92 protein-coding genes, 9 tRNA genes and 1 pseudogene (2 of these 102 cut by a window edge) are annotated in these 115,343 nt (G+C 42.6%); 45 read left to right on the plus strand and 57 right to left on the minus strand.

Annotation, left to right across the window (positions count from 1 at the left end; all coding sequences use genetic code 11):
- Positions 1 to 474, plus strand: partial view of an ISAs1 family transposase gene (locus AC19MX_RS08225; RefSeq protein WP_498297590.1) — the 3' portion only. 618 nt of this gene lie to the left of the window's left edge; 474 of the gene's 1,092 nt are visible here — the last part of the coding sequence; the start codon falls outside the window, past its left edge; its stop codon occupies positions 472 to 474.
- Here AC19MX_RS08225 and AC19MX_RS08230 read toward each other — a convergent pair.
- Positions 462 to 671 carry an ArgP/LysG family DNA-binding transcriptional regulator gene (locus tag AC19MX_RS08230; RefSeq protein ID WP_432399726.1) on the minus strand — a complete coding sequence of 70 codons (210 nt, stop codon included), beginning with the start codon at positions 669 to 671 and terminating at the stop codon, positions 462 to 464. The genes AC19MX_RS08225 and AC19MX_RS08230 overlap by 13 nt on opposite strands.
- Before the next feature lie 24 nt (positions 672 to 695).
- Entirely contained in the window at positions 696 to 890 is a 195-nt protein-coding gene (locus AC19MX_RS08235; RefSeq protein WP_432399728.1) for a LysR family transcriptional regulator, read from the minus strand.
- Between the two features lie 223 nt (positions 891 to 1,113).
- Between AC19MX_RS08235 and AC19MX_RS08240 the strand changes: the two genes are divergently transcribed.
- On the plus strand, positions 1,114 to 1,656 hold the full coding sequence (locus AC19MX_RS08240; RefSeq protein ID WP_432399840.1) for a LysE/ArgO family amino acid transporter: 543 nt from the start codon (positions 1,114 to 1,116) through the stop codon (positions 1,654 to 1,656).
- 51 nt (positions 1,657 to 1,707) lie between these two features.
- Here the strand turns inward: AC19MX_RS08240 and AC19MX_RS08245 are convergent, their stop codons facing one another.
- Both AC19MX_RS08245 and AC19MX_RS08250 read right to left on the minus strand, forming a co-directional pair.
- Complete coding sequence (locus tag AC19MX_RS08245; protein ID WP_498297744.1) at positions 1,708 to 2,307, minus strand: glutathione S-transferase family protein; 600 nt, start codon at positions 2,305 to 2,307, stop codon at positions 1,708 to 1,710.
- Positions 2,308 to 2,322: 15 nt separating this feature from the next.
- Entirely contained in the window at positions 2,323 to 5,745 is a 3,423-nt protein-coding gene (locus AC19MX_RS08250) for a hybrid sensor histidine kinase/response regulator (protein ID WP_498297592.1), read from the minus strand.
- 287 nt (positions 5,746 to 6,032) lie between these two features.
- Between AC19MX_RS08250 and acs the strand changes: the two genes are divergently transcribed.
- From acs to AC19MX_RS08265, 3 genes are all read left to right on the plus strand, one after another.
- Positions 6,033 to 7,985 carry an acetate--CoA ligase gene (gene acs, locus AC19MX_RS08255; protein ID WP_498297594.1) on the plus strand — a complete coding sequence of 651 codons (1,953 nt, stop codon included), beginning with the start codon at positions 6,033 to 6,035 and terminating at the stop codon, positions 7,983 to 7,985.
- 332 nt (positions 7,986 to 8,317) lie between these two features.
- The gene (radD, locus tag AC19MX_RS08260; protein WP_498297596.1) at positions 8,318 to 10,045 is read left to right on the plus strand and encodes a DNA repair helicase RadD; all 1,728 of its coding nucleotides are present in this window, start codon (positions 8,318 to 8,320) and stop codon (positions 10,043 to 10,045) included.
- Positions 10,046 to 10,124: 79 nt separating this feature from the next.
- On the plus strand, positions 10,125 to 10,385 hold the full coding sequence (locus AC19MX_RS08265) for a GrxA family glutaredoxin (RefSeq protein WP_432399735.1): 261 nt from the start codon (positions 10,125 to 10,127) through the stop codon (positions 10,383 to 10,385).
- A 64-nt stretch (positions 10,386 to 10,449) separates the two neighbouring features.
- On the opposite strand, the gene AC19MX_RS08270 is transcribed toward AC19MX_RS08265, so the two are convergent.
- The 17 genes from AC19MX_RS08270 to AC19MX_RS08350 all read right to left on the minus strand — a co-directional run bounded on the left by AC19MX_RS08270 (position 10,450) and on the right by AC19MX_RS08350 (position 21,574).
- On the minus strand, positions 10,450 to 11,601 hold the full coding sequence (locus AC19MX_RS08270) for a DcaP family trimeric outer membrane transporter (RefSeq protein WP_432399737.1): 1,152 nt from the start codon (positions 11,599 to 11,601) through the stop codon (positions 10,450 to 10,452).
- Between the two features lie 504 nt (positions 11,602 to 12,105).
- Positions 12,106 to 12,194 (minus strand) — tRNA-Lys (locus tag AC19MX_RS08275).
- Between the two features lie 138 nt (positions 12,195 to 12,332).
- Positions 12,333 to 12,421: transfer RNA gene (locus tag AC19MX_RS08280), tRNA-Lys, on the minus strand.
- A 362-nt stretch (positions 12,422 to 12,783) separates the two neighbouring features.
- Positions 12,784 to 12,859 (minus strand) — tRNA-Lys (locus AC19MX_RS08285).
- A gap of 51 nt (positions 12,860 to 12,910) precedes the next feature.
- Positions 12,911 to 12,986, minus strand: a tRNA-Lys gene (locus AC19MX_RS08290).
- Positions 12,987 to 13,197: 211 nt separating this feature from the next.
- A tRNA-Lys gene (locus AC19MX_RS08295) sits at positions 13,198 to 13,273 on the minus strand.
- A gap of 122 nt (positions 13,274 to 13,395) precedes the next feature.
- Positions 13,396 to 13,471: transfer RNA gene (locus tag AC19MX_RS08300), tRNA-Lys, on the minus strand.
- A gap of 131 nt (positions 13,472 to 13,602) precedes the next feature.
- Positions 13,603 to 13,678: transfer RNA gene (locus tag AC19MX_RS08305), tRNA-Lys, on the minus strand.
- Between the two features lie 122 nt (positions 13,679 to 13,800).
- Positions 13,801 to 13,876, minus strand: a tRNA-Lys gene (locus tag AC19MX_RS08310).
- Between the two features lie 434 nt (positions 13,877 to 14,310).
- A complete protein-coding gene (gene ybgF, locus AC19MX_RS08315) occupies positions 14,311 to 15,054 on the minus strand; it encodes a tol-pal system protein YbgF (protein WP_498297598.1) in 744 nt (247 codons plus the stop codon).
- A 56-nt stretch (positions 15,055 to 15,110) separates the two neighbouring features.
- Positions 15,111 to 15,647 carry a peptidoglycan-associated lipoprotein Pal gene (pal, locus tag AC19MX_RS08320; RefSeq protein WP_188954953.1) on the minus strand — a complete coding sequence of 179 codons (537 nt, stop codon included), beginning with the start codon at positions 15,645 to 15,647 and terminating at the stop codon, positions 15,111 to 15,113.
- Between the two features lie 23 nt (positions 15,648 to 15,670).
- Positions 15,671 to 16,999, minus strand: coding sequence for a Tol-Pal system beta propeller repeat protein TolB (gene tolB / locus AC19MX_RS08325; protein WP_498297600.1), 1,329 nt, complete (start codon positions 16,997 to 16,999; stop codon positions 15,671 to 15,673).
- A gap of 41 nt (positions 17,000 to 17,040) precedes the next feature.
- A complete protein-coding gene (gene tolA, locus AC19MX_RS08330; protein ID WP_432399743.1) occupies positions 17,041 to 18,024 on the minus strand; it encodes a cell envelope integrity protein TolA in 984 nt (327 codons plus the stop codon).
- Positions 18,025 to 18,453, minus strand: coding sequence for a protein TolR (tolR, locus tag AC19MX_RS08335; protein WP_188954947.1), 429 nt, complete (start codon positions 18,451 to 18,453; stop codon positions 18,025 to 18,027).
- Positions 18,453 to 19,142, minus strand: coding sequence for a protein TolQ (gene tolQ, locus AC19MX_RS08340; RefSeq protein WP_498297602.1), 690 nt, complete (start codon positions 19,140 to 19,142; stop codon positions 18,453 to 18,455). The genes tolR and tolQ overlap by 1 nt, the downstream gene beginning before the upstream one ends.
- Positions 19,132 to 19,533: a tol-pal system-associated acyl-CoA thioesterase gene (gene ybgC / locus AC19MX_RS08345; RefSeq protein ID WP_498297746.1), complete on the minus strand. Its 402-nt coding sequence runs from the start codon at positions 19,531 to 19,533 to the stop codon at positions 19,132 to 19,134. The genes tolQ and ybgC overlap by 11 nt, the downstream gene beginning before the upstream one ends.
- Before the next feature lie 1,171 nt (positions 19,534 to 20,704).
- A complete protein-coding gene (locus AC19MX_RS08350) occupies positions 20,705 to 21,574 on the minus strand; it encodes a flagellar protein MotY (protein WP_498297604.1) in 870 nt (289 codons plus the stop codon).
- 186 nt (positions 21,575 to 21,760) lie between these two features.
- Between AC19MX_RS08350 and rnt the strand changes: the two genes are divergently transcribed.
- Positions 21,761 to 22,432, plus strand: a complete 672-nt coding sequence (gene rnt, locus AC19MX_RS08355) for a ribonuclease T (RefSeq protein WP_498297606.1) — start codon at positions 21,761 to 21,763, stop codon at positions 22,430 to 22,432.
- Positions 22,433 to 22,577: 145 nt separating this feature from the next.
- On the opposite strand, the gene AC19MX_RS08360 is transcribed toward rnt, so the two are convergent.
- Complete coding sequence (locus tag AC19MX_RS08360) at positions 22,578 to 23,183, minus strand: peroxiredoxin (protein WP_160056527.1); 606 nt, start codon at positions 23,181 to 23,183, stop codon at positions 22,578 to 22,580.
- Positions 23,184 to 23,633: 450 nt separating this feature from the next.
- Here AC19MX_RS08360 and AC19MX_RS08365 point away from each other — a divergent pair, with 450 nt between their 5' ends.
- Entirely contained in the window at positions 23,634 to 24,956 is a 1,323-nt protein-coding gene (locus AC19MX_RS08365) for a Na+/H+ antiporter family protein (protein ID WP_432399752.1), read from the plus strand.
- Positions 24,957 to 25,058: 102 nt separating this feature from the next.
- Here AC19MX_RS08365 and upp read toward each other — a convergent pair whose 3' ends face one another.
- Complete coding sequence (gene upp / locus AC19MX_RS08370; RefSeq protein WP_160056523.1) at positions 25,059 to 25,685, minus strand: uracil phosphoribosyltransferase; 627 nt, start codon at positions 25,683 to 25,685, stop codon at positions 25,059 to 25,061.
- 240 nt (positions 25,686 to 25,925) lie between these two features.
- On the opposite strand from upp, the gene purM reads away from it, so the two are divergent.
- Together purM and purN are read left to right on the plus strand one after the other, a co-directional pair.
- Positions 25,926 to 26,963, plus strand: a complete 1,038-nt coding sequence (purM, locus tag AC19MX_RS08375; protein WP_432399754.1) for a phosphoribosylformylglycinamidine cyclo-ligase — start codon at positions 25,926 to 25,928, stop codon at positions 26,961 to 26,963.
- Complete coding sequence (gene purN / locus AC19MX_RS08380; protein ID WP_498297608.1) at positions 26,963 to 27,607, plus strand: phosphoribosylglycinamide formyltransferase; 645 nt, start codon at positions 26,963 to 26,965, stop codon at positions 27,605 to 27,607. The genes purM and purN overlap by 1 nt, the downstream gene beginning before the upstream one ends.
- A 94-nt stretch (positions 27,608 to 27,701) precedes the next feature.
- Here purN and cysB read toward each other — a convergent pair whose 3' ends face one another.
- Positions 27,702 to 28,679 carry an HTH-type transcriptional regulator CysB gene (cysB, locus tag AC19MX_RS08385; RefSeq protein WP_432399758.1) on the minus strand — a complete coding sequence of 326 codons (978 nt, stop codon included), beginning with the start codon at positions 28,677 to 28,679 and terminating at the stop codon, positions 27,702 to 27,704.
- A gap of 387 nt (positions 28,680 to 29,066) precedes the next feature.
- Here cysB and AC19MX_RS08390 point away from each other — a divergent pair, with 387 nt between their 5' ends.
- The 3 genes from AC19MX_RS08390 (at position 29,067) to AC19MX_RS08400 (ending at position 31,693) form a co-directional block, all read left to right on the plus strand.
- Positions 29,067 to 29,846 carry a hypothetical protein gene (locus tag AC19MX_RS08390; protein WP_432399759.1) on the plus strand — a complete coding sequence of 260 codons (780 nt, stop codon included), beginning with the start codon at positions 29,067 to 29,069 and terminating at the stop codon, positions 29,844 to 29,846.
- A gap of 195 nt (positions 29,847 to 30,041) precedes the next feature.
- Positions 30,042 to 30,449, plus strand: a complete 408-nt coding sequence (locus AC19MX_RS08395) for a LexA family protein (RefSeq protein ID WP_498297610.1) — start codon at positions 30,042 to 30,044, stop codon at positions 30,447 to 30,449.
- Positions 30,437 to 31,693 carry a Y-family DNA polymerase gene (locus AC19MX_RS08400; RefSeq protein ID WP_498297612.1) on the plus strand — a complete coding sequence of 419 codons (1,257 nt, stop codon included), beginning with the start codon at positions 30,437 to 30,439 and terminating at the stop codon, positions 31,691 to 31,693. The genes AC19MX_RS08395 and AC19MX_RS08400 overlap by 13 nt, the downstream gene beginning before the upstream one ends.
- Before the next feature lie 197 nt (positions 31,694 to 31,890).
- On the opposite strand, the gene topA is transcribed toward AC19MX_RS08400, so the two are convergent.
- Entirely contained in the window at positions 31,891 to 34,530 is a 2,640-nt protein-coding gene (gene topA / locus AC19MX_RS08405; RefSeq protein ID WP_432399764.1) for a type I DNA topoisomerase, read from the minus strand.
- A 382-nt stretch (positions 34,531 to 34,912) separates the two neighbouring features.
- On the opposite strand from topA, the gene astB reads away from it, so the two are divergent.
- Positions 34,913 to 36,247 (plus strand): N-succinylarginine dihydrolase, encoded by a 1,335-nt coding sequence (gene astB / locus AC19MX_RS08410; protein WP_432399766.1) that lies wholly within the window; start codon positions 34,913 to 34,915, stop codon positions 36,245 to 36,247.
- Positions 36,248 to 36,401: 154 nt separating this feature from the next.
- Here the strand turns inward: astB and AC19MX_RS08415 are convergent, their stop codons facing one another.
- On the minus strand, positions 36,402 to 40,679 hold the full coding sequence (locus AC19MX_RS08415; protein WP_498297614.1) for a beta strand repeat-containing protein: 4,278 nt from the start codon (positions 40,677 to 40,679) through the stop codon (positions 36,402 to 36,404).
- A 225-nt stretch (positions 40,680 to 40,904) separates the two neighbouring features.
- Here AC19MX_RS08415 and AC19MX_RS08420 point away from each other — a divergent pair, with 225 nt between their 5' ends.
- Both AC19MX_RS08420 and AC19MX_RS08425 read left to right on the plus strand, forming a co-directional pair.
- Positions 40,905 to 42,212 carry a dicarboxylate/amino acid:cation symporter gene (locus AC19MX_RS08420; RefSeq protein ID WP_432399770.1) on the plus strand — a complete coding sequence of 436 codons (1,308 nt, stop codon included), beginning with the start codon at positions 40,905 to 40,907 and terminating at the stop codon, positions 42,210 to 42,212.
- 115 nt (positions 42,213 to 42,327) lie between these two features.
- Entirely contained in the window at positions 42,328 to 43,005 is a 678-nt protein-coding gene (locus tag AC19MX_RS08425) for a LysE family translocator (RefSeq protein WP_498297616.1), read from the plus strand.
- A 13-nt stretch (positions 43,006 to 43,018) separates the two neighbouring features.
- On the opposite strand, the gene AC19MX_RS08430 is transcribed toward AC19MX_RS08425, so the two are convergent.
- The 3 genes from AC19MX_RS08430 to AC19MX_RS08440 are packed head-to-tail and all read right to left on the minus strand — an operon-like array spanning position 43,019 to position 46,063.
- Positions 43,019 to 44,536 (minus strand): PhnE/PtxC family ABC transporter permease, encoded by a 1,518-nt coding sequence (locus tag AC19MX_RS08430; protein WP_498297747.1) that lies wholly within the window; start codon positions 44,534 to 44,536, stop codon positions 43,019 to 43,021.
- A gap of 10 nt (positions 44,537 to 44,546) precedes the next feature.
- A complete protein-coding gene (locus AC19MX_RS08435; RefSeq protein ID WP_498297618.1) occupies positions 44,547 to 45,224 on the minus strand; it encodes an ATP-binding cassette domain-containing protein in 678 nt (225 codons plus the stop codon).
- On the minus strand, positions 45,224 to 46,063 hold the full coding sequence (locus tag AC19MX_RS08440) for a putative selenate ABC transporter substrate-binding protein (protein WP_498297748.1): 840 nt from the start codon (positions 46,061 to 46,063) through the stop codon (positions 45,224 to 45,226). Before AC19MX_RS08440 ends, AC19MX_RS08435 begins: the two co-directional genes overlap by 1 nt.
- 192 nt (positions 46,064 to 46,255) lie before the next feature.
- On the opposite strand from AC19MX_RS08440, the gene AC19MX_RS08445 reads away from it, so the two are divergent.
- Both AC19MX_RS08445 and AC19MX_RS08450 read left to right on the plus strand, forming a co-directional pair.
- On the plus strand, positions 46,256 to 46,930 hold the full coding sequence (locus tag AC19MX_RS08445; protein WP_498297620.1) for a response regulator: 675 nt from the start codon (positions 46,256 to 46,258) through the stop codon (positions 46,928 to 46,930).
- The gene (locus AC19MX_RS08450) at positions 46,921 to 48,267 is read left to right on the plus strand and encodes an ATP-binding protein (protein WP_498297622.1); all 1,347 of its coding nucleotides are present in this window, start codon (positions 46,921 to 46,923) and stop codon (positions 48,265 to 48,267) included. The genes AC19MX_RS08445 and AC19MX_RS08450 overlap by 10 nt, the downstream gene beginning before the upstream one ends.
- A 53-nt stretch (positions 48,268 to 48,320) precedes the next feature.
- Here AC19MX_RS08450 and AC19MX_RS08455 read toward each other — a convergent pair whose 3' ends face one another.
- Positions 48,321 to 49,016 carry a 2OG-Fe(II) oxygenase gene (locus AC19MX_RS08455; RefSeq protein WP_498297624.1) on the minus strand — a complete coding sequence of 232 codons (696 nt, stop codon included), beginning with the start codon at positions 49,014 to 49,016 and terminating at the stop codon, positions 48,321 to 48,323.
- 115 nt (positions 49,017 to 49,131) lie between these two features.
- On the opposite strand from AC19MX_RS08455, the gene AC19MX_RS08460 reads away from it, so the two are divergent.
- A complete protein-coding gene (locus tag AC19MX_RS08460) occupies positions 49,132 to 50,379 on the plus strand; it encodes a cyclic di-GMP phosphodiesterase (protein WP_498297626.1) in 1,248 nt (415 codons plus the stop codon).
- 414 nt (positions 50,380 to 50,793) lie between these two features.
- Here AC19MX_RS08460 and corA read toward each other — a convergent pair whose 3' ends face one another.
- Both corA and yejK read right to left on the minus strand, forming a co-directional pair.
- Positions 50,794 to 51,741 (minus strand): magnesium/cobalt transporter CorA, encoded by a 948-nt coding sequence (gene corA, locus AC19MX_RS08465; RefSeq protein ID WP_432399783.1) that lies wholly within the window; start codon positions 51,739 to 51,741, stop codon positions 50,794 to 50,796.
- Positions 51,742 to 51,953: 212 nt separating this feature from the next.
- Positions 51,954 to 52,982 (minus strand): nucleoid-associated protein YejK, encoded by a 1,029-nt coding sequence (gene yejK / locus AC19MX_RS08470; protein WP_160056485.1) that lies wholly within the window; start codon positions 52,980 to 52,982, stop codon positions 51,954 to 51,956.
- 183 nt (positions 52,983 to 53,165) lie between these two features.
- On the opposite strand from yejK, the gene AC19MX_RS08475 reads away from it, so the two are divergent.
- The 3 genes from AC19MX_RS08475 (at position 53,166) to AC19MX_RS08485 (ending at position 55,763) form a co-directional block, all read left to right on the plus strand.
- Positions 53,166 to 53,378, plus strand: a complete 213-nt coding sequence (locus AC19MX_RS08475) for a YejL family protein (RefSeq protein WP_160056483.1) — start codon at positions 53,166 to 53,168, stop codon at positions 53,376 to 53,378.
- A gap of 84 nt (positions 53,379 to 53,462) precedes the next feature.
- Positions 53,463 to 55,253 carry a DUF3413 domain-containing protein gene (locus AC19MX_RS08480; protein ID WP_498297628.1) on the plus strand — a complete coding sequence of 597 codons (1,791 nt, stop codon included), beginning with the start codon at positions 53,463 to 53,465 and terminating at the stop codon, positions 55,251 to 55,253.
- A 433-nt stretch (positions 55,254 to 55,686) separates the two neighbouring features.
- A tRNA-Pro gene (locus AC19MX_RS08485) sits at positions 55,687 to 55,763 on the plus strand.
- Positions 55,764 to 55,929: 166 nt separating this feature from the next.
- Here AC19MX_RS08485 and AC19MX_RS08490 read toward each other — a convergent pair.
- Entirely contained in the window at positions 55,930 to 57,639 is a 1,710-nt protein-coding gene (locus tag AC19MX_RS08490) for an AMP-binding protein (protein ID WP_498297630.1), read from the minus strand.
- 232 nt (positions 57,640 to 57,871) lie between these two features.
- Entirely contained in the window at positions 57,872 to 58,015 is a 144-nt protein-coding gene (locus tag AC19MX_RS08495) for a hypothetical protein (protein ID WP_498297753.1), read from the minus strand.
- Between AC19MX_RS08495 and AC19MX_RS08500 the strand changes: the two genes are divergently transcribed.
- From AC19MX_RS08500 to AC19MX_RS08520, 5 genes are all read left to right on the plus strand, one after another.
- Positions 57,963 to 61,304, plus strand: a complete 3,342-nt coding sequence (locus AC19MX_RS08500; RefSeq protein ID WP_498297632.1) for an MHYT domain-containing protein — start codon at positions 57,963 to 57,965, stop codon at positions 61,302 to 61,304. The two genes, AC19MX_RS08495 and AC19MX_RS08500, sit on opposite strands and share 53 nt — an antisense overlap.
- 17 nt (positions 61,305 to 61,321) lie before the next feature.
- Complete coding sequence (locus tag AC19MX_RS08505; protein ID WP_498297634.1) at positions 61,322 to 62,317, plus strand: response regulator; 996 nt, start codon at positions 61,322 to 61,324, stop codon at positions 62,315 to 62,317.
- A 116-nt stretch (positions 62,318 to 62,433) separates the two neighbouring features.
- Complete coding sequence (locus AC19MX_RS08510) at positions 62,434 to 63,639, plus strand: MFS transporter (protein ID WP_498297635.1); 1,206 nt, start codon at positions 62,434 to 62,436, stop codon at positions 63,637 to 63,639.
- A 216-nt stretch (positions 63,640 to 63,855) separates the two neighbouring features.
- Positions 63,856 to 64,032, plus strand: coding sequence for a DUF6435 family protein (locus tag AC19MX_RS08515; protein WP_160053294.1), 177 nt, complete (start codon positions 63,856 to 63,858; stop codon positions 64,030 to 64,032).
- A 246-nt stretch (positions 64,033 to 64,278) separates the two neighbouring features.
- Positions 64,279 to 64,608: a hypothetical protein gene (locus AC19MX_RS08520; protein ID WP_498297636.1), complete on the plus strand. Its 330-nt coding sequence runs from the start codon at positions 64,279 to 64,281 to the stop codon at positions 64,606 to 64,608.
- A 58-nt stretch (positions 64,609 to 64,666) separates the two neighbouring features.
- On the opposite strand, the gene msrQ is transcribed toward AC19MX_RS08520, so the two are convergent.
- Positions 64,667 to 65,272 carry a protein-methionine-sulfoxide reductase heme-binding subunit MsrQ gene (gene msrQ, locus AC19MX_RS08525; protein WP_498297637.1) on the minus strand — a complete coding sequence of 202 codons (606 nt, stop codon included), beginning with the start codon at positions 65,270 to 65,272 and terminating at the stop codon, positions 64,667 to 64,669.
- Complete coding sequence (gene msrP, locus AC19MX_RS08530; protein WP_498297639.1) at positions 65,272 to 66,309, minus strand: protein-methionine-sulfoxide reductase catalytic subunit MsrP; 1,038 nt, start codon at positions 66,307 to 66,309, stop codon at positions 65,272 to 65,274. The genes msrQ and msrP overlap by 1 nt, the downstream gene beginning before the upstream one ends.
- A gap of 278 nt (positions 66,310 to 66,587) precedes the next feature.
- On the opposite strand from msrP, the gene rmuC reads away from it, so the two are divergent.
- From rmuC to AC19MX_RS08595, 13 genes and pseudogenes are all read left to right on the plus strand, one after another.
- The gene (gene rmuC, locus AC19MX_RS08535) at positions 66,588 to 68,087 is read left to right on the plus strand and encodes a DNA recombination protein RmuC (RefSeq protein WP_432399804.1); all 1,500 of its coding nucleotides are present in this window, start codon (positions 66,588 to 66,590) and stop codon (positions 68,085 to 68,087) included.
- Between the two features lie 206 nt (positions 68,088 to 68,293).
- Complete coding sequence (locus AC19MX_RS08540) at positions 68,294 to 70,222, plus strand: transglycosylase SLT domain-containing protein (RefSeq protein ID WP_498297641.1); 1,929 nt, start codon at positions 68,294 to 68,296, stop codon at positions 70,220 to 70,222.
- A 116-nt stretch (positions 70,223 to 70,338) separates the two neighbouring features.
- Positions 70,339 to 71,250: an AAA family ATPase gene (locus AC19MX_RS08545; RefSeq protein WP_432399806.1), complete on the plus strand. Its 912-nt coding sequence runs from the start codon at positions 70,339 to 70,341 to the stop codon at positions 71,248 to 71,250.
- A gap of 21 nt (positions 71,251 to 71,271) precedes the next feature.
- Positions 71,272 to 72,366: a DUF58 domain-containing protein gene (locus tag AC19MX_RS08550; RefSeq protein ID WP_498297643.1), complete on the plus strand. Its 1,095-nt coding sequence runs from the start codon at positions 71,272 to 71,274 to the stop codon at positions 72,364 to 72,366.
- Positions 72,366 to 74,417, plus strand: a complete 2,052-nt coding sequence (locus AC19MX_RS08555) for a transglutaminase TgpA family protein (RefSeq protein ID WP_498297645.1) — start codon at positions 72,366 to 72,368, stop codon at positions 74,415 to 74,417. The genes AC19MX_RS08550 and AC19MX_RS08555 overlap by 1 nt, the downstream gene beginning before the upstream one ends.
- Positions 74,418 to 74,553: 136 nt before the next feature.
- Positions 74,554 to 78,294 (plus strand): exodeoxyribonuclease V subunit gamma, encoded by a 3,741-nt coding sequence (recC, locus tag AC19MX_RS08560; RefSeq protein WP_498297647.1) that lies wholly within the window; start codon positions 74,554 to 74,556, stop codon positions 78,292 to 78,294.
- Entirely contained in the window at positions 78,291 to 82,106 is a 3,816-nt protein-coding gene (locus AC19MX_RS08565; protein ID WP_498297648.1) for a UvrD-helicase domain-containing protein, read from the plus strand. Before recC ends, AC19MX_RS08565 begins: the two co-directional genes overlap by 4 nt.
- Positions 82,100 to 84,256: an exodeoxyribonuclease V subunit alpha gene (recD, locus tag AC19MX_RS08570; protein WP_498297650.1), complete on the plus strand. Its 2,157-nt coding sequence runs from the start codon at positions 82,100 to 82,102 to the stop codon at positions 84,254 to 84,256. Before AC19MX_RS08565 ends, recD begins: the two co-directional genes overlap by 7 nt.
- A 452-nt stretch (positions 84,257 to 84,708) precedes the next feature.
- Positions 84,709 to 85,368, plus strand: a complete 660-nt coding sequence (locus AC19MX_RS08575) for a hypothetical protein (RefSeq protein WP_432399813.1) — start codon at positions 84,709 to 84,711, stop codon at positions 85,366 to 85,368.
- A 314-nt stretch (positions 85,369 to 85,682) separates the two neighbouring features.
- Positions 85,683 to 86,114 (plus strand): annotated as a pseudogene (locus tag AC19MX_RS08580) (ATP-dependent DNA helicase); the annotation flags it as partial.
- A 127-nt stretch (positions 86,115 to 86,241) separates the two neighbouring features.
- A complete protein-coding gene (locus AC19MX_RS08585) occupies positions 86,242 to 86,676 on the plus strand; it encodes an excinuclease (RefSeq protein ID WP_432399814.1) in 435 nt (144 codons plus the stop codon).
- Between the two features lie 149 nt (positions 86,677 to 86,825).
- Positions 86,826 to 87,182, plus strand: coding sequence for a YkgJ family cysteine cluster protein (locus AC19MX_RS08590; RefSeq protein WP_498297652.1), 357 nt, complete (start codon positions 86,826 to 86,828; stop codon positions 87,180 to 87,182).
- Between the two features lie 199 nt (positions 87,183 to 87,381).
- Complete coding sequence (locus tag AC19MX_RS08595; RefSeq protein WP_498297654.1) at positions 87,382 to 88,389, plus strand: D-alanine--D-alanine ligase; 1,008 nt, start codon at positions 87,382 to 87,384, stop codon at positions 88,387 to 88,389.
- A 118-nt stretch (positions 88,390 to 88,507) separates the two neighbouring features.
- Here AC19MX_RS08595 and AC19MX_RS08600 read toward each other — a convergent pair whose 3' ends face one another.
- The 7 genes from AC19MX_RS08600 to AC19MX_RS08630 form a co-directional block, all read right to left on the minus strand.
- Complete coding sequence (locus AC19MX_RS08600; protein WP_432399847.1) at positions 88,508 to 89,095, minus strand: cytochrome c3 family protein; 588 nt, start codon at positions 89,093 to 89,095, stop codon at positions 88,508 to 88,510.
- Positions 89,096 to 89,115: 20 nt separating this feature from the next.
- Positions 89,116 to 89,586: a nitrate reductase cytochrome c-type subunit gene (locus AC19MX_RS08605; RefSeq protein WP_498297656.1), complete on the minus strand. Its 471-nt coding sequence runs from the start codon at positions 89,584 to 89,586 to the stop codon at positions 89,116 to 89,118.
- A gap of 11 nt (positions 89,587 to 89,597) precedes the next feature.
- Positions 89,598 to 92,087, minus strand: a complete 2,490-nt coding sequence (gene napA / locus AC19MX_RS08610; RefSeq protein ID WP_498297657.1) for a nitrate reductase catalytic subunit NapA — start codon at positions 92,085 to 92,087, stop codon at positions 89,598 to 89,600.
- Positions 92,088 to 92,089: 2 nt separating this feature from the next.
- Positions 92,090 to 92,347, minus strand: a complete 258-nt coding sequence (locus AC19MX_RS08615) for a chaperone NapD (protein ID WP_432399820.1) — start codon at positions 92,345 to 92,347, stop codon at positions 92,090 to 92,092.
- A 43-nt stretch (positions 92,348 to 92,390) separates the two neighbouring features.
- On the minus strand, positions 92,391 to 92,549 hold the full coding sequence (locus tag AC19MX_RS08620) for a periplasmic nitrate reductase, NapE protein (RefSeq protein WP_432399821.1): 159 nt from the start codon (positions 92,547 to 92,549) through the stop codon (positions 92,391 to 92,393).
- 361 nt (positions 92,550 to 92,910) lie between these two features.
- Positions 92,911 to 93,819 (minus strand): class I SAM-dependent methyltransferase, encoded by a 909-nt coding sequence (locus AC19MX_RS08625; RefSeq protein ID WP_498297659.1) that lies wholly within the window; start codon positions 93,817 to 93,819, stop codon positions 92,911 to 92,913.
- A 33-nt stretch (positions 93,820 to 93,852) separates the two neighbouring features.
- On the minus strand, positions 93,853 to 95,025 hold the full coding sequence (locus tag AC19MX_RS08630) for an AI-2E family transporter (RefSeq protein WP_498297661.1): 1,173 nt from the start codon (positions 95,023 to 95,025) through the stop codon (positions 93,853 to 93,855).
- Positions 95,026 to 95,179: 154 nt separating this feature from the next.
- On the opposite strand from AC19MX_RS08630, the gene folX reads away from it, so the two are divergent.
- On the plus strand, positions 95,180 to 95,548 hold the full coding sequence (gene folX / locus AC19MX_RS08635; protein WP_248970602.1) for a dihydroneopterin triphosphate 2'-epimerase: 369 nt from the start codon (positions 95,180 to 95,182) through the stop codon (positions 95,546 to 95,548).
- Between the two features lie 84 nt (positions 95,549 to 95,632).
- Positions 95,633 to 96,523 (plus strand): TIGR01777 family oxidoreductase, encoded by an 891-nt coding sequence (locus tag AC19MX_RS08640; RefSeq protein WP_498297663.1) that lies wholly within the window; start codon positions 95,633 to 95,635, stop codon positions 96,521 to 96,523.
- Positions 96,524 to 96,755: 232 nt separating this feature from the next.
- On the opposite strand, the gene AC19MX_RS08645 is transcribed toward AC19MX_RS08640, so the two are convergent.
- The 6 genes from AC19MX_RS08645 to AC19MX_RS08670 form a co-directional block, all read right to left on the minus strand.
- The gene (locus tag AC19MX_RS08645) at positions 96,756 to 97,097 is read right to left on the minus strand and encodes a type II toxin-antitoxin system HicB family antitoxin (RefSeq protein ID WP_188925488.1); all 342 of its coding nucleotides are present in this window, start codon (positions 97,095 to 97,097) and stop codon (positions 96,756 to 96,758) included.
- Positions 97,094 to 97,348 carry a type II toxin-antitoxin system HicA family toxin gene (locus tag AC19MX_RS08650; protein ID WP_188925489.1) on the minus strand — a complete coding sequence of 85 codons (255 nt, stop codon included), beginning with the start codon at positions 97,346 to 97,348 and terminating at the stop codon, positions 97,094 to 97,096. Before AC19MX_RS08650 ends, AC19MX_RS08645 begins: the two co-directional genes overlap by 4 nt.
- A 110-nt stretch (positions 97,349 to 97,458) precedes the next feature.
- Positions 97,459 to 97,959, minus strand: a complete 501-nt coding sequence (locus AC19MX_RS08655; RefSeq protein ID WP_498297664.1) for a hypothetical protein — start codon at positions 97,957 to 97,959, stop codon at positions 97,459 to 97,461.
- Positions 97,960 to 98,090: 131 nt separating this feature from the next.
- Entirely contained in the window at positions 98,091 to 99,197 is a 1,107-nt protein-coding gene (locus AC19MX_RS08660; RefSeq protein ID WP_498297666.1) for an ion channel, read from the minus strand.
- 611 nt (positions 99,198 to 99,808) lie between these two features.
- Positions 99,809 to 100,705 carry a LysR family transcriptional regulator gene (locus AC19MX_RS08665; protein ID WP_498297668.1) on the minus strand — a complete coding sequence of 299 codons (897 nt, stop codon included), beginning with the start codon at positions 100,703 to 100,705 and terminating at the stop codon, positions 99,809 to 99,811.
- A 140-nt stretch (positions 100,706 to 100,845) separates the two neighbouring features.
- On the minus strand, positions 100,846 to 101,565 hold the full coding sequence (locus AC19MX_RS08670; protein ID WP_498297670.1) for a pseudouridine synthase: 720 nt from the start codon (positions 101,563 to 101,565) through the stop codon (positions 100,846 to 100,848).
- Between the two features lie 120 nt (positions 101,566 to 101,685).
- On the opposite strand from AC19MX_RS08670, the gene AC19MX_RS08675 reads away from it, so the two are divergent.
- Complete coding sequence (locus AC19MX_RS08675; protein ID WP_432405295.1) at positions 101,686 to 101,940, plus strand: TIGR03643 family protein; 255 nt, start codon at positions 101,686 to 101,688, stop codon at positions 101,938 to 101,940.
- Positions 101,941 to 102,043: 103 nt separating this feature from the next.
- Here the strand turns inward: AC19MX_RS08675 and AC19MX_RS08680 are convergent, their stop codons facing one another.
- Both AC19MX_RS08680 and AC19MX_RS08685 read right to left on the minus strand, forming a co-directional pair.
- Complete coding sequence (locus tag AC19MX_RS08680; RefSeq protein ID WP_498297672.1) at positions 102,044 to 104,527, minus strand: ABC transporter permease; 2,484 nt, start codon at positions 104,525 to 104,527, stop codon at positions 102,044 to 102,046.
- Positions 104,527 to 105,276: an ABC transporter ATP-binding protein gene (locus AC19MX_RS08685; RefSeq protein WP_498297673.1), complete on the minus strand. Its 750-nt coding sequence runs from the start codon at positions 105,274 to 105,276 to the stop codon at positions 104,527 to 104,529. Before AC19MX_RS08685 ends, AC19MX_RS08680 begins: the two co-directional genes overlap by 1 nt.
- A 61-nt stretch (positions 105,277 to 105,337) precedes the next feature.
- Between AC19MX_RS08685 and AC19MX_RS08690 the strand changes: the two genes are divergently transcribed.
- Both AC19MX_RS08690 and AC19MX_RS08695 read left to right on the plus strand, forming a co-directional pair.
- On the plus strand, positions 105,338 to 105,895 hold the full coding sequence (locus tag AC19MX_RS08690; protein WP_498297750.1) for an arylesterase: 558 nt from the start codon (positions 105,338 to 105,340) through the stop codon (positions 105,893 to 105,895).
- A gap of 157 nt (positions 105,896 to 106,052) precedes the next feature.
- Complete coding sequence (locus tag AC19MX_RS08695; RefSeq protein ID WP_432405279.1) at positions 106,053 to 107,123, plus strand: DUF3083 family protein; 1,071 nt, start codon at positions 106,053 to 106,055, stop codon at positions 107,121 to 107,123.
- Positions 107,124 to 107,202: 79 nt separating this feature from the next.
- Here AC19MX_RS08695 and sohB read toward each other — a convergent pair whose 3' ends face one another.
- Positions 107,203 to 108,213 (minus strand): protease SohB, encoded by a 1,011-nt coding sequence (gene sohB / locus AC19MX_RS08700; protein WP_432405276.1) that lies wholly within the window; start codon positions 108,211 to 108,213, stop codon positions 107,203 to 107,205.
- 122 nt (positions 108,214 to 108,335) lie between these two features.
- Complete coding sequence (locus tag AC19MX_RS08705; RefSeq protein ID WP_498297675.1) at positions 108,336 to 110,825, minus strand: VolA/Pla-1 family phospholipase; 2,490 nt, start codon at positions 110,823 to 110,825, stop codon at positions 108,336 to 108,338.
- A gap of 259 nt (positions 110,826 to 111,084) precedes the next feature.
- Here AC19MX_RS08705 and AC19MX_RS08710 point away from each other — a divergent pair, with 259 nt between their 5' ends.
- Positions 111,085 to 111,822, plus strand: a complete 738-nt coding sequence (locus tag AC19MX_RS08710) for a YciK family oxidoreductase (protein ID WP_498297676.1) — start codon at positions 111,085 to 111,087, stop codon at positions 111,820 to 111,822.
- A gap of 157 nt (positions 111,823 to 111,979) precedes the next feature.
- Here the strand turns inward: AC19MX_RS08710 and AC19MX_RS08715 are convergent, their stop codons facing one another.
- The 4 genes from AC19MX_RS08715 to pspC all read right to left on the minus strand — a co-directional run.
- On the minus strand, positions 111,980 to 112,324 hold the full coding sequence (locus AC19MX_RS08715) for a ComEA family DNA-binding protein (protein WP_498297678.1): 345 nt from the start codon (positions 112,322 to 112,324) through the stop codon (positions 111,980 to 111,982).
- A 143-nt stretch (positions 112,325 to 112,467) separates the two neighbouring features.
- A complete protein-coding gene (locus AC19MX_RS08720) occupies positions 112,468 to 113,556 on the minus strand; it encodes a TIGR01620 family protein (RefSeq protein ID WP_498297680.1) in 1,089 nt (362 codons plus the stop codon).
- A gap of 22 nt (positions 113,557 to 113,578) precedes the next feature.
- Positions 113,579 to 115,021 carry a YcjX family GTP-binding protein gene (locus tag AC19MX_RS08725; RefSeq protein ID WP_498297682.1) on the minus strand — a complete coding sequence of 481 codons (1,443 nt, stop codon included), beginning with the start codon at positions 115,019 to 115,021 and terminating at the stop codon, positions 113,579 to 113,581.
- A gap of 69 nt (positions 115,022 to 115,090) precedes the next feature.
- Positions 115,091 to 115,343, minus strand: the 3' portion of a protein-coding gene (gene pspC, locus AC19MX_RS08730) for an envelope stress response membrane protein PspC (protein WP_498297684.1). 143 nt of this gene lie beyond the right edge of the window; the window shows 253 of its 396 coding nt (coding positions 144-396); its start codon lies off the right edge, out of view — the gene reads right to left on this strand; it ends in the stop codon at positions 115,091 to 115,093.

A 115,343-nucleotide genomic window follows, 5' to 3' on the forward strand; every position in this document is an offset into this window, starting at 1 on the left:
ACTCCAGATGCCGAATGCTTTACGCAAGATGATAAAGGCCATGGTCGAGTTGAAAAACGGATAACGTTTCAGTGTCCATTGAATTTAGCCGCTGAGATAAAAATGAAATTGTCTCAATTAAAAACATTAATCGCAGTAGAGCGTCATCGAAAAGTGGGTAACAAAACCAGTATAGATACGCATTTTTATGTCAGTAGTACAATGCTGACATCAGAAGCCTTTGGTACAGCGATTAGGGCTCACTGGCAAACGGAAAACAATCAGCATTGGCTTTTAGATACACTATTTCAAGAAGATAAGCAGAAGATGTATGATGAAGATGGTGCCAGTATTCTGACTATTTTAAGGCGTTGGGCATTAAATCTAGTGAAGCTACATCCTGCTAAAACAAGCCAGAATCAGAAATTCAATAGGGCTTGTTGGAGTGATGATTTCAGGGAAGAGATTATTTTTGGCGCTGGTCAAAAAGTGTAATCAGCCCCTGGTTCAAGGGTGCGTTCCTCATCTTTAATCAATAAATTGACTTCTAATAGATGCTTTTTAATTAAAGGGGCAATCGCCGGAATAAGCCAGGTCGCTAGAGAATCGGCATTGGTGGCAATATGCAATGTTAACGGGGTTAATGGCTCATTAGGCATCACACTTGGCAGTAATTCTGCCTCTAGCTGCACGACTTGGTAATAATGCCTTAAAAGTTACTGACCTAACGCCGTAGCGCGGATTGGATGACTTCTTATCACAACAGATTGAGCCAGCTGCTGTTCTAATTGTTTAATCCTTTGAGACACCGCAGATTGCGACAAACATAATACATTGGCAGCTCGTTCAAAGCTTTGCTCTTTAATCACACAACTCAATGCTTGCAGTAATTTGTAATCGAGTTTACTCATGCGCAATCACCTTTTGGTTTAATACTGTCATCTTAGCGGATCGATTTGCCACCATCATTAATTTAACTTATACATAAACAATGAGTACTTTAGTGGCTTATTAACAAGCAAATTTGTCATAAGGACACTCATAGTTACCTCAGTATTACTGCAAGGTTTAATTCTCGGCGCTGGGATGATCATTCCTATTGGCGCGCAGAACTCCTATTTGCTCAGCTAGGGGATTAAGCGTAATCATCACATTTTAGCGGCAACCATTTGCATGTTTTGTGATGTCATTTTGATTGGCCTCGGGATTTTTGGCGGCGGTAAGCTCATCGCCAGTTGCGAATGGTTGATGTTAATTATCGGTTGGGGTGGGATCAGTTTTTTGATTGTTTATGCCGCAATTTCTTTGCGTAACGTATGGCGAAATCAACATCAAGTTACAACCCATGAAGCTGCAGCCAATAGCCGTAAACACATTATTGGCACCACACTGGCAGTGACGTTACTCAACCCTCATGTTTACCTAGATACCGTGATGATTTTAGGCTGTGTGGGCGGCATGTTTGAGGGCAATGAACGATGGGCATTTGCCATAGGCACTGTATTGGTATCAGTGTTGTGGTTTTACAGCCTCGCGTTTGGAGCCGCCAAACTGGTCCCCTGGCTAGGTAAACCGAAAATACAACGTGTAATTGATGCCTTGGTTGGCGCTATTATGTTATTTATTGCTTATTCGGTATTTAACACCTTACTCAGTAATGGTGCAGTAATGTCATAATCGCTTGAATTCACATTAGCAAACAAACACCTAAACAACACTGTTTAAGCATTAAGCCTGCATTGCAACAAATCCTGGTATTTGCGCAATGCGGGTTAACCAACCTCTGATGTGCGGATATTCTACTAAATCAAAACCACCTTGATGTGCCACATGGGTATAAGCATAAAGCGCAATATCCGCTAAGGTAAATTGCTCACCGCATAAGAATGGCTGCTGTAAAAGTGTAGACTCCATAACACTGAGCGCTTTATAACCTTTGGCATGTAAAGAGTGATACTCGGCTAAACGGTCATCTGGTAAGCCTAAATACAGTTGAAGATAACGGGCAACGGCAATATAAGGTTCATGACTATATTGCTCGAAGAACATCCACTGATACATTTGGGCTTTGCTAAATTCATCAGTTGGGATAAGTGGTGAGCCCGCCGCCAAATAGCCTATAATCGCGTTTGATTCAGACAATACTCGTCCATCGTTAAGTTCAATTAGCGGTATTTTACCTGCTGGGTTTTTAGCTAAATAAGCGTTGGTTTGTGTATCACCATTAGCAATACTCATCTCTTGCCATTGATGCTCAATATTGAGCATATGTAACACCAGTTGCACTTTGTAGCAGTTGCCAGAGACGCTATCGCCGTATGCTGTGATCATGTACACCTCAGATTATTTTTTAACTAAGCTGGAAATTAAGGCGCGTAACGCCGCTGGTTTAACCATTTTTGCCATGTAGTGATAACCGCGTCGTTCAATGTCATCCACTAAATCTTTATTAGTATTGGCGGTAATTAAAATTCCGGGGACATGATCACCATAACGGGAACGAATATCATCCATGGCATCCACGCCATTTTTATCATCATCTAAATGATAATCAGCCAAAATAATATCGGGAGCAACGCCTTTGAGCCCTAGCTTAATTCTCGCATCAGCTAAGTCTGTGGCGCAAATAACCTCGCATTGCCAACGGCTTAATAATGAGTCTAGCCCAGCTAAAATAGTATCTTCATTATCAATACATAATACTTTAATACCTGCGAGTGGCTGCATTAATGACGGCATAGGTTTTGTTACCACCTGACTGATTGTTTGCCCTAACGGAACAATAATGGAAAACATTGACCCGACACCCAACGCTGAGCGCACTTGGATTGGATGGTCGAGCACTTTACTGATCCTGTCTGCAATCGCTAAGCCTAACCCTAAGCCACTCACGTTACGACTACTTGGATGGTTTAAGCGTTTAAACTCTTTAAAAATTTCTTGAGTATCGTATTCATCAATACCACACCCAGTATCCAGCACTTGAATTTCAACGTATTCACCTCGATGACGGCAGCCTAATAACACTCTGCCGCCTCGGGCGTAACGGTAAGCATTGGTTAAGAAATTTTGCAAAATACGCCGTAATAATGATGGGTCTGAATTAACCGTAGCCGAGCAAGGCACCATCGAAAATGAAATTTGGTTATCGCCCGCCATCGCATCAAATTCGACCGATAAACCGTTAATGATTTCGGACACGGCAAAATCACGACGATTGACATCAACCATGCCAGAATCAAGCTTAGAAATATCGAGTAAGTCCGTAAGCAATTCGCCAGCGGTTTTTAACGAGCTGTTGACATGGGTTAAGGTCGTGCGAGCCTCAAGGTCTAAATTAGGGTATTGCGATAATGACGCAGTAAACAACCTAGCGGCATTGAGCGGCTGCATTAAATCGTGGCCTACCGCAGCTAAGAACCTTGTTTTAGACGCATTTGCAAGCTCCTCTTGCGCCTTAGCCTCTAGTAACTCACTGTTGAGCATCGCCAGCTCATAAGTACGCTCTTTGACTCGACTCTCCAGAGTTTCATTCGCTTCAAGCAGTGCTTTTTCTTGTAAGCGATATTGGGTAATGTCGGTAAAGGTCATCACAAAGCCACCATCGGGCATTGGGTTACCTTGAATTTTAATGACTTTACCGTCTTTACGCTCACGCTCAGAGGTATGCGGCGTACCATTACGCATATGCTGCACTCTTACCGCAACTTGGGTTTCCATATCTCCTTTACCACAAAAACCACGCGATGCATTAAAACGTACTACATCGGCAATCGGCATACCTTGTTGTAAAAAGCCTTCAGGATATTGATATAAATCGGCATAACGATAATTCCATGCCATCAGATTAAGGTCTTTATCAACAACGCTCATCCCTTCGTATGCGTGTTCAATTGCCCCGCGGAGCATGTCCTGACTTAAAATGATTTTAGATGACGCTTCATCGACCAAACTAAACACTTCATCGAGGGCTAAATCGCGACCTTGTAATACAGAATCCATCACTAATGACGCACTCGAGGCACCGAGCACCCCCGATAACATATGTTCGGTATGAGCAATTAATTCTTCTGGGGCCGCTTTATACCAACTGTCACTTTTAACCGCGTCGGGTGAAAAGCGACTAAAGCTTTCATAGGCACGGGTTGGGCTCACAAAGCGGCTGGCTAAAATTAATAAATCTTGTTGCGATATAGGACCCTGGCGCTTATTCGCATCTTTTTTTAACGCCCAGGGCTTAACAAAATTACTCGCTTGAATGCGCTCGGCAACCCCCGCCCTAAACCAAATAGACCCTAATACGTAGCACGCCACGTTAGCCAGTAGCGCAATCAATGTATCGCTAACATTAGGGGTAATAGCATTGAGTAAATCAAACTCTCCGCCAATTAATCGCGCTTGACCCGCACCTTGCAACAAAATGAAACACCACAAACTAAAACCAACCGCGAGGCCTAAATACACGCCAGCACGATTACCATGTTTCCAGTAAAGTCCACCCACCAGTGCCGGTGCTAATTGCGAAAATGCGCCAAATGACAACATGCCTAAATGTGATAACGAATCGCTGTCTGCCAAGGTTAAATAACTTAAATAACCAAAGCCTAAAATCACTACAATTGCTAAACGCCGAACGTTTAATAGCAATTGCGAAAACTGGCTAAAATTTTTCTCTCTGATCTGCCCTGTGCGCAACAAAAACGGCACGAGCCATTCGTTACTCACCATCACACTGATGGTGACCACCGCAACAATCACCATACCCGTCGCTGCGGATAAGGTGCCAAGTAATGCAATAACGGCTAAAAAGGGTTGGTCTAGTGCCAATGGTAGGTTGATTACATAGGTATCAGCCGCGACAGAATCGCCTAATAACACTTTGCCAGCCAACGCTAAAGGCGCAACAAACATACCAAACAAAGCTAAATATATGGGGAATATCCAACGTGATTTTTTTAAAATATGTTCGCCGCCGCACTCAACGACCATCACGTGAAACTGTCTTGGCATACATAAAAATGCCGCCATACCGACAAATAGTTCAGGTAAAAATGACTCAAGCCGCAAGTGGCTATTTTCTATTAATCCTTTCTCAGAGGCTTGTTGCCAAATATCGCCAAACCCATCAAAAAAACCAAAACTGATCACGGCGCCAACAATGATAAAAGCGGCTAATTTGACTAACGACTCAAACGCAATAGCCACCATCATGCCGGGATTATGTTCTGTCGCATCTAATTTTCGAGTGCCAAATAAAATAGCAAACACGGCAAGGATCATGGTGATTAGCAGCGGCACTGCAACGGGGCTTAATGGGTTGTCATCGGGCTGGAATAAATTAAGACTAAAGACCATCGCTTTAAGCTGCAACGCGATATACGGCATGATGCCAAAGAGTGCAATAAGGGTCACAATCGCGGCTAACAACTGTGACTTACCATAACGGGCGGCAATAAAATCGGCCACCGAGGTGATATTTTGTGCTTTAGACACCACCACCATTTTGCGCAACATGCCAAAGCCAAGCGTAAACACTAAAATGGGACCCACAAAAATGGGTAAAAAAGACCATAAATCAGTAGCTGATTGCCCTACCGTGCCTAAAAAACTCCATGATGAGCAATACACAGCAAGACTAAGACCATAAATCCACACTTGAATTTTTTGACTTATTTTACTAAACCAGCGCTCTGCACCCCATGCCAAAATAAACAGCAATGACACATAACACACCGCGATGACGGCTACTATAAGAGTTAAATTCATCAGACGTCCGCTATCATTTTATTTTTATATAATCTCATCTCAGGTGTAGAGACAAGCTGACTTAGTGCTTTTTATCGCTTACAGAATCGCACGCATTGAACACAAAACAACCTAGACAACATAAATTGTGCTCATTTGCTCACAATTTACCGTCACACTTACTCACTTTAACACGTGCAACAGACTAAATATTAAGGATATTTTAAAACTAGACCAAGGTCTAATAGTGTTAGGCGTCGGTTAAAGATGATACTTTAGCCACGCCATTTTTAGAAAGGGAAGCCCCTATGAGCTCTCAGTCTCTTTACAAAGTTCCTAGTGACATTGCAGATAACGCACTGGTTAATAACGATCAATATAAGAAAATGTACCAGGAGTCCATTGTTAATCCAGAAGGTTTTTGGAGAGAACACGGCAAACGTATCGATTGGATTAAACCTTACACCAAAATTAAAAAAACCTCATTTGATGATCATAATTTATCTATCAACTGGTTTTATGACGGTACGCTCAACGCATCAGCTAATTGTTTAGACCGTCATTTAGAGCAGCACGGCGATAAACTGGCGATTATTTGGGAAGGTGATGACGCTAATGAACAGCGTAAAATCACCTATGCAGAATTACATGCTGACGTCTGTAAGTTTGCCAATGCATTACGCAGCCAGGGTGTGAGTAAAGGCGATATTGTCACAATATATATGCCTATGGTGCCAGAAGCCGCAGTAGCAATGCTCGCGTGCGCCCGAATTGGTGCAGTCCACTCTGTAGTGTTTGGTGGATTCTCGCCAGACTCGATTGCGGCAAGAGTGATTGACGGTAAATCTAAAGTACTCATTACCTCAGATGAAGGTGTTCGTGGTGGCCGTAAAATTCCGTTAAAACGCAGTGTTGATGAAGCGATTGCCAACCCTGACGTCACTTCTGTTGAGAAAGTGATTGTACTCAAACGCACCGGTGGTGATATTGATTGGGTTGAAGGTCGTGATGTATGGTGGCACTCATTAATGGAAGTAGCCTCAGAGCATTGCCAACCCGTTGAAATGAAAGCTGAAGATCCACTATTTTTACTCTATACCTCAGGTTCAACCGGTAACCCTAAAGGTGTGCTACACACCACTGGCGGTTACATGGTTTATGCCTCTATGACACACGAATATGTGTTTGACTACAAAGCCGATGAAGTTTACTGGTGTACTGCCGATGTCGGTTGGATTACCGGTCACTCGTATATGGTGTATGGCCCTTTTGCTAACGCCGCGACAGTATTAATTCATGAAGGTGTGCCAAATCATCCAACGCCTGCACGTCTTGGCGAAATGATTGACCGTCATAATGTCAATATTCTTTATACCGCACCAACATTAATCCGTGCATTAATGGCTGAAGGCAAAGAGCAATTTAGCAACTACAAAGGTGACTCATTACGTATTATGGGCTCAGTGGGCGAACCGATTAACCCAGAAGCGTGGCGCTGGTACCATGAGGTGATCGGTCATGAAAACTGCCCGATTGTCGATACTTGGTGGCAAACAGAAACCGGCGGTATTTTAATTAGTCCGCTACCTGGCGCAACGGATACTAAACCTGGTTCTGCTACCCGTCCATTTTTTGGCGTACAACCTGCATTAGTCGACAACATGGGCAATATCGTTGAAGGCGCTACAGAAGGTAACCTGGTTATTCTTGACTCTTGGCCGGGTCAAATGCGTACCGTATACGGCGACCATGACAGATTTGCTCTCACCTACTTTAAAACGTTCCGTGGTATGTACTTTACCGGTGATGGCGCGCGTCGCGACGAAGATGGTTACTACTGGATAACTGGCCGTGTCGATGACGTAATTAACGTTTCTGGCCACCGCCTAGGTACTGCAGAAGTTGAAAGCGCACTTGTGTCGCATGAGCTCGTTGCAGAAGCTGCCGTTGTGGGTTATCCACATGACATTAAAGGCCAAGGCATTTATGCCTACGTCACCTTAACACGCGACGTTGAGCCAACTGAAGAGTTACGCCAAGAATTACGCCAATGGGTGCGAAAAGAAATTGGTGCCCTAGCGACCCCAGATCTTATTCAATGGGCGAGCGGATTACCTAAAACACGCTCAGGTAAAATCATGCGTCGTTTTTTACGTAAAATTGCGGCAAACGAAGTGACTAACTTAGGGGACTCTTCAACACTGGCTGATCCAGCGGTAATTGATACCTTAATTGAAAGCCGTTTAAACAAAACAGAATAATGCCACACTATCAATCTATCCACCCATGAGAAATCCTGACCAATTTCTCTTTTTGGCCCCTCCCAGAGGGGCCTTTTTTTGTTCTTTATATTTCGGCATTCACAGACAGCATTGCAATAGATTGAATTAAGTTAGCAATATTGAGTCATCACAATGACACATAACCTCATACAACACTTGATACAACAGCAAATATAAGATCGGTGTAAAGTGATATCGATTAAACAATTAATGCGATAAACCACAATGGCCTTTATCCACTATATGAATATGCTACTCTGTTGCAAAATATGATGATGTATAGATAAATATTACCACCAACGACCTCAAATATGATGATTAACCTTCGCGATTACCAACAACAGGCTGTAGATGCCGCTGTGGCGCATTTTAAACAAAGCCCACTATCTGCGGTATTAGTTTTACCTACAGGAGCAGGTAAGAGCATTGTGATTGCTGAATTGGCAAGGATCGCTAATGGTAATGTATTAGTACTCACCCATGTAAAAGAGTTAGTGGCTCAAAATGCGGAAAAAGTAGGGTTACTGACTCAAGAAGCCAATATTTATTCTGCGGGGCTCAAACAAAAAAAAGCCAATGGCAAAACAGTTGTGGCCAGTGTTCAATCAGCTTCACGCGCGCTCAATAAATTTGATCAGGCATTTTCATTGATCATTATCGATGAATGTCATCGCGTGAGTACAGAGTCGACGAGCCAATATCAACAGTTGTTAACTCATTTACGCACTAAGAACCCACAAATAAAACTATTAGGACTGACCGCGACGCCTTATCGGCTTGGATTGGGCTGGATATATCGACACCATTATCACGGTAAAGTCGGTAACACTGATAAGCCAGTATTCGAGAAGTGCATTTTTGAGCTGCCTATGCGGCCATTAATCAAAAAAGGTTATTTAACTCAACCCACGATTTTTGATGGACTCAGTGCACAATACGACTTCAGTAATTTAGCACCGGTTGAAACCAATGAATATTCGGCGACAGAAGTTGATAACCTACTGCACCATCAAGGCCGTGCGACGACAGCCATTATTAAGCAAGTTAGACAATTAGCACAACATCGCCAAGGCGTACTTATTTTTGCTGCCACAGTGCGCCATGCTGATGAGATAATGGCGTTAATGGATGATGATGCGGCATTGATCACGGCAAAAACGCCACACTCTGATCGTGATGACATCATAGAACGCTTCAAAGCCAAAAAGCTCAAATTCATCGTTAATGTTGCCGTGTTAACCACAGGGTTTGACGCGCCGCATGTCGATTTAATTGCCATATTACGTCCAACGGCGTCTGTGAGTTTGTTTCAACAAATGATTGGCCGTGGGCTCAGGCTTGCAGATAATAAAGCCGACTGCTTAGTGATTGATTACGCGGCAAACGGCTATGATTTATTTTATCCAGAAGTAGGTCAAGCTAAACCAAACAGCAAGTCAGTCCCTGTACAAGTCCACTGCCCTATTTGCCAATTTGCCAATACATTTTGGGGGTTAGTTGACGCTGATGGCGATATCATTGAACACTTTGGCCGACGCTGCCAAGGATTGATCGATGACACCAAACAGTGCGATTTTCATTTCCGCTCAAAATCGTGCCCTGACTGCGGCGCTGAAAATGACATTGCTGCGCGTATTTGCCAAACTTGTCAGTCGACCTTAATTGACCCAGATAAACGCCTTAAACAAGTACTTAATGCCCAGCATCATCACTTATTTAAATGCCAAGAGATGTTATTACTTTGCCAAGACGAAAAGCTCATCATTCAATACATCGACATTGAAGGTAACGATTTCAAACAGACATTCCAATTTTCTACCCCCGCTCAACGTCGAGCATTTTATGCCGTGTTTGTATTGAGCCACACTCGCACACCCGGTTTACTTCATCCTAAATATAACCAAGCTAACGATGTGTTGGCCGATAAAGAGCGGTTTAGAAAACCCGATTTATTACTATTAAAGAAAAATAAATATCGCTGGGATTTAGTTGATTCATTTTTTGATTATCAAGGCAAATATAAAATCGATATGAGTTAAAACAAAATTAATCGCGTTGAGTTATGAAAAAAAAAGCTCATATGGTATAAATTGTCCATATCATTAAACAGGAGTCACCATGTTTGTAGTTATTTTTGGCCGTCCAGGTTGCCCATATTGTGTTCGTGCTGTTGAACTGTCTGAAAAATTAGCAGCTCAAAGTGAAGATTTTAAATTTAAGTATGTTGATATTCATGCTGAAGGGATCACAAAGGCAGACCTTTCTAAAAGTGTCGGTAAGACAGTAGAAACTGTGCCACAAATCTTTATTGATGAGCTGCCAATTGGTGGTTGCACAGAATTTGAAGCCTATGTTCGTCAAAACAATTTATTAAAGTAAACTGCTCAATTTGATGCTCATAAAAAAGGCAACCTGATGGTTGCCTTTTGTTTTATTACCACCTCTACAATACGTATTTAGCGGAAAAAATCACACGATTTAAGTCACCTTCAAACCCATTTTCAAGCTCGTTCAGTGCATGCATAAATTCCACACCAAAAGTTAATGGTTTTGATGGAGAGTACAATAAATTGACGTAAGCTGAATAGGCAGATTTATTCACAGCCTCTCCAGTCAGCGCGACATCATTATCGGCCGTAAAACCAGAGAAGGTCACACTAGAACGCCATTGCTCAGTCCACCAGTGGCGGTACGACACAAAACCACCAAACGACTTAATCGCTTGAATATCGCCATCAGCATCAATTACGCCTGCGTTGGCATAGTTCAAAGCCATATAACGCCCAAGCCCTTCACCATATGTCGCCGTAAATTTAAAGTCATCTTTGCCTACAGGGATAACCCCTGCAAAACTGGCACCGTAACCTAGCTCAGAGGTGTCATAAGTTGTGCCGCCAATCACTTGCTCTACATTGAGTTGTCGCACGATGGCTGACGCAGAAAATGATGACCCATTAGCCGTGCTAAAATTATAACGGCCTATAAAATCAGGCACCACACCACTACCACTGGTTATCCGAGCGCCGCCACCAAAAGGGGTAACCGTGGTTTCAGGATTTTCTATCGCAAATTGCCAATTACCTGTGCTGTAACGAATTTGCGACTGCCTAACAAAGGGTGTCCCCTCCGGTGCTCCCACAAAATCTAAATTCTCAGGCAATGCCCCCGGATTTTGAAACGTCGTCCACGTTTGGCCGATGGTCCATTCATCATAGCTTACAAACGCATGGCGGATACGAGGTGAATAACTATTAGACACACGCTCATTACCATCGGCATGAGTCATAAAATCCAGCTCAATAAATCCGGTTAATTTATGACCGTCTACATCGGTTACTGTTTTAAAATTAAAACGAGATTCTCGCGCCTGAAAGTCAACGACTTCCTTCCCATTGCCTTCTGTACCGTATATCGTCCCTGGCACATAAAACTGACGAGAAAGTGCGCCAGAATCTGGTGCGCCATTGCCATAATCACTAAACATAACATCGGCTTTAATATACCCACCAAATGTCATATCTGTTGCAGCTTGAGCTCCCCCACTCATCGCCAATATCGCACCTGCAATACATAAACTTAATGTTGCTTGTTTCATTACGTTCTCCCTTTTAGTTTTATTCTAATCCTATGCAATATCGGTCAATTAACATTCAAGTAACATTAGCAATAGGTCTATGAGACAAAAGTAGACAAGCGAAAGCTAATGCTTGGTTTGTACATTGCATTTGAACATTGCAGGTAAGCAGTAATGGATAAACTGAGGTAAGTAATGAGGAATAAATCAAAAAATGGTGGGTCGTGAAGGATTCGAGATTTCGACCAATGGGTTAAAAGCCAACTGCCGTCGTTGATTTAAACCAAAGTGACTGAGCTAACGACCCATCTTGGTTTCATAAGCTTCATTACCTACAGGAGCAAAAGCAAACTGCCTATATTTCAAGACCGACTGAGCTATCAACTCATCTTGGTTTTGCAGTCATCAATGCAAAGTTGAATCATATACCTGATAAAAATCTAATAGGAGATGAGTAAACTGAATATAGAATTAATGAGTTTTGAACTATCAAGTAGATATTGAAGAGGAGAAATCAAGAAGTGTTGGGTCGTGAAGGATTCGAACCTTCGACCAATGGGTTAAAAGCCAACTGCAGTCGTTGATTTAAACCAAAGTGACTGAGCTAACGACCCATCTTGGTTTTGCAGTCATCAATGCAAAGTTGAATCATATACCAGATAAAAATCTAATAGGAGATGAGTAAACTGAATATAGAATTAATTACTTTTAAGCTATCACGTAGAGATTGAAGAGGAGAAATCAAGAAGTGTTGGGTCGTGAAGGATTCGAACCTTCGACCAATGGGTTAAAAGCCAACTGCAGTCGTTGATTTAAACCAAAGTGACTGAGCTAACGACCCATCTTGGTTTTGCAGTCATCAATGCAAAGTTGAATCATATACCAGATAAAAATCTAATAGGAGATGAGTAAACTGAATATAGAATTAATTACTTTTAAGCTATCACGTAGAGATTGAAGAGGAGAAATCAAGAAGTGGTGGGTCGTGAAGGATTCGAACCTTCGACCAATGGATTAAAAGCCAACTGCAGTCGTTGATTTAAACCACAGTGACTGAGCTAACGATCCATCTTGGTTTTGCAGTCATCAATGCAAAGTTGAATCATATACCTGACAAAAATCTAATAGAAGATGAGTAAACTGAATATAGAATTAATGAGTTTGGAACTATCAAGTAGATATTGAAGAGGAAAAATCAAGAAGTGGTGGGTCGTGAAGGATTCGAACCTTCGACCAATTGGTTAAAAGCCAACTGCTCTACCGACTGAGCTAACGACCCATCTGGTAAATCTGATATAACGTTTAAATTCTTTAACCACGATTTAAAAAGTGGTGGGTCGTGAAGGATTCGAACCTTCGACCAATTGGTTAAAAGCCAACTGCTCTACCGACTGAGCTAACGACCCATCTTGGTTTTATAAGCTTTATCGCTTACTGGAGCAAAAGCCAACTGTCTATGTTTCAAGACCGACTGAGCTAACGACCCATCTAGGTTTTATAAGCTTTATCGCCTACTGGAACAAAAGCCAACTGTCTATGTTTCAAGACCCACTGAGCTAACGACCCATCTGGCAAATCTGATATAACATCTAGATTCTTTAGCCACGATTTAGAAAGTGGTGGGTCGTGAAGGATTCGAACCTTCGACCAATTGGTTAAAAGCCAACTGCTCTACCGACTGAGCTAACGACCCATCTTGGTTTTATAAGCTTTATCGCTTACTGGAACAAAAGCCAACTGTCTATGTTTCAAGACCGACTGAGCTAACGACCCATCTAGTATAACGCTTAAATTCTTTAACCACGATTTAGAAAGTGGTGGGTCGTGAAGGATTCGAACCTTCGACCAATTGGTTAAAAGCCAACTGCTCTACCGACTGAGCTAACGACCCATCTTGGTTTTATAAGCTTTATCGCCTACTGGAACAAAAGCCAACTGTCTATGTTTCAAGACCCGCTGAGCTAACGACCCATCTGGTAAATCTGATATAACATCTAAATTCTTCAGCCACGATTTAGAAAGTGGTGGGTCGTGAAGGATTCGAACCTTCGACCAATTGGTTAAAAGCCAACTGCTCTACCGACTGAGCTAACGACCCATCTTGGTTTTATAAGCTTTATCGCTTACTGGAGCAAAAGCCAACTGTCTATGTTTCAAGACCCACTGAGCTAACGACCCATCTAATAAAACATTTAAATTCTTTAACCACGATTTAAAAAGTGGTGGGTCGTGAAGGATTCGAACCTTCGACCAATTGGTTAAAAGCCAACTGCTCTACCGACTGAGCTAACGACCCATCTTGGTTTTATAAGCTTTATCGCTTACTGGAGCAAAAGCCAACTGTCTATGTTTCAAGACCCACTGAGCTAACGACCCATCTTAATTTTATAAGCTTTATCGCTTACTGGAGCAAAAGCCAACTGTCTATGTTTCAAGACCGACTGAGCTAACGACCCATCTTGGTTTTATAAGCTTTATCGCTTACTGGAACAAAAGCCAACTGTCTATGTTTCAAGACCGACTGAACTAACGACCCATCTTAGTTTATAAACCTTAATCACTTTATTATGCAGTAACTACATAGGAAGATTAATGCTTTTAAACCCCTCAGAAGGCTATGCCGTTCTGAGGGCGCCTATAATACCTTTTTCAATTTCTCATGCAAGCGCAAATTTATAATTTGTTGTTGTTTGCATGAAAAACAGACTAAGAGGCTGTTTTTTGTCTCAATTAGCCTTTCAATGCTGATAATTGCTGTTGAGCAAGGCGTGCAGATGCACTGTCGGCATATTCTTTAAGGACTTTATTATAAAGCGCACGAGCACCGGCTGAGTCATTCTCTTTTTCAGCGATCATGCCTAGTTTGACTAAACTGTCACCACGCTTATTAGAATCAGAGAATTTACTGACAACTGTACTGAATGCTTGCTTAGCCGCGGTGTAGTCACTTTTATTGTATAACAATTGACCTAACCAATAGTTTGCGTTTGCGGCATAACTCGAGTCGGGATATTGTTTAATAAAATCACGAAACGCAGGAATAGCATCATCATATTTACGATCTTTCAAAACGAGGTTCACAGCAGCTTCATAGCTCGCCGTTTCTCCTAGTGTAGAACTGGCTGCTGCAACCGTTGTTGGGTCTGCTTGAGCTTCAGCAGGCGCCGCTGGGGTTGATGACTTAGCAGTAAGATTAGCAATTTCTTCATACAGCTGACGTTGACGCTGTAGCATTTGATTCATTTGATAATTTTGTTGCTCAGTAATGCCTCGTAAATCCAACACTTCATTTTGTAATGCATCCATACGGCGTTGCATTTCAAACTCGCCCTGTTGCTTGGCTTTCATAATACGTTCTAATTTTGCGATTCGATCATCACTTGAACCGCTAGAAGCATCTGAAACAGGTGCAGGGGCAGCAAATGCAGTCGCAGCAGTGAAGAACATTGCCGCAACTAATATGGCTTGTTTCATTTTTTTTACTCCTAAAAAAGGCCAACCGATAACGGTTGGCCTTACATTTTTAACGCTTAGTAAACTAACACACCACGACGGTTTTTACCAAAACCTGTGTCTGTGCGAGTATAATCTAATGGCTTCTCTTCGCCGTAACTTACAATACTCATTTGGTTAGGTTGTACACCCATACCTTGTAAGTATTTGGCAATCGCTTTAGCACGACGTTCGCCTAGTGCGATGTTGTACTCAGGCGTACCACGTTCATCGGCATGACCTTCGATCAATACACGAACACTTGGGTTTTCTACTAAATAGTTACCGTGTGCTTGAAGGATATCAGCGTTTTCGCTTTGAACTTCACTGCGGTCAAAATCAAAGTAAATGATATTTTGACGACGTAGCTCTTGTTCTTTTAAACGTTGCTGTTCAGCTGGGCTTAATACTGCTCCAGCACCACCAGTTTCAATACCACCAGCACCATATTCACTACCAGTACCACTCATAGAACCGTTAGCGTCAGTTTCAGAGTCTGAAGTTGAGCTACAGGCACCCAGTGCCATAAGCGGAACTGCAACCAACATAGCTTTAAACAACTTATTCAGATCCATTTTAAATCCTTATCAATATCTATTTAGAGAAACGGAGACCATGCTGGTGACTTCACCTCGCCCTGGCCGACAGGCAATCTTGCTTTAAATCTGCCGTCTACAGAGACAGCAGCTAATACTTGTTTACCTTCATGGGTTGTACCATAGATAACCATAGTGCCATTTGGAGCAACACTTGGTGATTCATCAAGTTGAGTTGACGAAAGCACCTGCATAAAGCGTGTTGCTAAATCCATTCTAGCAATGTGGAATTTACCATTAGTACGGTTTACAAAAATCATACTACGACCGTCTGGAGTAATTGAACCACCAAGGTTCCATTCGCCTTCAAATGTCATACGAGAGACTTTATTTGTATCTAAACTTACGCGATATAACTGTGGTCTACCGCCACGCTCAGAGGTAAATAACAATGATTTACCATCTGGGAACCAAGAAGGCTCAGTATCGATCGCATAATGGTCGGTAATGCGCTGTGTAGCTTTAGTCGCAATATCGACAACATAAATTTCCGGTTGACCATCTTTTGATAATGTAATGGCTAACTTTTTACCGTCTGGTGAAAATGACGGAGCGCCATTAATACCATTAAAACTACTCACCATAGTACGCGTTTGGCTGTAGATGTCTTGTACAAAAATTTCTGCTTTTCTGTTTTCAAAACTGACATACGCTAAACGACGACCGTCTGGTGACCACGTTGGTGACATTAATGGTTCTGGCGAACGTAACAGCATTTGTTCGTTATAACCATCATAGTCAGCAATCATCAAGTGATATGGTGCTTTTTGACCTTGTTTTACAACAACATATGCTATGCGAGTTAAAAACGCACCGCGAATACCAGTCAGTTTTTCATAGACGATGTCACTAATACGGTGACCATATTGTCTAAACTGGCTAGCACTGATCACTGTCTCACGGCTTTCAAGTAATAACTCACTGTTATTAACTGGGCCTTTACTGATTAAGTTTTGTGCTTTAACTAAGTCAATTAGTTCAAAACTCACAAGGTATTGATCTGCACCATAAGGCTTTACACTACCAACAACAACCGCTTCAGCGTCAACGTTGGTCCAGCTTTGTGCCGCAAACCCGCTAACAGATGACAATGTTGATTGTGGCAATGCACGCACATCTAATGATTTAAAAGCACCACTGCGAGCTAAGTCAGATGTTACTACGTCTGATATTGACGCAGGTGCAGGACCTTGCCCTTGCCAAACAAAAGGCACAACCGCAATCGGTCTTGCCGCATCGACGCCTTCTGTAATTACAATATCTAACGCTGCGCGAGCAGGTGTCGTTAACACAACAAGTGCCAGTGTTAACCATTTAGCCAAATTCTTCATGCGACTCCTTTAATTCAATTCCATCTTAAATACGTTTGATATTAATTAAATTCCGGTGAAACGGTTAAATTAATTTCTTTTAACTGTTGATAAACAGCAGGCTCAGGCGATACAGGTAAACGCCCCGCTTTGTTTATCGAAACTTTTGCTGCGCGGCAAACCACTTGATCGCCTTCAAGCGTTTGTGCTGTTGTCACAAACCCATCTGCGGCTAAGCGAATAAAGACTCGGCAACTTTTACCACGCATTGATTCATCAACCACTAAGTTACGTTGAATGGTGGCAATGATCATCGCTTTGTATTTATCAACTTCTGACAACACTTGCTTATTACGTGTTTTCGACAACGAGTCTTGTTCAGCAGCCATTGCTTCAGCCATTTCACGCTCTTGACGTGCTTTAGCGTCGGCATCTGCTTTACGCTTACGTTCAGCATCTTCACGTTGTTTACGTTCGGCTTCTTCTTTGCGCTTACGTTCATCTTCTGCACGTTGGCGCTCTTCTTGCGCTTTCTTGGCAGTAGCTTCTTCTTGCTTACGCTTTTCAGCAGCTTGCTTAGCGGCTTCTTCAGATACCTTTTGTTCTTTTTCTTTCTGCTTTCTGATCTCTTCCGCTTTTAAGGCACGCTCTTTCTCTTGTTGCTGCTTAACCTGAGCGGCTTTAGCGGCATCATTTGCTTTTTGCGTTTCAGCCTCTTTCAACTTACGTTGGATCTCTAACGTTTTAATCTTTTCTTGTTCGCTTTCACGCTCACGCCTTGCTTCCTGCGCTTTACGTTCTAACTCTGCTTGACGCGCTTTCTCTTGCTGCAACGCATCTTGCTTTTGTTTCTTTAATTGCTCAACTCTGTCAGTAACTTTTTGCTGATCAATCACAACAGCTTGAACAGCAGGTGCACTGGCTGCTGTTTGCATCGGCTTAGGTTTGTCATCAAAACTAATGCCTAAGGCAAGAATGACAATCGCCCCAATATGGATACCAGCCGAAATAGAAACGGGTACGGTTAAATCTGAGTTTCCAGCCACCTATTTCTCCTTCGGCGAATCGGTCATAAGTCCTACAGCAGGCACTCCCGCACCTTGAAGACTTATCATGAGTTGGATAACGCTTTCATACGGAATTGAGCGGTCAGCTTTTACAACCACGGGTCTTAATGGCTCAAGTTGAATTAATGCCCCAACTTCAGTAGACACCTGCTCTAAATCCATAGCCACAGAATTTGAACTACTGCCCACATTTAAAAAGTATTCACCTGCAGCGTCAATTGACGCTACTATCGGTGGTTTACTGTCTGGTGGCAGAGATTCTGCATTACCTTGCGGCAATTCAACTTTAACACCTTGCGATACAATTGGCGCTGTCACCATAAAAATGATTAACAACACCAACATAACGTCGATATAAGGCACCACGTTGATTTCTGCAACCGGACGACGACGCTTACGCTGATACATTAAACAGCTTCCTTCTCGCTATATGCTTGACGTTGCAATATGTTTGAGAATTCTTCCATAAAGTTAGCATACGAGCTTTCAAGCTTTTCTACTTGAGTTGAAAATCTGTTGTAACCAATGACCGCTGGAATAGCTGCAAAAAGACCCATTGCAGTTGCAATCAATGCCTCAGCAATACCTGGTGCTACCATTGCTAACGTTGCGTTTTCAACCGCGCCGAGTGCGATAAATGAGTTCATGATCCCCCACACAGTACCAAACAGACCAATATATGGACTCGTTGAACCAATGGTGGCTAATAAGGGTAAATGATTTTCAAGTTTTTCCATCTCACGCGACAAGCTAACACGCATCGCACGAGACGTTCCGTCCATCACCGCTTCTGGAGATTTACTGTTCACTTTGCTTAGACGAGTATATTCTTTAAAACCGGCTACAAACATCGATTCTAAACCAGAAATCGCACTTCCACGTGCAATAAGCTCTTTGTAAAGACGGTTTAAATCAACACCCGACCAAAACGTGTCTTCAAAGCGTAGCGCTTTTACTCTTGCTGAGCTTAATAATTTGTTGCGTTGAATGATCACGGCCCAAGAGGCAATCGATAATGCCAACAAGGTCAACATGACCAATTTTACCAACACACTGGCTTCTAAAAACAAGCCAATAAATGAAATTTCAGCGTGCACTGTCGAACTCCTGAACAATATTTAGGGGAATAGCGCGGGGACGCATTCGTGATAAAGATATACACGCGACAACCACTGTCGCTTCACAATAGCAATCGCCTTGATGATCTACTAAGCGCTGGTGAAACACCAATGACGCTTTCTTTAATTCTTCGACCTTGGACTCAACCAATAAGTCTTGCTCAAATTTTGCAGCTTTACGAAAATCTATTTCTGCATGTTTTACGACAAAAGCGATATCTTCCGCCAGCAATTCAGCTTGGCGAACACCCATCGATTTTAACCATTGTGTTCGTGCCCGCTCAAAAAAATTCAAATAGTTTGAATGATACACAACACCACCGGCATCAGTATCTTCATAGTAAATTGATATGGGCCAAACAAACATAATCAGAGCATCAATTCTTAGGAGGCAAAAGTTGGCCTACTATACCGAGTAGCAACACGCTTGTGAATAATGTCTGAGGCTAAAAACAGACTTTATTTTGCTCAAAATGCGCTAAAACACCCGAATTACCTCAGGAACTGTAATAGATGAAGCTTTATTAATGTTTTTACCCAAAACATTAACAATTTTTCAAACAAAAAAGCGTAATTAAACCGCGAGTTATACGACACTAAATTAGTCGTGATTTGAGAGTAAATTGGCGGTAAAAGGATAATCAATAACACACATTAATTATCCGTTCGCTATTCGGTTTACCTTAAGCAACACAAGAGACTTATCGGCCAAGACGCCTTAATAACGCAAAGTCCGAATACTAAAGTTAAATGCTAAACATAATGCAATTATATTAGGCTGCAAAACAAAGCTTACAAAGACTTAATTTAACCTTAAAATTACAGACTAATAACCTTGCACGAATTCATTAATGCGTTGTGCAAGTCATGAGAACACAGCAAACATGATCAAGACTGTGTTAAGTGGTATCAACGCTGATACTACCCCCCTTTATCACTAAGAGATGTCACCAAAAAATCATCACTGCCTTCATTTGTTAAATATTATCATTTAGCTTAATTTGCTAATCCGACTAGTTATGCAGCTAAAATGTATAATAACTTAATAAACCGCTATTACTGGGTATAAAGCCTACTTTCACTACCAACAACCTCATTAAGTCATTAGTTTTAATAATGCGAAATCATAATTTTTCTTGTTTGTCGAATTAGAATATTCATTCTATTATAGCTTTGTTTTCAGGACACATCCGATTCAGATGCTGAAAACCAAGAACTCCAAACTGGTGTAACCCAATACCTCAGTTTACCCTAGTTCTTATGCTTGACTTCCTTCCTTAAATTTGTTGATTGCAAATTATTTAGCCCACTTGGATTAAGTGGGTTTTTTTTGCCTTTTTTTCAACAAAACCCTACAAACAATCAATATTGATTAAGATTAGGGCATCTTATTAATATTGATTGGTATTACAGCCTTTATTAAAAACATCCCGCAAAGCAAGGTTATCGGCATAATGTCCATAAATGACGCACAAAATTAAGCCCAAGCAGTTATCCACTTGGGCTGGCATATATTTATAAACGACATGCTATATAGAAGTTTAAATCTCTTTGGTTATTTTAATCACCACGCGACGGTTAGTTTGGCGCTCTTGTGCAAGATCGTTAGCCGCAACATGACGCTTTTCTCCGTGCCCTTGGGTATGAATGCGGTCTTGTGGGATACCACTGGCAACCAAAATATCTTTAACTGAGTCAGCTCGTTTATCGGACACTTTTTGATTTATTGAGCGACCACCATAGCTGTCTGTGTAAGCATCAATAAGCACAAGTTCTACTTCAGGGTCAAAAGACAAATAGCGTTGTACTTTTTGCAACTGCATTTTCGAGAAGCGCGTTAACTCCACACCCCCCTCTTGATAATTTAATACTGTAAAAGCAATATCATCAAAACTGTAAGGCAGTAAATTGGCTAAACAAGAGCGAAACTCACGATATTTGCCACCAAAGTTAGCAGACGATAATCCTACCGCTATTTTGGAACTTTGGTTGTACCAATCGGCATAATAGAAAGTCGGTTCCATACCCTGGCTTAATTCTGTCAACATCGACCATGCGGCTTTTTTAGGGACTTCGCCATTAAACTGTTTTTGATAAGATAATTGGGTAATCTCTTTAGAGTTATGTCCAGGGCGCCAACTCGGTGCACGACTAATTAACGTGGCATTGGTTACAGAATCAGGCTTTAGCCACATGTCTAATGTGAAGTGTAGATTTAACTCTTTGCCGGCATGGCTAGTAAAAATGGCCCGACCATAATCTGGAATGTCGTGTTCGAGTCGACATTCAATTGGATTATTTTCACCCACTCGCCATGCTGAGCTTTCTAAAGACGCAACATAATGTCTCAAATCGGCATGAGCCGTTGAGCAAAGACACAAACTTGTGAGTACCATCAGTTTTCGCCACATAAAAAACACCCTTTAAATCGGTTACATTCTAGTTATCGGCCTTATATAGGGTTTCTTTAGCAAACAATCATGTTTAATCGCTGATAAAAACCACAATCAAACATGACACTGCGCGTGAGTTTGCGCATAATACTCGGCTTATGTCATTTGCTCTGAAAATGATATCAATTGAGGATGAAGACTGTAATGACTGATATTTGCGACGCTAACAAGTTTAAACACCGCTTCCGTGGTTATTTCCCTGTGGTGATTGACGTTGAAACGGCAGGCTTTAATGCCAAAACAGATGCGTTGCTTGAGATTGCTGTCAGCATGTTAAAAATGAACAGTGATGGTGTCATTGAACTCGATAAAACCTTACATTTTCATATTGAGCCATTTGAAGGTGCCAATTTAGAACCCGAAGCATTAGCATTTAACGGCATCGACCCCACTAATCCGCTTCGTGGTGCTGTAGATGAAAAAGTCGCATTTTTAGAAATTTTTAAAGAAGTTAAAAAAGCCCAAAAAGCGGCTGACTGTCATCGCTGCATTATTGTCGCCCACAATGCTGCATTTGATTTAGGCTTTGTTAATCAAGCAATCGAACGCAATAGTTTAAAACGTTCACCGTTTCATCCGTTTGCAAGCTTTGATACTGCTACACTCGCAGGCTTAGCCATTGGTCATACCGTACTCGCTAAAGCGTGCAAGATGGCTGGGATTGATTTTGACAACAAAGAGGCACATTCAGCGCTTTACGACACAGAACGTACAGCGGAATTGTTTTGCCATATCGTTAATCGTTGGAAAGCACTCGGTGGCTGGCCACTTGTCAGTGCAGACGCTGATGATACTGAAGCAGAACAAATAACCTGAGAAAATAAGTAACATCCACCGACTCTTTAACCTCGGCCGGTATGATATCAGCCGATATGAGAATGGATTGAGTGTCACTCTAGATAATTTTTTCCAACAAAAAAGCTGCCGAAGCAGCTTTTTTTATTGGCTCAAACTCGCAGCATTATAGCTTTGAAGAGTTATCTTTTAAGTATGCAGCGACACCTTCAGTGCTAGCAGTCATACCTTTTTCGCCTTTTGACCAACCTGCTGGACAAACTTCACCGTGCTCTTCATGGAACTGAAGTGCGTCGATCATACGGATCATTTCATCAACGTTACGGCCTAATGGTAAATCGTTAACCACTTGGTGACGTACTTGGCCTTCTTTATCGACTAAGAAAGAACCACGGAAAGCAACACCCGCTTCTGGATGCTCAACATCGTATGCTTTACAGATTTCGTGCTTAACGTCAGCAACTAGAGTGTATTTAACTTGGCCAATACCACCCTTGTCTACTGGAGTGTTACGCCATGCGTTATGAGTAAACTGTGAATCAATAGAAACACCAATCACTTCAACGCCACGCTTAGTGAACTCTTCCATGCGGTGATCAAAAGCAATAAGCTCTGATGGGCATACAAAAGTAAAATCAAGTGGGTAGAAGAAAATAACCGCTGGCTTACCTTTAATCGCGGTAGCGAGGTTAAATGTGTCAACAATTTCACCAGAACCAAGAACGGCTGCGGCTGTAAAATCTGGGGCTGGACGGCCTACTAATACGCTCATTATCTATCTCCATTTAATGGCTTTTTACATGCTACAAGGGCACAAATATTCTTTCGCGGTTATCCACTACTTAAACATTGTTACCATTGCGACTTATTCAGTCATATACCATACAGTTAATTTAGCCGACTTATAAGTTATTTCAGTTGAAAAAAGTTTACCTGCTGAAAAATAAAACATGCAGACTCACTAATGTAATACTGCCGTGTGACAAAAATACGACAAAGCCTAATAACCTCACTTCTTTCATCCGTAAACTCAGCCATACTAACCGTTATATATGGCACCATTTTGTAATAGAGAACAATTAATACACAGGTTGATTTGTATTAAATCTGCCCAATCATTGATGTAAACCTTGCATCATCACCTAAAATTTTCATCTACGCTGGACAAACACTACTGCGCAGTCAAAAATAGCCGTCTCACTTACTTTAAAGAATTACGATTATGAATGCGGTTGTTATCGCTGTCTGTTTAATGCTGTTTTTAAGCTTTATTCGAATTAACGTTGTGGTTGCATTAACCATTAGTGCTGTTGTTGCGGGTTTAGTCGGTGGATTAGATATCCATCAAACCATCGCGGCCTTTAATGATGGTTTAGGGGGCGGAGCCCAAATAGCCTTGAGTTACGCATTACTGGGTGCATTTGCTGCAGCGTTGTCTCACTCAGGCTTAACGACATTAATTTCTCATGCCATTATTAACAAATTAGGCAAAGAACCGAATAGCAGTAACACTCAACTGGTACGTTGGTTATTGTTAGTCACCATTCTTGCTATGGCGGTTTCGTCGCAGAACATTTTACCGATCCATATCGCCTTTATCCCCATTCTTATTCCGCCGCTATTGCACGTTATTTCTAAGCTCAATATCGACCGTCGCCTTATTGCGTGTATTTTGACGTTTGGTTTAGTCACCACTTATATGATTTTACCGATCGGTTTTGGTGGGATTTTCTTAAACGATATCTTATTGGCTAATTTAAACACCAATGGCTTAAATGCCGTCACAGCCCAAATACCACAAGCAATGTTACTACCCGCCTTGGGCATGGTATGTGGTTTACTCACCGCAGTATTCATTAGTTACCGCAAACCAAGACAATATATGATTGAACAACCCGTTATTAGCGACACGATAACGCCGGTTATTAGCCGTAAAAGCATTATTATTTCGCTATCGGCCATTGTCGTTACACTCATTGTTCAACTGCAAACTGACTCGATGATTTTTGGCGCGTTAAGTGGTTTTATCATTTTTCGTTTTTCAGGGATCATTAAACAAGACATCAGCAAAGACTTGTTTAATCAAGGCGTGCATATGATGGCTAACATCGGCTTTATTATGATTGCAGCCGCAGGTTTTGCTGCTGTCGTAAAATCAACCGGTGAAGTCGGCACGTTAGTCACATCGCTTGGTGATATTATTGGCGACAATAAAGCGCTCGCGGCACTATTAATGTTGATTGTGGGTTTGCTTATTACCATGGGCATTGGGTCATCGTTTTCGACCATTCCCATTATCGCCACTATTTATGTACCATTAGCGCTCAGTTTTGGTTTTTCTGTTGCGGCAACGATTGCGTTGGTCGGTACTGCTGCCGCACTAGGCGATGCAGGTTCACCAGCATCAGACTCGACCTTAGGCCCTACAGCGGGTCTTAATGCCGACGGCCAACACGATCATATTCGTGACAGTGTGATCCCAACATTTGTCCATTACAACATTCCATTGTTAGTCTTTGGCTGGATAGCAGCCATGGTGTTGTAGAACACTATAGTCTTGTCAATTAACGTAAAATACTCATAAAAAATGGGAGCTTATTTGGCTCCCATTTTATTAACGATATTTTTTTAACGGCTTAATAATCGGTTATTTAGTCCCGAAAATCTTATCACCCGCATCACCTAAACCAGGTAAAATATACCCTTGCTCGTTTAAGCAGTCATCAATGGCGGCTGTGTATAGTTCAATATCTGGATGCGCTTGCTCTAACGCTTTGATGCCTTCTGGCGCGGCAACAAGCACTAATGCTTTAATCGAGGTACAACCGCGTTTTTTCAACAAATCGATAGTTGCAATCATTGATCCGCCCGTCGCAAGCATTGGGTCGACCACTAACGCGATACGCTCTTCAACATTGCTGACGATTTTTTCAAAGTAAGGGACAGGCTGTAGTGTTTCTTCGTCACGGTAAATACCCACAACAGAGATACGTGCACTTGGAAGATGCTCAAGCACGCCGTCCATCATACCTAAACCCGCACGTAAAATAGGCACTACCGTGACTTTTTTACCTTTAAGTTGCTCAATACTGACAGGACCATTCCAGCCATCAATGGTGACGGTTTCAGTTTCAAAATCAGCTGTTGCTTCATAGGTTAATAAACTGCCAACTTCAGTGGCCAGTTCACGAAATCGTTTGGTGCTGATATCCGCTTCACGCATCAAACCGACTTTATGACGAACCAGTGGATGCTTAACTTCAACGACTTTCATTTCTTTCTCCTAGATTTTTCGACTTTCAGGCAAATTTGACAAATGTTAGTCCATTTATCCCTTCTATAAAACATAAAGTTTCAAAAATGCAGTAAATCGTGAGCTAAACCAATAAAAAATAGGCAATTCATCGTTTTCTTTTCAGGATAAAGTAAAAACATGGCTTTCGACTAATGAGACAAACTGGTAGAATACTGCCGCATAAAATTCCATAAAACGATGTACCCTAGAGGATCCTCCGTGAGCACTCCTACCCCCCTAAGTTACAAAGACGCCGGCGTTGATATCGATGCAGGTAATGCGTTAGTTAGCAACATTAAATCAGCGGTAAAACGCACTCGCCGTCCAGAAGTTATGGGCAATTTAGGCGGTTTTGGCGCACTATGCGAATTACCGACTAAATACAAACACCCTGTACTGGTTTCGGGCACTGATGGTGTTGGTACCAAATTACGCTTAGCCATTGATTACAAAAAGCACGACACTGTAGGTGTTGATTTAGTTGCGATGTGTGTTAATGACTTAATTGTATCTGGTGCTGAGCCACTTTTTTTCCTCGACTATTACGCTACCGGTAAATTGGACGTTGAAACGGCGACCTCTGTAGTGAATGGTATTGCAGAAGGCTGTTTCCAGTCTGGTTGCGCTTTAATTGGTGGTGAAACCGCTGAAATGCCAGGCATGTACGAAGGCGAAGATTACGATCTTGCTGGCTTCTGTGTTGGCGTCGTTGAAAAAGCTGACATCATTGATGGCACGAAAGTCAAAGCTGGCGATGCGCTGATTGCTTTAGGGTCTAGTGGTCCTCACTCGAACGGTTACTCGTTAATTCGTAAAGTATTAGAAGTTAGCCAGGCCGATACCCAGCAAGATCTTGCTGGCAAGCCGCTAATAGAACACTTACTTGAGCCGACTAGAATTTATGTTAAGCCACTATTGAAACTGATTGAACAATCAGACATTCATGCAATGGCGCACATCACTGGCGGCGGATTCTGGGAAAACATCCCACGAGTCCTTCCTGAAGATTGCAAAGCCGTTGTAAAAGGTGATTCTTGGCAGTGGCCAGTGGTATTTGACTGGTTAATGCAAAACGGTAATATCGCTCAACACGAAATGTACCTCACATTTAACTGTGGTGTAGGCATGATTATCGCCCTACCAGCAGACAAAGTAGACGCAGCATTAACACTGCTTAAAGCTGAAGGTGAAAACGCTTGGTTAATTGGTGAAATTGCCACTCGTCAAGGTGACGAAGAGCAAGTGGAGATCATCTAATGAGCCAAAGCTGTCGTGTTGTGGTGCTGATCTCTGGCAGTGGTAGTAATCTTCAAGCCATTATTGATGGTTGTGACGATAACTTAAATGCAAATGTGGTGGGAGTCATTAGCAACAAACCGGATGCTTATGGATTAATCCGCGCTCACCATAGCGAAATTGATACCAGTTGCGTGATTGCTTATAAACATGAAACGCGTAGCGAATACGATGCGCGTTTGTTAGCTGCCGTTGAAAAATATCAGCCTGATTTAATTGTACTGGCTGGTTTTATGCGCATTTTAACTGATGACTTTGTTAGCCGTTTCCTAGGGAAAATGATCAATATTCATCCGTCATTATTACCTAAGTACACCGGTTTACATACTCATCAACGTGCCATTGAAGCCGGTGATGACGAACACGGTGCTAGCGTACATTTTGTTATTCCAGAACTAGACTCTGGCCCGGTAATATTACAAGCTAAAGTGCCTGTATACACTGGCGAAGATGCCACTGTATTAGCAGAGCGAGTACACGAGCAAGAGCATGCTATATACCCATTAGTGGTAAAATGGTTCAGCTTAGGCCGATTAACAATGGCAGAGGGTAAAGCGTATTTAGATGGCGAATTAATTGGTCCATCGGGCTACGCGCCAGACTAATTAGCTTACACATCAGTGCTAACCACTGATCTGTACAGACAAAAAACCTCGCTTGTTAGCGAGGTTTTTTATTGTTTGTTTGACACGCTTTGCCCTACTTAACTGGCAGTGAAATATCGGCAAACATTTCATCAATCAATTGTTGATCACGTAAAGCAACCGCTTTTTCAACCACGTCGCGGGTTAAATGCGGTGCAAAATGACGCATAAAATCATACATGTAACTGCGTAAAAAGCTTCCACGCCTAAAGCCTATTTTAGTTGTGCTATGGGCAAATAAATGACTCGCATCAATCGCGACTAAATCGTTATCGACGGCAGGATCGATTGCCATAGAAGCAATCACACCCACACCTAACCCCAAACGTACATAGGTTTTTAATACGTCGGCACTGGTTGCGCTGAACACCACCCGAGGATCTAAATCTGCACGTTTAAATGACTTCTCAATTTCAGAGGCTTTATCAAAACCAAATACATAAGTCACTAATGGGTGCTGGGCCAAATCTTCGATACTGATTTTGCCCGATTGAGTCGCCAAAGGATGATCGCGGGTCACCACAATAGAACGATTCCAGTGATAACAAGGCAACATAATCAAATCGGTATATAAATGCATGGCTTCTGTGGCGATAGCAAAGTCGGCATCGCCTCTTGCGGCTTGCTCGCTGATTTGCGAAGGCGTGCCTTGATGCATATGCAAGTTAACTTTTGGATAACGCTTAATAAACTCACGAATAATTTGTGGCAGCGCATAACGTGCTTGAGTATCTGTAGTGGCAATATTTAACTCACCTTGGTTAGGTTTGGTGTACTCTTCAGATACTTTTTTAATACTGTCAACTTTGCTTAATATATCATTAGCAATATCAATAACTTGCTGACCTGCTGGTGTAACATGAGTTAAATGCTTACCACTGCGACCAAATATTTGAATCCCTAGCTCATCTTCAAGCATGCGCACTTGCTTACTGATACCAGGCTGTGAGGTATAGAGGTTTTCTGCTGTCGATGACACATTAAGATTGTGTTTAACGACTTCTGCAATGTATCTGAGTTGCTGCAGTTTCATGGTGTGATCCTTGATTTAACCGTCACCTATCCACACATGACGCGAATAAGAATAAAGTCTATTTTGTTTTTTGCATAATTAGAACCATCGTTCAACTATGACAAAACGTTATACTAAATGTGAAATGTAATATATATAGTAATAACGAGCAAGAAAAAAAACCGATAATGCGCTCTTATGTACAGTCTGTTAATGATTTGTTTGTTTAGTTTATTAATTTCTCCACAAAACGACTTATTATTCAACGACAGCCGTAATGACATACGCTAAGATATAAGCTACTTTTGATGAAATTTTTTGATTAATTTATCTATTCGTCAAAATCACTTTTTAGCCATTATTATTGGCTTTGTCACCATGTGATATGAAAGATAAAATGGAACCTTTATGTCCTTAATTTTGGTATTAATTCTTATCGGCGCACTGCTATTACTGATTATCGGTTTTAGTATCGTCCAACAACAAAAAGAGCGCGCAGAAGCTGAACGCCGTATTGAAGTATCGCGTCAACGCGCCATTATTGACGAAACCGATGCGGTATTATCTAACACGGGTATGGCTCCTTGCTCTAGCCACATCATGCTCGTGTTATACCGCCGTATTCAAGATGCATTAGAGCAATCAGTACCCCATTCTTCTGGTCAATTAAAATCGGACTATGAACGTCGCCTTGGCGATATTAAAGCGCAAATAACCACAGTATCAAACTCTCCTAGCCAAGTGCCAGCTATTGAAAACTTTCGCTTACCAGACAATGACAGACAGGTCTTAGAGTTGGTTAAAACCCTTAAAAAACTCAAAGCCATTTTGCGAGCTGAGCACAACAAAGGCAAAGTTGACCCCACTGTATTTGCTGAAGAAGAGATGCGTATTGATAATTTACAGCTGCGCATCAATGTTGAATCAATGATTAGCCGTGCCCGTGCGGCCTGCTTTATGAAACAATATGGCTCAAGCAAACAAATGGTGACAAAAGCATTAAATACGTTGCACACGATTAAAGCCCAAACGCCAAATGATCCATTTATTGCGCGCAAGGTCGATGAAGCCAAACTATTGCTCGATGAAATCATGGGGGCACAACGCAGCAGCGAACCGAGTACACCTAAGCCTAAAAAAGAAGGTGATGATATCGATATGCTGTTTCAACCTAAAAAGAAATGGTAGTACTGCTCATTTCCATCTGTTGATCATCTCATTAGCCTCGTAAAGAGGCTTTTTTGTATCCCATCTTTAACGCTCATTAGCCAACTCAAGCATCGCGCGCCGCAATCTTTCATAATGAATATTTGATCATTTCTGTTTCACTGTTATTATACTGTTTATTTATACAGTGTTATTGCAGGTTGACTTGGTACTGATATGAAAGTGATCCCAATCTACATAGCTGGCGGCATTAGCGGCTTTGAGTCGCCTGCTGCGGAATACAAACAGCGGCCATTAAGCTTAGATGAACTGCTCATTACTCATCCAAGTGCCACGTTTATCGGTAAAGTTCAGGGAGACTCAATGACCGGTATTGGTATTTTTGATGGTGACTTAGTGATTGTCGATCGCAGTTGTACGGTCAAGAATGGCCAAGTGATTGTCGCTAATTTTAATGGTGAGTTCGTGTGCAAAATGATCGACCTCAAACGAAGATTACTACTGTCTTCCAACGATGCTTATGCCGATGTAGTGATTAATCAATATGATGACTTTAGCATTGAAGGTACGGTGATCTATTCAATACGGTGCCATGTTGAGGCAATCAATTTATGTTCGCGTTAGTTGATGCCACTTCATATTACTGCAGTGCAGAACAGGTATTTAGACCTGAATGGCGTCATCGTCCAGTGATTGTATTATCCAATAATGATGGTTGTGTGGTAGCTGCAAATCGCCTCGCAATTGAGTTAGGTATTCCCAAGTTTCAGCCTTATTTTAAAATCGCCAATCTTTGCCGCCAACACCAGGTGGTTGTGCTATCCAGCAACTATGAGTTGTACGCTGACTTATCCGCTAAGATGATGCAAGTGATTGGCCGATTCGCCCCTGAACAACATATTTACTCGATTGATGAATCCTTTCTTTCTTTTAAACATTGCCAACAAGCCATTCCGTGCTTAGCCACTCACGCAAGACGAATTCGACAAACGGTTTGGCAATATACGCGGTTACCTGTTTGTGTGGGTATCGGCTCAACACTGACACTTGCAAAAGTCGCCAATAAAGCCGCTAAATTAACGCCTGCATCTAAAGGGGTGTGCGTGATAGATAACGAGGCAATTCGCCAAGCAACATTGGCCTCATTGTCAGTTAGCGATGTGTGGGGGATTGGCCGTAAAACTGCAGCCAAGTTAACGGTAATGAATATTCATACAGCCTGGGAACTGGCTAACACGTCGCCCACCATGATGCGCAAGCAATTTAGCATTGAAATAGAGCGCACCATTCGTGAACTTAATGGTGTTGCGTGTAAGCAATGGGATGAAGCAAGAGCCGATAAACAACAAATATTCTCAACCCGCAGCGTCGGCGAACGGATTACCGATATTGACAGCTTACACCAGGCGTTATGCATGCATATCGCTATTGCGGCCGCTAAAGCCAGAAAGCAGCAATCATTGTGTAAGGTGATGATGCTGTTTGCCCATAACTCACCTCACGATAGTTACCCGCAAAGCTTTAAAGTCAATGTTAACTTTACCTGTGCTACTCATTGCAGCGCCGAAATGACTCATGCCGCATCCTCGGTAATACATCGGCTTTACCGCCCTGGTGTGCATTATTATAAAGTCGGTGTAGGACTACTCGACTTGGTGAATAGTCAACACCAGCAACTCGACCTATTTAATGCCAGCAAAGCCAAACCACAATTAATGCAGGTAATGGATAATATTAATCACCGCTATGGAGGCAACACTCTATTTTTAGGTGCACAAGGAGCACAACAGAAATGGGCGATGCACAGGGAATTTTTAACACCGCAGTACACGACAGATTGGCGCCACATTCCGATTATTCATTGTTAATTATGCTCATTGTTATCGAATCGACCTCTATTTAGACGCTCTAACTTAGACGCTCTAACGATGCCAAATACCATTCCAATAAATAATAACGGTAACCGTTGTCATCAAGCGCATATAAAACCGTCATGGTAATACATTAAATAACGCCCATAAAAAAGCGCTACCCGAGGGTAACGCTTTTATCGTTGAAGTACAGATTACTTCTTAGCTTTTTTCTTCGCCGATTCGCTAACCCACTTACCGTTAACAAATTTCGCAGACCAACCTGTCGCTTTACCGTCTACTTCCGTGGCAACGTATTGCTCTTTGGTTTTGCGGCTAAATTTAACAGCGGCTTTGTTGCCGTCGTCATCTTCAACAGGTGCATCGGCAAGGTAGGCGTACTTAGGCCATAATAACTCACGATAAGTAACCAGTTCTTCCACTAAAGGCGCTCGAGTTTCGCGAGATTTAGGGAAAGTACTCGCCGCTAAAAATATACCTGCTGCACCATCTCGTAATACAAAATGGGCATCTGACTTAGTACATTTTAATTCTGGTAAGAAAATAGGATCTTCTTTTGGTGGCGCAGCTTCACCGCTACGTAACAACTTACGCGTGTTTTTACACTCACTGTTGGTACAACCAAAATATTTACCAAAACGGCCGTTTTTAAGTTCCATGTCATTGCCGCAACGATCGCATTCAATCAATGGGCCTTCATAGCCTTTAATTTTAAACTGGCCCGCTTCAACTTCGTAACCGTCACATGATGGATTATTACCACAGACATGTAACTTACGAGATTCATCAATGAGGTAACTGTCCATTGCTGTGCCACACTTGCCACAACGATGCTTAGCGCGTAATGCTTCTGTTTCACCATCTTCATTATCGCTAACAGCTTCTTCACCAGGAGTTAAGTTAAGCGTAGTTTTACAACGCTCTTTTGGTGGTAGCGCATAACCTGAACAGCCTAAGAATACCCCAGTTGAACCGGTACGGATCCCCATTGGGCGGCCACAGGTAGGACATTTAATGTCTTCTGTTAGTACCATCTCATTTGGGCGCATACCGCCTTCATCAGGATCTAACTCGGCCAACAATAACTGCTTGGTAAAGTCGCCATAAAAACCGTCTAATACTTTTTTCCAATCCAGCTTGCCTTGAGCGACATCATCTAATGTTTGCTCCATGCTGGCGGTAAAATCGTAACTCATTAAGTCTTTAAAGCTATCAACCAAACGTTCGCTGACAATCTCACCCATTTTTTCAGCAAAGAAACGACGGTTATCCACTCTCACATAGCCACGATCCTGAATGGTTGAAATAATCGTCGCATACGTTGAAGGACGACCAATACCGCGTTTCTCAAGCTCTTTAACCAAAGACGCTTCGCTGTAACGCGGTGCAGGCTTGGTAAAGTGTTGTTTTGGCAACAACGTTTCAAGAGTTAATTTGTCACCTTTTGCAACGACTGGTAGAGTCTTATCTTCTTCGTTTTTCTTACTCACTTGTGGCTGAACACGAGTCCAACCATCAAAACGTAAGGTACGGCCACTGGCTTTTAATTCGTAATCACCCGCGGTAACCGTTAACCGTGTTGCATCATATTGAGCCGGTGTCATTTGGCAAGATACAAATTGACGCCAAATGAGCTCATACAAGCGCTGAGCATCACGTTCCATATCGGTTAACGAAGCGGACTGTACCGTCACGTTTGACGGTCTAATCGCTTCGTGAGCCTCTTGTGCACCCTCTTTGCTGCCATAACGAATAGGATCGGCAGGCAAATACTTAGCGCCAAACTCAGAACCAATCATTTCACGGACATTTTCAACGGCTTCTTGGCTTAAATTTGTTGAGTCGGTACGCATATAAGTAATATGACCGGCCTCATACAAACGTTGCGCCATCATCATGGTTTTCTTTACACCAAAACTGAGACGAGTACTCGCCGCTTGTTGCAGTGTAGAAGTAATAAATGGTGCAGAAGGTTTGCTTGACGTTGCTTTGTCTTCACGAGCTGAAACGACAAACGTTTCATTACGTAATGCATCGACTGCAACTTGAGCTTGTGCTTCATTAATCGGTTCAAATGCTGCAGATTGATATTTCATCACCTGCATTTTTAAACTTTGCGCTTTAGTGGTGTTTAAATCGGCATGAATATCCCAAAATTCTTCAGGAACAAACGCCTTAATTTCACTTTCACGCTCAACCACTAAACGCACCGCTACCGACTGAACACGGCCAGCAGATAATCCACGGGCAACCTTTTTCCATAATAAAGGTGACACCATAAAACCAACAACGCGATCTAAAAAGCGGCGCGCTTGTTGAGCGTTAACCATATTGGTATCAAGTACCGATGGTTTGCTAAACGCATCTTGAATAGCGGTTTTGGTAATTTCGTTAAATACCACTCGTTGATACCGCGAAGCGTCGCCACCAATAATTTCCTGCAAATGCCAGGCAATGGCTTCCCCTTCACGGTCCAAATCCGTTGCGAGATAGATGTGGTCAGCATTTTCAGCTAACGCTTTCAATTCTTTAACGACTTTTTCTTTGCCAGGTAAAATTTGATACTTGGCTGCCCAGTCTTTATCTGGATTGACGCCCATACGCGCCACAAGTGCTTGTTTATCCCTGATTAGCTTGTATTTAGCTTTTTCATCAGGCAACATTTTTCTGACTTCAGCTGCGGTTTTAGTTGCAGTTGTACCGTCAGAAGTAGACGAAGTCGGTAAGTCACGGATATGACCCACACTCGACTTCACGATGAAATCTTTACCAAGATATTTATTAATTGTCTTGGCTTTGGCCGGCGATTCGACAATAACTAGCGATTTACCCATAGTTTTATTTGCGCCAAAAAGTCTCAAAATATAGAAAATTGATTCCATATATAGAGGGTTGAGACAATAGTTTCAAGTTAATCCCTCTTTTATATAGGTTATTAAGTCATTTTTTAAACAATAATAAAAAATAGAAAAAATAATATGCGTTTTTTAAACGTAATTGTTCACTTAATGATACTTGCGAGCATCTTCAGTGCATTTTTAGTCATTTATGCGTGTTTGTGCAAAATTAACACGCCTTGTTAAGCCTTATAGCTTCAGTATACTGACGTTAATTTAGCGTTAACTGACATGAGCAATCACGTTTCCTTTTTTATAAGTAACACAAAAAAGTGTAACTACAATAATAATTATTCACAAAAATTTTCAAGGATCACGAATGAAGCATTTTGAAGCAAACTTTGATGGCTTGGTTGGACCAACCCATAACTATGCTGGATTATCGTTTGGTAATGTCGCCTCATTAAGTAATGCGGCCCTCACTTCAAACCCAAAGGCAGCAGCCAAACAAGGTTTGCAAAAAGCCAAAGCATTAGCCGACTTAGGTATGGTACAAGGCGTATTAGCCCCACAGGAGCGCCCAGATCTATACACACTACGTCGAATTGGTTTTTCTGGGTCAGATGCTGAAGTTTTACAAAAAGCCGCTCAACAGGCTCCTGCATTGCTTAATGCTTGTTGCAGTGCGTCGAGTATGTGGACAGCTAACGCCGCAACAGTTTCACCCAGTGCCGACACCCGTGATGGAAAAGTGCATTTCACTCCGGCCAATTTAGTCGATAAATTACACCGCAGTATCGAGCCCATTACCACAGGCAAGATTTTGCAAGCCACCTTTAATAACGATCGCCACTTTAAACATCATCAACATCTCCCAGAGCACACAAGCTTTGGTGACGAAGGCGCAGCAAATCATACGCGTTTATGTAGCGAATATGGACACGCTGGCGTTGAATTATTTGTTTATGGTCAAGAGGCCACTAATCCAAGTGCTGTAAAACCGACAAAATACCCAGCACGCCAAACATTAGAAGCCTCGCAAGCTGTGGCGCGATTGCATCAGCTTGAAGATGAAAGTTGTGTATTTATGCAGCAAAACCCTGATGTTATCGACCAAGGTGTATTCCACAATGACGTGATTTCTGTCGGTAACCAAAACGTGTTGTTTTATCATGAGCAAGCGTTTTTAAATACCGACGCTAAATTTGATGAAATTCGTCGTAAAATGAACGCTGACATGCATTTTGTTAAAGTAGCAACCAGTCAGGTATCAATCGATGATGCGGTTCGTAGCTATTTATTTAATACACAAATTATTACTTTACCCTCTGGCGAAATGGCGATTATTGCACCCACGAATTGTCAAGAAAACCCTGCAGTATTTGCTTACTTAAATGAACTTGTCACGCTAGGCACGCCCATTAAACAAGTGCGCTATTACGATGTAAAACAAAGTATGCAAAACGGTGGTGGCCCAGCCTGTTTACGTTTACGTGTGGCAATGAACGAGCAAGAAGTTGCCGCGGTAAACCAAAACACCATAATGAATGACACCTTGTTTACTCGCTTAAATACCTGGGTAGATAAACACTACCGCGACCAGCTTACCGTAAGCGATCTAGCCGATCCGCAATTGATTATTGAGTCACGCACCGCATTAGATGAGTTAACCCAAATCTTAAAGCTTGGCAGCGTATATCAGTTCCAACGATAACGTTTTAAAAGATTCAAACTCAAGACATGCCGTTGATAAAATCAACGGCATTTTTTTATACAAATAACTAAAAAAATTAAACAAAAAAATCGGCCACAGATGTGGCCGATTTTACACTACATTACTCATTTAACAGTGGAAATACATCGAAGCATTAACCATCATCACGAACACTTACACTGTAACTTACAGCTTCACCTAGTGGGGTCTTCACTGTAATAATAAGCACTCCAGAAGATTTTTGGTTAGGACTCGCTTCACGAGTAACAGTAAACCCATATAATAAAGGCCTATTTGATGCATTATTACCAATCGTAAAACTACCAGAAGAAGATAATAAACCATTATCTAAAGACGTCGTTATCGTAGTGCCAATAGGCAAGGTATTATTATTTAAATCAGATATAAACAGATAGACCGTCTTATCCGAAACACCTGTACCTGTAGTTAGATCTATCGCTGCAACAGCGGTTATATTGCCACCGGCATCAATATCAACTAAACGGCCATAAGGTACAGAGCCTGACATAACAATAGGCATATTCCTAAACACATTAAGTTGTGCTTGAGTGTTATCTAGACCTGTTTGAGTACAGCTTGCGGCAGAAGATGTTGCACATAATAAGCCTGTATAAAATCCATCTGCACTATCGAAGCTTCCACTGGAATTAAAGTCAATGTATTCCTCTGTTACAGCGCCTGCAGGAACTGGTGAACCTCGATAATTACCGTCTTCGTTGTGATCAGTAAAGGCTTCAGTTAGATCAATGAAATCTTCACCAATATCAAACAGACCATTACCATTCAAATCAACAAAACTCTCTTCACCAATAGCAAAAGCAGTTATTGTAGAACGACCTGGACGTGGTTCAGCTATTACAGAAGCGCTACCATCAACGTAAGCTGATAATAAATTACCAGTACAAGGTGGAAGAGAAGCATCAACCCCACCACCAACAAAAGCAACTGGACAAATAACCGATGTCCCCTCAAAAGGACGAGGATTTTGACTTGTCCACTCAACAGAACACGCACCCGTTGAATCTATTGTTTGACAACTTGCACCGATAGAACCACCTTCCGTTCTGAAGTTAATAACGGTTCCGTCAGGTACAGGATTATTAAAGTGATCAGCTGAACGAATTGTAATGGCTGAAGTTGCACCATCATGATTCCATGCTTCAGGATTAAGAATCGTCGCAGATAACGAGAAGCTATTATAATCAGCTAATCCAGTCGTGACCGTTAGACTATCAGACACATTGGCAACGATTGGACTTGTAGGATCAGTCGCATCTTGCCACACAGCAAACACTTTAACAGGCGTTGGCACTGTACCCGAACGTACAGTAACTGAAACGTTACCACTTGCATCGGTATAGGCAACAGCATACTTGTTAGGTGTATCGATGTCAGCAGGGTATTCGCTATCACCGACTTTTGGGAAATTAGGGCAATTAACAAAGTCAGATGCTAATGGGGCTGGAGTAATAACCATCCCACCTACATCTGTAGAAAGCTCAAAACAGACTCGTTGAGAGCTTGCCGGTTGCCCAACTTCATTAAGCAGTTTAAAGGCGACACTCGATGTTTCTGAGCGAGCACCTGCGCCATCTAAGCCACCGGATACTTTTAATGCAAGCTCCGTAGGAGAAGCACTTATAAATTGGATTGATCCAACCGAGATAGGACTGATGGTAATATCTGCTGTAGCACTTACACTTGATGCGCCAGTAATAGCAGAAACAGTCACAGTATCTGTGCCTTGGCAATTAATACTTCTATAAGTTGCAAAGCCTTTGCCCGCATTGGTTATCACTGGTGAATCAACAACAGCATTACCTGCAGACATACATTGAGAAGAAAACTCTAATGTAAAGGGTTGGCTTGTCTCAATGCTTCCATCGGGAGCCTTAACGGTCACTTCAATAACAGTAGAACCGCCAGCAGGGAGAGTATTAGCACCAATGTAGGTTGAAATCTCTAAATCAATATCGACACGACCAATCTCAAAGGCTTTAGTAGAAGTAACCTGCTTCACTTTTAATGAAACTTCGCCGGCTCCAACATCACCATTTGAATAAAGGTCTAATACTGCTTTACCATCTGCATTTGTTATAGCTGTCGCAGAATTAGGGCTAATTGCACCTAATGTCGTACCAGCAGTAACAAGCACTTGCTTTAAAGGTTGATTAGAACCATCAAGTTTAACTATTACCCCTAAAATACCAGGACGTTGATTTGTAATGTTATCGGTGATAGGACAAACCTCAAAGTTTTTCAAGGTCTTATTAAATGCTGTAATACCATTACAATCATAAATCTCAAATGTGATTGAAGGATCTGCAGCAACTGGATCGATATCATCACCAGCAGTAGTAAAACTTACCGTTGCAGCTGTTGAGCCATAACTCGCCGTAACACTAGCGGCACCTTCAACAGTACCTGCGGTAATAATGAGTTCTGCTTTACCGGCATTATCCGTTAATGCAGTTCCTATTGAAGGAAGAAACTCACCTAAACTACTTGAAAACGAAACAACTTTACCTGTTAGCGGCAGGTTATTGCGGTCTAGTAAATAAACTTGCACACGTCCTGGAGATGCCTGACTGATACTGGAAGCCTGATTTCCAGAACCGTCCAATAAACTTATGGTTAATGAATTGTTTTCACCATCACCACCAGGTGCATCGCCGGCAACACTATAATTAAAAGACTCAGATAATGTTTCGCCATTCAAGCTGAAAGTTGCTTGTACCGCACCAGCACCTTCAACGGTACCGGTTAATAAAGTCACTTTAGCAACACCGCTAGCATCAGTTAACGCATTACCAGAAGTAGGGTTTATGACTCCTTCACCAGCAATTGAAAAGTTAATCAGTGCATTGGGTACAGCAACACCATCTTTTAATAACGTTGCACGCACAGAACCAGGTAAGCTCTTATTAATATTGCGAAGTTCATTATTAGATGAATCAAGTACAGTAAGATTTAATGTATACGAATCAATCGGCAGAACTATAACCTCATCACCTAATGTTTCAAAGAAAATACTCGCTTTTGAATTATTAATTTCAACAGAAATCTCAGTAGCACCGGCAACGTCACCAGCAGTTAAGGCAACCGTTGCGATACCATTAGCATTAGTAACAGCGGTACCTGTAGAAGGAGTTAAGTTACCAAGCGTACTTGAAAAAGTAGCTAACTTACCTGCTAAAGGTAAACCATTTAAATCGAAATAAGACGCTTCTACTTTCGCAGGAGAAGAGTTACTTATTATAGATATTGGATTACCGCTGTTATCAAGTAACTTTAACGATAATCGGTTTGTTCCAGCGGCTACCCCATCGCCAATCATATAAAAGCTAACAGATGTAGTTAAGCCTGAAGCTGAACTAACGGTTACTGTGGCTGCTGTCTCGACATTAGCGGTACGGAGTTTAATTTTTGCTACGCCTGAAGCATTCGTCAATGCAGTTCCACTGGAAGGTTCAAATGTACCGTAAGAACTATTGTTTAAGGCAAATGAAACAACTTCATTTGCAATACCAACTCCAGATGAATCAGCAAGAAGTACTTCTATAAATCCAGGTTGAGAATCCGATATTTCAGTGATTGAAGTACCAGAAGTATTGGTTAATTTTGCAGTCAAAGATGACGAACCGGATACCCCAGCATCACCTTTTGAATAAAAATTAATCTTAACAATGTCCTGTTCATCAATCTCAACATTAACCGTACCAGCTCCTTCTTTATTTGCTGAAGTAACCTTGATAACCGCTTTACCATCAGTATCAGTCAACGCAGTCCCGCTGTTAGGGACAAAAGTCGCTAAAGCTGTATCATTAAGGGAAAAGGTAACTAATCGATTGGCTATTGGAATTCCGGTAGGATCTTGGTAATCGACATGAATGTAGCCGGGTGTCAAAAAGCTAATATTGCTTATCGAATTACCAGCGGCATCTTTGAGTGCGAGTTTAATTAAATTATCGCCAGACACAGCGCCATCGCCAGCCATTGCGATACCTGTAGAAGCTGATTCACCGGAATCTAAAGATGCTGTTACAGTCACAGCGCCTTTTGTTATTGCTGTACTAAGAATGACTTCGGCAATACCTTCAGAATTGGTTTTAGCTGTACCTGAAGATGGAGTAAAAGCCCCTAAGGATTCATCTGATAATGAAAACGTAACGACTTCATTCGCAATTGCACCCGTTAAAGAACTTGATACGGTGGCCTTTAATGTAGCAGGTAAGCTCGCTGATATGTCATTTGAGGACGTTTCAAGAGAGATTGTTATAACCTCTGTTGTAGTCGTTCCATCGCCACCCCCTGTGCTTGTCCCATCATCTGTAATACTTCCTCCACCGCCACAAGCGAAGAGAAAAAATGAACATAAAAGTGCAAAACCTACTTTATATGCTGACCTCATTGTCAGGCTCCCTGTTACATTAAGATTAAACTAAATAATTATTATAGTTACTTATAGATTAACAATACGCAAATATCTTGTAACTTTACCATAACTCTATTGTTTTCTGTGTCATTTATCCGTTAAAACTTTCACTTTTTGGCCATTTCCTAAAAGGGCGATTCCTGCTAGTCTTTAGCCCATTCAATACAGATCTAAAAATATTATAATGAAAAGGAATACTCTGTGAGTAAACAACGCAAGCTCGGACTCACGAGCAAAATTTTAATCGGCATGGGAATGGGCATTCTATTTGGCCTCGCATTAAGAAACTTCTTCCCTGGTAGTGCGTTTATTCAAGAATACATCACCGATGGATTCTTACATGTTATTGGCACTATCTTTATTTCCAGCTTAAAAATGCTCGTCGTACCGCTAGTATTTATTTCACTTGTTTGTGGTACTTGTTCCCTAAGCGACCCATCTAAACTGGGGCGTCTAGGTGGTAAAACCATTTCATTCTATTTATTCACTACTGCTATTGCGCTCACCATTGCCATTTTAGCCGCGGTGATTATCCATCCAGGTAATGCCAGTCTTGCAGGTAACGCATTAGAATACACAGCAAAAGATGCACCGAGTCTGTCTGAAGTCCTTATTAATATCGTACCCACCAACCCTATGCAAGCCATGAGTGAAGGCAATATGCTGCAGATCATTCTATTTGCCGTTATTTTTGGTTTTGCTATCTCACACATAGGTGAACGTGGTGCTCGTGTCGCGTCATTCTTCAATGACCTTAATGAAGTTATCATGCGTGTAGTCACGCTGATTATGCAGTTAGCGCCTTATGGTGTATTTGCCTTAATGGCAACACTGAGCTTAACGCTAGGCCTAGAGACCTTTGGCAGTGTGGTTAAATACTTCTTCTTAGTCGTCGCGGTATTATTTATCCAAGGCCTAGTAGTTTACCCCACATTATTAAAGCTGTTTTCAGGCTTAAGCCCACTGATGTTTTTACGTAAAATCCGTGACGTACAATTATTTGCATTCAGTACGGCCAGCTCAAACGCGACATTGCCTGTCACGATTGAAACCGCTGAACACAGAATGGGTGTAGACAATAAAATCGCCTCATTTACCCTACCATTAGGTGCCACACTTAACATGGATGGCACGGCCATTATGCAGGGTGTTGCCACGGTATTTATTGCGCAAGTATTTGGCATTGAATTAAGCATTATGGATTATGCAACGGTTGTTGTTACCGCAACGTTGGCATCTATCGGTACAGCGGGTGTGCCTGGCGTGGGCTTAATTATGCTTGCCATGGTGCTTAACCAAGTCGGTTTACCGGTTGAAGGTATTGCATTGATTATTGGTGTCGACAGAATGCTAGACATGATCCGCACAGCGGTTAACGTAACCGGTGATGCTGTCGCAACAGTGATTATTGCTAAATCTGAAGGTGAGTTTAACGAAGAAATCTTTAATAACTCACAAGCGGGTAAAGCAGCAAAAAGCTTTGAAGAGCAAGTGCTAAACAGTAAATAACTGGCTTAGTCAGCTCGAATATAAAAAAGCGCTAATATAGCGCTTTTTTTGTATAACTAAGGCATTATCATTGGCTTACCCCATAAAATATAATCAATATCAGAGCACAATGAATATGGACATCACTTTATTAGCCAGTTTAGCGGTTATTCATTTAGTCGCATTAATGAGTCCAGGGCCAGACTTTGCCATCGTCGTTAAAATGGCCACGCAACAAACACGCTTAACTGCCGTTTATTGCGCCTTAGGGATCGCCGCCGCTATTTTGGTTCACACGTTATTGTCACTCTTGGGGATCAGCGTGATGATCCAACAATCACCTGTGGCTTATATTGTGGTTCAACTTATTGGGAGTGGTTATTTGGCTTGGATGGGATTTGGCGCGCTAACATCAGCTTTAAAAGCACTTAAATTAAAACGTCAACCAGCTACTGTAGTGACTTCACCTATCGACAATGTGGCACAAATGTCGTCATTTAAGGGGTTTAAAATTGGCTTGTATACCAACCTGCTCAACCCCAAAGCATTAATCTTTTTTATTACGCTGTTTACGGTACTCATAACCCCGCAAGTGAGTTTTGCCACTAAAGCCGCCGCGGCAATATTATTATTTAGCCTGTCTTTTATTTGGTTTGGCTTATTAGCATTAGTGTTATCTAAACCGCGAATTCAACAAAAACTACTCGCGGCCAATACCATTATTGATTTATTAGTGGGGATCATTTTTATTGCTGTCGCCGTCACTATAGCGAGTAATATTGCCAGCAATATAATGAGTCAGTGGCTAGCTTGATAATTGCCATGGGTTAACACGCTTGTAATTTGTCCCGCGGCGCTTGAAGTAGCCTGCGGGCAATATAATCAACCAACACATTTAAACCTGCCGTGAACATCAATAACAATAACGCGCCACTAAAGCGGATTTCAGCAAAGTTACTGTCCACATAAAACCCTAATGTCATTACGCCTAACATACCTAAAATGGCCGTTTCGCGAATAATAACCTCAAAGCGATAAAACAATAACCCCATAAAGTGTGGATAAATTGCAGGTAACACCACATAGCTATAGTGATCTAATCGTGGGCGATAAGTTAACGGCACAATAATATCATCCGACTGCCGAGCCATTAAAAAGACCATTAATCCGCTATTGTGCAATGCTAGCGCAATGATTGCCGGTAGCATAGATGGGCCAAGTAACAACATAAACACAAACGCTAATAAATATTCGGGCAATGAACGCAATATTAAATTCACCCCACGCATTAGCATGATGACCCATTTGGGCATCATCAATGTCGTATTAAGCGGTAACATTATTAAGGTTAATACATGGGTTAAGCCCAACGCGCAGCAAGCTAAAACTAACGTAGCGATAATCCCAGGCCACACTTGGACGCGCACTAACTCATAAGCCCATTCACCGACCGCAACAAGCGTGTCTGCAGCAAACCAGGTTGTAAGCGTTTGCCCTTGGAGCATCGGCGGTAAAATATCTATCGAGATAAAGCGCCAAATCAATTGCGGTTGAAGCACGGGTAATTCAGGTAAAAAATACACTGCTAACGGTAAGTAAACCCATAACATCGCAGGCTTCGCCCAAAAACGAATAGTCCCTATTAAGGCGATAAACAAGATTAACAGCGCCCCGCCCTGCTGGTAATGGCCTTGACGAAACGCAGACTCTAAATAAAACCCTAGCGTCGGCATACCAATAAACCCTAATACCGCACTGCTTCGAAGCGCACACTCAAAACGATAACGAATATATGCCACAATTTGCGGGTACATGTGCATCCAGCGGCCATAAATCAATGCAGATAGTCTGTCTGTGCCTTTAGGCAGAGCAAACACTGTTTGCGGGGGTGCTTGCTGTAAAATATCGGCAAATACGCGAGCAAACGTGGCGGCATATGGCAGACCAATGGCTAAAATACCGGTAAGCGGTGATAAACCAAAAACTTGTAAAAAAATCAGCGCCCAAAAAATTTCATGAATAGCCCGAATAAAGGCGCACATGGCCGCTATCAAAGGGTGTTGATAGGCTAGCGCTAATGGAAATCCGAGCAATAGCCCCAGGCAAATTCCTAATAACGCAAAGCTGATGGTTTGCCAAACGGCCTCTAATAAATATTCGGTTGCGCCAAAATCAGGTGTGATAAACCCCGTAAACATCCGCCCAAGTTCAGCCCAAGGCTCTAATGCAATCACTTCTGTGTCGGCAAAAAACCAACACACAAGCACCAGTAGAAATAACCCTAGGGTTATTTTTTGCCAGTGGCCAATAGAAGGAAAAAAACGTATCGAAGCGGTATTTGCCATCTTGTTAGGGTTAATCTGCACGATGAGGCGATTCATCGGCCACAACATAATGCTGAGACAAATGGGCCAGAGTGAGTTGCTTAGCGTTAGCATCTAGCGCCACTTTGCCTGCACTAATCACAATAATGCGATCAAAATGTGCCAACGCCAGCTCAGCATCGTGCAAAACACAAATAACACTTTGATGTGATTGTTTCACTAAATTGAGCAACCTAACACCCATGAGTGGATCTAACGCCGAAAAAGGCTCGTCACCCATAAATACTGGTTGTTGCTGAAATAACGCACGAGCAAGCGCGACACGTTGGCGTTGACCGCCAGAGAGCTCGCTGACTTTTTTTTGCAGTGGCATATTCAATTCAAGCTGTTGGCAAATAGCGCTAATGTGTTGCTGTGGTTGTGCAAACGGTAGCAACAAATTAACCATATTATACCAACGAGAATGACGTGCTAATCCGCCGATAAACACATTATGAAAAATAGACAGATTGTCGACTAAACCTTGTGCCTGTGAACACAAACACGTTTGCTCAGCCAGTTGTTGATACAGATGATGTAACAAGGTCGTTTTACCGACACCCGACGGCCCCAAAATCGCAATATGCTCATTGGCATTGAGTGCCAAGCTGATGTTGGGCAAAATAATTTTTTGCCCATAACCTAAATCAGTATCAACAACGGTCAGCATTAATCTAACATTCCAATGGCTTTCGCCACACGTTCAATAGGCTCGTAATCACTGTTACTCGCTGGTACAAATGATTCGCGCGGAAAACTGTCTAATAAATCTTTATCTTTCATGCCGATTAAGGTTTTGGTTAGCTTGTCTTTAAAACCTGCACCATAAACAGTGTCTACACCAGAATGCACTGTCCATTGGTAATCAGGATAAGTAGGACTTTGCCAAATCACGCTGACTTTTGACGTGTCAACTTCACCTTTTTCAACAGCGGTGTCCCACACTTTGTAATTTACCGCGCCCACTTGATACACACCGGCCTCGACCTGGCTAATAGTACGGCTATGGTCGCCCGAAAAACCAATGCGCTTAAAGATTTTATCGACAGATTGACCCACATTACTTTCAATAAAATACTGCGGCATTAAACGCCCAGATGTTGAGTCTTTTGAACCGAACGTAAAGGTATAATCATTTAATACCGGAAAACTATCGGTTGCAGTTAACTTCGTAGAATGATGCGCAATAATATAGCTTTTGAAAAATTGGTCTTCAAAACCTTGGGCAATGGCCTCTGAACCCGGCACTAAACGGCGGGCTTGTACACCAGATAAGCCACCAAACCAGGCTAACTGAACTTGATTATTACGAAAGGCGGTGACTGCGGCAGAGTACGACTTTACTGGCACATATTTTACTTCAACGCCTAATTGCTCAGACAAATACACAGCGACTTTATCAAAGCGAGTGCGTAACTGGCTTTCATCTTCATCTGGAATAGCAGTAAACGTAAATGTTTCACTAACCGCAACGGTTGAAAACAAGCTTAAAACGCCTGCCAATATCATTCCTGTAAATTTCATCTTAATCCTTTGATTATCCATTAATGGCATTATTCTAACGTCCTACGACAACTTAACCTAGAGCCGCAAGCATAATAGTGCAGGATATTTATTACGGTTAATATTCAACCAAACAAATAGATAAGGTACTATCGATGAAATATAATTCTTTTCATATCACCTTCGTTAAGGATAAAAATGCGTATATTGGTCATAGAAGACGATCCCATTTTATCGCATCACTTAACGGTGCAACTGAGCGATGCGGGTAATCAGGTACAAGTGGCCTTAACCGCCAAAGAAGGCTTTTATCAAGCAACGAATTACCCTATTGATGTGGCCATTATTGACCTAGGCTTGCCAGACCAAGACGGTATCAGCTTAATAAAATCACTGCGATCGGCCGATGTAAAAGCACCCATCATCATTTTAACAGCACGCTTAACCTGGCAAGATAAAGTTGAAGGACTCAACGCTGGCGCCGACGATTACCTAGTCAAACCTTTCCAAAAAGAAGAGCTCATCGCCAGGCTAGATGCCATCGTACGTCGAAGTGGTGGTTTTGTTCGCTCCGTCATTACCAGTGGTCCATTACAATTAGATTTAGCCGCCAAACAAGTCAGCCTGCAACAAACACCACTAGACATCACCGCATTCGAATACCAACTACTGGAATATTTAATGCGCCATTGCCATGAAGTGGTGGCCAAACAGCGTCTACTTGATGTGATTTATGCCGATAAAGAAGGCGATCCAAATACTATCGAAGTGATGATAAGCCGATTGCGGAAAAAGCTCAGTCAAGGTGGGATAATCGACCCAATTATGACTATTCGCGGCCAAGGATATAAATTTAACCACCCATGCGACTAACTCTGCAGCCCAAAAAGCGTTTACTCACAAGGATGTTTGTCACCTCCTTGTGCATCATTGCCCTCGTCGGGTTTGGCTTAGCCTGGTTAATTAATTTACTCCACGCCCAAAATCGATATAACCAAACCACCAGCGAACTTATTGCTAAATTGCCCATTATTGCCGCAGAATTTCGCGAAAACAATTTAGTGCCGATAACCCAGGCCCGCGAAGGTGACGACATTGATATTCAATACATTATGGCAACCTGTAATGCGCGTTATGACACGTTATGGCGTTCAGAATACGCCACTGACTTACACCTAAGCCAAATATGCGAACAATACCTCACCATTAAAGACGATTTGCCGCCGTTTTATCTTAACTTTAACCAAAGTCAAAGCTACTTTGCTTACCTGCTGAGTATTGATGTTGACGCGCAAATGTACCATTTATTGATATTACAAGATGCCAGTGAGCTTAAAGCCGAACTGAGTCAGTTTAATCGACTCACCTATTTTAGGCTCGCGATAGTGTTACTTGTTGCGTTGTTATTACTGATCAGCGCAGCCTATTGGAGCATGCGCCCCTTAGCGCAATTAAAACTTGAGTTGATTGAGCTTCAACGTGGACGCAAACAGCGGTTATCTCACGATTATCCAGAGGAATTGCAAGGGATCACTACCGCGCTCAATCAATTAATCACGCAAGCAGATGATCGCCAAGCGCGTTATCAAAATGCGATGAATGACCTTGCTCACAGCCTTAAAACGCGTTTAGCCGCAAGCATCGCTATTATTGACGACCGCAGCTTAGAGAGACAGCAACAAAACCAACAAATTCTTGAACAAATTAATGACATGGACCACCTTGTTCAATACCAGCTCAAGCGCGCCATGCTGGGCCAACAAGGGCTGCACTCTCAACACACCGAGCTGCTGCCCATTGTTGAATCGCTCGCCCAAATGCTCGCTAAACTGTACCAACAAAAACACATTTCATTGAGCCACAATATCAGTGACCATCTTGCGCTGCCGCTAAGCAAAGGCGATGTAATGGAGCTGCTAGGTAATTTAATGGAAAACGCGTGTAGGCTGTGCATAAACCAAGTCAGCGTGAATGCTCACATAAAAGATGGCAACACTATATGCCTAAGCGTAGAAGATGACGGCCCCGGAGTGGATGACGCTATAAAACAAAAAATTATACAACGAGGTATACGAGCCGACACGCAATCACCCGGCCAGGGCATTGGGCTAGCCGTTTGCCATGAGTTGGTCAATAGCTATGGCGGCACGCTCACTATTAACACCAGCTCGTTGGGCGGCGCGGCATTTATTATTGAGCTTCCGATCTAGTTGACACGATCTAGAGAACACGCCGGAAGCGCTAGCACTGTTGAGTAAAAACGTTAGCTCAGTGGTGCATATAATTGCTCTGCACGATTAAACATGGCCCAAGACGTTGCAATATATTTATCGTTGCTAATGGGCACATTACCACGATGGCTGTGAGTAAAACCGGCAGGCGCTATCACCATGGTGCCTTTTTTAGGGCTGATTTTACGCTGCTGGTAATAAAATTCTGTCTCTCCGCCCTCTTCAACATCGTTTAAATAAAACATGTATAACACCACACGGTGCAAGGCTTCATTATGGCCATTTTGCGGAAACTGCTCCGAATGCCAATGCGGATAACCCCCAACGCCTTTTTGATAATGTTGAATATTGATAGTTCCACTGCGATACAAATACTTTGTTAAGGTGCTGGCTCTAGGCTTACCTAACGCATCAAAATTGTTAGGCGTTAATGTCTGAGCTTGACCTTGCTCGTCGGTCACTTGCACCGATACCGCGCCCATCAATGCTAATGAATATTGGGTAAAATAATCCGTCATCTGCGTAAACGTCGCAGCCAACAGCTCATTTTTTAAGTCAGCTAAATCGGTAAACGCATCTAACATTAAATCACGGCTACGTTTTTTTTCGTTATCCACACCAAAGCCAGTTTGACCAGGGCCAACATTGGGGTGCGCATTAAAAGCAGCAACTAGGCGGTCACACAAATCATCGCTAATAGAATTGGGATATACTTCAATAAAATCCATAGAGGGTAACTATTATTTGTCCATTTATAGTATTATGCTGCCACGCCAACAAAGGCCCTGTAAAGCATAAAGGCAAACATAGCGTGTTGTTCTATCACGTCACCATGACTACATTATGAAAAAAAACCAAAAAGTCGCTGTAGAACAACTTGAAGTGGGCACGTTTATTCGTCTTCCTATTTCGTGGAAAGACCACCCATTCTTGTTTAGCAGTTTTAAAATCAAAAATAGCGCCCAAATTGAGCTAATCAAAGGATTAGGACTTAAGGATGTGTTTTTCGACCCTGAAAAAAGTGACATTGAACCAGTTACCTCCACTGACGCTCTACAACCGCCGACAGAAGAAGAACTTGCTACGCTAAAAGAGCAAATGCTTAGCGACAAAACGGCCAAAATTGATGAACAGAAAAAGCTCAAACGTGATCTGAAGAAAACCGAACAACAGTTTGAACGTTCAGTCGCCATGATGCGCTCGATGGTGTCAAAAGTGAGCAGTCGCCCACTCAATGCCGTTGGCGAAGCCAAAGATTTAATTAGTAACATGACCAATATGTTGCTCAACTCAGACAATCTTGCGTTGCATTTAATGGGCGATGCTAAAAACGATGAGCATATTTATCACCACTCACTCAACGTAGCCATGCTATGCATGTTAATGGCTAAAGAACTTGGCTGGTGCCGCGAAGAAGTTGAAACTATTGGCCTTGGTGCGTTATTTCACGACATTGGTAAACTCAAAGTACCCAGTACGATTCTCAATAAACGCGTCCCACTGTCTGCGCCAGAAGAAAACTTTATCAAACAACACCCGTTAATGAGTATTAACTTTTTAAAGTTAGCCGACAGCTTCCCAGAAGAAGCCAAACCGTTAATCGCAAATCATCACGAATTTTTAGACGGTAGCGGTTTTCCACAAGGACTTAAAGCAGATAAGCTTGATAAGCTGTCGCAGCTGATTGCGGTGGTAAATGAATACGACAACTTGTGTAATGGCACTGGCCAGATTAAGGGTAAACCGCCGAGTGTGGCACTGGGAATGCTGTACAAAAACTACAATGAAAAGCTCAACACTGAATACGTGAGTAAGCTCATTAAAATGCTGGGCATTTATCCACCTGGCAGCATTGTTGAGTTATCGAGTGGCCAGTTTGCCATGGTGATGTCGGTTAATTTACAGCAGTTATTATTTCCCAACATCGTGGTGTATGACCAACTCGTGCCCAAAGACCAGGCGCCAATCATTAGTTTACAAAATCACAATATCTCTATAGTGCGCAGCTTACCGGCAGCGGGACTGCCTAAAATAATTCACGCTTATCTTAACCCAAGAGATAAAATCAGTTTTGGTATCGGCACAAATTAAACTCGCCTCAATAAGCTGTATTAATCAAAAAGCCACTTGTTTTAGCAAGTGGCTTTTTGTTGCACGCGATTTACGGATATAAAATGTGAAGGTTAAGTCTGTAATGACTCTCTATCGCGATAAAAAATAAATCTCTCACAAGGTTAATACCATTCCGCATTAATAAGTGACCACTCAGAATGCGTCCAGCGGTTTTTGATTAAGGCGTCGCTATGTAGTAATGGTTGTTCCCTTTCAAATAGCGAGAACGCAGAGCAAAAGCCGCTGGGGCATTCCTTTCAGGCGAGTTTTAAAAGGGCTTACACTGCGTTGCATGACTTCGAAAGAGAATAACTATTCATTCAGTCATTCGCCTTGTTTAAGCCCTTTTAAATTCTCGCTGAGAGATCACTTATTAACGCGGAATGGTATAAATTACAACCAGCCTTTGCGTTTAAAGAAAAAGTAAGTTCCAGCAGCACTGGCTAGCATTAATGCGACTGCCATTGGGTAACCAAAGCGCCAATCAAGTTCTGGCATAATATGAAAGTTCATTCCATAGCTGCTCGCAATCAAGGTTGGCGGTAAAAATACCACTGCCGATACCGAAAATATCTTAATAATCTTGTTTTGTTGTAAACCACTAAAGCCCATTGCCGCGTCGAGTAAAAACTGTAACTTATCGAAAATAAACTGACTGTGAGGCATTAATGATTCAATGTCAGACAACATTTCACGAATAGACTTTAAGTTCTCATCAGACAAACTGTCACGGTAATAACGTTGCATATACCGTAATGAGCGCTGGGTATCGAGCAAACTTAAGCGGATTTTACCGTTAGAGTCTTCTTGTAAGGTAATGAGTTTAAATACATCATCAAGCTCGTCGTCGTTAAACACTTGTTCGCCGACATTTTCTAATACGCTATATACGTCTTCGATTAAGTCAGACAAGTAATCCACTTTTAAATTAAATAACTCTAATAACAAGCCTTGTGGAGTAGTGATGTCTAAACGACCTAAACGCAAATAGTTACGCAATAAACGGATTAAACCAACATCTTCTTCACGAATGGTCAGAAGAAAATCTTTACGTAAGTTAAACGATACGTTTACTGCTCGTACATCTGAACTCACGCGTTGTGGAAATAACGAGTTAATGTGTAGGCCGTCTTGGTTTTGGTAAAACCGTGCCGAGGCCTCAATTTCTTTAATATCTTCTTCGTCGGGCACTTCTTCAGCAGAAAACAACCTCAACCATTGACGTTCGGCATCATCGGGCTTTAATAAATCTAACCACAATGTCGACTCAGGTACCTTGTCACCCACGTTTAATTCTGTGGTAACCAGTTGTCTATTTTGATAGGCGTATGCAGTGATCATCGCTCCCCCAAAGTTTGTTAAACCATTAAAGGTATAACAAACAAAAATGCTCAAAAATTGGCGCTAGTTTACTCAACTAAAGCGTAATGAAAAGCAAAAAACTGATCCGCGATAAATAATCGTACCAGTTGATACTAAAAAATGATGATTCAATATAAAAAAGCGCCCTTATTGGACGCTAACATGGCGAGATAAATAACCCTAATTGATGCTTATTCGCCTTTTAAACGTCGGTCTAACTGATCTTTTAAGTTAGCGGGTACACCTTTAATTAAAATGGTGTCAGACACGGGGTCATAAATCACACGCTCACCTAAATGTCCGCCGTCAAAACTTAATGTTACGCCGCCGCCAGTGCCCGAAAACTTTTTCAAGCTGCGTAAACTGGCTTTATCAGCCGGAAACTCTTCATCGAGCTCATAACTGCCGCCACAAGCAAAATCATAAAATGAATCCATACCAGAGTCAGCTAATTCATCGGCCAAGTCTTTTACTTCAATCACTTCACCCGCATCTGCTCGCTCTGAGCAATACTCAAACACTTTATTACGACACTCTTGACGCTCATCTTTAGTCAGCTCACTGCCAGCCACAAAATCTTCAACCGCATGAATTAACGTCTTGTTTTGCGCTTTGGTGTTTACCCCTTCAACGCAGCCCATAAAGTCTAAAAAGAAATCAGCCACTTTACGACCGGCACGGCCACGAATAAACGAAATATACTTACGTGAACTTTTATCTGCTTGCCACTCGGTTAAATCGATGCGCGCCGCTAACTGAATATTGCTTAAATCTAAATGATTGTTTTGCGACAATTCCATGTCATCTAATACTGTCATCGACGATTTTGCACTCAATAACGCCACAAACAAATAGTCGCTCGTCATGCTGGTGTAGCAAGACATCAACAAAAATCCGCCCTGGCTAAAATCGTACTTGGCTAACTCTTGTTGCAATAACTGGCTTGCTTGACCACTAAACTCAACAAAGCCTAAGTCGCCGTTGCGGTAACCGGTTAACGCATTCGCAAATTCATCGTTGGCTTCGCCATCATCACCGTGAGTGCCAAAAAAACCAAAGCCCTTACCCGCTTTACCTGAGTAAGTCTGGTGTAATTCTTCTAACATGGTTTCAACAGCGTTGGTATTCAACAACGGTTGCGGACGTAAACGACAGCGCATTTGTCCCTGACCGTCTTGAGAAATTTCGTGAATAATTGCTTGCTCAATACTAATAGCCATAAGCCTTGTTAACCCTAGTCTGTCGCAGATGATAATTTAAAAAAGAATGATATCAGACCCACCGTATAAATCGAACAAGGGTTTGCGATATTCCTTAACCAGGTCGAATAAAACTTGAGGCGATTAACGACTAAATCCGTTATTATATGCAGCTAATTCATTCTTTATCGAAGTTTTCTGACTATGGCAATTCAATCTAAATACACCAACACTCAAGTTGAAGCACTTATCAGCGAGCTGCTTGCTACCCTGGCTAAGCACCAAGCACCTACCGATTTAAGCCTAATGGTATTAGGTAACTGTGTAACCCATTTACTTGACAAAAAAGTGCCCAATGAGTCACGTCAAAAAGTGGCAGAGCAATTTGCAAAAGCGTTAACACAGTCGGTTAAGTAATCGACAAAATAAAATTTATCACTAAGGCTAACAATCAGTTACACTGAATTAGTCTGTGATGATAACGTAGGAATACGAGTTAAGATGATCGAGCGCAAAAAGCAGCAAATGACGCGTGACAAAGTATCGCGTTTAGTTAATTGGGGTCACTGGTTTGCCTTCTTTAATGGCATATTGGCGATGTTAATTGGCGCTCGATATATTGGCAGCGTGGGCTACCCAGAAACCTTTATCGGTTGGGCCTATTTGACCATCAGCACCATTGGCCATTTTACCTTTTTAGCCTTCATCGGCTACCTATTATTTATTTTCCCAATTACCTTACTGCTACCTTATTCTAAAATCTTACGTGGTTTTGCCGCGTTTATTGCGTCACTCGGGCTCTACGCCCTACTGTATGACACCGTCATTTATGATGACTACGGTATTCATTTAAGTCCATTTGCATTCGACTTAGCCTGGCAAGACCTCAATGCATTACTCCACAGTACCTCTTATATTATTACGCCCATCGTCATTGTGTTAATTGAGTTAACTGTTGCAAACTTTTTGTGGAAGCGCATCGATAAAATACAGAAAAAACAATGGGGCAACCGCGTTGTGCTGTTTGTCGGTGCGTGTTTTGTCAGTAGCCACTTGTTTCACATTTGGGCTGATGCCACCAGCATGACAGAAGTCACCCGCTTCGACGACGCCTATCCTGTTTCATACCCAGCGACTGCACGCTCGTTTATGGAAAGCCACGGTATTGACAGCAGCATGCAAACGCCCCAATCACGCAGTGAAAAATCGCGTAAACTCAGCTACCCGATTAATCCAATGCAGTGCAATGCCGACACTCAACAAAACGTGTTATTGATTAGTATCGACAGTCTGCGTGCTGATATGGTCGATAACGACACCATGCCATTTTTAAGCCAGTACCGTAATAAAAATCAACGATTTACAAAGCATTTCAGTGGTGGAACAGATTTCGACACCAGCATGTTTACGTTAATGTACGGCTTACAGGGTAATTACAGCGATCGTAAAGAGTTTGCCGTGACTAGCCCAATACTGACCAACATCTTAACTGAGCAAGGCTATCAGCAAGCGTTTTTTGCGCCAACGGTAAGTAATGACATCACCAACAGCGCAATGTTTAAAGGCTTGCAAATACATACCAGCGAAGGCGCTAACGGCAGTGCTGATGCAGACATTAATACCATCAATGCTGTCAACGCGTGGCAAGCAAGCCAAAAGCAACCCTGGTTTGCCTTAGTTAACCTCACAGCGCCAAAAGACTACGACACGCCTATCGGTTTTTTAGGGGTACAAACCATTAAACCGAAAATGGAGTTAAAACCAGCGCAAAAGGTATTATTTAATCAATACCGTCAATCGCTTAACTTTATAGACCAGCAACTGTCTAACTTACTGAATAATGTTAGCGACGACACGGTAGTGATCATTACCGGTACTTATGGCCAAGTGTTTACCAGTAACAGCAGCGACGCCCGCAACGACTTATCGCCTGGGAATGTGAATGTGCCACTCATTATTCATTGGCCAGACACCTATGGCAATAAAGTGAATTACCGCACCAGCCACTACGGTATTGCTCCAACCATACTCAGCCATGTTTTAGGTTGTACCAACCCTAGCACCGACTTTAGTGCGGGTCGCAGCCTATTAGAGCCCAACAGTGAGACCTGGGTGTACATCGGCGACAGCCGCCGCTTTGCGATTTATCAAAAATCTGAAATCACTGTCCTTGACCGCTTCGGTAAATACCGTATTTATGATGTTAACTACGATAAGCGCCTAGATAAAAAAATGAGTGCACCTGAGTTAATTCAAGTCATGCGAGAAGGCCGTAGACTCTATAATCAATAATACTGTTGCGGCTAATTGTGTTTGATTAGCCGCACTGTTACCTGTTGATTCATTGAGCTGCCGAGTTACGATAAAACCATTTTTCAAACATAGTTACGACCCATTCCCCGCACGACATCACTTTTGTAACAGCGCTCTCGTCATATACTGCCGCAGCAGCCGAATCGTTGGCAATGGATCAATAGTCTGAGCGTTGGTAGTTGAAAGTTCAATAGCCGGATAGTTGGAAGTTCAATAGCCGGATAGTTGGAAGTTGAATAAGCGGATAGTTGGATAGTTGGATAGTTGGATAGTTGGATAGTTTATAGCCAATCGGCAATTAGCATATAACTAACTGCTTGCGCTCATTAATTACTGTTGATAAAGTGCATAACCACTTAGTTACCCCAGTTGTTAACACTCACTAAGTGCTGATGTATACATCAAACAAATTCGGTATGTAGCGCAGCCCGGTAGCGCACTGTCATGGGGTGTCAGGGGTCGGAGGTTCGAATCCTCTCATACCGACCAAATTAAATCTAATGATGGTATATCATCTCTATTAGATAAAAAAAATCCCATTTTAGCGTCGCTAAAATGGGGTTTTATTTTTACGTTTAACGAGTAAGTCTATGTGTTCCTCTTCACGCCTGACGGGATCGAATTCCTATCACATCAGTTATTTATGATTCAATGATCAATTAATTGCTTCGTGTAACTCTTGATACATCAACTCGCGCATTTTAAACTTTTGGATTTTCCCCGTCACCGTCATGGGGTATTGGTCGACGAATTTGATGTAGCGCGGCACTTTAAAATAAGCAAACTTTTCGGTTAAAAAGTGGCGAATATCGTCTTCGGTAATCGCAGCATTGGCGCGAACTTTAATCCAGGCACAGACTTCCTCACCATATTTGTCACTTTGCACGCCAAATACTGCGGCATCTTGTACATCTTTGTGAGTGTAAAGTTTTTCTTCAATCTCCCTTGGGTAAATATTCTCACCGCCGCGAATGATCATGTCTTTAATACGACCCACAATTTGCACATAACCCAGCTCATCCATTTGGCCAATATCGCCAGAATGTAACCAACCGGCACTGTCAATGGTGGCCGCAGTTTTCACCGGGTCATTCCAATATCCTTGCATAACACAGTAACCGCGACTGCAAACCTCGCCGGGTTGGCCAATCGGCAATACCTCACCAAACTCATTAATAATTTTAACCTCGGTGTGCGGCAATGCACGGCCAACGGTAAGCACCTGTTTTTCTATGGGTGAGTCAATTTCGGTAATGTGATTCAGTGGGCTGCATTCAGTTTGCCCATAACCAATTAACACTTCCTTCATGTACATCAAATCTTGTACGCGGCGCATCACTTCTTCAGGACACGTCGCCCCTGCCATAATGCCAGTGCGCAATGAACTGAGATCAAATGAACTAAATTGCGGATGCTCTAACAAGGCAATAAACATGGTTGGTACACCATGTAATGCGGTGCAGCGCTCTTTGGCAACCACTTGCAACGTTGTTATTGGGTCAAATGATTCACCGGGATATATCGCTGCCGAGGCATGAATCACACTCGCTAAACTACCTAACACCATGCCAAAGCAATGATACAAAGGCACTGGAATGCATAATTTATCTGTTTGGCTCAACCCCATCGCATCAGCAACTAAATAAGCATTATTTAGGATATTATGATGCGATAGCGTCGCACCTTTAGGGCTGCCAGTGGTACCCGAAGTAAATTGAATATTAATTGCATCATTGGGTGTTAACGACTCTGCGATGCATGCCAATGTGTGTTTATCTTCTGCGCTAACACTTTGCAATAAATCATTAAAATTAAGCATGCCCGGCGACGTTTCGTTGCCCATTCGAATAACATAATCGAGTTCAGGTAACGCTGTAGAGTGGAGTTCACCTATCTTGCTACAGGCGAGTTCAGGTAGGAGTTCATTTAACATCTGCAGGTAATCACTAGACTTAAACTTGTCGGCACAGATCACCGCACGACAACCTACATTACCTAATGCATATGCTAACTCTTCGGGTCGATAAGCGGGGTTAATACACACCATAATCGCGCCAATTTTTGCGGTGGCAAACTGCGTTAAACACCACTCAATATTATTAGGCGACCATATCCCAACTCTATCTCCGGGTTGAATACCCAACTTAATCAATCCCGTCGCTAACGCATCAATTTGTTCACAATATTGGCGATAGGTCCAACGGATGTTTTGATGGTGTACAACTACCGCTAAATTTTCAGGATACTTGCTCGCAATGTCAGTTAAATACTGCCCAATGGTTTTAGAGATAAGCGGCGTGGAATGATTACCATGATATTCACTTGAATTGAGCGGGAATTGTGTTTGATGATGTTTGATGGTCATTTAAGCCTCCTTGCGTGCCATTGTTTAGGACAAACTACCTAAAGAACGACATCAGTCACAAGCAAAATAACCCTTCATTAGACTAAAGATGCATGGGGAATAATCTTTACAGACACGTTAACAATGTCAATACAAACGCAGTAAGGCCACTACAACGTAAAGAGAAATAAGGCTTAACCGATAAGTATAATACCTATGACTCACATAAATATTGATTTGACGCATATTTTAATTAAAAATCGACCAAATGACTGGTGTTTTTACTTTTGGCGCCGATACACACTTTATCAATCACTTTAATAGCGGCTCTCATCAACAACATTATGCCTGACACTTTATCGACATTATTTTCTGTTACTGATGAAAGCCTACTCATTATTGGTAATTTCCAACCTCTTGTTGTATTCATCTCAATAGCTATAGCGGTTTTTGCCTCTTACATGGCTATGCAAGTCGCATCGCAAGCGACCGTAACGCTTAACGTATTCAAACGGCACTTACTGATCTTTTGCGGCAGTATCGCCTTAGGAGGCGGAGTGTGGTCGATGCACTTTATCGGTATGTTGGCATTTAGCTTGTGTACGCCGGTGAGTTACAACGTCGGGATAACCGCTTTATCATTTTTGCCGAGCATTGCTGCATCGTGGGTGGCGCTCAATGTAATTTCTATTGAAAAACCCCAATTAAGCCATTTTGTAGTCGGCGGAATTTTAGTCGGCGCAGGCATTGGCACCATGCATTATGTTGGCATGGCAGCCATGGAAATGGCGCCACTATTGCGTTATGACATGTTTTATTTTGGCTTATCCATTGTGGTTGCTGTGGCATTAGCCATTTTATCTTTGTGGATCCGCTTTAGCTTAAATCACTTAGGCCGCTTAACACTCACTGACTTACATAAGAATATGATTGCAGCGGTCGTGATGGGCTTTGCGATTTCAGCGATGCATTATACCGGCATGGCAGCGGCACGTTTTGTTAGGCCTGCTGGATTTGAGTTTTCAGATCAAACCAAAATGGTATCGCTTTACCTTGGCATTGCGGTTGCCACAATGACCGTAGTGATTATTCTTTTTGTATTAACCGTCAACATGCTGATCAAATATCAAGCATCATTACATCAAACTAAACTCAGTGAAGCACGATATCGCGCCACCATATCAACTGCGGTTGACGGTATCATTACCTTTAACGATAAAGGCATGATTGAAAGCGGCAATAAATCGGTTGAAACCTTACTCGGCTGGCGACTAGAAGATGTTTGCCATCAAAATATCCGCAGCTTTATTCCAGCCACTTTTATCGATGACTTTAATATCTACCTGCGCAGTTATTCCGATGACACATTAAGTAATCAAATAAGTGATGGCCGCGATGTCGAAGCCATGCACGTTAACGGGCATACCATTCCTGTTAGAGTGTCTATTGGCCATGCCTGCATTGAAGGCAAAAGTCTGTTTGTAATGTACATCAGCGATTTGCGTCATCGTATTGAAATGCAGCGCGCCTTGATAAAAAGCGAAGCACAATTTCGTTCTCTCATTACCAATATTCCCGGTATTGCTTACCGCTGCTTAAATATTCAAGACTGGCCAATGGTGTTTATCAGTGATGCGGTCGAAAGCATTACTGGCTACCCCGCAAGCGACTATCTCGGCGCTCAGCCCAAACGTCATTTTTATGAACATGTGCATCCCGATGATCTTGATTTAATAGCGAGCCAAGTGACTACAGACAAGGTATTCACACTCGAGTATCGCATTATCAATGCCGATGGCGATATCCGTTGGCTGCTAGGTTACGGCACCCATGTGGATGGCTTAAACATTAATGATAAGTGGCTCGACGGTTTTATAATGGATATTACTGAGCGCAAAGCAATGGAGCAATCGTTGATGATTGCCAAAGATAAGGCAGAACAAGCCGCATCTGCACGCGCCGCTTTTTTAGCCAACATGAGCCATGAGATCCGCACGCCAATGAACGCCATTATTGGCTTTAGCGACATTTTACTCGACGATAAACTCCCACAAGAACAACATAAACACCTAAAAACCATTAACCAGTCGGCCAAGTCATTACTACACCTACTTAACGACGTACTCGACAGCGCCAAACTCGACAAAGGCAAGTTTGAGTTAGAAATGCGAGATTTCTCGGTTATTGAAGAAGTCGATTCAGTCGTGTCTACTTTATGGTTGCAAGCCAATGCTAAAGGGTTGCATTTAAATGTTAACGTGGCCTCAGAGGTTGCGCAGTCTTATCATGGGGCGCCAGATAGGATCCGCCAGGTACTCACCAACTTAATGGGTAATGCAATCAAATTTACCGCTGAAGGTGGCGTAAATATCGATGTCAGAGTTAAGCCCAGTGGTTGTATTGAATTTGCCATTGAAGACACCGGCATCGGCATGACACAAGCCCAACTCGCGTTGGTGTTTGATGCATTTGCCCAGGCCGATGCCAGTATGAATCGCCGCTTTGGTGGCACAGGGTTAGGCACGACCATCAGTAAACAATTGGTCGAATTAATGGGCGGTAAAATTACCGCAAAAAGCACCTATGGCAAAGGCAGCTGTTTTACCTTTTCACTGCCGTTAACCGCGCCAAAGCAAAGCCGGCGCGAAGCAGTCCCATTACTCACCCACAGCCTTAAACCATTGGCGATATTAGTTGTTGATGATATTCAGCAAAATATTGATTTATTGACCATAGTCATGAAACGCCAAGGCCATACCGTGATTACTGCACGCGATGGTAAGCAAGCCTTACTGCGGATGCAAAGTGATAATATTGATATCGTATTGATGGATGTGCAAATGCCTATCATGGATGGATTAACCGCATCACGACAGCGCCGTGAGCAAGAGCGTGAGCAACAATTACCACATATGCCCATAATTGCGTTAACAGCCAGCGTGCTGCCAGAAGATAAGCTTGCAGCACTTGAGGCAGGCATGGACGGATTTGCCAATAAACCCATTGATATTGCACTGCTAAATCATGAGATTGCCCAAGTCTTGAATCTTGAAAGTCATCATGAAACCCCAGACATGCAACACACTATCATCGATAGTAAACACGCAGTAAACGACAAAAAAGGCATTGCATTGTGGGGTGATAAAGCCACTCTGATAAAAGAAATCAATGGCTTTATGATTAAACAACAAGATTGTATTAGTCAGTTACAGAACTTAATTAGCGCAGATGACTGGCCAGCTGTGCATGCTCAATTACATGGTTTAAAAGGCTTAGCGGGTAATTTGTCATTGACGCAATTAACCCGATTACTCATCGATGCTGAGCGACTGGCACTCATATCGTCCGCAACGGAATTAGTTGCGCTGTTACCATCACTTGAGCAAGCATTTGCCCAGATAGCACAATACCTTGAGGCAGAACAAACTGATGAACGAGCTGAAGCTGAAGCCGCTGTGACAACGACTCAAACAATGGATGCTGCGCAACTTAAACAGCTTATTAATCGTATTCGCCTTGCAGCTAAAGAAAACGAGTACAATGATGTTGATGTTGACCTATTGATTGCTTCAACACCTAAATTGTATCGACCGCATTGTACTTCAATACAGCATGCATTAGACGACTTTGAATTTGAACAAGCATTAACAGAACTCGACAGCCTTGAGTCACTGATTAATGCATAGGTAACAGAACCCATCAGATGATATTTAACCGACAAGACAGTAAACAAACCATCCTGATTGTGGATGATGAACCAGTTAACCTTAGAGTATTGAAAAAAATACTTGAGGACCAATATCGGCTGATTTTTGCCAAAAGTGGTGAAGAAGCCCTACGATTAGTGCAACGAGAGCTGCCCAACTTGATTTTGCTCGATGTCATGATGCCTGAGATGACCGGATTTGAAGTGTGTGAGCAGCTTAAAGCTGACCCACTGAGCAAAGCCGTGCCGGTTATATTTGTCACCGCATTGAACGATGAAGTTGATGAAGCCAAAGGATTTGACGTAGGTGCGGTTGATTACATTACTAAGCCTATCTCCACGGCCGTCGTTAAAGCTCGCGTTAAAACCCATTTATCATTAGTGCAAGCGGATGATTTGCGCCGTACCCGTTTACAAGTCATTCAACGTCTAGGCCGTGCATCAGAATACAAAGACAATGAAACCGGCATGCACATTATGCGCATGAGTCATTTCTCTAAAATTATTGCCTTAGCCTATGGTTTTTCAGAGTTTGCTGCAGACAATTTACTCCACGCTGCGCCTATGCATGACATTGGTAAAATCGGTATTCCCGACAGCATTATGCTTAAGCCCGGAAAACTCACCGAAGCAGAATTTACCATCATGAAAACCCACCCAGAAATAGGTGCTGAAATTCTCGGTGATTCCGATTCAGATTTAATCGCACTGGCTAAAGTGGTATCACTGACCCATCACGAAAAGTTTGACGGCAGCGGTTACCCTAATGGCTTAAAAGGCGATGAAATTCCGATTGAAGGACGTATTGTTGCTATTGCAGACGTATTTGATGCACTTACCAGCAAGCGTCCTTACAAAGAAGCCTGGACAGTAGAACAAGCGATGGATTTTATTGAAAGCCAAAGCGGACTTCATTTCGACCCAGATTTAGTGGTGTTATTTCAACAATGTTTACCCAGTATTTTGTACATTAAACAGCGCTGGCAAGATTAATCTTCAGCATTCAAATGGGTTTACATCACCTGTAATTATACTCTTTTAATATCATCGCTAAATCGATAACTGAGCCAGCTCTGCTGGCCTTTTTGTTTTTCATTTATAGGATTTTTATGACATCGGCAAACAATACCGCATTGGAACTCAATCGTAGTGGAATATTAATCGTACTTGCTCTGGGAACCTTTATTTTAGGGTTATCTGAGTTCTCAATGATGCCCATGCTGCCGCTCATTAGCGAAACCTTTGCCTCTACGCCATCACAAAGTGGCTATGCGATTAGTGCTTATGCCATCGGTGTGGTGGTTGGTGCGCCCATTTTAATGCTGACCACCGCCAATATGAAAAAACGCCACGCATTAATGATTTTTTTAAGCTTAATGTTTGTTGCCAATGGCTTAAGTGCTATGGCAACGTCACTTGAACAACTCATCGCATTTCGATTTTTAAGCGGCCTGCCCCACGGCGCTTATTTTGGTGCCGCTATTTTATTGGCCGCAGATATCGCGCCCCAAAATAAACGTGCCAGCTATATGTCAAAAGTGTTTATGGGTTTAACGATTGCCACTATTGTTGGTGTGCCGATTGTGACATTAGTGGGCCAAAACCTCAGCTGGCGCTACTGTCTTGCGGGTGCTTCTGCACTGGCATTGGTTGCTTTTATCTGTGTGTATGTTGTGGTGCCTAGCATTGCTAATAACCAACCCTCAAACTTACTCAATGAATTTAGCGTATTAAAAAATAAGTTAGTGTGGTCAATTCTCGGTATCGTGATCATTGGCTTTGGCGGAGTATTTTGTTTATACACGTATATTGCAGACACTATTTTAGTGGTCACTAAAACCCCTGCTTACACCATTTCAATCGCCATGGTGATGTTTGGTATTGGCTGTACTTTAGGCAATTATGTGCTGGGTAAAGCGGCTGATCGTTCGGCATTAAAAACCACCGGACTCGCGTTAATATGCTGCATCGTATTTGCCTTTGCTTATGTGAATGCCAGCTACAATATTAACCTATTGTATGTGGTGATATTCTTTATCGGTTGTAGTGTAGGGTTAGCCACGCTCATTCAAAGTTTATTAATGGATGTGTCACCTAATGGCCACGCTATGATTGGTGCGTTAGTGCAATGCGCATTCAATACCGCCAATGCTATCGGCCCTTGGCTTGGGGGCATCGCCATTGCCAATGGCGCAATGCCAAACGAAACGGGCTATGTCGCTGCGGCACTGTTTATGGGTGGATTTATGATGTGGGTGGTTAGTTATCTGCAAATGAACAACAAACAGACTCCGCTCGAGCCCTGCAATGCCTAAACATTAACGACCAATCATGCCATCTTATTGATGGTGTGATTGGCTATACTGCCAACAAAATACCACTCATTGGGTTATCGGCATATACTCTGGGTTTTCACCATTAGGTTTAATCGGTTACGTCAAATGTGGAGATATTATTCATCCACACTAGACCAAATCCTAGCTTGACTCGTATTGAACGTTATCAGCCACATAACTAGATTGAGACAGACGATGTTTTCATTTTTAAAATCAGATCCAACTAAAAAACTGCGTAAAACCTACGACCAAAAACTCGAGCAAGCCATGCAAGCACAGCGTAAAGGCGACATTAAAACTTACTCGTTATTAACCGCTGAGTCGGAAAGTATTTGGCAAGAGATTGAAGCATTAGAAAAATCGAAAAAATAACTTAACGATTGAGTGGATAACTGACAATATTTTGAAATACTGCAGTCTTGGTTATCGCAACACTACCGGGATTGTTCATGATGAAATATTAAAAATATGCGTAAAAAAGAGTAGATACGAAAAATATAATGCCAGCCCTATAAGCATGCGTGATATGTGAGCAAACATCAGGAATGTGTTTGCAATACCGCCTATGCTAATGACTCAAATTCAATGGGAATTTGACGTGTCATTGGAGGCAACATTATGTGGTGGAGAGTAATCATCATTACGTTAGCTTTTCTATTGTTAGGCGCACACTTTCTTCGTTTTAGTCAAACCGAATGGGCTATCATCGCTGCTATCATGCCGTTGTTAATGTTTATTCGCCACAATGTCATTAGCCAACTACTTAAGTTCGCCTTAGTGCTGAGCGTGATTTTTGTTTGGGCTGTGACCACATTTAACTTTATTGATATGCGCATTACCCTGTCAGAACCCTGGCTCAGACTGGCAATAATCATGGCTGGCGTGATGTTATTTACCTTATTTGCCGCTTTTTGCACTAACGGCCTAAACCATAAATTACGTCACTAATCCAATAAGTTAATTAGTCCGAGACGCTCACTAATCCAAAGCATTAAAAACAAGTTCATTAACGCTTTGGCATCAGCCATTTTTTGATACTGACTCTGCGATAAAGTAGCAATCCAACAAACAGCGCAATATAAATACTCGGCTCAATAATCTCCGACTTTACCGACCAGTAAAAATGGATCGGCGCCAACAGCGCAACCACATAAATCCAATTATGTAATGACTGCCATTGCTTGCCCATTTTGCGCTTAATCTTGTTTGGCGATGTTAACGCCAATAAAGTCACAATAATCAACCCGGCTGCACCGACTAAAATGTACGGCCGTTTAATCACTTCTTCAAATAATAATCCCCAAGCAAACAGTAAGTCTAAACTGACAAAAGCACTAATATGCAACAGTGCATAAGCAAATACATACAAGCCGACTAAACGCCGAGTTTGCATCAATGCAGCCATTTTAAACCGTTTGGCAATAGGTGAAATAAGCAAGGTAGCCAGTAAACTGTTTAGTGCCCCCATGCCGGTGTAATGGATAATATATTGCACCGGATCGCCACCGGCATTATCTGTTAGCACTAACGCTACAAGATACAATGCAGGCAATAAAAATACGATGTGCAACATCACCTTAAGCCAAAACACACCACGGGGGCTTAAACGCATTAGTAAAGCTTCCTTAAATCCATGTTTTTATATAAATCGGCAACAAAATCACCATAGCCATTGAACATTTGTGTAGGAATGCGCTTAGCCGAAAAGAGTCCGCCTTCACCAATGCTTCGCTCACTTGCTTGTGACCAGCGCGGATGATCCACTTCAGGGTTGACGTTGGCATAAAAGCCATATTCGTTTGACGCCAGTTGATTCCAACTGGTGGGCGGTTGCTTATCCATGACTCGAATACGCACAACTGATTTAATGCTCTTAAAGCCATATTTCCACGGCACGACTAAGCGAATGGGTGCGCCATTTTGTGGCGGTAAGGTTTTACCGTAAAGGCCAACCGCTAAAAACGGCAGTTCGTTCATAGCCTCAGCAATGGTTAAGCCCTCAACATAAGGGTAATGAATACCGCCGCCCATTAGACGACTTTTTTGCCCTGGCATTTGCTCTGGATCAAATAAGGTTTCAAACGCCACATGAGTAGCATTGGATTTAACCCCTGCTTCTTTCAATAGTGTTGCCAGTGAAAATCCAACCCACGGAACCACCATCGACCAGGCTTCAACACAACGTAAACGGTAAGTTCGCTCTTCAAGGGCGAAACGCTTGGTTAACGCTTGTAAATCTAACGTAATCGGCTTATCGACAAGACCATCAATCACCAATGTCCATGGGTCGACGTTAAAACCTTGTGCATTATCATATGGGTCAGACTTACCGGTACCAAATTCATAAAAATTATTATGACGAGTAACTTTATCTTCTGGCGTTTTCACATCTGGCAGAACAAATTGACGCGGCGTTGAATAATTTAAGCTTTGAGTGGTAAAAGGGTTCTTCGCTTTTTGCTCGCCAAACAAATCAAATATGCCCGCTTGCACCTGCCCAGGTAAACTGGCGCCTAATGCCCCTAAACCTAATGCTTTTATAATATTGCGGCGGTCATTAAACACCGACTCTGGCGTCACTTGATTGTCTGCGACATGCCATGGAGCTCGTTGTAATATGCCTGGAGTAAATCGGTTTTTACGCGCCATGGATCACCTCTTCAAATGCCGTCATTGGATTAATATTATAAATTTTTGCCTTATGTCACTATTAGACAGGTAAGCTTAAGTATTTATTTCAATTTAACTCAAAATAACCTTAATTCGTATTTATAAACAACTTGGTATCAACGACTATACGGCTTGAGCGTTGGATTAGATTTAAATTTAATCATTAACAATAAAAAATCATCAAATCCTGATTTTGCCTCTTGCAGGCAGTTATTAGCCGTGCGACCCTTAGCCATTATTTTCTATCGGTTTTTGTTATGCCTTTTGCTGTGTCGTTAACTCCTCCTCAAATTGCAGCGCTGATTGCGGTCGCGTTTCTTGCCTTTTTAATTGGTGCACTCATCAACCAACGGTTAACTCGTCAGCGTTGGGAGCAATTAAAGCTTCAACACGAACAAGAAAATCTCACGGCAGTGAACGAAGCCCACGCTGAATTGGCCAGATTACAAGATACGCTCGATGACAAAATCGATCACAGTAATCACCTGCAAACTAAAATTGAGAGTTTGATTTCGCAACTATCAACCGCCGAAGCCAAAGCGGATCGCGTCTACACCGTAGAACAGCAATTAACAGACACTCAGCATCGCCTGATGGAATCTCAACTTAACCTTGCTAAGTCAAATGCTGTCCAGCAAACCATATTGGTTAAAGCTGAAGCCGAGCAAAAATCATTAGAAGACAAAATCGCCTTACTTGAGTCAGCCGAAGAGCGCCTTAAACTGCAATTTGAAAACTTGGCTAACCGCATTTTTGATGAGCGAAGCGAAAACTTTAAACAACAAAATGTCTCGCAAATGGACGGCGTGCTTGGGCCGTTAAAGCAACAGCTTGAAGGCTTTAGGCAACAAATCCAAGAGTCTTACACTCATGAGCAATCTGAACGCAGTGCGTTAAAACACCAGTTAGACCACCTGCGCGAGCTCAATATGAAAATGAGCCAGGATGCCATTAATCTCACAAAAGCTTTAAAGGGTGATAATAAGCAGCAAGGCAATTGGGGCGAAGTCATTTTAGAGCGTGTACTACAAGAAAGCGGCCTGCGTGAAAGTCACGAATACCATATTCAACAAGATTTAAAAGACGATAACGGCAAACGATTTAAACCCGATGTTATCGTCCACCTGCCAGAACAAAAAGATGTGGTGATTGATGCAAAAATGTCACTCGTGAGTTACGAGCGCTACTTTAATAGTGAAGACAAAGATATTCGTGAACAGGCCATCAAAGAACATGCTCTGTCGATTAGGCAGCACATTAAAGGGCTGAGCCAAAAGGATTATCACAAACTGCATGGGCTTAAGAGCCTTGATTATGTGTTGATGTTTATTCCTATTGAGCCCGCCTTCTTGTTAGCCATTGAATACGACCCTAGCCTGGTTAACTTTGCCCTCGAGCATAATATTATGCTGGTTAGCCCGACTAACTTATTGGTAGCATTGCGCACCATTAACAATATTTGGCGCTACGAATATCAAAACCAAAATGCCCAAAATATTGCCAAGCAAGCCAGTCGAATTTACGACAAGCTCTGTGGCTATTTAGAAGACATGGAAAAACTTGGCCGCGCATTAGAAGGCGCCGACAAAAGCTACCAAAGTGCGATGGCGAAATTGTCATCCGGCAAAGGTAACTTAATCCGACAAGCGCATTTTATGCAGCAACTTGGCGTTGATACCAGCAAGCAAATTGACCGACAACTGCTTAATAAAGCATTGGACGAGTCGGTAGAAACCGCGGCTGAGCAATCAATGTAATAAACAAGACCAGTGCAATAAAAAAAGGCAATAAAAAAAGGCAATAAAAAACTAAGATAATAAACACAATCGGTAGCATAAATATTGCGATTAACGAGTAGATTAATCTTTATTTAATCAATGCACGCAATAGTTAAGCTCACACGTAAGTAAACCATATATATTATTATCGCAAACGATGTATTGAGGCGGAGATTCTCATTTAAATGCGTAACACTTTGGCTAACACTTTATTCACCGGCTTGTTGATCCTGGCCTCGCCTTTGGCTTTTATCAGCCAGGCCAGCGCGCTTACGCAGCAACAACAAACCTATCTTGATGCGCGCAAAGCGTTGGATAAAAAACAGCTGGGGCAATATGAAACCTTACGCAAGCAATTAGCCGATTATCCGCTAACCGTTTACCTTGATTACCACGCCACTATTGACCAAATCGTTCAATCGCCAGGCAATACTGCGCTTAATGCGATTAATCAATTTGATACCACGCCGTTGTATAACAATGCCCGTTATCGTTACTTGCTCAATGCCGGTAAAAAGCAGCGCTGGCAAGATTTTTTGGTGATTTCACCAAACACTCCAAACGATATCCGTCTGCAATGTTATTACTACCAGGCACAGCTTGATGCGGGCAATAAAGACATGGCATACCAAGGTATTGAACGCTTATGGGTTTATGGTTATTCACGCCCAAATGAATGCGACCCAGTATTTGATAAGTGGACCAAAGCGGGTTATCGCACTCAAGAAGTTATTTGGCAACGCTTGCTACTGAGTTTTCATTCAGGGCAAAGCAGTTTATTAAGTTATTTATCACAAAAAGTAACCACCCACAGTCGCGAAGCTAAATTGCTTATGTCGGTGTATCGTGATCCTAATACTTTGCGCCATATGAATAAGTTTACTAGTTCAAAACCGATTGTCGGCGATATTGTAGATGCGGGTTTACGCAAGCTTGCTCAGCGAGATTTACATCAAGCTATTAAACTCTATGTTAAATACCAAAAAGCCAATCGTTTTAGCGATACTGAAAGTAGCGAATTAAACCGTTATTTAGTGCGCAGAGCCTTGATCAAACAAGACGAGAAATTGGTTAATCATATCGACAATATGCTGCCGCTGTTAGATTCAGACGACTTATATGAAATGCGTATGCGCTGGGCCCTGCGTGAACTTGATTACACCACGCTCAATAAATATTTAGCCTTATTAAGCGACCAGGGCAAAGCCAATCCGCGTTGGATGTACTGGCAAGCCAAAATGACCGCACGCAAAGATAAAACCAAAGCCACAGAATTACAGTCGGCGCTCAGCAGCCAACGTAACTTTTATGGTTTTAGTGCCGCTGAAGCCTTAGGTAATCCGCTGTCGATGAACAACGATAACTTAGCCCCAAATTCAGAGCTGCAAAAACAGCTCGACCAAGATAAAGGCTTAGCTCGTGTTATTGAGTTAATGGCGCTAGACAAACGCATTGATGCTCGTAATGAGTGGGTTTATTTAATGCGCCGTCACAATAGCGAGCTCACGGCACAATATGGATTATTTGCACTGCAACAAGGCTGGCATGGCTTTAGTGTAGAGTCGAGTATTCAAGGTAAGCTGTGGGACTCTTTAGCCCTGCGTTTCCCGCTGGCAGCCAATGATGAATTTATCAAAGCCAGTAACAAATATAACCTCAATATCGATGAGATCAGAGCGATATCGCGCCGCGAAAGTGCGTTTTACCCTTATGCGACATCGGGCGTAGGAGCACGTGGTTTAATGCAATTAATGCCTGCAACAGCAAAAGAAACTGCGCGAAAGAACAAAATTGCTTATAACGACGTAAAAGACTTATACGACCCTAACGTTAACATTATGCTCGGCAGTGCCTATTACAGTGAACTGCTAAAGCAGTTTAGCAACAACCGAGTACTGGCCACCGCTGCGTATAATGCAGGTCCTGGTAGTGTTCGCCGTTGGTTACGTGCATCAAACGGTACGTTAGATGCCATGACATTTATTGAAACGATTCCATACACCGAAACCCGAGAGTACGTGCAAGCCGTATTAAGCTATCGCATGATTTTCCAACAAAATGGTCAATCAAATGACAGCATGTTTAGCAGTAAAGAGCTAAGCGACAAATACTAGATTTACACCCGCTCTCAGGGTAACGTTACAGATTGATGTGCTTTTTCACCATCAATCTGTAACCCACCATTTAGCTACAACCTCAATTGATTGAGGTTAATACACTGGGAGCGTTTGTGTCGCAATCAACTATCGAAACCTTAATCTCACAGCTTGGTAAAGTATTATTAGGTAAACCTGAGCAAATTAAGCTCGCGGTTGCCTGTATCCTTGCCAAAGGTCACTTACTGATTGAAGACTTGCCTGGCATGGGGAAAACTAGCTTATCTCAAGGCATTGCCAGCAGTTTAGGCATGAGTTATCAGCGTATCCAGTTTACCAGCGACATGCTGCCAGCTGACATTCTTGGCGTGTCAATTTACAGTAAAGAGCAGCAACAGTTTGTGTTTCATAAAGGGCCGGTATTTAATCAAATGCTGCTTGCCGATGAAATTAACCGTGCCAGCCCTAAAACCCAAAGCGCCCTGCTTGAAGCCATGGCAGAGCAACAAATTACCATCGATGGTATAACTCATCACTTAAGTTCACCGTTTTTTGTCATCGCCACCCAAAACCCGTTAGATCAAGCCGGTACCTTTCCGCTACCAGAATCACAGCTTGATCGTTTTATGATGCGAATTTCGATTGGTTACCCAAGTCATGACGCCGAATTGGCCATGCTAAAAACCCACACTCAAGCCACTAAACAAGCAGCGTTGGCTCAATGCATCACCCCACAAGAGTTGTTATTACTTCAACAACAAGTGGCACAAGTGTCGGCGTCGGATGCGGTACTTAATTACCTTATCGCCTTAGTCGATTTTTCACGTCAGCACGATGTTGCAAGCGGTTTATCGCCAAGGGCCAGTATTGCACTGTTGCAAGCCGCAAAAGCATGGGCGTTTATTAATCAACGTCAATATGTGGTACCAGAAGACATTCAAGCGGTATTTGCTTCGGTTGCAGAACATCGTATTCGCAGCAGCAGTCAGTTTCAGGGTCAGGCATTGTCTGACACTATCCTTGCTAGCGTTAACCCCATTCGCTAACGCCAAGGGGCAACCGTTAACATGAGCAAACATAACGCCAACAAAGCTCAGTCAGGTTATAGCAAACCGTCGTGGCTACAACGCCTTATTCCAGCGTCAATGACTAAACGTTGGGATCGTTGGCTCACCAGGCGTTTACCGCCGCAAAAACACATAACCTTAAGCCATCGCAGTATTTTTATTTTACCCAGCGGCTTTGGTGTGTTTTGGATGGGGCTAATTGTGCTGCTGTACTTGTTTGGCACAAACTATCAAAACAACTTGGTGATTGGCTTAAGTTTATTGCTAGCCAGTGTGTTTCACACCTGTATTATTTACAGCTACAAAAACCTTGCAGGCCTCAGCTTTAATGCCGTCAATCCACCCATTGCCTATGCAGGCGACAGCACACCTTTTCCTATCATGTTAACCGGCAATACACGCAACAAACATAAAGACACCACTCATCAACAAATCTGTTTGCAGTTTAGCCAGCAGCGCCATGTGCGCTTAAAACACATGGAGCAGCAATCGATAGCGACCGTACCGTTTGAGCATCCCAAACGTGGGCACTTAAATCCCGGTCGCATTAAAGTGTCATCCAATTTCCCTCTAGGCTTGTGCCGCGCCTGGTCGTATATAGACCTTGATATTCATCATGTGATTTTTGCCAAACCCGAAGCCAGTGACATTGTGCTCTCTAGCCAAGTGAGTGACAGCGACAGCCAATATGAACATGGCAAATTACGACCTGGGGTGGATGATTACAAAGGCCTACGCGCTTATGTTCCGGGAGAATCACTCAAACAAGTGGCCTGGAAACAATGGGCGCAAGACAAAGGTATGTTGTCAAAAGAATTTGCCGAGCCAGAAGGCTTACCCGTGTGGTTAACCTTGGCCAATACCAATGGCAAAGATATAGAGCAGCAACTTAGTCGTTTAGCCTGGCAAGTGGATAAACTCAGTCAAACACAGCAAATCTTTGGCCTCGTACTTGGGCAAACTGTGATAAACCAACACACAGGTGAATCTCACCGTATAGCCTGCCAAACGGCTATTGCTACCTATCAAGGTTATGCCAGTATCAATCCTGACTTTACCTCAGGCTCAGCTAACATCGATGCAGAGGCGACATAATGAAAGATAACTTTGACGCCATCATCAGCCGTAATACCTTGTTTTGGTTATTAGTAACTAATGTTGCCGTATTAAGCCCGCTGTATGAACAAGCCACGCTCTGGAGCATCGGCATTTGTGCTATTTGTTTTGTTTGGCGAGTCGGTATTTACCTGGGTAAAGTGGCGGCACCGCCCAAGTTATTAGTGACATCACTGGCCATCGGCGCGGCAACGACCCTCGCATTAGTCTCATCTGAAATCGGTTTACTGAACGCATTAGTGAACTTACTGATTTTAGGTTATGCCCTTAAATACATCGAAATGCGTGAACAGCGAGATGTAAAAGCCATCGTATTAGTTGGGTATTTCTTAATTGCTCTTACCTTACTCGACCAACAAGGCATGCTTAATACCTTGCACTTGTTAGCCGTGGTCGTGATTAACACCGGCATTTTAATCAGCGTATACCAAGACAAATCCAATAAATTCGCCAACCTTGGATTTAGCGTTAAGTTGGTGCTTCATAGCTTACCGTTAGCCATATTATTGTTTATCGTATTTCCACGCTTGGGCCCATTGTGGATGGTGCCCAACATGAAATCGGCCACCACTGGCTTGTCTGATGAAATGTCTTTTGGCGATATTAATAAACTCACCCGCTCAGCAGAATTGGCTTTTCGCGTCGGTTTTGACAACCCAGACGGCACAACCCTAGGCCCTGCCAATCAAGATTTGTACTGGCGTACCCTAGTGATGGAAAACTATGACGGTAAAACATGGCGCCAGGACCCGAGCATTAAAAATATACAGCGCCAAGCTTATTTTCAAAAACCACAACGTGATAAAGCCGTAATAACGGGGCAAAACCGTAAAATTGAATACGTGGTGATTAGCGAGCCAAGCCATCAAAAATGGTTATATGGTCTCGACGAAGCCTTTAGCGACAACAGCCAAATGGTTGAGCTGCCAGACTACCGCTTGTATTCACTCAGGCCGGTCGATCAGCGTATGAGTTATCGCGTTACTTCTTATCCAGACAATGTCATGGAGCTAACGTTAAAAGACAATACCAAAAAGTTGAATTTGGCTTTGCCACCCAACAGTAATCTTAAAACCCAAGCCTTGGCACACAAATTTGCGCAAGATTATCCCGAGCCACAAGCGCGCATGAACGCGATGATGAATTACTTTGCCGAGCAAGCTTATTACTACACGTTAAGCCCACCGACAGTGGGCGAGCAGCAAATTGATGACTTTTTATTTGAAAACCGCGCCGGATTTTGTGCACATTACGCCTCGGCATTAGTGTTTATGGCCCGCGCAAGCGGCTTGCCTGCCCGTATGGTGACCGGTTATCAAGGCGGCGAATACAATCCTCAAGCAGGCTATTACAGTATTTATCAATACATGGCCCATGCATGGACAGAAGTGTGGTTAGAAGGCCAAGGCTGGCAGCGTTTTGACCCAACCGCCATGATTGCACCACAGCGAATTTTAGATGGTTTTGATGCCACATTCGACAGCCAAAGTAGCTACTTGCAAGACAGCCCTTTTAGCGCCTTAAGAATGAAGCAATACCCCTGGCTTAACGATTTACGCCAGCAACTCTCTAGCCTCGATTATTATTGGAGTGTATGGGTTCTGGGCTTTGATGAAGACCGAAAACAGCAAGTGTTATCAAAACTGCTTGGCGAAGTCACCAGCAGTAAAATTGCCTTAATGATGATTTTTAGCTTTATCATCATTGCCTTAGTAATTGGTTACTATGCCGGATTATTTACTCAAAATACCTTGCAAGATCCGCTGAACAAACGCTATCAGTTGGTGTGTCAGCGTTTAGCTAAACGAGGTATACCTCGCCCACAAGGCCAGGCACCACAAGATTACGCTAACGATGTAGTGGCACATCTCAGTGGCAAGCATCCACGTTTAGCGGCCGACTTTAACGCATTAAGTCAGGCCTTTATGGCACTCAAATATCAACCGCTGACGCCAGAACAAAGCCAGCAACAACAGCAACAATTTATGCGCTTATACCGTAAATTACGCCTACGTTTATTGCGCAGTTGATCCGCTGCATAAGTTGAGTAAAACTATGCACATTTGTTCAGCAAACAGCAGGCTATATTATCAATAAGCACAGTTTTGATTGATGAAATTCTCTAGAGTCCATAGAATGAATTAATGTCGAATCAGCGAGTGGCTCATGCTTACCTTAATTCAATCAAATCAAATGGAAGTGTTATCGCAACAGCTAGCAAAACTGCTGGCGATTAGCTCCGATAGCCTGAGTGTATTGAGCGGTGAACATATTCTGGTGCAAAGTCCCGGAATGTCGACCTGGTTACGATTAGAAGTGGCCAGGCACAATGGCATTGCGGCGGCGCTGACCTTTCCGCTGCCATCGAGTTTTACCTGGCAGTTATGCCATGACTTACTGCCCAACGTGCCAAAAGATAACGCGTTTACTAAAGCGGCAATGACCTGGAAATTAATGGATTTATTGCCAAGTTTGCTAGACAACAGCGACTTTAGCCCATTAAAGCAATATTTAAGCCCGCAGATCAGCCCAGACAACAATCTGAACGACGCATTAGTCATCGATCTCGAAGCGACAAGTAGTGCCGAAGATGCCAGTAAAACCAGCCACACACAGCAAACTAACGACACCGCTCATGAGGCGATTAAGTTATTTCAATTATGTGGCCGTATTGCCGATATTTTTGACCAATATTTGGTGTATCGCCCTGAGTGGATTTTAGCCTGGGAGCAAAACCTGCCTCTGAGCCAAATCAATAGCCAACTTGAACTCGATGACAATCAACGCTGGCAACCTATATTGTGGCGCGCGCTGGTCGATTATAATCGCCACCAGCTACAAGCCAGCCATTATCATCGCGCTAATTTACATGCCGACTTGCTGGCTGCATTGATAAACCCTGACACCGATTTATCCATGTTACCTGAACGCTTATATGTGTTTGGTATTTCATCCATGCCGCCACAAACCCTTGAGGTGCTTTACCATTTAGCCTCAAGAATAGACGTGATCATGTTGTCGCTAAGCCCGTGTCAGCATTATTGGGGCGACATAATCGAGCCCAAAGCCAGAGCGCGCATGGCACTGCAATATGCCAACAAAAAACAACTCGATCAGGGCTGGGAAGACAAGCTTGAAGTGGGTAACCCTTTACTGGCCAACAATGGTCAAATGGGTCGCGAATTACTCGATTTAATGCTCAGTTTGCCGCCCGAGCACACCGACTTTGGCTACGATTGTTATGTTGAACCCACACCAGACAACTTACTGCATGGCGTGCAATACGATATTTTACAAATGGAAACCCTCGGGCAACCATTAGGGCCAGATGCTGATATTTACTTAGACTTGGGCGCCAGAAGAGAACTCCACACTAACGACAATTCAATTACCCTTCGCAGTTGTCACAGTGCCTTAAGAGAAGTCGAAACCCTGCACGATCATTTGCTTGAGTTGTTGTCTAGTGACAGTAATTTACGCCCTAAAGATATTGTGGTGATGATGCCAGATGTCGCAGCATATGCGCCGTTTATCGACGCCGTATTTGGCACAGCAAACAGCCAATACTTTGCCGACACCAATCCACAAAAAGGCGACTATTACCTGCCCTACGCCATTGCCGATCGCGGCGCAGCGCAAGAGTCACCGCTTATTAATAGCTTTTTAACGTTACTTAATATCAATCAGAGTCGCTTTGGCTTAACTGAGATTGTCAGTATTTTAGAGGTGCCGGCTATTTTACGCCGTTTCGATCTCGATGATGACGAACTCTCGCTTATTCGCCGTTGGTTAGATCAGGCCAATGTTCGCTGGGGCCGCGATCAAGATACACGCAGCCAATTAGGCGTGGCGCCCTTTGCGCAAAACTCATGGGCATTTGGCATTAAACGCTTAATCTTAGGTTATGCGTTTAACGACCAGGCGGAGATATATCGAGACACCTTAACCGTACAGGGTATTGAGGGGCAGTCTTCGCAAGCGCTGGGTAAATTGCTCAACTTTTTAGAAACCATCGACACCTATTACAACTTATTTGCCGGCGACTTTAGCACCCAACAACGCTTGGCCCAATTACAGCAATTATTGGCAGACTGTTACGACACCAATGATGACGAACGCGAGCAAATCCAAGCAATACGTGACGCCTTGGTCGTATTAGAAACCGAGCTTGAAAGCGCCGGACATCAAGGTCAGGTCAATATTGAAGTATTAAAGCAATGGTTTAACCAACGCCTTACCGAGTCTCGTGTTGGCCAACGCTACCTTGCCGGCAGCATTAACTTTTGTACCTTAATGCCAATGCGCTCAATTCCATTTAACGTCGTGTGCTTATTAGGCATGAACGATGGCGTATACCCTCGAGTGCAACATCCTGTTGGTTTTGATTTAATGGCTCACTTTGGTCCTAAAAAAGGCGACCGTTCACGCCGTTTAGACGACAGATACTTATTTTTAGAAGCGCTGCTATCAGCCAGGCAACAACTGTATATCAGTTATATTGGCCACAGCGAACGTGACAATGCCGAGCGTATCGCCTCGATGTTGGTCTCTGAATTAATTGAATATTGCCAATTAAGCTATTTACCCTCTACTCTTAAGCATCAGCTTGAACAAGGTCATGATGTCAGTAATGATGACGCCGACAATCACGTGTTACAGCAGCTGATCCAAGCACAGCCATTACAGCCGTTTGATGCTAAATTATTTCGCATAAACCGCAGCAACAACCCACTACAGCAAAGCTATAACTCACAGTGGTGTCCACCCGCTAAACAAGGAACGATTAGTATGCCATTTTTCAAGCAACCATTGCCATTATCAGCCGAACAAGCCGACGAAGTGTTTGCCCATACTCATATTGATAACCAAGGCATTAAAGTGGTCGAATTAGAGCTGTCATCGCTAATCCGCTTTTATCGAAATCCAGCTCAGTTCTTTTTTAATCGCAGTTTAAAAGTGGATTTATCATTAGATATTCAAGCAGACGATAACGATGAGCCATTCAGTCTCAATGCATTAGAGCGCTTTATATTGCAATTATCGATGATAGATAATGCCATCGACAATAAACTGAGTGTGCCTAACGACGCGCTGATTAACCGCCTTAAAGCGAGTGGTGAGCTGCCAATGGCACCGTTTGATAATATCTTACTCGCCCAATATCAACGCGACATTGTGCCATTGATTAATCGGGTGCAATTTTTGCAAGACGAGCAACCGATGCATACGGTGAATGTCGACCTTAATTTCGACTTAAATCTCGAGTCAGCCACTGAAGATAACGCCTCAAAAATTCGGGTTAATTTGGTTGGCCGCATAGACGATATCTTGCCAAAAGGTTTAGTTAATTATCGCCCGGGCACCGCACATGGCCGCGACTTTATTAGAGTGTATTTACGTCACTTATGCCTTAATGCCATGGCAGATCAAGTAGTGCCAACTGCGCAACATAAAGCCAAACAAGGCTACAGTTACTTACTCGACATTGGCCACTTTCACGCTTTTGCGCCAATAACCGCCGAACAAGCCCGCGAACAACTGATGCGCTTTATTGTGTGCTTTATTCAAGGCCAGCGCCAACCACTGTGCTTTATGCCTAAAACCGCCTTTGCTTACGCAGAAGCTGAAGGTGAGCACGAAGATAAACTGCTTAAAGCCGAAGCGAAATGGGACGATGGCCAAACCCAATTTGGCGAAGCCTTTGACCCACATAATCAGCGTTTATTTAACTTCCCCGATGATTTTAGCCAGGAAGGTTTTGGCCAATTGGTCGAGCATTTATTACAGCCCATGATAAGCCTGTATCACAAAGATAAATTGGCAGAACTTGAAAGCTTTGTCTCTGAAAGCGCCTCGAAAAATGTTGTAAAATCGATTGCCCCGAAGGCTTCTGGAACTCAAGAATGACGTTAGCCGCCCGCGATAATAAAGTCAGCGCGTTAAATGCTCTAACTCTGCCTTTTGCAGGTTCAAGCTTAATTGAGGCCAGCGCAGGTACGGGCAAAACCTACACGATATCGGGTTTGTACTTACGTTTATTACTCGGCCATGGTGGCAATTCACCACTGAGTTGTGAACAAATTTTGGTAGTGACCTTTACCAATGCCGCAACCGAAGAACTGCGCGACAGGATCCGCAAACGTATCAACCTCGCGTTTAAGCGTTTTTTAGGCTTAGCGATTGACGATCCGTTTATTGAACAGCTATATCAAGACATTAGCGAAGATGAGCGCCCTATCGCGCTTCGCCGCCTAGATTTAGCGTTAAAATCGTTAGACGAAGCCGCCATTTTTACTATTCATGGTTTTTGTCAGCGTATTTTATCCGACATGGCTTTTGAATCCTCACTCCTATTTGAGTCAGAGTTTACTCTTGATGACAGCGAATTTTTACATCACGCCGTGCGCGATTTTTGGCGTGAGGTCTGTTATCCATTGCCACCTTTTTTAGCCGAAGCCATTAGCGATAAATTTGCCGAACCCGATGCGCTGGCACAAAATTTACGGCCATTACTTGGCGCCAGCCAGGCTCAATTATCAAACCAACCAATGGCCTTTGATAAACTGAGTTCAGAGTTGAGCGTAAGCCTAAATCGCTTTAGCTTACTGTGGAAATCTCAGCACGAGCAAACCTTAACATTACTGCATAAACTGCCACTCAACGGCCAACGTTTTGGTAAAGCAAGTGATGGTTACCCCAAGCTTGCCAAGGTGTTTGACGACATAAGCAACTGGGCAACATTCGGTCAGGGATTGCCGCCGATTAAAGCCTTAGAACAAATTGCATTATCTGATCTTAAGCTCAACAAAGGCGGTGTACTGCCCAGCGCAGCTGAAGCACCCTTGCTTGAACATATCGACAAGTTACTTGAGCTCATTAATCAATTAATTCCGTCATTTTTAGTGCGCGCTCGTGAAGGGATCCGCCAGCGTTTTACCGGGCAAAAGCAGCAACGCAACTTAATGACGCCCGATGATTTGCTACTCAGTTTAGCTATGGCATTAAGCCAAAATCCGCACACCTTGGGCCAGGCAATAGCCAAGCGATTTCCGGTGGCATTAATTGATGAATTCCAAGATACCGATCCGCTGCAATTTACTATTTTTAACCAGGTCTACCAGCAACCACTGGCCTCTCAACTTGAACTTGTGGCAGAGAACAGCCTTGAGCAAGATGAATCAAACAACCTTGAGCAGATTGAAGCAAACAGCCCTGAACAAGCTTTGGATAACCAAGCAAACAGCCAGCAAACAGGCAAGCTCAGTTTGTTAATGATTGGCGACCCTAAGCAAGCCATTTATGCCTTTCGCGGCGCCGATATTTACACCTATATTGCCGCTAGGCAGCAAACACAAGCACACTATAATTTAGAGACAAACTATCGCTCATCAACCAAGTTAGTTAACGGCGTCAATCAATTATTTAGTCAGCACAGCAATCCGTTTATTAGCGATGAAATTCCTTACGACCAAGTCAATACGCCACCAGCTTCGGCTCATAAGCTGCTAAAAGAAGCCAATACAGACCTAAGCGCGTTACGGATTAAATTACTCGCCGAAGACAGTGAACTTGGCTTAAATAAAGCCATCGCCCGACAAATACTTGCCGCCGATGCCGCCAGTGAAATAAAACGCTTATTAACCGAAGCGCTGCAAGGGTTGTGCACCATTAACAACAAAGCGCAATCTCAACCACTCATAGCAAAACATATTGCCGTGTTAGTGCGCGACCGTAACGAAGCCGCGGTGATGAAAGCTGAGCTATCAGCACGTAAAATCGGTGCGGTATTTCTAAGTCGCGACAGTGTATTTAACACCCTAGAAGCGCGCGAAATGGCGCTGTTGTTGTACGCCCTCGCCACCCCAAAAGATGAGCGAGCCATCCGTGCAGCCCTCGCTACCGAGTTAGTGGGCTACAGCGCGCTGCAAATTCATCAATTTAACCAGGATGAAGAACAGCGCCAGCAAGTGCTCAATCAATTTATTCATTGGCATGAGCTATGGCTTAAACGCGGCGTGATGCCAGCGCTGCTTAACTTTGCTAGCGAAACCCAATTAATCCACCGTTATCTGTCGCAAGCAGAACAGCTTAAAAGCGAACACATTAACGATACTGACGACAGTGACACGACAGCAAACAGCAAAGGTTCGGGCGAGCGCCGCCTTACCGACTTTAGGCATTTAGCCGAGTTACTGCAGCAAAAAGCCACCGAACTTGACGGCAGTAGCGCTTTAATCAATTGGTATGAGCAACAACTCATCGACACTCAAGGTGGCGATGAGCAACAGCTGCGCTTAGAGAGCGAACAGAACCTGGTGCAAATTGTGACGATCCACAAAAGTAAGGGGCTTGAATACCCGGTGTGTTTTGTGCCATTTATCAGCCTCGCCAGAAATAACAGCCGTCGTCCGTCACCGATGTTGTATCACCAAAATGAGCAACTAGTGTGGGACATAGACGCTACCGATGAAGGTTGGGAACAACTTAAACAAGAAACCCTCGCCGAAGATTTGCGCTTATTGTACGTAGCCTTAACCCGGCCGATTTATGTGTGTTATTTATACATTGCCAATCAAAGTCGCAAGCTCAAAGCGGGCATCAGCAGCCAACTGCACGAAACCGGAATTGGCTATTTATTGGGGATTATCGACAAACATACTGAGTTTAGTTTAATCAAAGCGCAGGTCGACAAAATCGCCACAATTGATGCCATCAGCGTAAGCCAAATAAGCGACAACATTGATACCTCGGTTTTAGCCAGCATAGATGACAGCGATATGCATTTAAGCGCTAAACAGGTCACGCGTAAGCCAAGTTTAGCCTGGCGAGTCGGCAGTTACTCAGGCCTCGTGAAACACTTGCCCCATGAGCGCGTCGCCCCGGGTGCTGATGATGAAGACTTTAGTGATGAGCTGCTGCAATTGCAGCTACAAGATGACGAACTCATTGAACCACAACTCGACCGCTTTAGCTTTGAGCGAGGCGCTAACGCCGGTAGCTTTATGCATTTGGTATTAGAGTTGTTTGATTTTACCCAAGCAGACACCGAACTTGCTGGCGCACTGCAAAAAGCCATGAAGCAATACGGTTTTGATGAAACATTATGGTTTAAACCGTTAAGCCTGTGGTATCAACATATCTTAGCCACACCGTTAGCCAAGCATCAATCGGTTCGCAATGACTCAGATGCCATTAGTCTAATGCAATTGCCGCCAAAACAAACCAGTGTCGAAATGGAGTTTTATCTGCCTATTTCGATCTTACAAGCGCAGCAACTCAACCACATTTTACAGCAACACGGCTATGTCGCCGGGCTCGACTTTGATACCTTGCAAGGCATGCTAAAAGGCTTTATCGATTTAACCTTTGAGCACCAGGGTCGCTATTACATTGCCGATTATAAGTCTAACCACCTTGGCGACAAGTTTAGCGACTATAGCGAAAGCACCATGGCACAAGCCATTAATAGCCACCGCTATAACTTGCAGTACATCTTGTATACCCTGGCATTGCATCGTTATTTACGCTTACGCTTACCCGGCTATGATTACCAACAACATCTAGGCGGCTGCTATTACTTATTCTTACGCGGCATGAGCCCAGAACACCCTGGCAGCGGCGTGTTTTTTGACAAACCACCCCAAGCGTTAATTGAGCAACTCGACAGCCTATTTAATGGCGATGCGACTCACGCTGTTTTGGAGACGCCAACATGCTAATGCTCAGTCAACCTATCGATTTATTGCTTAAACAATGGCAACAACAGCGCTTATTAACCCCACTTGACCGCCATTTTGCTCTTGAGCTGGCCAGTATTGAATCTATGCCAGCTCAAGTATCGGCTGACGCTTCTGTACAGAACACAACAGCTAATACTGAAAACGTGCAACAGCCATTGCAGCCAGATAACAGTTCAACATCGCTGTTTTTGTTAGTGTGTGCGTTATTGAGTCAGCAGCTGTCTAATCAGCACAGCTGTTTGGTTATAGAGCAAATTAATTTAGCCAACCCAATGGCAGAAGACAGCCACAAATATGCGCAAATTAATTGCCAAATTAGCCTAAACCACAGTCAACTGATTGAGCAAATCAGTCAGTTTGATGCCGTCGGTTTACCCGGTGACAATAAACCATTAATTTTAGAGCATGGCCGTTTATACCTTAATAAATACCACTTTTTTGAAACCCAAGTCGCCAATAAGCTGACCCAGCTTGCCAGCCAGCAAATCAGTATTGATTTAAGCCAAAGCCAATTGCCACAGCTTATCGACAGCTTATTTCCCACTAAACAAACGGATAATTCAGCCACTATCGATTGGCAAAAAATCGCCACTGCAACCGCACTCATCAACGCATTAGCGGTAATCACTGGCGGTCCTGGCACCGGTAAAACCACCACGGTAACCAAGTTATTATTGTTGCTGCTTACCCAATCGAGTTTAACCATTCGCCTAGTGGCGCCAACCGGTAAAGCCGCTGCACGCTTAAGTGAATCGATTAAAGCCTCAAAACAGCGTTTGCATAAAGAGTTGACCCAATTAGTCAACCAAAGCATTGCAACAGTGCTAATTGAAGCGCTCAACAACATTCCAGAAGAAGCCTCAACACTGCACCGGCTATTAGGCGTTATTCCTAACTCGCATCAATTTAGACATCATCAAGATAATCCATTACGGCTCGACTTATTAGTGGTCGACGAAGCCTCAATGGTCGATTTACCTATGATGCACAAGCTACTCAGCGCCTTGCCCGCTCATGGCAGACTGATTTTACTGGGCGATCAAGACCAGCTTGCCTCCGTTGAGGCTGGCGCTGTATTAGCCGACATTTGCATTGGTTTAAAGCATGAGCAAAACAATATGCCCTCACCTGCGTCTTCGCCGTGGTCAATGCGTTACAGCCAGGCCCAGGCGCAACAAATTGGCCAATTGACAGGCCAGGATGTGAGTCAATTTATTCACCCACAACCTAAAATCGGCGACAGCTTATGCATGTTAATGCACAGTCATCGTTTTAAAGGCGATGCAGGTATTGGCTTATTAGCAAATGCCGTCAATCAGGCTAACGTGGCTGCTATCCGTCAGGTGTGGCGCCAGCAACACGCCGAGCTGAATTGGTATGAACACCAACAAAACGCCCAAGGTGAAAACGCGGGAAAACAGCAATTACTGGCGCTGTCGGTACAGGCTTATGGTGAATATTTACAGCAAGTTAACGCCAATCAACAGGCAATTTTGGCATACTCTCAGCGACAAACTGACCGCGAGCAACACACAGATCCAGAGCAAAATGCACCAATTGTGTTACCACACAGCGAACAAGCCATTATCGACAGTTTTAACCAATACCGTATTCTATGCGCCATGCGCGCCGGTGAATTTGGCGTTGAGGGCATCAACATTGCGGTGACCGAAAGCTTAAAACAAGCCCGATTAATTCATGTTCAAGGTGAGTTTTACCTCGGCAGGCCAATCATTATTCAAAGTAACGATTACAACCTAGGCTTATTCAATGGCGACATTGGCTTAATTTTACAAGACAGTAATAAACCAGAGCACTTAATGGCCCATTTTGTCATGGCTGATGGCAGCTTATTAAAAGTGTTGCCCGCCAGATTGCCAAGCCACGAAACCTGCTACGCCATGACAGTACACAAAAGCCAGGGCAGCGAATTTGATAAAGTCAGCTTTGTGCTGCCCATACGCCCTAGCATCGCCCAATGGCAGTTACTCACTAAAGAGCTGGTATACACAGCCATCACCCGCGCCAAAAACCATTTTTATTGCCTCGGCAGCGCAAACATATTTGAAAAAGCCAGCCAACAGGCCACCTCACGCGCATCAGGTTTAGCCTGGCGATTGTGGGGCTGATTGAGTGGGTTAATTGTGTTGATCAATTGTGTCTAGGGATTGAGGAGATGATCAGTCTTCTCCTTTAACAAACGCCTGTGTCAGCAATGTGCATTTAAAGTCTTTAAGTCATAGCTTAGAAGAGATACCTATGGCAAAGATGGTGGTAAGCTAAAGAATTCGAGAGTCAACCCACTCACGCCGAGGCTCGAAATTTTTCAGCCGCTGCATGATCAATACCACTCAGAAAAGCTTTACGGACGAATAGCGAACGGCAGTGACAACGCTCTATTTGCTGGAGAAGGCGTATCTTCGAGACTAACGATTGTTTGCCTTGATCTGGCTATCTTCAAATACCATTTAGGAAGGGTAAATAAACCGTAGATTATAGTTTGATATTTAGCCAAATTCATGGGTTACCATGTTGATGGATGTATTAATATAGGCTTATTTTAGATGGATTACTTTTGAATATGAAACGTTTAATGCTAGCGACTTTAAGTGTCTTAATTTTAACGGCCTGCGGTAATAAGGTTTCACCTTCTTCCGAGAGGAACCTAGTTACGAAAATAGAGATGAATACTACTGAGATTAGCAGTGTTGAAGTTAACAAGGTGAATGGCGTCGCTCAATTAATTATTGCTGATCAGATTTCGGAGCAAGCTTCTACATACTGCAAAGCAAACGAAATAATCTACATTAATACTAAAATAAATAAAGTTGAACGTAATCCCAGCAAGGATGTAGCTTATAAGCTAACGCCTACCAACAACAGATTATCGATGTGCTTGGCCAAAGATAATTCATATTTAAGTTACCGCTACGGTAACGGCGATACTGTAACGCTTGAAAACAAAGCGACCACTGAGCTGCCGTTTAGTCGGTATTATCAGCAGATAGGCCGAATGGGGAAGGATATTTTATTTTTTAGTAACGGTACTTACTATTATTATGTGGGTATTTCTGGCGGGATGGGTCGCGGCATATCAATTGATGTTTATAAGGGAGATGAACTGATTTCGGAACTTTTCTCTGGTAATACTATCGGTGAGGATTTCTTTTTGGCACCTAATTTAATACTACCTTCAGCATTGTTTAGTGAAAAAAAACCTCCACATAAAAAAATGCAATAATCTCTTAAAAACTAATGAAATGATGGCATATATGGCCATGTTACTCCATCCACTCATACCGATGCCCAAAATTATCGTATGTTGGATGATCAATACCACATATCAATGCCTTACGGGCAACTCACGAACAACAGTGACAACGCTCTATTTGCAGGAGAAGTCGCATCTTCGAGGCTAAAGATTGTTTGTCTTGGTCTGGCCATCTTCAAATACCGTTTAGAAAGGATAAATAAAGCGTAGTTTATTGGTAAATATTTATTTCATCGAATTTGATGGCCATACCATTGATATTATTGAAATTAACTCATGTTCAAGGTGAGTTTTATCTTGGTAGGCCAATCATTATTCAAAGTAACGATTACAACCTAGGCTTATTCAGTGGCGACATTGGCTTAATTTTACAAGACAGTAATAAACCAGAGCGCTTAATGGCCCATTTTGTCATGGCAGCTGGCAGCTTATTAAAAGTATTGCCCGCCAGATTACCAAGCCACGAAACCTGCTACGCCATGACTGTACACAAAAGCCAGGGCAGCGAATTTGATAAAGTCAGCTTTGTGCTGCCCACACGCCCTAGCATCGCCCAATGGCAGTTACTCACCTAAGAGCTGGTATACACCGCCATCACCCGCGCCAAAAAACATTTTTATTGCCTAGGCAGCCCAAACATATTTGAAAAAGCCAGCCAACAAGCCACCTCACGCGCATCAGGTTTAGCCTGGCGATTGTGGGGAGACGTTGATTAAAATGATCATGCGTTAATGTTTAAATAATCCTTTTTGATAAGTGTAATTCAACGTCTTTAATGTTACTTTTTTGGCGTAAGAGCAAGAAAGTAATTTAACAGTTTTAACTAAAAGGACTTTACTACACATGAAGAACACCTTAGCCGCCATGACGTTGGCACTATGCTTATTGCCTGCAACGTCTTTTGCTCGCGATGATATTGGCAGCTACTCTATAGCTGATGCCATGAGCTCAGAGCACGCTAAAAATAAGCTTGGCAACAATATTAACTTTTATTTTGGTGATCAAGCTTTTAGTGAACCCTTGCAGAAAATGGGTGAGTTTAGCACCAGTAAAAAAACCAATGCCTTTAATAAAACCGATTTAGAGGCCTGCCACTGGGTGTTTCTATCGGCAATGATAGCCTTAAAAGATCGGGCAATAAAAGAAGGCGGGAATGCGGTGGTAGAGATTAAATCAAACTATAAACATAACCTCACCAGCAGTAATGACACTTTTCAATGTGGAGCTGGCGCATTAATGGCTGGTGTCGCATTAACCGGTAAAGTCGTAAAACTTTAATTTATATCGTTAGCGCTTTTAATTTTACACAGTAAAAATAACCATCAAACCATCAATCATCGTTTGATTGGTTATTTTCTTGTGAGCGATTGAGGATAACCAATCTAATTTACGGTATCCTTAGTGTAAATAGTTAACCGCAGCCTTTAATGCCTTCAAATCTTATTGCCAAGTTTACCGATATTGCCCCTATCACGTCGTCTCAATCTGACAACGCTAGCCATTCATCGGTACAAACCAACAATCCAATAACTTGTTCAAACTGCCAAGCGTGTTGCTGCCGTTTAGAAGTGATGTTAATTACCGAAACCGGTGTACCTAAAGTCTATATAGCCAAAGATAATTGGGGCGGAGAAGTCATGCGCCGACTTGATGACGGTTGGTGTGCAGCACTAGACCGAGACACTATGATGTGTTCGATTTACGAAGTTCGACCGCTGATTTGCCGTGAATTTGAAATGGCCGAATACGAATGTGAATCTGAGCGCAAGGCGTTTGGGATTTAAGCCTTTTTATTGTGCACTGATGGTGTTAATCACCATTGAATCTAATTTAAAAAAACGAGATAAAAAGTAATAAACTTGCTGAAATATTATTAACGGTGACTTGCGCTTAAGGGGCTTCGGTCTTTATCATAAGCACTACTTTTTTAGGGTTAACAGAATCAGGCGTTAACCCAATTCTTTTTGGTTTTCAGGAGTAAGCATGCCAAAGATTAATCTGCTGTTATTGTGCGGCGGTGGCGGTGCAGAACACGATATTTCGTTAATGTCTGCACGTTTTTTTGAGTCATCACTGGCAACGTCAGATAAATTTTCGGTACTTAAATTAGTACTCGACGAACACGGGCATTACCACACCGAAGACGGTAAATTATGCGATTTAACCAATCGTCGTGAAATCCGTTTTGAAGACAACAACACTCCGGCATGGTCTGTTGATTATGTTATTCCTTGTATTCATGGGTTCCCTGGTGAAACCGGTGATATTCAGTCGTACTTTAACTTAATTCAACTACCCTATTTTGGTTGTGAATCTGAAGCCTCAAGTAACTGCTTTAACAAAATTACCGCTAAAATGTGGTTTTCTGCTCTAGGCGTACCTAATACGCCATACATTTTTTTACATCAACTTGACGATGATGCCATTAAGCAAACTGAAACGGCGTTTGATACTTGGGGCTCAGTGTTTGTTAAAGCCGCCTCTCAAGGCTCGTCTGTCGGCTGTTATAAAGTCGATGTGAAGGCCAATATTGCCAAGGTGCTTAAAGATGCCTTTAGCTACGCACCTTACGTAGTGGTTGAGCAAACCATCCATGCTCGCGAGTTAGAAGTGGCAGTATACGAATATCAAGGTGAAGTAGTAGCCACCTTACCAGGTGAGATTATTTGCGACAGCAATACCTTTTACTCATTTGAAGAAAAATACGCTAAAAACAGTAAAGCGCGCACCGATGTGGTTGCTGATAATTTAACAGCAGAGCTGAGTCAGCAAATTAGAGACTATGCCATTAAAGCTTTTAAAGGCATGAAACTGCGTCATTTATCGCGTATTGATTTCTTTTTAACTCAAGATAATCAAATTCTATTAAATGAAATCAACACCTTTCCAGGACTAACACCGATTTCGATGTTCCCGAAGATGTTACAAAATCACGGTCATGATTTCACTGAGTATTTAATTGATGTGATTGGCAGACAAGTCGATTTGTAGTAAAAGATTTTGTCATCAACAAAAGCGCGATAAACACGTTTATTTATGTGTAAACGAGACAAAAAAACAAGGCCAGCATATGCTGGCCTTGTTCATTTAAGTGTTTTCTCGAAAGCGTTTAGAAGCCTTCTACACCTGCCATGTCAGGTAATTGATGTGCAATCCCCTTATGACAATCGATACAGGTTTTTTCGCCGCTAGCCAGTGACGTTGAATGCATTTGCGATGCACGCTTAGACTGACGGGTAAAATCCATATAATCAAAGTTATGACAGTTACGGCACTCTAAAGAGTCATTGGCTTTAAGGCGGTTCCATTCATTTTCGGCTAAATGGCGACGCTTTGCTTCAAACTTTTCACGGGTGTTAATCGTGCCAAACACCTTACCCCACACTTCTTTAGACGCTTGCATTTTACGAGCAATTTTATCTGTCCAGTTGTGCGGTACGTGACAGTCAGGACACGTTGCACGCACACCGCTGCGGTTAGTAAAGTGGATCGTTGTTTGTAACTCTTGGTAAACGTTGTTTTCCATTTCGTGACAACCGATACAAAACTCTTCGCGGTTAGTTAATTCTAAAGCCGTGTTAAAACCACCCCAGAAAATAACCCCCGCAATAAAGCCACCGATGGTCAAAAAGCCAAGACTGTAATGGACACTCGGACGAAGCAGAATTTTCCATACCAGTTTTAGTTGTTCAAGCAGTTTTGCTATCATATTGACTCCTAGTGCTTAACCGCAGCTTTAGCTTTAATTAAGTGATCAATGTCAACGAAGTCATTTTCAACTAACAATTTCGCATCCAATTGCGGTGCATGGCACTGAGTACAGAAATAACGACGTGGTGATAAATCAGCCAAGAAATTATTATCACGGTCCATATAGTGAGTCACGCTCACCATCGGTGCCTGTGAATGGCCAGTACTAGTGCGTGCATGACACTGAATACATTTATTCACTTTAAGATCAATCTGATAACCATCAATCTTATGTGGAATTACCGGTGGCTGCATAGGATAGTTACGCACTTGCTTAACGTCAGTGTTGATCACCGCTTGCATGGCTGGCGGAGTCGGTTCAACGTTAATCGGTGCTAAACGCAATGTGTCGATTTTATCTTCAGGTACGCTGGTCGCCATTACGCTGACAGAGAACCCTAATAACGCGATAATCGATAATAATTTACCTGTTTTCATGGTCTGTCTCCTTAAGCCTTTACAATCTTAATGGCACATTTCTTATAGTCAGTTTGTTTAGACAAAGGATCTGTCGCATCTAATGTGACTTTATTAATGAGCTGACTGGCATCAAACCAAGGTACAAACACTAAGCCGACTGGCGGTTTGTTGCGACCACGCGTTTCAACACGAGTTTTAATCTCACCACGACGAGAAATTACACGAATCTCATCACCACGACGCAAACCACGCTTTTTAGCATCTTCTGGATGCATAAAACACACCGCATCAGGGAAAGCTTTATACAGTTCAGGTACACGTTGCGTCATTGAACCAGAATGCCAATGTTCGAGTACACGACCTGTCGATAACCAGATATCGTATTCTTCATCCGGCTCTTCTGCTGCAGGCTCATACGGTAATGCGAAAATAACTGCACGACCATCTGGCTTACCATAGAATTCAAAGTCTTTACCGGCTTTAACGTATGGATCAGACCCTTCACGGAAACGCCATTTAGTTTCTTTGCCGTTAACTACAGGCCAACGTAAACCATGCTCTTTATGGTAAACATCAAAGTCTGCTAAGTCGTGACCATGGCCGCGACCAAAGGTAGCGTATTCTTCAAACAAGCCTTTTTGCACATAAAAACCAAAGTGCTTCGCTTCATCATTTAAATATTTAGGATCAGCATCGCTTAATGGGAATTTATCAACATTGCCATTTTGGTAAAGCACCTCAAATAAGGTTTTGCCTTTAAATTGTGGATTAGCCGCTAATACATCCGCTGGCCACACTTCATCAGTGGTGAAACGTTTAGAGAACTCCATTAACTGCCACAAATCTGACTGTGACTCACCAGGAGCTTTAACCATCTGATGCCAAAATTGAGTACGACGTTCGGCGTTACCGTAAGCACCTTCTTTTTCTACCCACATGGCTGTTGGTAAAATTAAGTCAGCCGCTTGAGTTGTCACGGTTGGGTATGCATCTGACACCACGATGAAGTTTTCTGGGTTACGATAACCAGGTAATCCTTCTTCGTTAATGTTGGCGCCGGCCTGGATATTATTATTGACCTGAACCCAGTAGCAATTTAAATCGCCATCTTTTAAGCGACGGTTTTGCTCAACAGCATGATAACCAGGTTTAGGTGGAATAATGCCACTTGGGATCTTCCAAATATCTTCTGCGTGTTTTCTGTGTTCAGGGTTAGTCACTACCATGTCTGCAGGTAAACGATGTGAGAATGTACCCACTTCACGTGCGGTACCACAAGCAGATGGCTGGCCAGTTAACGAGAATGGGCTGTTACCTGGCGTAGAAATTTTACCCACTAATAAGTGAATGTTGTAAATCAGATTGTTACACCACACACCGCGGGTATGTTGGTTAAAGCCCATGGTCCAGAATGACGTGACTTTACGATCTGGATCAGCATAAAGCTCTGCCAATTCGATAAGCTTGTGTTCTGGCACGCCAGATAACTTACTCACAGACTCAACATCATAATCAGCAACAAATTTAGCAAACTCGTCGAAATCCATCGGTGTAGAGTCGCCAGCGGTCGCGACGTTTTTGGCTTTCATTTCTAATGGATGCGTTGGACGTAAACCATAGCCAATATCAGTGGTTCCCTTGCGGAAGTTAACATGCTTTTTGATGAAATCTTTATTCACTTTGCCATTTTGGATAATGTAGTTGGCAATAAAGTTAAGCATTGCTAAATCAGTTTGTGGCGTAAATACAATCGGCAAATCAGCAAGGTCAAATGAACGATGTTCAAAGGTCGACAACACGGCAACTTTAACGTGTGGTGCGCTTAAACGGCGGTCGGTTACACGAGTCCACAAAATTGGGTGCATTTCTGCCATGTTTGAGCCCCAAAGCACAAACGCGTCAGCCGCTTCCATATCGTCATAACAGCCCATCGGCTCATCAATGCCGAAGGTACGCATAAAGCCGCCCACGGCAGATGCCATACAGTGACGTGCGTTAGGGTCGATGTTGTTTGAACCAAAGCCCGCTTTCATTAACTTAACCGCAGCGTAGCCTTCCCATACTGTCCATTGACCAGAACCAAACATACCAACAGCAGTTGGACCTTTAGCTTTAATGGTGGCTTTCCAGCGCTCAGCCATAGTGTCGAAGGCTTTTTCCCAGCTAATTGGGGTAAATTCGCCATGTTTGTCGTATTTACCATCGGTCATACGCAACATAGGGGTTTGCAAACGATCGCGACCGTACATAATTTTAGAAAGGAAATAACCCTTAATGCAGTTTAAGCCGCGGTTCACTTCACTTTTCGCATCACCATGGGTAGCAACCACTTTACCGTCACGGGTGGCAACCATAACCGAACAACCTGTGCCGCAAAAACGACAAGGTGCTTTGTTCCATTCGAGTTTAGTTTGTTCAGAGCTAGTGATCAGGTTGCTTGCACTTGTTGGCAATGCTAAACCTGCAACACTTGCCGCTGCGATAGCGGCATTGGCTTTCATAAAATCGCGTCTATTCATTTTCATATTTCACCTTCTTCTAACACTTCACTTTGGTGATACACCATGGTGGCCGACAACACACCAGGAATGGCATTTATTGTTGATATATCATCCATCAACGATCGTTGGCTCGGACCTTCAACGACAACCACTAACTTAACGTCATTATTAGCTGACAACTCAGCATTTTCGATGGCCATTATTGTCTGTCTGACTTCAGCCATTTTCTCAGGTTTCACTTGGACAATTAGGCTGGTTACGTGCAGTTCATTGCTCATTACATCACTCTCATTTAATGATTTTAATTATTGGATTGATGGATTAACCAGCGCCTGGAGGCCCTGTCAGTATTTGGCTAAACCAAATACTAAAGCCAAGTGCACTAACGAGTAGCACTGATAAAATTGGCGCTAAAAACACGGTCAAAAAGATGAAAATTTTCAGCTCTAAGCCTTTCAAATTGGTAGTAACTTTACTCATAGACCCTCCAGTAGTGGGGGATAAAACAACACAGACTTATATTTGTTGTTTCTTAATTAGGACTCGGGGAATTTTACCGTTTATCAATTAACAAACTATATACTCACAAATTGGTAAACTAAGAGTTATATGATCTAGATCATCAAATTAGGTAAATCATTATTTAGATCGAAGTTCTTAAACATAAATATCGATTAAATAAAGACTTATTTACCGATTATTTGATGAATATCAACTTTTGCTAACATAATTAAATTATGTCTGCGCGCTGAACATGTTAATGAACTGTAGTAGACAAACGCCCATAAAAAAACCGACACCTTAACGGTATCGGTTTTGTAAAATAAAAATGGTTTTACTGTTAGCTCAAACGATAACGCAATACTTTGAGTGATTTTTGCTCATCGATGTCAGCAAATACACTTGGATTGTCAATGCGCTCAACATAGGTCAATTGCGGTGCTGTATTAGCCACTTGTTGCATTAAAAAATCACATCCAAGCTCCGGCGCATTGAGGCACAATAACACTTCCCCTTGCGGCGCTAACAAGTCTGGTAAACGTTTTAACAGACGTTCATAATCTTTGGTGGCCACAAAACTGCCACGTTGGTTGCTTGGCGGATCTGCCACGATTAAATCATAAGGCCCTAACTTTGTTAGCTTGCCCCAGGACTTAAAAATATCATGGCCTAAATAACGGGCACCAACAGGTAAATCATTGAGTAAATGGTTTTGCTTACCAATACTTAACGCCCCTTTGCTCATGTCCATATTAACCACTTCATCAGCCCCACCTTGCAAGGCAGCCACCGAAAAACCACACGTGTAAGCAAACAAATTAAGCACTTTTTTATGCTTAGTATGTTGTTTAACCCATGCACGGCCATTGGCCATGTCTAAAAAGAGGCCATGGTTCTGGCCACGCAGTAAATGCACCAAAAAGCGGGCGCCGTTTTCAGTCACCACGTGTTGCTCAGGCACCTCACCGTACAATAAGTCGCTAAAGGTTTGGCCACCATGGCGATATTGATAGACTAAATTCAGAAGCTGATTTGGGTATGTTGATTGCCAAAACGCCACAATGGCACTCACCAATTCATCACGCTGCTCATCGTCTAACATTTTAAAGCTCGTGAGCAGTAATACTGGTTTATACCAGTCTAAACAAAGGTGTTCATCGCCAGCAAATAAACCACCACGACCATGAAATAAACGGCAAACATCTTCACCAACGGTCAAATCAGGTAATACTTGTAAAAAACGCTTCATACACTCTCTTACTTAAATAAATGAGCCATCACACTATGATGGTTTAGTTTGATCAGCTTCAGCACTAACAGGGTTAGCATTATCGGAACTAGCGGCTACATCGGTAACGGTTTCTGTCTCGCTATCAACTGTATCTGTTGCGGTTTGCTCAACACTTAACGGCTCACTAATAATGTCTTCAACATCATCTGCCAGCAATATCGCTAACCAACCACCAGAGTGACTAGACTCAAGGCCAATTTTAACAATCATTGTTAATGGCACCGACAACAACATACCGACCGACCCCAGTAGCCACCCCCAAAAAATCAATGATAAAAATACCACTAGTGTAGATAAGCCTAGGCCGCGGCCCATAAAACGAGGCTCAATTACATTGCCCATCACCATATTGGTGCCTACATATAACAGCCCAGTAATGCCCGCTGCGCCAGGTCCCATTTGGATAAACGCCAATAACACCGCGGGTATAGCAGCAATAATCGACCCAATATTAGGAATATAATTAAACAAGAATGCAATCACAGCCCACAATAGCGCATAGTCAACGCCAATGATGCTCAGGCCTATTCCAATCACCCCTGCGGTAGCCAGGCTCACTAAGGTTTTAATCACCATGTATTGATTAACAGAGTGTAAAAACTTATCGATTTGCTTTAAACGCATGTCTGGATCGTCTAACGCTAAATGGAATTTTTTAGGCAGTGATTGTGCTTCAAATAACATAAACACAATGGTCAAAATAATCAGGAACAAATTGGCCATCACATTACCCACACCAGATAGCATATTGGTGGTCATGGATAGCGCCATACCGGGATCAAAATAATCGAGCACCTTTTGCTTAGATATTTGAATATTAAAGCTTTGTAGCTTTTCAATAATCCAAGCAAACTGTTCAATTAATTGCTGGCGATATACCGGCATCTGTTTTGAGAATTCATTAATTGAACTGCCCACCAAACTGGCTAGCCATAGCCCCATCAACACGATAAACGCCATCAACAAAATAATCGATAACCATTTAGGTATCCGATATTTAGACAACAACACAATGGCTGGGTTACAAATTACCGCCAAAAATGCTGACAGCACAAAAGGCACCACGATTGGACTGGCGGTTTTAATCCCCGCTAAAATAATCACCACACACGCCATAACCACAAAGCTGCGCACGGCCATTGACGACTGCTGTATTCCTTTCATAGGGTAAAAAATCCTTATTGCTACTTATTAAAATAATTGATTATGCTAAGCTAAACCCAGTAACGTGTTGCTAATTAAGTTAAATTTTATTGTTTTGCATCTTAACGTTGGCCATATTAGCAGCTAATCACATTTAAGGAATAACACACACAATATGAAACCAGAAACCGCTATTATACGCATTAAAAACCTACGTTTACGTACTTATATCGGCATTAAAGAAGACGAAATCAATAATCAACAAGATGTTATCGTTAATGTGGTTATTCATTATTGTGCCGACAAAGCTCGCAATAGCAACAATGTTGCTGATGCGTTGAATTATCGCACCATTACTAAAAAAATCATTGCCTTGATTGAAAATAATCGTTTTTCGTTATTGGAAAATCTTACCAACCAAACATTGGCTATTGCCAGCGAACATGATTGGGTTGAGTTTGCCAGTGTCGAAATAGACAAACCGCACGCACTGCGTTTTGCCGACTCGGTGTCAATGGAGTTGTGTTACCAAAAACCGCAATAAGCCAGTAACGGTATTAGCGGATGATCATTTTGATGTTGACGGCCGTATAATTGAGTTATATCGGCATACTTTATTGAGGGTGATATGAAAATTTTAATCACTGGCGCCACCGGCTTTGTAGGCCAACAGTTAGTGGGCTCGCTCACACAGCATCAACTGGTTATTTTGAGTCGTAACATCAGCGCAGCTAAAGCTAAGCTTGGCGAACAACACCAATACTGGTCAAGCTTGGCAGATAAAACCGAGTTAAATGACATTGATGCAGTGATCAATTTAGCTGGCGAACCCATAGTCGCAAAACGTTGGTCTACCAAACAAAAGCAGCTTATTTGCAATAGCCGCTGGGATATTACCGCCGCTATTAGCCAGCTTATCCGCAACAGCAGCAACCCGCCTCACACCTTTATTAGCGGCTCAGCAATAGGCTATTACGGTGCTCAAGATTCAACGCCTGTTGATGAAAAAAGCGGGTTTCACGCCGAATTTGGCCACGACATTTGCCAAAAATGGGAAGACCTCGCCCTGCAAGCACAATCGCAACAAACGCGCGTGTGCATTACTCGCATTGGCATTGTATTAGGTAAAAATGGCGGCGCGTTAGCCAAAATGTTACCACCGTTTAAGTTAGGGCTTGGCGGGCCAATTGGCAAAGGCGATCAAGGCATGAGCTGGATCCACATCAGCGACTTGGTAGGCTTAATAAACTATTTACTCGAGCACCCGCCTTTGCAAGGCGTGTTCAATGCCACTGCACCAAATCCGGTGAGTAACAAAGTCTTCTCACTAACCTTAGGTAAAGTGCTTAATCGACCAGCGATTATCACCACGCCTCCGTTAGCACTAAGACTGGCTATGGGTGAAATGTCACAGTTACTTATCGAAGGCCAATTTGTACTGCCCACCAATGCGCTCAAAGCCAGTTATGAGTTTAACTATACCGATATTGAAGCTGCACTCACTGATGTGGTGAGTTAAAAGCGTGGTGAGTTAAAAGCGTGGTGAGTTAAATGCCTGGCGAGTTGAATGGATTTGGGATTTGGGATTGGGTTTTGGATTGAGAGTGCTGTGAATAAATAATGCAGGACGGTGGTATAGCGGTAATTTGAGTTGTCACTTTAAGCTTTGTCGTTATGGCTTGCGGCCACCAATGTTGTGGTGCTTTGATCACACTAGGTCAAGAGGAGGCTAGACACCTCCGATTGCCCGATTAAGTTAACAAATTAGCTTCTCTATTGAGAGCCTCTGCCGCCCACTGATTTATACTCTGACCACTCAGCTCTGCTGCGGTTGCAACAGCTGCGTGAATTTCGGGACGAATGCGTAGCATTAATTTTCCTGAATAAGGTTTTTGAGGTGTTTTACCAATCTTTTTACACGCTTCTAAATAGTCATTGACTGCTTCTTCAAATGCTGTTTTTAGTTCAGAAACAGTTTCACCATGAAACCCAACAACGTCTTTTATACCTGCTATATGTCCAATAAAACACTCATCTTCTGAGCTAAACTCTATACGAGCAGCATAACCCTGATACACCATTGAATTACTCATGGTTCCACTCCTAGTTGTTTTAGAAAGGATCGCGCATCTTTGACTTGATATGGTTTTGCTTCTTTCTTTGGGTGCGGTCGATGGAAAGAAGCAATGACGCCGTTTTTATGGAACCTAACACGCGAGCCATTTCCTTCAATCACCTCAGCACCTATACATACAAACAGAGACTCAATATCCTTCCATACTAAAGAAGCAGACACTGGATCAGTATATATCGCTATCAAAGTGCGTTTTTGCTTTGAATTCATAAACAGGATGATATCATAACTTGATATCAAAACAAGTTTCAGGTTATACCAAGACTATCGTGGGCAGTATCTTGGCCATGCTAATTGTTGTTTGTTAGTGCCAATACCATTCAAACCTTGTCAATTTTTAAAATCCCGTTTCTTTGCTTAGAAAGATAAACAATAGCCACGCATTGTCCGTTTTTTATGTACGTATCGTGTTCTCGATTAGCATAAAAGTATCTCTCGGTAGCGTAATCGTTATACGTGAATTTTACCCCTGATACGATAAAAGTTTCTTCTCTACTATTACCTTGTACAATTTTGTGGTTGGTTATACAGCCCGATATGACCTGAGCCTTATTAGCCAAAATAGTATTTTGGACGTGATAAATATCCAATCCGTTAAAAAGTGCTGTGGTAAAAACAATCATAAATATGCTCACCGCAATAACTGCGATATGTTTAGATTTTAATTTGGTTAGAGCTGAGAGCGACTGTAGCAAAGGTGTGAATTTAAAAATCGCAACAACGACTGCGCCAGCGATTATTAAGCCAATTAAATTGAAACTAGCGTTGATGGACTCCACATTACTTACGAAGTAGGTACCGCTTGAAGGTTCTAACATCATACTTAACTTAAATCCATAAACTTGGCTGCTAACGCCGCATTAAGCGGACTAAAATAGTGGGTTAAAATGTGTAGCGAAGAGAAACCTAACCTACTGTTTTAGTTCTATTTAAATACTCTTGCCATACCGTTTTAGTGACGTATTACTTTCCTACTCAATACACCTACAAAAGTTGCGATTAAAGTTGCTCCTACTAGTGCCTCGGAAGAACTTAACAATCTCATTATCCAACGGTCTTCGAGGTACGATAAATCACCATAACCGAGAGTAGAAAAAGTTGTAAAAGAAAAATAGACGGACGTTGCAAATGAATCATCGATTCCAGGGTTTCCTGCAAATTGAAATATCAGTGAGTATATAAAAGCAACGATTATACAAATAGTTACCAAACGAAAAGGTTTAGTTCCATAACCAGTCGTTTTTCCCCATAACAAATCAAAAAACCATTCTTTGGCTGCTATTTTTGTTTTTTCTAAACGCATTTTATTATATAAAATGTGCTTACGATTCTCCGTTCGCTCTAGATTTAGGAAGTAATCAACTCTATGCCATAGGTTTGCATTTTCAAAGGCAACTCTAAATGACTTAAGATACTCTGGTAATTCTTTGCCTAACTGGGTTCTTTTTTTCCAGTTTTTGGCGAACGTACCATTTACGACAGTCATGTAATTTACTTTAATATTTTCTAGAAGTGTTGATTCAAGATAAATATCGCTAAGATCTGAACCAGAAAAATCTCCATTAATTAAACCAAAAGACCAAAGACAGGCACCAGTTAAATCTGATTCAATGAACCTAGTTCCAAACCCACCACTAGAAGCAAAAATAACACCTTTCAAATTACATTTTTCAAAAGTAGCCATCGTAAGCTCTGTTCGTTCCATATTTGTATTTTGGAAGTCACAGTTATAAAAACGAGCGTAATTTAATGATTTTACAGTCCAACTAGAATTTTTTGGAAATTTCTCGTGATATACATGAATACCTCTAAGATCATCTTGAGTTAATACCCAAAAATCATTTTCATCCATTTGACTCAGAGGATAATGCGGGTGTCCATAAGGGTCTTTGTTTTCAGGGTGTTCGAGTACATATGGATCTAAGATAGATCTAATTTCTACCCCATTTTTCATACCATCAATAACTTCATTTAATACCTTCTGGCCTAATTCAGTTTCCCACCTATTTTTTAAAAACCGTTGAGTAACTAAATCAAATGTAAAACCTTCATTGCTCATATAGATAAATCTCGATTAACGGTATAACAGCTTATTCAACAGCCAAATAAATTTAAAGTCAGCCATTTAAGTGATTGATTAATATCATCCTACATTTGCTATCTTATTGAAGTAAAGCAATTAATTGTGACTAAAAGACAAAAGCAAACCGTGCTTGCACATAAAGTAGGCTTCGGTGTCACGCTACAAAAATTAAAGACAACAATATCAGAGGATTACGATTTATGTATTTATCAACTGCTACAACTAACGCACGATTTTCAATCATTTTTTATCATAAACCGATGAAAAACCATTATATCTGTACATAAAACCAGCACGGTCCATATAAAAGTACTCATGCTGATTGTATGTTTAACGCTTTTGATTTTTTCACATGAGCAACAGGTGACTTGGGTACAAATAAAAGCTTGTTGGCAACGGTAAAGTGCATTGTGTTTGTGAGAGGCATTCGGGTAATGCTGCAACAACGGCCAGAGATTATTACACCACGATGTTAGTGGTCGTAGGCCATATCTTAAATACCCAATGAGACAAAATGAGCCAACAATGAGCCATCAATGAGCCTTCCCAACCCAATAGTCTTAAAAACACCTAAATAATAAACTGACTCAAACCAAATTATGAATAATATCGATGATGGGTTGGTAACGTTTTGCCAGCGGGCGGTGCTTCTTATTAATTAAAAATAATGGTTCACTGACGCCCTGCTTTGGATCATCTATACCATCGAGCTTGGCAATGCATATTTGGGCTTGCTGGGCAAAACTGTCTACGGCAAATTGTGGCAATACGGCAAAGGCTAAGCCTTTTGCTACTGGCACGAGTATCTGATTTAGCTGGTTAACGTAACTTCTTATTGGCACCTGCTGTGCCATGGCTTGCTTGTCATTAAAGTAATGATTCACAATTTGTTGCCAATAATGCATGCCATCGGGATGCGCTACCATGCCAAGTGCCATTAACTGTTCAAAGTTTATGGCGCTATCTTGATACTTTTTCGGCATCACAATACATAAAGCTTGCTGCCCAAGAGGTGTGAGTTCGAGCTCATCCATATGAACCGCTTGGGTGATAATGCCAAGCTCAACCTGGTTGGCTAACACATTGTCAATGATGCGCTTATTAGGTGCCGCCTCCAATGAGATTTGTAATTGCTGGTGTGGCTGTTGGTAGTCAATTAAATGCGGATAAAGTAATAATGCCAGCGAGCCAGAACATGCCACTCGGCACTCGCCAACATAAACATCATCAACAGCCAGTTGTGATAACAGTTGTTGTTGCTGTTGCTGCCAAAGTAAGGCTTGTTTATGTAGTTGAATGCCCGCCTCGGTGAGTTCAAAGCGTTTTCCAACCCGGTATAACAATGCTACACCCACTTGCTGTTCCAACTTTTTAATGTGTTGGCTCACGCCGGGCTGGGTCATAAACAGTTGTTCTGCCGTCTGAGTAAAATGCCCGACTTCAACTAACTTAATAAAAGTGGTTAACCATTGCTGATTTAACATGCCAAACTCCAACGCTAAACGATGTCGATAGCATAACAGCTTTGATAATTTGAGATTATCGATAAGTCTATTTTTGATAAGTCTTTTATTGATAATTCTTTTATTGATAAGCATGTTGAAAAACGAGTTATATGTTGATGTTAGCTAAGAGCAGATCCATCTTCGCTATTTACCGAGTAAAAAGAGCTGATCTCCTCTGCGGTTAAATAGCGCCACTGACCTTCTGGCACATCGAGTTCTACTGCACCAATTCGTTGCCGATGCAGCGCTACCACTTTATTGCCCACGGCAGCAAACATGCGTTTAACCTGATGAAACTTACCTTCAGTGAGTGTAAGTAACACCTGTTGTGCTGAGATAACCTCTAACTTTGCGGGTAAGGTCAGGCCCTTTTCGCCCTGTAATGCGATCCCATTGGCAAAGCGCTCGGCGACATCCTCTTTTATCGGTTTTGCCAAATCGACTCGATAAGTTTTGTAACACGCGTATTTGGGCGAGGTGATATTAAATGTCCAACGGCCATCGTCGGTTATTAACACCAACCCAGTGGTATCAGCATCTAAGCGCCCAGCAATATGAAGCTCCGACGGCCGCTCAATATCCAGTAACGAGAATACCGATGGATGAACCCCATCGACGTTTGAGCACAAGGTTTGCTGCGGCTTATGTAATAACAAATAACGAAAAGGACGCGGTACTAAGGTTTGCCCATTAAATTGCACCAGATTATTTTCATGCACTTGAGTGGCTTCATCGGTAACGGCAACGCCATTCACCCACACAGTGGCTTGAGCGATACAGTCGCTCACTTGTTGTTGCGTTAATTCGGTACTTTTACTGATAAAACGGTCAAGACGCATGTGATAGTGATACCCAGGATAATAATTTAAACCATCGCTAAACTATTTATAAACACGCAATAAACTAAGTCAGGCTGTTTAACGTATGTATTGGCAAACCCAATAACGACATCATACGCAATGCTTTCAGCGCAAGATACCTCAAGAATTATTGAAATGGCCTGGGAAGACCGTACGCCATTTGAAGCCATTGAACACCTGTATGGCTTAAACGAATCTGCTGTCATCAAATTGATGCGCAGTACCATGAAACCAGGTAGCTTTAAATTATGGCGCACGCGAGTTACAGGCCGAAAAACCAAACACCTTAAGCTACGACCAGAGGGAGTCGATCGTGGTTATTGCCCTACACAATATAAGCCGCGATCTAAATAGCCTGAGCGTGGGATAAAAAATGGCTTAAGCCAGCACAAAAAAAGGGAGATGCCAATGCATCTCCCTTTTTATTCATGTATCGGTCATGACTTCTCGCTATGAACTAACCTTCTTTTAGCATGTCACTGCACGACTTGTTTAATAGCTGCCTGCAACGCCACACACCAAGTGTTGAAACAATGGCGGCGCCAGCCACAGGTGCGATACCCCACCATGGCCAATGCATATACACAACCAACTCAAACACCTGCGTTTTTAGCATATACAAGGCAAACTCGGCCACGATGACCGCTAACAAGCCAGCAATGGCACCCAGTAGGGCAAACTCAAACCCAGTTGATGCCCGCAATAACCAACCTGATGCACCAAATGTGCGTAATACCGCTAACTCACGTTGACGAGTGGCCATACCGGCCTCGGTTTGGGCAATCAGCACTAGTGCACTGGCTAACAACACCAATGCTAATACTAGCGACAAAGACAAAGACACTTGTTCAATAATTTGCCTTAGCTGCCCTACCATAGCGCCAACATCAATAATCGACACCGTCGGGAATTGCCTAATTAATTGCAACACCACCTGGTCTGCCGTTAACGTGCTGCCATCGGCGGCCAATAGTTGATCATTAAGATGAAAACTGGCCATTGAAGTATACGCAAAAGGCTCAAGTGCTTTAGGGGTGAAAATCATGTAAAAGTTTGGCTGCAAGGTTTCCCACTGCACCTGTCTAATACTGGCAACCGTGACTGATAAATCCTGGTTATCGATTCGATAAGTCAGTTTATCACCCAGTTTAAGCTCCAAACGCTCAGCCACACCAGATTCAACAGACACCTCATCGTCGGTTTGATTAAACTGACCCTCAAGCAATTTGTTATTGGGCGGCAAGGTATCACGATAAGTTAAGTTTAACTCACGAGAGATCCCCACTCGACCTTCAACGCCATCGTCAGCTTGTTTACCCGAGATCAACTCTTCATCATTAATATGGGTTAAGCGTCCGCGCACAACCGGGTAAATATCGGTGGCTTTTATATGATTGAGGGTTAAAAAGTCATCGAGCGGTTTACTGTCTTCAGGGGCAATGTTAACCAAAAAGTAATTAGGCGCATTTTCTGGTAACTGCTTTTGCCACTCGTTAAGCAAATCTTGTCTTAAGGCCAAAATAGTTAGCAGCAACACCAAAGCACTGCTAAAGCCGACCAATTGCACCGCATTTTGACGAGCTCGGCGACGCAGCCCAGCCAAAGCAAGTTGCAATGGATTGGTGGTTCTCATGCCAATGCCGTGACCGAGGCGGATCATCACAAACCCTAATAGGCTCAGTAACACGCCAAGTAACATGACCGCTAACACGACAGTCATCGTCAGCGCGAGGCTTCTTGAATACAAATACCCTAAAAGCGCCATCGCCGCTAAGCTGAGAAGCAAATGCAACCACATGCCGAGCTGTAAACCCTCAAGCTGACGTTGCAGCACCCGCAGTGGAGGAATCGCCAATAAACGCATTAACGGATAAGCCGAAAACATAAACGCACTGATTAAGCCGGTGCTGACACCGAGTAATACCGGGCGCAAGTAAGGCGGTGAATACGCCGCGATTTCGGGCGGTAAAAACGCTGTGATACCAAGGTCGAGTAACAAGCCACCGATTAAACCAAGCGCAATACCGAGTAGTGTCACTAAAGATAAATGTAACCCAAATAACACACGGATTTGTTTACCCGACGCGCCAAAGGTTTTCAGCATCGCGACCACATCATAATGGCGTTGACAATAACGCTGCGCCGCAATACCGATAGCCGCACACGCCAATGCAATACCCAATAAACTGGCTAGCAATAAAAAGCGCTCAGCGCGTTGTACCGCGGAGGCAATCGGTGAATCACCAGATTGCACATCAACCCAGCGCTGGCTGTTATTGAGTAGTGGTTTAGCTTGTAGTTCAAAATCAACCAATTGCTGCGCATCACCGGTAAACTGGTACAGGTAGGTCACACGGCTGCCCGGCTGAATAATCCCCGTAGCAGCGACATCATTTAGATGAATAAGCAACACAGGTGATGAGGCAAATGGATTAAAACCGGCATCGGGTAAGCGACTGATTTCTTCGGTTAGTGATAACTCACTGTTACCTAACTCAATGCTTTTAGGGTATCCAAGCAAGCCTCCTAAACGATTTTCATACCAGGCCTGGCCAGTTTGCGGTAACGCGCGCGTTATGCCGGTGCTGAGCTCAATGTCGCCTTTTAACGGGTAACCATCCCCCACCGCTTTGACGGTCACTAATTGAAATTTATCACCCGAATAGACCATCGAGTTAAATTGCATATTGGTGACATGGGCAAGGCCAATGTCGTCTGCAATGGTTAACACTTTAGGGTCTAACTCAACGGGTGAATCGATAATACGATCGGCTGCAATAAAGTTTGCGGCTTCACCATTAATGGCCACTTGTAAACGCTCGCTAACCCGAGCAAGCCCAGTAACCGACAGCACAGCTAAGGTTATGGCCAATACAATCAGCACTAGCTGACCTTGAGCAAGCTCGCGTTTAAATAACCGCCAAGCAATACGCCACTCCATTAGCTTACCTCCTCGGCCTGCTCAACAACGTCTTTCATTGCATCACGAGTATTTGCTGCTGGTTCAGACAAATGACCATTTTCCATAACAAGCTGTCTTGCACAGCGCTGTGCAAGGTGTAAATCATGAGTAACGAGTACCAAGGTTGTGTCACTTTCTTGGTTAAGGGCAAATAACATGTCGGCAATTTTATCGCCGTTGACACTGTCTAAGTTACCGGTTGGCTCATCGGCAAACAGCACTTTAGGTTCACAAATAAATGCTCTGGCAATTGCAACTCGTTGCTGCTCACCGCCAGACAATTGTTTCGGTAAATGATTTAAGCGATGCGACAAGCCAACACGTTCAAGCATCGCCTGGGCTTTTTGCTTGGCATCGGTAACGCCTGCAAGCTCTGCAGGTAACATCACGTTTTCTAACGCGGTTAAAGTGTCGACCAACATAAAGGATTGAAAAATAAAGCTGACTTTTTGCTTACGCAGTGCGGCTTTTTGCTCTTCGTTTAGCCCTGACAATGCGACACCATCAAGCACTATCTCACCTGAGGTTGGTGTGTCTAAAGCGGCTAATAATCCAAGTAAGGTTGATTTACCCGAACCCGATGGTCCAAGAATAGCAATGCTGTCACCTTGCTTGACTTCTATATTAATGCCGTTGAGGATAGTCAACTCTCCCTCTTGGGTCACTACAGTTTTATTAAGGTTAGTTACAGTTATGGCATTGGTATTTCGAACGATATTATTAGACATACAATCCTTCTTCTTTTTGTCGCTTAAACGCATGTTAGCTACTGCATTTACGCTAATGTTAATGTGCGCGCCTACCTATGCTGCCACGGTTTTGATACTAGGTGATAGTTTAAGTGCAGGCTATGGCATGCCAGAAAATCAAGGTTGGGTACAATTACTGCGAAACGAACTGCCTCAACATGAGATTGTTAATGGTTCTGTCAGTGGCGAAACAACTGCAGGAGGCTTACGCAGGCTCCCGAGTTTACTGGACTCTAGCCAACCAGACATTGTTGTTATTGAGCTCGGCGGTAACGATGGTCTGCGTGGATTCCCACCAAATCAGTTGAAATCAAATCTTACAAAAATCATCACGCAATCACAGGAGCACGGCGCCAAAGTGTTGCTGACCGAAATCATGGTGCCACCAAATTACGGACCTCGCTACACAAAAATGTTCACTGATGTGTATCATGAATTGGCAGATGAATACTCGCTCAGCCTAGTGCCATTTTTTATGCAAGATATCGCGGCAGATAAAAGCTTGATGCAACGTGATGGCATTCACCCAAATGAGTTGGCACAAGATAGAATTACGCAATGGATGCTGCCTTGGATCACAACAGCAATAGATAAGTAACTATTTAAATTTTATAAGTTTCACAGCAAATGTTAAAATGTTTTGCATAAAGTGAACGAAAGTCATTTTATTTTCAGTATCAATGTTTAGAATGGATGCTCAGCAAGCAATTAAATAACGATAAACTTTAGACAATTAGACAATTTAAGGAAATAACATGTCCGTCAGTCGTCAAAAAAAAGTATATTTACCTAGTGCGACCCGTAAAAACCAGTACATCACTATCGGCTTTCCTTTAACTGATGAATACCTTAATGCCTACAGTAGTTTAGAAACTTGTTACGATGAATTCAGTAAACTAGTATACCAACTCGCTGAAAAACAAGAGCTGTATAATGTGCATGTGGTTACCACAGATAAATTACCTATGGTGCGCTTTCACAGCGAAGCATATTGTTTAAGTTCAAATGAACAACTGCGTTTCTTTTATAATCCTGCGCATCATGAAGCGAATCGCCTTCACAGCACGCCAGGCTTTAGAGCGCGTAAATTACGTATTGTCTTTTTAGCGACAGGTGATGACTTACGCAGCAACGCTGCCAGTTTTCACACTAAAATCCAGCAATTTATTGCCGAACTCAAGCCGCTGTTACCCGTGAAAGATGTACCGATTAAAATTCGCGACCACCAGCATATCTCTTATGACTTTTTTGCTAAAGCAAAGGGCCTAAAAGAAACTTATGGCTATAAGTTACGTGCGGTAGATAGCCGTTATCAACGTCGTCACTGTGAATTACCTGAAAACGTCAGTACATTGAACTACGTCACCATTAACATTCCTGTCGATCGCCGAATTAAAAAGCAATTGTTGGCTAATGACACGGTCGATTTTGGTGCTGTTTATCAAACGGTTTATGACAAATTTATCCAAGCAACCCAAAGTAAGCAACTAAAGCGCGTCGCGATGGTGGCTAATGGCAAGTTGCCGCTAGTGCGTAACAGTAAGTACGAGCAGCTCACCAGCACTGATGAGTTTCAAATGATTGGTTTTGACCCTCACGCCCAATCTCCAGAACCGATTGGCCACTGGGACAGCAATAAGCTCGTCGATGTTTTCCGCTTTGTGATTGTTGCTGGTAAGAGTGACGAAACCGATGAAGGCTATGGCCGCTTTATGAATCAAGTAGAAGATGCATTACGCATGTTTACTCAAGATTTTGATATTGATAAAGAACATGTCGATGTGATTTTACGCTTCCACCAGCACATCAGTTATAAAGCTCAGTAATGATGTCATATTGATTGTTATGCTTATCTAAAACAAAAACGACAGCCAAGGCTGTCGTTTTTTTTATCATTCTTTACACTTATACTGATTGATTACGTTCAACCAATTTGTTCATCACGGCGTTAACCGATAACGAAGCACCATGGGCAATTTTATCGGCCAGCTTTTTCTTCATCTGATATCGAATTTTAATCACTTGGTGTGTTTTGACTAAGTTTAAAATAACATCATCGCTAGTTGAAATCTCATCAATCAACCCTAAATCAATCGCTTGTTGACCATACCAATGCTCGCCTGTGGCCACCTTAGCAATGTCCATTTCTGGACGGTAGCGGCCAACAAACTCTTTAAATAACACGTGGGTTTCTTCAAGCTCTTGTTGAAACTTGGCGCGGCCTTCATCGGTATTTTCACCAAAGATAGTTAAGGTGCGCTTAAAGTCGCCCGCAGTATGTTGTTCGTAATCAATATCATGCTTTTTAAGCAAACGGTTAAAGTTCGGCACTTGCGCCACAACGCCAATAGAACCGACAATCGCAAAGGGAGCCGCATACACTTTATTGGCCACACAAGCCATCATATAGCCACCGCTCGCAGCCACTTTATCGATACAAATCGATAATGGGATATTGGCTTGACGTAAACGGTCTAATTGGCTTGAAGCAAGGCCATAGCCATGCACCATGCCGCCGCCACTTTCTACATTCACCAACACTTCATCATCTTTATCGGCAATGGTTAAAATAGCTGTGACTTCTTCACGCAGTGAGGCAACCTCACCCGCATCGATACTGCCTTTAAAATCGATAACAAAGACTTTACCCTTGGTGACATCTGCTTTATCAGCGGCTTTTTCATCAGCCTTAACCTGTTTTTCATAAGCTTTAAATTGCTTTTTAGACAACAACTCTTCTTTCAACTGATGCTTAAGTTGCAATAGCTCATCTGAAATATCGGTCAGGCGTAATTCACCTTTTTCAGCTTTGTTTTTCATGCTACTGGCTAACACCAATACCACTACAGCCATTATTGCTATCACAATCGTCACGGCTTTAGCTAAAAATAAGCCGTATTCATATAAAAATTCCAAATTTCACTCCACAAAGGAAAAACAGTCTGCCGACATTTTATCAGTAATTACCGATAAATAGAGAATAAAAAACCCAGCAATTTGCTGGGTTTTAAGTCAAAACGGCGACTAATTAGTAACGATTAGTTACAGCTTTTAATCACATCACTGTTTGATACCACAATAGTGGCTTGTCCAGCGCCTGCACTCTTAGCAAAGCCAGCAACCTGAGCTTGCATTTCAGCCGTTGCCGCAGCAGCCATACCATCGGTAACACCTGGTACTTCACTAGGGCTAACAATTGAACTGTGGTGACCTTTAGAGAAACGCACCGCACCTGAACCTGGCATAGTTGCATCTACGCAATCTAAACCGATAGCGGCAATTAATGGCTCTGTACCTGATAGTGGGAAATTAGCCACACTGTTCGGTAAGGTTTGGTCAGGTAAGTTATTAGCATCATCGCCCGCGATTTCGATTAAATGAACCGGGATCTCTGTCGCAGCTAACATACCAGCATGGTTTAATGGATCCGCTGAATCAATGGCAGTTTGTACAGCCAGTGCAAATGATGGAATAAACCCAGCATAAACAGCCTGTACTAATGCTTCGTACTCAGCAGTACCTTCTTCATAACCTGCAGTGTTAGCAGCCGTTAATAGCGCAGCAAACGTGCTAGACGCCGTTACGTTAGCAAACAATTGTGGACCAAATGCAGCAGAGCCAGCAAATGAACCTGCTAAACCACCCGCTGGAGCCACTAGTGACGCTGCATTAATGGCATAAGGGTTACCTAATGACGCACCTGTAGACGGGTCTCTCAAACCAGTACTGGCGTATGTCGAGAAAGTTGTACCGACAATACCGCCTAAGCTTAAACCTTGAGCACTGATTTTAGAGACATCAAACACTTGTGGTTGGTTAGCAGCCGCTAATTGTCCTGCCATACCCTCTAATAATAAACGCAATGCTAAATGATCTAGCGTTGCCTGGCGGAAGTTATCACGCACAGTTAAGGTACTGGCAATGTTAACAAACACGAGTGGATTACCATTAGTAAATGCATCAGGTTTACCAATTAAGTTACCAAATGCAGGTGCCGTTGCAGATATTTCATAAGCGCCACCATTGCCAATCTCAAATGAGCGCTCACCGTGCAGTGGCATATCGATTGAAATCGTCGCGATACCGGCCGCAGCATAAGTACCTGCATAGGCTAGGTTCATTTCTTTACCGCCACCTAAACCGTGCATGGTAATCGTTGTTGGCCAGCCACTTGTTGGTGGAACAAATGTGCCACCTTGAGCGGTTGTAAATGCTGCAAGTTTGGCTGCATTTGGCAAGGTAATTTGCACCGGAATCGTTTCATACCCTTTAATTGCAGGGATAGGATTAAGACGCGTTAAGTGCTTGGTTTTATCCGCTGCAGTGCCATCATCCAATTTCCACTGTTTACCGGCAAGTAATGCAGGATTCGCTAACGCAGCTTGTGCATCAACACCTTGCTCAGATGCTTGAGTAAAAAAGTTGGTTTGGCTTAACGTGCCAGCTTGTAATGCCAATAACACTGATACAGGGCTGTCACCCTGAGCAAACCAGCGACCATTTGGCGCGGTTGGCGCACCATCGACAACCGGAATCACACAACTAGCAGAAGAACAGTTACCATAAAATGGCACTTTAATTTCAGCTTTATACACATCAGCCATATCAGCTAATACGTATGCAACACCACTGGCTGAAGTTAATCCTAACGCCTGAGCAGCAGTGTAACCCGCTGGAGTTGGCGTTTGAGTAAAAGCAGGTTTATATGGGTCGCTAGACGCCATTAACAACTTAGCCGTCTCATAAACATTGGTTATCGACTGCGTAGTAAATAAGCCTGAGAAAATAATGTTTTCAGAATCAACACCGTGCTCAGCAGCAACGCCTTTTTCATAGCTATTAACTAAGCCTTGTAATTGTAATTGAGCAGCAGTTTCTAGCGGCTTTGTTTCAATGTCTAACTTAAGTAAGTTATATGTTGTAGAAGGCGCAATACTGCGACCTAACGAATCCTGAATTAAGTCTGTTGCCACATATAAATATGATTGAATGGGTTTTAAAGGCTTAAGTGGCACAATCACCACACTGCTACCTGATGCTTTAGTGATAAAATCAACACCAAAGGTTAATTCTTCACCCACTTTACAAGCTGATACTGATGCTTGTGAAGTACATTCAGGATCGGTAGAAAGCGAACCTCCTACTGTGGCTTCAAAAACGCGAACAGCACCTGGCTGAAATACCGATGCAGCATCAATGGTGAGTGCATTACCCTGTAGATCGTTTGCTAGCTCCATAGTTATTGAAATTGGTGAGCTAGTTGACCATCCATCTAATGCACCAAGTGCGATTGAAGGATTGGTGTAATCGACACCGGTTTCACCCGGGATAGACAAGGTACCATCTGTAGTACCACTAAACAGTAAATCGTTAGGTAGCGGCAGTTTGCCATTAGCTGGATCAAACTGAACGTACGACAGAGGCACTAATGGTTCAGCTTTTTCTTTTGCTTCGTTAAAACTATCACCGCCACATGCCGTCAAACCGAGAGCAGATGTTATTGCAACACCCAAAATGAGTCTTTTCATCTTTTTTCCCCAAATCTTGTTTTAATAATTTTGTTTTCCCCAAGAATTGGTCACAATAGTCCAATCATGCGACCAAAAGGACTTATGTTAGTCCTTAACTATTCTCAAGTTAACGCAAAATTATAGAGTTAGCTACAAGTTTGTTACATGCAAATGACCTATTCGCATACAATTATCAATCATTTGTTTCAAACGGTCGTTTATTTTTTATTCGGTTCTAGATTTGACGGGCGATTGCGCTTAGAGGAATTAATTAATCATGTTGGAATATCAAGCTGCAAAAGATTTACTTAATAATAAAACTATCTTGGTTACTGGTGCTGGAGACGGAATTGGCCAGGCAGCCGCGATTGAATTTGCTAAGCACGGCGCGACCGTTATTTTACTGGGTAAAACCGTTAAAAAACTTGAAAAAGTGTACGACGAAATCATTAATGCAGGTTATCCGACCCCTGCTATTGTGCCACTTGATTTAAAAGGGGCAACAGAGCAGAACTACATCGACATGGCTGAAACCATAGCAGAGCAATTTGGTCACTTAGATGGGTTATTACACAATGCCTCACAACTCGGTGCATTAGGCCCGTTTGAACACATTGATCTTGCTTCGTTAGAGACCATAATGAAAGTCAATGTAACGGCTCAGGCTATTATGACCAAAGCGTTATTACCGATAATGCGTAAAGCACCACATGCATCCATTATCTTTACTTCTAGCAGTGTTGGCCGTAAAGGTCGTGCTTACTGGGGACCATATGCTTTCTCTAAATTTGCGACCGAAGGCATGATGCAAGTGTTAGCTGATGAATGTGATGAAACACATGTACGTGTTAATACCATTAACCCAGGTGCGACTCGCACGGAAATGCGCGCTAAAGCATACCCAGCAGAAGATCCACAAACATTAAAAACGGCGCTGCAAATTATGCCGACTTATCTGTTTTTAATGGGTGATGAATCTATTGGCACTAACGGCCAGGCATTGAACGCGCAATAATGAGTCTGTAGCATTTAATCGACTCAACTGAATGAGCTGTACTCAAATAGTCCAGCGACATTTATTGAACAAAAAAATGGAAGCCAAGGCTTCCATTTTTATTATTAATTTTACTACATCTATACTAACTTCAATTGGCTAACTTCAACTGGCTAGCTTAAAAGCTGATTTTATTCGCATTTTGACCGACTAATTTCTCGCCGACACCTTTTACCATAGTCAATTGCTGTAAATCTTTAAACTTACCATTTTTAGCTCGATAATCGACAATAGCTTGCGCCTTAGCTTGACCTATGCCCTTAAGCGATTGTAGCTCGGTGACACTGGCTTTATTTACATTAACACAGGCTAATTTAGCCGTGTTTTTGTCAACGGTTTTGGTTACTTTTTTGGATGTTTCAGCGGCAACTTTGGTTTTGGCTGAGTCGGCGGCAAAAGATGAGGTGCTGAAAAAACAACATAAGCACATAAATACCGCAGTTAATGTCAATGATGACTTCATTAGAGTCTCCTTGTTTCCTTAAATTGCTGGCATGTTCCCTACTCCATAAGCCAGCGCGAAGATTCAGAACGCTATGCTGTTTCTAAATCGACACTAACTGTAGTCAACAATGATGAGTTGTACATAAAAAACACAATTCGCTATCACTGATTATTAACTTTTTCTGTCGTTTTGGTTTTTGTCTTGGTCATTATCGACGAGGTAAATTGACTTAATTCACCCAATAAATGCTGGTGAACTTGAGTTAGCTTGGGCTTGTTTTTAGCTTTAAAAGCAATAGGACGACATAAACTCATGGCCTGGTAGCCTAGCCTTGCTGTGAGCAAGCCACCGCCCAGTCCCTGCGCTATCCGAGTGGATAATTTACCGGTCATTTCAACAGATAATAATTGTGTGCCGAGATCGGTAATCACTTCAGTACTGCCCGCGTAAATCACATTGATAATGATGCTACGGATAAGCTTAATCCGACTCCAATAGCCTAATTCAATGCCATAAATAGCAGCCACTTCATTAATCATCTTTTGATTTCGCCACAAAATGATGGCCATATCTAACGCGGCCAACGGACTTGCAGCGAGTAATAATGCCGACTCAGCGGCAAATCGATTGACTCTTTTTTTCGCTAACAAATCACGTTCACTAAGCACTATTTGATCAAACAGCATGACAATCTCAGCATCATTATGCTCTTTATTACTGGCCTTAATGTAATGCTGCTTTGCCTCAGTATTGGGGTATTTTGCTAAAATAGGTGCAATAAATTTATTAGCTTCTCCCATTTGCATACTTTGCGATAATCGCTCTGCAATAGCCTGGTGATCGGCCACTTTTTTAAGGTTAACCAATTTACGCCATTCTTTAACAACCCCGACCCCAGCCCATAGACTCACAATGGCCAAGACGGAGGCATAAAAACCAAACAACCAGGGGCTTTGATTGAATGACTCCAATAGGCCAATTGCAGTTTGCACAACAGCTAGTAAAGCCACACTGATTAACGATAACACGGCTAACCTAGACCAGCGTTTAGGCTTGCTGGGGGCAATACTGTCAGAGATTGACTCAGGCAGTTCATCTAGAGCTTGTTCGCACACAAAATCAACGTCATTGAATGATTGCGTTGGTTTAATAGGCTCAGCGGTGTTGCTTGCCTCTGCGTCGTTAATAAGTTCAGCGTCAGTAAAGACTTGCGATTTTTTAAGTCCCGAAGCGTTATTTGTCTGATTCATAAAGATACTCACACTCATGCAACTAGGTTAATTTATCGCCTAATAGAAACTCTAAAAGATGATCTAGACGAATATGTTCAAACGTTGGATGAGTTTCATTTAAATGGCTAATATTTGGAGGTAAAAAGGCGTTAAAGTTAAACCCCTGTTGTTGCCAAAATGTGGCATCAGGCAAGGTTATTGGCACATCGCCGGGATAAACCGTTATTTGCTTGCCGTCTAGGCCTGTGCCTTTGACCACTTCTTGCTGGCCGTTACCTGTATTGACCATGCCATGTTGCGTTGCTTTAATCGCACTGATGGCCATGGTCTCAACTTCGCCGCCTTCAAAATTGGCGTAGTGCTGGCTTTGTTGCAGCATGGCGTTGAGTAAACTAAGCACATGACTTTGTTGGTCTCTTGTCACCCGGTCAACCTGGCTTGCAGCAAATAATACTTTATCAATACGGGGTGAAAACAGACGCTTAATTAAGCTTGATTGCCCAAACTGAAAGCTTTCCATAATACTGTTTAACGCACGGCCCATATCAGTAAACTGCGCTTGCCCCTTGTTTAATGCATTTAAGCAATCCACCAGCACCACTTGGCGGTCAAAACGTGAAAAGTAATCGCGATAAAAAGGTTTTACCACTTGTGAAACATATTGCTCATAACGGCGCTTTAGGACATGGTAATTTGAGTCATTAGGACTTGAAGCCAGTTCAGAATGATTCAACGGGCTAAGATCCAATAAAGGGAAAAAGGCTAATAATGGCGTGTTCTCATATTCGCCTGGTAACAGCATCCGTCCAGGTTGGGCGTGGTAAAAACCTTGTTCACGGACTAAGTCAACGAGCAGGTTTTGGTAAACATCGGCGACATATTTAAGTTGTTGTTCATCGGCGACTTCAGCTAAATCTAACTTGCTCACCGCCTGAGTAAATTCGTCATAGTAAGGAGAGCAACTCAAACTGGTGACATTTTGCTGTTGCGATAAACACCAATGAGTAAAGTCATGTTTGAGCATAGGCAAATCAAGTAACCATTCACCAGGGTAATCGACTATATCGACATATAATGTGGCGCTGTCAGTTAATTTAGCCAATATGCCTTGTTGAGGTTGATACTTTATTGCTAAGCGTAATTCAGTAATAGTTCGCGTTGATGCAGGCCAATGCGGCGGGGATGAGTTTAATGCATTCATTGAGCCTTGGTAATCAAAGCTGGCGATGTCTAGGTCTGGCTGCATCGCCCGCTGTACGCCAATTAAGCGATCTTCTCTGGCAACTTGCCACAAAGGTAATGGGTTATGTTTATTGCCTTTACCGGCATGTAACAGCTGATTGACCAGTCCACTAATAAATGCCGTTTTACCGGCACCAGATAAACCCGTAACAGCAAGCCTAACATGGCGATCTGTACTACGGTTCACAATAGATTGAGCCGCTTGAGTCACTTTAAACAAGGAACGATCTAATAATCTCATAATGGCTAACAGATCCTTACATCACGAGTAATAACAAAACAAGGGCGGTAAACCGCCCATTTAGAGTAATTAAAGACTATTGATTTCCCGCTTTAAGTCAAAGCTATCTGACGTAACGTGTTTCTCTAGTCGCTGCAATCGAGTTTCCAGTCCATTAAACTGACGGCTGACATCAAATAAGGCACGTTTTGCAGGCTCACCGGCTTGCCATACCTTCTTTTTAACTTCAATGTCCTTGTGTTGTTCGTCATATTCTAATGTCTGTGGTTTAACATCTAATATCATCCACAGTGCAATATAAATAACAAACACCACACCGGTA

It is taken from the genome of Shewanella sp. MF05956 (genome assembly GCF_059758055.1).

Excerpts from the sequence above, each read along its gene's own strand:
- napA (WP_498297657.1), bottom strand. The coding sequence starts at position 92,087 with ATGAATAGACGCGATTTTATGAAAGCCAATGCCGCTATCGCAGCGGCA.
- AC19MX_RS08520 (WP_498297636.1), top strand. The coding sequence starts at position 64,279 with ATGTGGTGGAGAGTAATCATCATTACGTTAGCTTTTCTATTGTTAGGC.
- recD (WP_498297650.1), top strand. The coding sequence starts at position 82,100 with ATGCTAATGCTCAGTCAACCTATCGATTTATTGCTTAAACAATGGCAA.
- AC19MX_RS08660 (WP_498297666.1), bottom strand. The coding sequence starts at position 99,197 with ATGAGCAATGAAGGTTTTACATTTGATTTAGTTACTCAACGGTTTTTA.
- AC19MX_RS08475 (WP_160056483.1), top strand. The coding sequence starts at position 53,166 with ATGGCAATTCAATCTAAATACACCAACACTCAAGTTGAAGCACTTATC.
- AC19MX_RS08500 (WP_498297632.1), top strand. The coding sequence starts at position 57,963 with ATGCCTGACACTTTATCGACATTATTTTCTGTTACTGATGAAAGCCTA.
- yejK (WP_160056485.1), bottom strand. The coding sequence starts at position 52,982 with ATGGCTATTAGTATTGAGCAAGCAATTATTCACGAAATTTCTCAAGAC.
- AC19MX_RS08555 (WP_498297645.1), top strand. The coding sequence starts at position 72,366 with ATGAAAGATAACTTTGACGCCATCATCAGCCGTAATACCTTGTTTTGG.
- AC19MX_RS08510 (WP_498297635.1), top strand. The coding sequence starts at position 62,434 with ATGACATCGGCAAACAATACCGCATTGGAACTCAATCGTAGTGGAATA.
- AC19MX_RS08655 (WP_498297664.1), bottom strand. The coding sequence starts at position 97,959 with ATGATGTTAGAACCTTCAAGCGGTACCTACTTCGTAAGTAATGTGGAG.
- AC19MX_RS08565 (WP_498297648.1), top strand. The coding sequence starts at position 78,291 with ATGACGTTAGCCGCCCGCGATAATAAAGTCAGCGCGTTAAATGCTCTA.
- tolR (WP_188954947.1), bottom strand. The coding sequence starts at position 18,453 with ATGTATCAGCGTAAGCGTCGTCGTCCGGTTGCAGAAATCAACGTGGTG.
- AC19MX_RS08250 (WP_498297592.1), bottom strand. The coding sequence starts at position 5,745 with ATGAATTTAACTCTTATAGTAGCCGTCATCGCGGTGTGTTATGTGTCA.
- AC19MX_RS08675 (WP_432405295.1), top strand. The coding sequence starts at position 101,686 with ATGCTTTCAGCGCAAGATACCTCAAGAATTATTGAAATGGCCTGGGAA.
- AC19MX_RS08625 (WP_498297659.1), bottom strand. The coding sequence starts at position 93,819 with ATGAAGCGTTTTTTACAAGTATTACCTGATTTGACCGTTGGTGAAGAT.
- AC19MX_RS08695 (WP_432405279.1), top strand. The coding sequence starts at position 106,053 with ATGTCCGTCAGTCGTCAAAAAAAAGTATATTTACCTAGTGCGACCCGT.
- AC19MX_RS08605 (WP_498297656.1), bottom strand. The coding sequence starts at position 89,586 with ATGAAAACAGGTAAATTATTATCGATTATCGCGTTATTAGGGTTCTCT.
- AC19MX_RS08630 (WP_498297661.1), bottom strand. The coding sequence starts at position 95,025 with ATGAAAGGAATACAGCAGTCGTCAATGGCCGTGCGCAGCTTTGTGGTT.
- radD (WP_498297596.1), top strand. The coding sequence starts at position 8,318 with ATGATGATTAACCTTCGCGATTACCAACAACAGGCTGTAGATGCCGCT.
- AC19MX_RS08360 (WP_160056527.1), bottom strand. The coding sequence starts at position 23,183 with ATGAGCGTATTAGTAGGCCGTCCAGCCCCAGATTTTACAGCCGCAGCC.
- upp (WP_160056523.1), bottom strand. The coding sequence starts at position 25,685 with ATGAAAGTCGTTGAAGTTAAGCATCCACTGGTTCGTCATAAAGTCGGT.
- AC19MX_RS08390 (WP_432399759.1), top strand. The coding sequence starts at position 29,067 with ATGTCCTTAATTTTGGTATTAATTCTTATCGGCGCACTGCTATTACTG.
- ybgF (WP_498297598.1), bottom strand. The coding sequence starts at position 15,054 with ATGAAACAAGCCATATTAGTTGCGGCAATGTTCTTCACTGCTGCGACT.
- AC19MX_RS08430 (WP_498297747.1), bottom strand. The coding sequence starts at position 44,536 with ATGGCAAATACCGCTTCGATACGTTTTTTTCCTTCTATTGGCCACTGG.
- AC19MX_RS08365 (WP_432399752.1), top strand. The coding sequence starts at position 23,634 with ATGAATGCGGTTGTTATCGCTGTCTGTTTAATGCTGTTTTTAAGCTTT.
- AC19MX_RS08680 (WP_498297672.1), bottom strand. The coding sequence starts at position 104,527 with ATGGAGTGGCGTATTGCTTGGCGGTTATTTAAACGCGAGCTTGCTCAA.
- tolB (WP_498297600.1), bottom strand. The coding sequence starts at position 16,999 with ATGAAGAATTTGGCTAAATGGTTAACACTGGCACTTGTTGTGTTAACG.
- AC19MX_RS08710 (WP_498297676.1), top strand. The coding sequence starts at position 111,085 with ATGTTGGAATATCAAGCTGCAAAAGATTTACTTAATAATAAAACTATC.
- AC19MX_RS08590 (WP_498297652.1), top strand. The coding sequence starts at position 86,826 with ATGCCTTCAAATCTTATTGCCAAGTTTACCGATATTGCCCCTATCACG.
- AC19MX_RS08415 (WP_498297614.1), bottom strand. The coding sequence starts at position 40,679 with ATGAGGTCAGCATATAAAGTAGGTTTTGCACTTTTATGTTCATTTTTT.
- AC19MX_RS08550 (WP_498297643.1), top strand. The coding sequence starts at position 71,272 with ATGAGCAAACATAACGCCAACAAAGCTCAGTCAGGTTATAGCAAACCG.
- AC19MX_RS08490 (WP_498297630.1), bottom strand. The coding sequence starts at position 57,639 with ATGACCATCAAACATCATCAAACACAATTCCCGCTCAATTCAAGTGAA.
- AC19MX_RS08495 (WP_498297753.1), bottom strand. The coding sequence starts at position 58,015 with ATGAGTAGGCTTTCATCAGTAACAGAAAATAATGTCGATAAAGTGTCA.
- msrQ (WP_498297637.1), bottom strand. The coding sequence starts at position 65,272 with ATGCGTTTAAGCCCCCGTGGTGTGTTTTGGCTTAAGGTGATGTTGCAC.
- AC19MX_RS08400 (WP_498297612.1), top strand. The coding sequence starts at position 30,437 with ATGTTCGCGTTAGTTGATGCCACTTCATATTACTGCAGTGCAGAACAG.
- AC19MX_RS08670 (WP_498297670.1), bottom strand. The coding sequence starts at position 101,565 with ATGCGTCTTGACCGTTTTATCAGTAAAAGTACCGAATTAACGCAACAA.
- AC19MX_RS08650 (WP_188925489.1), bottom strand. The coding sequence starts at position 97,348 with ATGAATTCAAAGCAAAAACGCACTTTGATAGCGATATATACTGATCCA.
- cysB (WP_432399758.1), bottom strand. The coding sequence starts at position 28,679 with ATGAAACTGCAGCAACTCAGATACATTGCAGAAGTCGTTAAACACAAT.
- AC19MX_RS08690 (WP_498297750.1), top strand. The coding sequence starts at position 105,338 with ATGTGCGCGCCTACCTATGCTGCCACGGTTTTGATACTAGGTGATAGT.
- AC19MX_RS08575 (WP_432399813.1), top strand. The coding sequence starts at position 84,709 with ATGAAACGTTTAATGCTAGCGACTTTAAGTGTCTTAATTTTAACGGCC.
- AC19MX_RS08460 (WP_498297626.1), top strand. The coding sequence starts at position 49,132 with ATGAAAAAAAACCAAAAAGTCGCTGTAGAACAACTTGAAGTGGGCACG.
- AC19MX_RS08270 (WP_432399737.1), bottom strand. The coding sequence starts at position 11,601 with ATGAAACAAGCAACATTAAGTTTATGTATTGCAGGTGCGATATTGGCG.
- AC19MX_RS08705 (WP_498297675.1), bottom strand. The coding sequence starts at position 110,825 with ATGAAAAGACTCATTTTGGGTGTTGCAATAACATCTGCTCTCGGTTTG.
- AC19MX_RS08445 (WP_498297620.1), top strand. The coding sequence starts at position 46,256 with ATGCGTATATTGGTCATAGAAGACGATCCCATTTTATCGCATCACTTA.
- msrP (WP_498297639.1), bottom strand. The coding sequence starts at position 66,309 with ATGGCGCGTAAAAACCGATTTACTCCAGGCATATTACAACGAGCTCCA.
- pal (WP_188954953.1), bottom strand. The coding sequence starts at position 15,647 with ATGGATCTGAATAAGTTGTTTAAAGCTATGTTGGTTGCAGTTCCGCTT.
- AC19MX_RS08395 (WP_498297610.1), top strand. The coding sequence starts at position 30,042 with ATGAAAGTGATCCCAATCTACATAGCTGGCGGCATTAGCGGCTTTGAG.
- AC19MX_RS08435 (WP_498297618.1), bottom strand. The coding sequence starts at position 45,224 with ATGCTGACCGTTGTTGATACTGATTTAGGTTATGGGCAAAAAATTATT.
- acs (WP_498297594.1), top strand. The coding sequence starts at position 6,033 with ATGAGCTCTCAGTCTCTTTACAAAGTTCCTAGTGACATTGCAGATAAC.
- rnt (WP_498297606.1), top strand. The coding sequence starts at position 21,761 with ATGACTGATATTTGCGACGCTAACAAGTTTAAACACCGCTTCCGTGGT.
- AC19MX_RS08265 (WP_432399735.1), top strand. The coding sequence starts at position 10,125 with ATGTTTGTAGTTATTTTTGGCCGTCCAGGTTGCCCATATTGTGTTCGT.
- AC19MX_RS08455 (WP_498297624.1), bottom strand. The coding sequence starts at position 49,016 with ATGGATTTTATTGAAGTATATCCCAATTCTATTAGCGATGATTTGTGT.
- AC19MX_RS08425 (WP_498297616.1), top strand. The coding sequence starts at position 42,328 with ATGGACATCACTTTATTAGCCAGTTTAGCGGTTATTCATTTAGTCGCA.
- folX (WP_248970602.1), top strand. The coding sequence starts at position 95,180 with ATGAAACCAGAAACCGCTATTATACGCATTAAAAACCTACGTTTACGT.
- AC19MX_RS08235 (WP_432399728.1), bottom strand. The coding sequence starts at position 890 with ATGAGTAAACTCGATTACAAATTACTGCAAGCATTGAGTTGTGTGATT.
- rmuC (WP_432399804.1), top strand. The coding sequence starts at position 66,588 with ATGCCTTTTGCTGTGTCGTTAACTCCTCCTCAAATTGCAGCGCTGATT.
- AC19MX_RS08685 (WP_498297673.1), bottom strand. The coding sequence starts at position 105,276 with ATGTCTAATAATATCGTTCGAAATACCAATGCCATAACTGTAACTAAC.
- AC19MX_RS08640 (WP_498297663.1), top strand. The coding sequence starts at position 95,633 with ATGAAAATTTTAATCACTGGCGCCACCGGCTTTGTAGGCCAACAGTTA.
- corA (WP_432399783.1), bottom strand. The coding sequence starts at position 51,741 with ATGATCACTGCATACGCCTATCAAAATAGACAACTGGTTACCACAGAA.
- AC19MX_RS08620 (WP_432399821.1), bottom strand. The coding sequence starts at position 92,549 with ATGAGTAAAGTTACTACCAATTTGAAAGGCTTAGAGCTGAAAATTTTC.
- AC19MX_RS08665 (WP_498297668.1), bottom strand. The coding sequence starts at position 100,705 with ATGTTAAATCAGCAATGGTTAACCACTTTTATTAAGTTAGTTGAAGTC.
- AC19MX_RS08585 (WP_432399814.1), top strand. The coding sequence starts at position 86,242 with ATGAAGAACACCTTAGCCGCCATGACGTTGGCACTATGCTTATTGCCT.
- AC19MX_RS08515 (WP_160053294.1), top strand. The coding sequence starts at position 63,856 with ATGTTTTCATTTTTAAAATCAGATCCAACTAAAAAACTGCGTAAAACC.
- AC19MX_RS08350 (WP_498297604.1), bottom strand. The coding sequence starts at position 21,574 with ATGTGGCGAAAACTGATGGTACTCACAAGTTTGTGTCTTTGCTCAACG.
- AC19MX_RS08595 (WP_498297654.1), top strand. The coding sequence starts at position 87,382 with ATGCCAAAGATTAATCTGCTGTTATTGTGCGGCGGTGGCGGTGCAGAA.
- topA (WP_432399764.1), bottom strand. The coding sequence starts at position 34,530 with ATGGGTAAATCGCTAGTTATTGTCGAATCGCCGGCCAAAGCCAAGACA.
- purN (WP_498297608.1), top strand. The coding sequence starts at position 26,963 with ATGAGCCAAAGCTGTCGTGTTGTGGTGCTGATCTCTGGCAGTGGTAGT.
- AC19MX_RS08615 (WP_432399820.1), bottom strand. The coding sequence starts at position 92,347 with ATGAGCAATGAACTGCACGTAACCAGCCTAATTGTCCAAGTGAAACCT.
- AC19MX_RS08440 (WP_498297748.1), bottom strand. The coding sequence starts at position 46,063 with ATGATATTGGCAGGCGTTTTAAGCTTGTTTTCAACCGTTGCGGTTAGT.
- AC19MX_RS08480 (WP_498297628.1), top strand. The coding sequence starts at position 53,463 with ATGATCGAGCGCAAAAAGCAGCAAATGACGCGTGACAAAGTATCGCGT.
- astB (WP_432399766.1), top strand. The coding sequence starts at position 34,913 with ATGAAGCATTTTGAAGCAAACTTTGATGGCTTGGTTGGACCAACCCAT.
- AC19MX_RS08725 (WP_498297682.1), bottom strand. The coding sequence starts at position 115,021 with ATGAGATTATTAGATCGTTCCTTGTTTAAAGTGACTCAAGCGGCTCAA.
- AC19MX_RS08505 (WP_498297634.1), top strand. The coding sequence starts at position 61,322 with ATGATATTTAACCGACAAGACAGTAAACAAACCATCCTGATTGTGGAT.
- AC19MX_RS08450 (WP_498297622.1), top strand. The coding sequence starts at position 46,921 with ATGCGACTAACTCTGCAGCCCAAAAAGCGTTTACTCACAAGGATGTTT.
- AC19MX_RS08645 (WP_188925488.1), bottom strand. The coding sequence starts at position 97,097 with ATGAGTAATTCAATGGTGTATCAGGGTTATGCTGCTCGTATAGAGTTT.
- AC19MX_RS08720 (WP_498297680.1), bottom strand. The coding sequence starts at position 113,556 with ATGAATCAGACAAATAACGCTTCGGGACTTAAAAAATCGCAAGTCTTT.
- recC (WP_498297647.1), top strand. The coding sequence starts at position 74,554 with ATGCTTACCTTAATTCAATCAAATCAAATGGAAGTGTTATCGCAACAG.
- AC19MX_RS08540 (WP_498297641.1), top strand. The coding sequence starts at position 68,294 with ATGCGTAACACTTTGGCTAACACTTTATTCACCGGCTTGTTGATCCTG.
- AC19MX_RS08715 (WP_498297678.1), bottom strand. The coding sequence starts at position 112,324 with ATGAAGTCATCATTGACATTAACTGCGGTATTTATGTGCTTATGTTGT.